The 114,552-nt window shown below is 69.0% G+C and carries 111 protein-coding genes and 2 tRNA genes (2 of these 113 only partly in view); 26 read left to right on the forward strand and 87 right to left on the reverse strand.

The window, feature by feature from the left end:
• A protein-coding gene (gene valS, locus FY549_RS14175) for a valine--tRNA ligase (protein WP_149085584.1) crosses the window boundary here: on the forward strand, positions 1–2,094 show its 3' portion. The gene continues 501 nt to the left of window position 1, outside the view; only the last 2,094 of its 2,595 coding nucleotides appear in the window; its start codon lies off the left edge, out of view; its stop codon occupies positions 2,092–2,094.
• A complete protein-coding gene (locus FY549_RS14180) occupies positions 2,094–2,306 on the forward strand; it encodes a hypothetical protein (protein ID WP_149085585.1) in 213 nt (70 codons plus the stop codon). Before valS ends, FY549_RS14180 begins: the two co-directional genes overlap by 1 nt.
• A gap of 105 nt (positions 2,307–2,411) precedes the next feature.
• Here FY549_RS14180 and FY549_RS14185 read toward each other — a convergent pair whose 3' ends face one another.
• From FY549_RS14185 to tdh, 4 genes are all read right to left on the reverse strand, one after another.
• Positions 2,412–2,630, reverse strand: a complete 219-nt coding sequence (locus tag FY549_RS14185; protein ID WP_149085586.1) for a hypothetical protein — start codon at positions 2,628–2,630, stop codon at positions 2,412–2,414.
• Positions 2,627–3,241, reverse strand: a complete 615-nt coding sequence (locus FY549_RS14190; RefSeq protein WP_149085587.1) for an ArsR/SmtB family transcription factor — start codon at positions 3,239–3,241, stop codon at positions 2,627–2,629. The genes FY549_RS14185 and FY549_RS14190 overlap by 4 nt, the downstream gene beginning before the upstream one ends.
• Before the next feature lie 67 nt (positions 3,242–3,308).
• A complete protein-coding gene (locus FY549_RS14195; protein ID WP_149085588.1) occupies positions 3,309–4,487 on the reverse strand; it encodes a glycine C-acetyltransferase in 1,179 nt (392 codons plus the stop codon).
• On the reverse strand, positions 4,487–5,530 hold the full coding sequence (tdh, locus tag FY549_RS14200) for an L-threonine 3-dehydrogenase (protein ID WP_149085589.1): 1,044 nt from the start codon (positions 5,528–5,530) through the stop codon (positions 4,487–4,489). The genes FY549_RS14195 and tdh overlap by 1 nt, the downstream gene beginning before the upstream one ends.
• 81 nt (positions 5,531–5,611) lie before the next feature.
• On the opposite strand from tdh, the gene FY549_RS14205 reads away from it, so the two are divergent.
• From FY549_RS14205 to FY549_RS14215, 3 genes are read left to right on the forward strand one after another with little or no spacing between them, the layout of a single operon-like run.
• The gene (locus tag FY549_RS14205; RefSeq protein ID WP_149085590.1) at positions 5,612–6,550 is read left to right on the forward strand and encodes a LysR family transcriptional regulator; all 939 of its coding nucleotides are present in this window, start codon (positions 5,612–5,614) and stop codon (positions 6,548–6,550) included.
• 9 nt (positions 6,551–6,559) lie between these two features.
• Positions 6,560–8,611: a M3 family metallopeptidase gene (locus FY549_RS14210; RefSeq protein WP_149085591.1), complete on the forward strand. Its 2,052-nt coding sequence runs from the start codon at positions 6,560–6,562 to the stop codon at positions 8,609–8,611.
• Between the two features lie 19 nt (positions 8,612–8,630).
• Positions 8,631–9,125: a GyrI-like domain-containing protein gene (locus tag FY549_RS14215; RefSeq protein WP_149085592.1), complete on the forward strand. Its 495-nt coding sequence runs from the start codon at positions 8,631–8,633 to the stop codon at positions 9,123–9,125.
• 42 nt (positions 9,126–9,167) lie between these two features.
• Here FY549_RS14215 and clpX read toward each other — a convergent pair whose 3' ends face one another.
• The 11 genes from clpX to FY549_RS14270 form a co-directional block, all read right to left on the reverse strand.
• Positions 9,168–10,436, reverse strand: a complete 1,269-nt coding sequence (gene clpX / locus FY549_RS14220; RefSeq protein ID WP_025105011.1) for an ATP-dependent Clp protease ATP-binding subunit ClpX — start codon at positions 10,434–10,436, stop codon at positions 9,168–9,170.
• Positions 10,437–10,551: 115 nt separating this feature from the next.
• Entirely contained in the window at positions 10,552–11,088 is a 537-nt protein-coding gene (locus tag FY549_RS14225) for a hypothetical protein (protein ID WP_149085593.1), read from the reverse strand.
• Positions 11,089–11,191: 103 nt separating this feature from the next.
• Positions 11,192–12,043, reverse strand: coding sequence for an aldehyde dehydrogenase family protein (locus FY549_RS14230; protein WP_149085594.1), 852 nt, complete (start codon positions 12,041–12,043; stop codon positions 11,192–11,194).
• The gene (locus tag FY549_RS14235; protein WP_149085595.1) at positions 12,040–13,482 is read right to left on the reverse strand and encodes an aldehyde dehydrogenase family protein; all 1,443 of its coding nucleotides are present in this window, start codon (positions 13,480–13,482) and stop codon (positions 12,040–12,042) included. Before FY549_RS14235 ends, FY549_RS14230 begins: the two co-directional genes overlap by 4 nt.
• Before the next feature lie 10 nt (positions 13,483–13,492).
• Positions 13,493–14,494 (reverse strand): deoxyribose-phosphate aldolase, encoded by a 1,002-nt coding sequence (deoC, locus tag FY549_RS14240; protein WP_149085596.1) that lies wholly within the window; start codon positions 14,492–14,494, stop codon positions 13,493–13,495.
• Complete coding sequence (locus FY549_RS14245) at positions 14,491–15,426, reverse strand: sugar-binding transcriptional regulator (RefSeq protein ID WP_149085597.1); 936 nt, start codon at positions 15,424–15,426, stop codon at positions 14,491–14,493. The genes deoC and FY549_RS14245 overlap by 4 nt, the downstream gene beginning before the upstream one ends.
• A gap of 152 nt (positions 15,427–15,578) precedes the next feature.
• Positions 15,579–16,220, reverse strand: a complete 642-nt coding sequence (locus tag FY549_RS14250) for an ATP-dependent Clp protease proteolytic subunit (protein ID WP_025105017.1) — start codon at positions 16,218–16,220, stop codon at positions 15,579–15,581.
• Between the two features lie 17 nt (positions 16,221–16,237).
• Complete coding sequence (locus tag FY549_RS14255) at positions 16,238–16,825, reverse strand: ATP-dependent Clp protease proteolytic subunit (protein WP_149085598.1); 588 nt, start codon at positions 16,823–16,825, stop codon at positions 16,238–16,240.
• A gap of 81 nt (positions 16,826–16,906) precedes the next feature.
• Positions 16,907–17,401, reverse strand: coding sequence for a tetratricopeptide repeat protein (locus tag FY549_RS14260; RefSeq protein WP_149085599.1), 495 nt, complete (start codon positions 17,399–17,401; stop codon positions 16,907–16,909).
• A 72-nt stretch (positions 17,402–17,473) separates the two neighbouring features.
• Positions 17,474–18,952, reverse strand: coding sequence for a trigger factor (gene tig / locus FY549_RS14265; protein WP_149085601.1), 1,479 nt, complete (start codon positions 18,950–18,952; stop codon positions 17,474–17,476).
• A 61-nt stretch (positions 18,953–19,013) separates the two neighbouring features.
• Positions 19,014–19,087 (reverse strand) — tRNA-Pro (locus FY549_RS14270).
• 94 nt (positions 19,088–19,181) lie between these two features.
• Here FY549_RS14270 and FY549_RS14275 point away from each other — a divergent pair.
• Positions 19,182–19,255: transfer RNA gene (locus FY549_RS14275), tRNA-Gly, on the forward strand.
• Positions 19,256–19,274: 19 nt separating this feature from the next.
• Here FY549_RS14275 and FY549_RS14280 read toward each other — a convergent pair.
• The gene (locus FY549_RS14280) at positions 19,275–19,751 is read right to left on the reverse strand and encodes a GNAT family N-acetyltransferase (RefSeq protein WP_149085603.1); all 477 of its coding nucleotides are present in this window, start codon (positions 19,749–19,751) and stop codon (positions 19,275–19,277) included.
• Positions 19,752–19,860: 109 nt separating this feature from the next.
• On the opposite strand from FY549_RS14280, the gene FY549_RS14285 reads away from it, so the two are divergent.
• A complete protein-coding gene (locus FY549_RS14285; RefSeq protein WP_149085604.1) occupies positions 19,861–21,108 on the forward strand; it encodes a hypothetical protein in 1,248 nt (415 codons plus the stop codon).
• 57 nt (positions 21,109–21,165) lie between these two features.
• On the opposite strand, the gene FY549_RS14290 is transcribed toward FY549_RS14285, so the two are convergent.
• The 16 genes from FY549_RS14290 to FY549_RS14365 form a co-directional block, all read right to left on the reverse strand.
• Positions 21,166–21,519 (reverse strand): RNA polymerase-binding protein RbpA, encoded by a 354-nt coding sequence (locus FY549_RS14290; protein ID WP_025105022.1) that lies wholly within the window; start codon positions 21,517–21,519, stop codon positions 21,166–21,168.
• Entirely contained in the window at positions 21,519–21,767 is a 249-nt protein-coding gene (gene secG / locus FY549_RS14295; protein ID WP_101845144.1) for a preprotein translocase subunit SecG, read from the reverse strand. Before secG ends, FY549_RS14290 begins: the two co-directional genes overlap by 1 nt.
• An 80-nt stretch (positions 21,768–21,847) precedes the next feature.
• Positions 21,848–22,639: a triose-phosphate isomerase gene (tpiA, locus tag FY549_RS14300; RefSeq protein ID WP_149085605.1), complete on the reverse strand. Its 792-nt coding sequence runs from the start codon at positions 22,637–22,639 to the stop codon at positions 21,848–21,850.
• Positions 22,630–23,844 carry a phosphoglycerate kinase gene (locus FY549_RS14305; RefSeq protein ID WP_149085606.1) on the reverse strand — a complete coding sequence of 405 codons (1,215 nt, stop codon included), beginning with the start codon at positions 23,842–23,844 and terminating at the stop codon, positions 22,630–22,632. The genes tpiA and FY549_RS14305 overlap by 10 nt, the downstream gene beginning before the upstream one ends.
• A 10-nt stretch (positions 23,845–23,854) precedes the next feature.
• Positions 23,855–24,865: a type I glyceraldehyde-3-phosphate dehydrogenase gene (gene gap, locus FY549_RS14310; protein ID WP_149085607.1), complete on the reverse strand. Its 1,011-nt coding sequence runs from the start codon at positions 24,863–24,865 to the stop codon at positions 23,855–23,857.
• Between the two features lie 115 nt (positions 24,866–24,980).
• Positions 24,981–25,607, reverse strand: a complete 627-nt coding sequence (locus FY549_RS14315) for a superoxide dismutase (protein WP_102209577.1) — start codon at positions 25,605–25,607, stop codon at positions 24,981–24,983.
• Between the two features lie 161 nt (positions 25,608–25,768).
• Positions 25,769–26,746 carry a DNA-binding protein WhiA gene (gene whiA / locus FY549_RS14320; protein WP_149085608.1) on the reverse strand — a complete coding sequence of 326 codons (978 nt, stop codon included), beginning with the start codon at positions 26,744–26,746 and terminating at the stop codon, positions 25,769–25,771.
• Positions 26,747–26,809: 63 nt separating this feature from the next.
• Complete coding sequence (gene rapZ / locus FY549_RS14325) at positions 26,810–27,682, reverse strand: RNase adapter RapZ (RefSeq protein WP_149085609.1); 873 nt, start codon at positions 27,680–27,682, stop codon at positions 26,810–26,812.
• Positions 27,683–27,717: 35 nt separating this feature from the next.
• The gene (gene uvrC, locus FY549_RS14330) at positions 27,718–29,622 is read right to left on the reverse strand and encodes an excinuclease ABC subunit UvrC (protein ID WP_149085610.1); all 1,905 of its coding nucleotides are present in this window, start codon (positions 29,620–29,622) and stop codon (positions 27,718–27,720) included.
• On the reverse strand, positions 29,622–32,510 hold the full coding sequence (gene uvrA, locus FY549_RS14335) for an excinuclease ABC subunit UvrA (RefSeq protein ID WP_149085611.1): 2,889 nt from the start codon (positions 32,508–32,510) through the stop codon (positions 29,622–29,624). The genes uvrC and uvrA overlap by 1 nt, the downstream gene beginning before the upstream one ends.
• Positions 32,511–32,519: 9 nt before the next feature.
• Complete coding sequence (locus FY549_RS14340) at positions 32,520–33,095, reverse strand: hypothetical protein (protein WP_149085612.1); 576 nt, start codon at positions 33,093–33,095, stop codon at positions 32,520–32,522.
• Positions 33,092–34,381, reverse strand: a complete 1,290-nt coding sequence (locus tag FY549_RS14345) for a DUF58 domain-containing protein (RefSeq protein ID WP_259614244.1) — start codon at positions 34,379–34,381, stop codon at positions 33,092–33,094. The genes FY549_RS14340 and FY549_RS14345 overlap by 4 nt, the downstream gene beginning before the upstream one ends.
• A gap of 14 nt (positions 34,382–34,395) precedes the next feature.
• Positions 34,396–35,367, reverse strand: a complete 972-nt coding sequence (locus FY549_RS14350) for an AAA family ATPase (RefSeq protein WP_149085613.1) — start codon at positions 35,365–35,367, stop codon at positions 34,396–34,398.
• The gene (locus FY549_RS14355) at positions 35,364–35,837 is read right to left on the reverse strand and encodes a hypothetical protein (protein WP_259614245.1); all 474 of its coding nucleotides are present in this window, start codon (positions 35,835–35,837) and stop codon (positions 35,364–35,366) included. Before FY549_RS14355 ends, FY549_RS14350 begins: the two co-directional genes overlap by 4 nt.
• Entirely contained in the window at positions 35,834–36,577 is a 744-nt protein-coding gene (locus FY549_RS14360) for a DUF4129 domain-containing protein (RefSeq protein ID WP_159463187.1), read from the reverse strand. Before FY549_RS14360 ends, FY549_RS14355 begins: the two co-directional genes overlap by 4 nt.
• 60 nt (positions 36,578–36,637) lie before the next feature.
• The gene (locus FY549_RS14365; RefSeq protein WP_259614246.1) at positions 36,638–37,081 is read right to left on the reverse strand and encodes a MarR family winged helix-turn-helix transcriptional regulator; all 444 of its coding nucleotides are present in this window, start codon (positions 37,079–37,081) and stop codon (positions 36,638–36,640) included.
• 38 nt (positions 37,082–37,119) lie between these two features.
• Between FY549_RS14365 and FY549_RS14370 the strand changes: the two genes are divergently transcribed.
• A complete protein-coding gene (locus FY549_RS14370; RefSeq protein WP_062634049.1) occupies positions 37,120–37,368 on the forward strand; it encodes a hypothetical protein in 249 nt (82 codons plus the stop codon).
• Between the two features lie 10 nt (positions 37,369–37,378).
• On the opposite strand, the gene FY549_RS14375 is transcribed toward FY549_RS14370, so the two are convergent.
• The 10 genes from FY549_RS14375 to rpsA all read right to left on the reverse strand — a co-directional run bounded on the left by FY549_RS14375 (position 37,379) and on the right by rpsA (position 48,718).
• The gene (locus FY549_RS14375) at positions 37,379–37,723 is read right to left on the reverse strand and encodes a TfoX/Sxy family protein (RefSeq protein ID WP_149085617.1); all 345 of its coding nucleotides are present in this window, start codon (positions 37,721–37,723) and stop codon (positions 37,379–37,381) included.
• A gap of 11 nt (positions 37,724–37,734) precedes the next feature.
• Positions 37,735–39,807, reverse strand: a complete 2,073-nt coding sequence (gene uvrB / locus FY549_RS14380; RefSeq protein ID WP_025105040.1) for an excinuclease ABC subunit UvrB — start codon at positions 39,805–39,807, stop codon at positions 37,735–37,737.
• A gap of 73 nt (positions 39,808–39,880) precedes the next feature.
• On the reverse strand, positions 39,881–40,480 hold the full coding sequence (gene coaE / locus FY549_RS14385; protein ID WP_149085618.1) for a dephospho-CoA kinase: 600 nt from the start codon (positions 40,478–40,480) through the stop codon (positions 39,881–39,883).
• A 26-nt stretch (positions 40,481–40,506) separates the two neighbouring features.
• Positions 40,507–41,079 carry a CoA-binding protein gene (locus FY549_RS14390; RefSeq protein WP_149085619.1) on the reverse strand — a complete coding sequence of 191 codons (573 nt, stop codon included), beginning with the start codon at positions 41,077–41,079 and terminating at the stop codon, positions 40,507–40,509.
• A complete protein-coding gene (locus FY549_RS14395) occupies positions 41,076–42,380 on the reverse strand; it encodes an O-acetylhomoserine aminocarboxypropyltransferase/cysteine synthase family protein (RefSeq protein ID WP_149085620.1) in 1,305 nt (434 codons plus the stop codon). The genes FY549_RS14390 and FY549_RS14395 overlap by 4 nt, the downstream gene beginning before the upstream one ends.
• Positions 42,377–44,386 (reverse strand): acetate--CoA ligase, encoded by a 2,010-nt coding sequence (acs, locus tag FY549_RS14400; protein WP_149085621.1) that lies wholly within the window; start codon positions 44,384–44,386, stop codon positions 42,377–42,379. The genes FY549_RS14395 and acs overlap by 4 nt, the downstream gene beginning before the upstream one ends.
• A complete protein-coding gene (locus FY549_RS14405) occupies positions 44,377–45,234 on the reverse strand; it encodes an ABC transporter permease (RefSeq protein WP_187614879.1) in 858 nt (285 codons plus the stop codon). Before FY549_RS14405 ends, acs begins: the two co-directional genes overlap by 10 nt.
• Positions 45,231–46,271, reverse strand: coding sequence for an aliphatic sulfonate ABC transporter substrate-binding protein (locus FY549_RS14410; RefSeq protein ID WP_149085622.1), 1,041 nt, complete (start codon positions 46,269–46,271; stop codon positions 45,231–45,233). The genes FY549_RS14405 and FY549_RS14410 overlap by 4 nt, the downstream gene beginning before the upstream one ends.
• A complete protein-coding gene (locus tag FY549_RS14415; protein WP_149085623.1) occupies positions 46,268–47,119 on the reverse strand; it encodes an ABC transporter ATP-binding protein in 852 nt (283 codons plus the stop codon). Before FY549_RS14415 ends, FY549_RS14410 begins: the two co-directional genes overlap by 4 nt.
• A gap of 144 nt (positions 47,120–47,263) precedes the next feature.
• Positions 47,264–48,718, reverse strand: coding sequence for a 30S ribosomal protein S1 (rpsA, locus tag FY549_RS14420; RefSeq protein ID WP_149085624.1), 1,455 nt, complete (start codon positions 48,716–48,718; stop codon positions 47,264–47,266).
• A gap of 235 nt (positions 48,719–48,953) precedes the next feature.
• On the opposite strand from rpsA, the gene FY549_RS14425 reads away from it, so the two are divergent.
• The 3 genes from FY549_RS14425 to FY549_RS14435 all read left to right on the forward strand — a co-directional run bounded on the left by FY549_RS14425 (position 48,954) and on the right by FY549_RS14435 (position 51,228).
• Positions 48,954–49,484, forward strand: coding sequence for a hypothetical protein (locus FY549_RS14425; protein WP_149085626.1), 531 nt, complete (start codon positions 48,954–48,956; stop codon positions 49,482–49,484).
• Between the two features lie 167 nt (positions 49,485–49,651).
• Positions 49,652–50,245 carry a hypothetical protein gene (locus FY549_RS14430; RefSeq protein WP_149085627.1) on the forward strand — a complete coding sequence of 198 codons (594 nt, stop codon included), beginning with the start codon at positions 49,652–49,654 and terminating at the stop codon, positions 50,243–50,245.
• A 32-nt stretch (positions 50,246–50,277) separates the two neighbouring features.
• On the forward strand, positions 50,278–51,228 hold the full coding sequence (locus FY549_RS14435) for a 5'-3' exonuclease (RefSeq protein ID WP_149085628.1): 951 nt from the start codon (positions 50,278–50,280) through the stop codon (positions 51,226–51,228).
• A 12-nt stretch (positions 51,229–51,240) separates the two neighbouring features.
• Here FY549_RS14435 and FY549_RS14440 read toward each other — a convergent pair whose 3' ends face one another.
• The gene (locus FY549_RS14440; RefSeq protein WP_187614880.1) at positions 51,241–52,227 is read right to left on the reverse strand and encodes a PHP domain-containing protein; all 987 of its coding nucleotides are present in this window, start codon (positions 52,225–52,227) and stop codon (positions 51,241–51,243) included.
• Between the two features lie 2 nt (positions 52,228–52,229).
• Positions 52,230–53,300, reverse strand: coding sequence for an anthranilate phosphoribosyltransferase (gene trpD / locus FY549_RS14445; protein ID WP_149085629.1), 1,071 nt, complete (start codon positions 53,298–53,300; stop codon positions 52,230–52,232).
• A gap of 288 nt (positions 53,301–53,588) precedes the next feature.
• Here trpD and FY549_RS14450 point away from each other — a divergent pair, with 288 nt between their 5' ends.
• The 7 genes from FY549_RS14450 (at position 53,589) to FY549_RS14480 (ending at position 59,404) form a co-directional block, all read left to right on the forward strand.
• Positions 53,589–54,146: a heme-copper oxidase subunit III gene (locus FY549_RS14450; protein ID WP_200838696.1), complete on the forward strand. Its 558-nt coding sequence runs from the start codon at positions 53,589–53,591 to the stop codon at positions 54,144–54,146.
• A 20-nt stretch (positions 54,147–54,166) separates the two neighbouring features.
• A complete protein-coding gene (locus tag FY549_RS14455; RefSeq protein ID WP_149085632.1) occupies positions 54,167–54,967 on the forward strand; it encodes a c-type cytochrome in 801 nt (266 codons plus the stop codon).
• Between the two features lie 36 nt (positions 54,968–55,003).
• Positions 55,004–56,080 (forward strand): ubiquinol-cytochrome c reductase iron-sulfur subunit, encoded by a 1,077-nt coding sequence (locus FY549_RS14460; protein WP_149085634.1) that lies wholly within the window; start codon positions 55,004–55,006, stop codon positions 56,078–56,080.
• Entirely contained in the window at positions 56,077–57,891 is a 1,815-nt protein-coding gene (locus tag FY549_RS14465) for a cytochrome b (protein ID WP_149085635.1), read from the forward strand. Before FY549_RS14460 ends, FY549_RS14465 begins: the two co-directional genes overlap by 4 nt.
• 76 nt (positions 57,892–57,967) lie before the next feature.
• Positions 57,968–58,381, forward strand: coding sequence for a RidA family protein (locus FY549_RS14470; RefSeq protein ID WP_149085637.1), 414 nt, complete (start codon positions 57,968–57,970; stop codon positions 58,379–58,381).
• Positions 58,378–58,905, forward strand: a complete 528-nt coding sequence (locus tag FY549_RS14475) for a GNAT family N-acetyltransferase (protein WP_149085638.1) — start codon at positions 58,378–58,380, stop codon at positions 58,903–58,905. The genes FY549_RS14470 and FY549_RS14475 overlap by 4 nt, the downstream gene beginning before the upstream one ends.
• A gap of 79 nt (positions 58,906–58,984) precedes the next feature.
• Positions 58,985–59,404, forward strand: a complete 420-nt coding sequence (locus tag FY549_RS14480; protein ID WP_149085639.1) for a rhodanese-like domain-containing protein — start codon at positions 58,985–58,987, stop codon at positions 59,402–59,404.
• A gap of 61 nt (positions 59,405–59,465) precedes the next feature.
• Here FY549_RS14480 and FY549_RS14485 read toward each other — a convergent pair whose 3' ends face one another.
• The 5 genes from FY549_RS14485 to FY549_RS14505 form a co-directional block, all read right to left on the reverse strand.
• Positions 59,466–59,900 carry a cytochrome c oxidase subunit 4 gene (locus FY549_RS14485; RefSeq protein ID WP_025105064.1) on the reverse strand — a complete coding sequence of 145 codons (435 nt, stop codon included), beginning with the start codon at positions 59,898–59,900 and terminating at the stop codon, positions 59,466–59,468.
• A gap of 3 nt (positions 59,901–59,903) precedes the next feature.
• A complete protein-coding gene (ctaD, locus tag FY549_RS14490; RefSeq protein ID WP_025105065.1) occupies positions 59,904–61,637 on the reverse strand; it encodes a cytochrome c oxidase subunit I in 1,734 nt (577 codons plus the stop codon).
• Positions 61,638–61,640: 3 nt separating this feature from the next.
• The gene (coxB, locus tag FY549_RS14495; RefSeq protein WP_276545658.1) at positions 61,641–62,567 is read right to left on the reverse strand and encodes a cytochrome c oxidase subunit II; all 927 of its coding nucleotides are present in this window, start codon (positions 62,565–62,567) and stop codon (positions 61,641–61,643) included.
• Positions 62,568–62,675: 108 nt separating this feature from the next.
• Positions 62,676–63,038, reverse strand: a complete 363-nt coding sequence (gene erpA / locus FY549_RS14500; RefSeq protein WP_149085641.1) for an iron-sulfur cluster insertion protein ErpA — start codon at positions 63,036–63,038, stop codon at positions 62,676–62,678.
• A gap of 66 nt (positions 63,039–63,104) precedes the next feature.
• The gene (locus FY549_RS14505; protein ID WP_149085642.1) at positions 63,105–64,508 is read right to left on the reverse strand and encodes a dipeptidase; all 1,404 of its coding nucleotides are present in this window, start codon (positions 64,506–64,508) and stop codon (positions 63,105–63,107) included.
• A gap of 45 nt (positions 64,509–64,553) precedes the next feature.
• Between FY549_RS14505 and FY549_RS14510 the strand changes: the two genes are divergently transcribed.
• Positions 64,554–65,126: a DUF3043 domain-containing protein gene (locus tag FY549_RS14510; RefSeq protein ID WP_060921218.1), complete on the forward strand. Its 573-nt coding sequence runs from the start codon at positions 64,554–64,556 to the stop codon at positions 65,124–65,126.
• Here FY549_RS14510 and FY549_RS14515 read toward each other — a convergent pair.
• The 27 genes from FY549_RS14515 to FY549_RS14645 all read right to left on the reverse strand — a co-directional run bounded on the left by FY549_RS14515 (position 65,101) and on the right by FY549_RS14645 (position 93,388).
• A complete protein-coding gene (locus tag FY549_RS14515) occupies positions 65,101–66,138 on the reverse strand; it encodes a quinone-dependent dihydroorotate dehydrogenase (RefSeq protein ID WP_149085643.1) in 1,038 nt (345 codons plus the stop codon). The genes FY549_RS14510 and FY549_RS14515 overlap by 26 nt on opposite strands.
• Before the next feature lie 10 nt (positions 66,139–66,148).
• Entirely contained in the window at positions 66,149–66,619 is a 471-nt protein-coding gene (gene nrdR / locus FY549_RS14520) for a transcriptional regulator NrdR (protein WP_149085644.1), read from the reverse strand.
• Between the two features lie 10 nt (positions 66,620–66,629).
• Positions 66,630–67,934, reverse strand: coding sequence for a histidinol dehydrogenase (gene hisD / locus FY549_RS14525; RefSeq protein ID WP_149085645.1), 1,305 nt, complete (start codon positions 67,932–67,934; stop codon positions 66,630–66,632).
• A 1-nt stretch (position 67,935) separates the two neighbouring features.
• Positions 67,936–69,177, reverse strand: coding sequence for a hypothetical protein (locus tag FY549_RS14530; protein WP_149085646.1), 1,242 nt, complete (start codon positions 69,175–69,177; stop codon positions 67,936–67,938).
• Between the two features lie 67 nt (positions 69,178–69,244).
• Positions 69,245–72,763 (reverse strand): DNA polymerase III subunit alpha, encoded by a 3,519-nt coding sequence (dnaE, locus tag FY549_RS14535; RefSeq protein WP_149085647.1) that lies wholly within the window; start codon positions 72,761–72,763, stop codon positions 69,245–69,247.
• 38 nt (positions 72,764–72,801) lie between these two features.
• Positions 72,802–73,866: a hypothetical protein gene (locus tag FY549_RS14540; RefSeq protein ID WP_149085648.1), complete on the reverse strand. Its 1,065-nt coding sequence runs from the start codon at positions 73,864–73,866 to the stop codon at positions 72,802–72,804.
• Positions 73,841–74,443: an RNA polymerase sigma factor gene (locus FY549_RS14545; protein ID WP_149085649.1), complete on the reverse strand. Its 603-nt coding sequence runs from the start codon at positions 74,441–74,443 to the stop codon at positions 73,841–73,843. Before FY549_RS14545 ends, FY549_RS14540 begins: the two co-directional genes overlap by 26 nt.
• 31 nt (positions 74,444–74,474) lie before the next feature.
• Positions 74,475–75,056 (reverse strand): GNAT family N-acetyltransferase, encoded by a 582-nt coding sequence (locus FY549_RS14550; RefSeq protein ID WP_149085650.1) that lies wholly within the window; start codon positions 75,054–75,056, stop codon positions 74,475–74,477.
• A gap of 57 nt (positions 75,057–75,113) precedes the next feature.
• Positions 75,114–76,034 (reverse strand): RluA family pseudouridine synthase, encoded by a 921-nt coding sequence (locus FY549_RS14555; RefSeq protein ID WP_149085651.1) that lies wholly within the window; start codon positions 76,032–76,034, stop codon positions 75,114–75,116.
• A 2-nt stretch (positions 76,035–76,036) separates the two neighbouring features.
• Positions 76,037–76,609 carry a signal peptidase II gene (gene lspA / locus FY549_RS14560; protein ID WP_276545656.1) on the reverse strand — a complete coding sequence of 191 codons (573 nt, stop codon included), beginning with the start codon at positions 76,607–76,609 and terminating at the stop codon, positions 76,037–76,039.
• A gap of 9 nt (positions 76,610–76,618) precedes the next feature.
• Positions 76,619–77,218 carry a DivIVA domain-containing protein gene (locus FY549_RS14565; protein WP_149085652.1) on the reverse strand — a complete coding sequence of 200 codons (600 nt, stop codon included), beginning with the start codon at positions 77,216–77,218 and terminating at the stop codon, positions 76,619–76,621.
• Between the two features lie 181 nt (positions 77,219–77,399).
• Positions 77,400–77,699 (reverse strand): YggT family protein, encoded by a 300-nt coding sequence (locus FY549_RS14570; protein WP_149085653.1) that lies wholly within the window; start codon positions 77,697–77,699, stop codon positions 77,400–77,402.
• 3 nt (positions 77,700–77,702) lie between these two features.
• Complete coding sequence (locus FY549_RS14575; protein ID WP_149085654.1) at positions 77,703–78,176, reverse strand: cell division protein SepF; 474 nt, start codon at positions 78,174–78,176, stop codon at positions 77,703–77,705.
• A gap of 43 nt (positions 78,177–78,219) precedes the next feature.
• Positions 78,220–78,927, reverse strand: coding sequence for a YggS family pyridoxal phosphate-dependent enzyme (locus FY549_RS14580; RefSeq protein WP_149085655.1), 708 nt, complete (start codon positions 78,925–78,927; stop codon positions 78,220–78,222).
• Complete coding sequence (ftsZ, locus tag FY549_RS14585; RefSeq protein ID WP_149085656.1) at positions 78,924–80,078, reverse strand: cell division protein FtsZ; 1,155 nt, start codon at positions 80,076–80,078, stop codon at positions 78,924–78,926. Before ftsZ ends, FY549_RS14580 begins: the two co-directional genes overlap by 4 nt.
• A 162-nt stretch (positions 80,079–80,240) precedes the next feature.
• Positions 80,241–81,164 carry an FtsQ-type POTRA domain-containing protein gene (locus FY549_RS14590; RefSeq protein WP_149085657.1) on the reverse strand — a complete coding sequence of 308 codons (924 nt, stop codon included), beginning with the start codon at positions 81,162–81,164 and terminating at the stop codon, positions 80,241–80,243.
• A gap of 3 nt (positions 81,165–81,167) precedes the next feature.
• Positions 81,168–82,568, reverse strand: coding sequence for a UDP-N-acetylmuramate--L-alanine ligase (gene murC, locus FY549_RS14595; RefSeq protein ID WP_149085658.1), 1,401 nt, complete (start codon positions 82,566–82,568; stop codon positions 81,168–81,170).
• Positions 82,569–82,610: 42 nt separating this feature from the next.
• The gene (locus tag FY549_RS14600; protein WP_149085659.1) at positions 82,611–83,687 is read right to left on the reverse strand and encodes a UDP-N-acetylglucosamine--N-acetylmuramyl-(pentapeptide) pyrophosphoryl-undecaprenol N-acetylglucosamine transferase; all 1,077 of its coding nucleotides are present in this window, start codon (positions 83,685–83,687) and stop codon (positions 82,611–82,613) included.
• Positions 83,684–84,889, reverse strand: coding sequence for a putative lipid II flippase FtsW (gene ftsW, locus FY549_RS14605; protein WP_149085660.1), 1,206 nt, complete (start codon positions 84,887–84,889; stop codon positions 83,684–83,686). The genes FY549_RS14600 and ftsW overlap by 4 nt, the downstream gene beginning before the upstream one ends.
• A complete protein-coding gene (gene murD, locus FY549_RS14610; protein WP_149085661.1) occupies positions 84,858–86,393 on the reverse strand; it encodes a UDP-N-acetylmuramoyl-L-alanine--D-glutamate ligase in 1,536 nt (511 codons plus the stop codon). The genes ftsW and murD overlap by 32 nt, the downstream gene beginning before the upstream one ends.
• Positions 86,383–87,489 (reverse strand): phospho-N-acetylmuramoyl-pentapeptide-transferase, encoded by a 1,107-nt coding sequence (mraY, locus tag FY549_RS14615; protein WP_149085662.1) that lies wholly within the window; start codon positions 87,487–87,489, stop codon positions 86,383–86,385. Before mraY ends, murD begins: the two co-directional genes overlap by 11 nt.
• On the reverse strand, positions 87,486–88,898 hold the full coding sequence (gene murF / locus FY549_RS14620; protein ID WP_149085663.1) for a UDP-N-acetylmuramoyl-tripeptide--D-alanyl-D-alanine ligase: 1,413 nt from the start codon (positions 88,896–88,898) through the stop codon (positions 87,486–87,488). Before murF ends, mraY begins: the two co-directional genes overlap by 4 nt.
• 27 nt (positions 88,899–88,925) lie before the next feature.
• Complete coding sequence (locus FY549_RS14625) at positions 88,926–90,695, reverse strand: peptidoglycan D,D-transpeptidase FtsI family protein (protein ID WP_149085664.1); 1,770 nt, start codon at positions 90,693–90,695, stop codon at positions 88,926–88,928.
• A 25-nt stretch (positions 90,696–90,720) separates the two neighbouring features.
• Entirely contained in the window at positions 90,721–91,293 is a 573-nt protein-coding gene (locus FY549_RS14630; protein WP_149085665.1) for a hypothetical protein, read from the reverse strand.
• Complete coding sequence (gene rsmH / locus FY549_RS14635) at positions 91,290–92,228, reverse strand: 16S rRNA (cytosine(1402)-N(4))-methyltransferase RsmH (RefSeq protein WP_149085666.1); 939 nt, start codon at positions 92,226–92,228, stop codon at positions 91,290–91,292. The genes FY549_RS14630 and rsmH overlap by 4 nt, the downstream gene beginning before the upstream one ends.
• 103 nt (positions 92,229–92,331) lie before the next feature.
• Positions 92,332–92,763, reverse strand: coding sequence for a division/cell wall cluster transcriptional repressor MraZ (gene mraZ / locus FY549_RS14640; RefSeq protein ID WP_025105095.1), 432 nt, complete (start codon positions 92,761–92,763; stop codon positions 92,332–92,334).
• A 250-nt stretch (positions 92,764–93,013) separates the two neighbouring features.
• Entirely contained in the window at positions 93,014–93,388 is a 375-nt protein-coding gene (locus tag FY549_RS14645) for a DUF3040 domain-containing protein (protein WP_149085667.1), read from the reverse strand.
• 96 nt (positions 93,389–93,484) lie between these two features.
• Between FY549_RS14645 and FY549_RS14650 the strand changes: the two genes are divergently transcribed.
• Entirely contained in the window at positions 93,485–94,576 is a 1,092-nt protein-coding gene (locus FY549_RS14650; protein WP_200838778.1) for a polyprenyl synthetase family protein, read from the forward strand.
• 9 nt (positions 94,577–94,585) lie between these two features.
• On the opposite strand, the gene FY549_RS14655 is transcribed toward FY549_RS14650, so the two are convergent.
• A complete protein-coding gene (locus FY549_RS14655) occupies positions 94,586–94,945 on the reverse strand; it encodes an Rv2175c family DNA-binding protein (protein WP_200838777.1) in 360 nt (119 codons plus the stop codon).
• A 130-nt stretch (positions 94,946–95,075) separates the two neighbouring features.
• Between FY549_RS14655 and FY549_RS14660 the strand changes: the two genes are divergently transcribed.
• Positions 95,076–96,215 (forward strand): LysM peptidoglycan-binding domain-containing protein, encoded by a 1,140-nt coding sequence (locus tag FY549_RS14660; RefSeq protein ID WP_200838776.1) that lies wholly within the window; start codon positions 95,076–95,078, stop codon positions 96,213–96,215.
• A 73-nt stretch (positions 96,216–96,288) separates the two neighbouring features.
• Positions 96,289–98,244 (forward strand): Stk1 family PASTA domain-containing Ser/Thr kinase, encoded by a 1,956-nt coding sequence (pknB, locus tag FY549_RS14665; protein WP_149085670.1) that lies wholly within the window; start codon positions 96,289–96,291, stop codon positions 98,242–98,244.
• Between the two features lie 61 nt (positions 98,245–98,305).
• Here the strand turns inward: pknB and FY549_RS14670 are convergent, their stop codons facing one another.
• Together FY549_RS14670 and FY549_RS14675 are read right to left on the reverse strand one after the other, a co-directional pair.
• Entirely contained in the window at positions 98,306–99,646 is a 1,341-nt protein-coding gene (locus FY549_RS14670; RefSeq protein WP_029989865.1) for a class II 3-deoxy-7-phosphoheptulonate synthase, read from the reverse strand.
• 47 nt (positions 99,647–99,693) lie between these two features.
• Positions 99,694–100,383: a lysophospholipid acyltransferase family protein gene (locus tag FY549_RS14675; protein ID WP_149086134.1), complete on the reverse strand. Its 690-nt coding sequence runs from the start codon at positions 100,381–100,383 to the stop codon at positions 99,694–99,696.
• 152 nt (positions 100,384–100,535) lie between these two features.
• On the opposite strand from FY549_RS14675, the gene FY549_RS14680 reads away from it, so the two are divergent.
• The gene (locus tag FY549_RS14680; protein WP_149085671.1) at positions 100,536–102,368 is read left to right on the forward strand and encodes an AMP-dependent synthetase/ligase; all 1,833 of its coding nucleotides are present in this window, start codon (positions 100,536–100,538) and stop codon (positions 102,366–102,368) included.
• Between the two features lie 92 nt (positions 102,369–102,460).
• Here the strand turns inward: FY549_RS14680 and def are convergent, their stop codons facing one another.
• The 3 genes from def to FY549_RS14695 form a co-directional block, all read right to left on the reverse strand.
• A complete protein-coding gene (def, locus tag FY549_RS14685) occupies positions 102,461–102,952 on the reverse strand; it encodes a peptide deformylase (RefSeq protein ID WP_149085672.1) in 492 nt (163 codons plus the stop codon).
• Complete coding sequence (locus FY549_RS14690; RefSeq protein WP_187614881.1) at positions 102,952–104,529, reverse strand: MinD/ParA family protein; 1,578 nt, start codon at positions 104,527–104,529, stop codon at positions 102,952–102,954. The genes def and FY549_RS14690 overlap by 1 nt, the downstream gene beginning before the upstream one ends.
• 65 nt (positions 104,530–104,594) lie before the next feature.
• Positions 104,595–108,002 (reverse strand): pyruvate carboxylase, encoded by a 3,408-nt coding sequence (locus FY549_RS14695; protein ID WP_149085673.1) that lies wholly within the window; start codon positions 108,000–108,002, stop codon positions 104,595–104,597.
• A gap of 92 nt (positions 108,003–108,094) precedes the next feature.
• Here FY549_RS14695 and FY549_RS14700 point away from each other — a divergent pair, with 92 nt between their 5' ends.
• Entirely contained in the window at positions 108,095–108,907 is an 813-nt protein-coding gene (locus FY549_RS14700) for a ParA family protein (RefSeq protein WP_149085674.1), read from the forward strand.
• A 64-nt stretch (positions 108,908–108,971) separates the two neighbouring features.
• Here the strand turns inward: FY549_RS14700 and FY549_RS14705 are convergent, their stop codons facing one another.
• From FY549_RS14705 to FY549_RS14715, 3 genes are all read right to left on the reverse strand, one after another.
• Entirely contained in the window at positions 108,972–109,517 is a 546-nt protein-coding gene (locus tag FY549_RS14705; protein WP_149085675.1) for a MerR family transcriptional regulator, read from the reverse strand.
• A 99-nt stretch (positions 109,518–109,616) separates the two neighbouring features.
• Positions 109,617–110,303, reverse strand: a complete 687-nt coding sequence (locus tag FY549_RS14710) for a MerR family transcriptional regulator (protein WP_149085676.1) — start codon at positions 110,301–110,303, stop codon at positions 109,617–109,619.
• Positions 110,303–110,788, reverse strand: a complete 486-nt coding sequence (locus FY549_RS14715) for an FHA domain-containing protein (protein WP_149085677.1) — start codon at positions 110,786–110,788, stop codon at positions 110,303–110,305. The genes FY549_RS14710 and FY549_RS14715 overlap by 1 nt, the downstream gene beginning before the upstream one ends.
• Before the next feature lie 100 nt (positions 110,789–110,888).
• Between FY549_RS14715 and FY549_RS14720 the strand changes: the two genes are divergently transcribed.
• On the forward strand, positions 110,889–111,545 hold the full coding sequence (locus FY549_RS14720; RefSeq protein ID WP_149085678.1) for a copper resistance protein CopC: 657 nt from the start codon (positions 110,889–110,891) through the stop codon (positions 111,543–111,545).
• Between the two features lie 9 nt (positions 111,546–111,554).
• On the forward strand, positions 111,555–112,952 hold the full coding sequence (lpdA, locus tag FY549_RS14725; protein WP_149085679.1) for a dihydrolipoyl dehydrogenase: 1,398 nt from the start codon (positions 111,555–111,557) through the stop codon (positions 112,950–112,952).
• 55 nt (positions 112,953–113,007) lie between these two features.
• On the opposite strand, the gene FY549_RS14730 is transcribed toward lpdA, so the two are convergent.
• Entirely contained in the window at positions 113,008–114,129 is a 1,122-nt protein-coding gene (locus tag FY549_RS14730; protein ID WP_149085680.1) for an FAD-dependent oxidoreductase, read from the reverse strand.
• A protein-coding gene (locus FY549_RS14735) for a methyltransferase domain-containing protein (RefSeq protein WP_149085681.1) crosses the window boundary here: on the reverse strand, positions 114,116–114,552 show its 3' portion. 289 nt of this gene lie beyond the right edge of the window; the window shows 437 of its 726 coding nt (coding positions 290–726); the start codon falls outside the window, past its right edge — the gene reads right to left on this strand; the stop codon is at positions 114,116–114,118. The genes FY549_RS14730 and FY549_RS14735 overlap by 14 nt, the downstream gene beginning before the upstream one ends.

Below are 114,552 nucleotides of genomic sequence, written 5' to 3' on the forward strand. Positions count from 1 at the left end.
GACTGGACACAGACCTACCGCACGATCTCCGACGACACGATCCGCCAGAGCCAGCTCGCGTTCCTCCGCAACCTCGAGCGCGGGGAGGCGTACCAGGCCCTCGCGCCGACGCTCTGGGACATCGACTTCCGCTCTGCGATCGCGCAGGCCGAGCTCGAGGACCGCGACCAGCAGGCCGCCTACCACACGATCGAGTTCCCCTTCGCGGACGGCTCCGGGTCCATCGCGATCGACACCACGCGGCCCGAGCTCCTCCCCGCGTGCATCGCGATCGTGACCCACCCCGAGGGTCCGCACAAGCACCTCATCGGGACGAAGGTCCGCACGCCGTACTTCGGCGCGGAGATCGAGATCCACGGGCACCACCTCGCCCAGCCGGACAAGGGCACCGGCGCCGCGATGGTCTGCACCTTCGGTGACGTCACCGACATCATCTGGTGGCGCGAGCTGCGCACCGCTGCCGGCCAGTCCCTGCCGAACATGACGACGATCGGCCTCGACGGCCGGTTCCTCCCGGAGGCCCCGGCGATCGTGGCCGACGCCGACGCACGCGCCTGGTACGCGGAGAACGTGGCGGGCAAGACCGTCTTCAGCGCCCGCAAGGCGATCGTGGAGAAGCTGCAGGAGACCGGCGACATGACGGCGGTCGGCAAGCCCTTCCAGCACGCCGTGAAGTTCTTCGAGAAGGGCGACCGCCCGCTCGAGATCGTCTCGACCCGTCAGTGGTACATCCGCAACGGAGCCAGGGACGGCGAGCTGCGCGATCAGCTCCTCGCGCACGGTACCGAGCTGGCGTGGCACCCCGACTTCATGCGTGTCCGCTACGAGAACTGGGTCGGCGGCCTCACGGGCGACTGGCTCGTGTCCCGGCAGCGGTTCTTCGGCGTGCCGATCCCGCTCTGGTACGCGCTGGATGAGAACGGTGAGCGCGATTACGACCGGGTGCTGACCCCGGACACCGCGACGCTGCCGATCGACCCGACGACGGATGTGCCGGCGGGCTACACCGAGGCCCAGCGCGGCGTGCCGGGCGGGTTCGACGCCGAGGCCGACATCCTCGACACCTGGGCGACCTCGTCCCTGACGCCGCAGCTCGCAGGCGGCTGGCAGCGCGACGAGGAGCTGTGGCAGCTCACGGCCCCGTTCGACCTGCGTCCGCAGGGGCAGGACATCATCCGCACCTGGCTCTTCTCGACCATGCTGCGCTCCACGCTCGAAGACGGCCGCGCCCCGTGGAAGAACGCCGCCATCTCCGGCTTCATCGTCGACCCCGACCGCAAGAAGATGTCGAAGTCGAAGGGCAACGTGGTCACCCCTGCTGACGTGCTCGACGCCCACGGCTCGGACGCGGTGCGGTACTGGGCCGCCTCGAGCCGGCTCGGCATGGACGCCGCCTTCGACCCGCAGAACCCGACGCAGGTGAAGATCGGTCGGCGTCTCGCGATCAAGGTGCTGAACGCCGCGAAGTTCGTGCTGTCGTTCCCGGTGCCCGAGGGCGCGCAGGTGACGCACGCACTGGATGCCTCGATGCTCACGGCGCTCGACGGCGTGGTGGCCGAGGCGACCGCGGCCTTCGACCGGTATGACGCGGCCCGGGCGCTGGAGCTGACCGAGGCGTTCTTCTGGACGTTCTGCGACGACTACCTGGAACTCGTGAAGGAGCGGGCCTACAACCAGAACGACGTCGGGCAGGCCTCTGCCGCTCTCGCGCTGCGTCTGGCGCTGTCCACGCTCCTCCGGCTGCTCGCGCCGGTGCTCTCCTTCGCCACGGAGGAGGCCTGGTCGTGGTTCGAGGAGGGCTCCGTGCATACGGCCGCCTGGCCCGAGGCGCTCGGCATCGAGGGCGACCCGGCCGTGCTGTCCGCCGCGAGCGAGGCACTCATCGGCATCCGCCGCGCGAAGACCGAGGCGAAGGCATCGCAGAAGACCCCGGTCTCGCGGGCCGCGATCGCCGCTCCCGCCGCGAAGGTCGAGGCGCTGCGTGCCGCGGCGGACGATCTCCGTGCGGTGGGCCGCATCGCCGAGCTCGAGATCACCGAGGCGGAGGAGTTCGCGGTCACCGCGATCGAGCTCGCCCCGGTCGAGGCCTCCTGATGCAGCTCGGCACGCGCTGGGCCGCGGGGGCCCAGCCTCCCGCGTCGGTTCCCGAGGCGCTGCGTCCCGCGATCGCCGAGGTGGAGTCGCGGGACCTCACCGGTCACTGGACGCTCACGTGGCTCGAGGGCCGCGCGATCGCCGAGCTCGACGCCGGCTGGGAGGTCGTCGAGACGCCCTCCGGCGAGGTCATCGCCCGCCCTTTCACCTGATCCCTCTCACCTGATCACCTGATCTCGAGACCCCGCTTCATCGCCGAGACCCCCTCGTATCCGCGCGGATACGAGGGGGTCTCGTCGTGGAGCCGGGGTGTCGGGTCAGCGGCGCGGGGTCCCGAGCTGCGCGAGGAGGTGGTCCACGGCGCGCGGGTCGTGGCGGCGGGCCTGCTGTTCGCGGAGGAGGTCGAGGGCCACGGTCCGCCGTCGTGCGCGACGCTCGATCCGGTGCTCGACCACGGCGGTCACCCGGTCGGCGAGGCGCAGCACACCGCGCTCAGCGCGCGTGGGACTGACGAGATGCAGGGTCGCGGCGGTCATGATGCCTCCGTCGTCTCCGCAGAGGCAGCGCCGCGCGGCGTCGGTAGATCGAAGAGCTCGGTTCGGAGCGAGACGCGCCGGACGTCGGGACCCTCTTGACCGCGGTACTGCTCGATCGCCCTCTCCACGATCGCCTCCAGCTCGGCCCGCAGCGACATCGCCTGTTCCGCGGTCATGTCGAGATGCGTGGTGATCGTCACCCCGACGTCGCGCCATCCCTCCGGCACCTCGGACTCCGGGCGGTTGAGGTACTGCATCAACGTCTCGTGTCGCAGCCGGAAGAACTCCGAGGTCACGATCTGCGCGGCGGCACGGTTGGCCGGCGACATCTGCTCGTCCGGTCCCGGCATGTCGATCCGGCCTTTCGGGCGCTCCCACCACCGCTCTCGTGCGGTGCCCCGACCTTCCACCTCGCGAATGAGGTCGTGCGCCGCGAGGGCGCGGAGGTGGTAGCTGGTGGACCCCGAGGTCTCCCCCACCAGGGCAGCGAGAGAGCTGGCGGTCTGGGGACCGCGGGAGGCGAGCAGATCGAAGATCTTGACCCGCAGCGGATGAGCGAGCGCCTTGAGCGCCCCCGAATCCAGCGTCCGTACCTGCGTCTCGTTCGTCATACATGCAAAGATACGCTTGCAAACACTTCTTTGCAAGCTTCTCTTTGCATCAAGTCAGGGCATCGGGTCAGCTCACTGCCTTTCGCGCCGCGACGAACGCCGCCACGCAGCGCTCGACCTGCTCGGCGGTGTGCGCAGCCGAGAGCTGCACGCGGATGCGTGCCTTCTCGCGCGGCACCACCGGGAAGCTGAACGCCGTCACGTAGACGCCCTGGTCTTGCATCGCCGCGGCGATCCTGGCCGTCAAAGCTGCGTCGCCGAACATGACGGGCACGATCGGATGCGCACCCGGAAGCAGATCGAAGCCCTCCTCCGTCATGCGGGACCGGAACAAGGCCGCATTCTCCTGCAGGCGCGCCCGCAGGTCCGCCGACCCTTCGACGAGATCGAGCGCAGTCAACGTGCCTGCCACGATGGCCGGAGCGAGGGTGTTCGAGAACAGGTACGGACGGGAGCGCTGACGCAGCAGCGCGACGATCTCCGCATGGGAGGCGACGTACCCGCCGGAGGCGCCGCCCAGCGCCTTGCCGAACGTGCCCGTGTAGATGTCGACGCGATCCGCGACGCCACACAGCTCCGGCGTTCCACGCCCGTTCTCGCCCACGAAGCCGACGGCGTGCGAGTCGTCCACGAAGACGAGGGCGTCGTACCGCTCCGCGAGGTCGCAGATCTCGGCGAGCGGGGCGATGTAGCCGTCCATCGAGAAGACGCCGTCGGTCACGATCACGCGGAACCGGGCATCGGCGGCAGCCTGCAGCTGCTCCTCCAGATCCGCCATGTCGCGGTTGCGGTACCGCAGCCGGCGTGCCTTGGACAGCCGGATGCCGTCGATGATGGATGCGTGGTTCAGCTCGTCCGAGATGATCGCATCCTCCGCGGAGAACAGCGTCTCGAAGACACCGCCGTTCGCGTCGAAGCAGGACGAGTAGAGGATCGCGTCGTCGGTGCCGAGGAAGCCCGCGAGCCGACGTTCCAGTTCGAGGTGCTGCTCCTGCGTGCCGCAGATGAAGCGGACGCTCGCGAGCCCGTACCCCCACTCGTCCAGTGCCCTCCGCGCTGCACCCAGGATGCGGGGGTCGTCGGCGAGTCCCAGGTAGTTGTTGGCACAGAAGTTGAGCACCTCGGCGCCGTCGGCGGTGATCTCCGCCCGCTGCGGTCCGCGGATGCCGCGCTCGTGCTTGGTGAGCCCTGCCTCCTCGATTCCCGCCAGCTCCTGCGCCACATGGTCCTTGAAGGTCGCGTACATCACAGCTCCGTCCAGTCGAGGATGATCTTGCCCGTGCCGGCGGACTCCGCCGCCGCGAATCCGCGCTCCCAATCGCGCGCCGGTACGACCTCGGCGATCACCCGGCCGATGGCCGCCCGCAGCGTCGCACTCGTCTGCAGCATCGCCCCCATGGCGTTCCAGGTCTCGAACATCTCACGGCCGTAGATACCGGTGATGGTGAGCATGTGGGTGACGAGCTTGCCCCAGTCGATGTCGAACCCGGTCGACGGCAGACCCAGCATCGCGATCCGCCCGCCGTGGTTCATGTTGTCGATCATCGCCGGGAGTGCCGACGCCGCGCCGCTCATCTCGAAGCCGACATCGAAGCCCTCGCGCATGCCGAGCGCACGCTGCGCGTCGCGGATCTCCTGATGGGAGACGTCGACGACCTCGTCGGCTCCCATTCCCCGCGCCATCTCCAGGCGCGGGGTGCTCACGTCGGTCCCCACGATGAAGCGGGCCCCCGCATGCCGTGCGACGGCGATCGCCATCAGGCCGATCGGACCGCACCCGGTGACGAGGACGTCCTCGCCGATGAGGGGGAAGCGGAGAGCGGTGTGCACGGCGTTTCCGAGCGGGTCGAAGATCGCGCCGAGCTCCGGGGCGACCTCGGCCTGGTGGACCCACACATTGGTCGCCGGCAGCGAGAGGTACTCGGCGAAGGCACCATCGCGCTGCAGCCCGAGTCCGATCGTGCGGATGCACATCTGGCGCCGTCCTGCGCGACAGTTCCGGCAGGTGCCGCAGACGATGTGCCCCTCGCCGGACACCCGGTCGCCGACGGCGATGTCGTGGACGAGCGGCCCGACCTCGACGACTTCGCCGTAGAACTCGTGCCCGGGGATGAGGGGTGCGGCGATCGCGGAGGCCGCCCAGTCGTCCCATCGCCGGATGTGCAGGTCGGTACCGCAGATGCCGGTGCGGAGGACGCGGATGACGACCTCACCCGGACCGGCGGTCGGATCCGGTCGCTCGACGAGCGCGAGGCCGGCACCCGGCTCTTCCTTGAACAGTGCTCTCATGCTCCGATCCCATCGCATCGCTCGGTGTAGAACAATCGCCAGGTTCTGCAGCGTCTGTATAGCGACAACTAAACTGTCAACGTGGAACTCCATCAACTCCAGATCCTCCGCGAGCTCGGCGCCCTCGGAAGCGCGACCGCCGTCGCCGAAGCGCTCCGCGTCACACCCTCCGCCGTCTCGCAGCAGCTGGCCGCACTGCAGCGCTCCTTTCCGGCCCCGCTCACCCGTCGTCAGGGGCGCACGCTCGTGCTGACGCCCGCCGGCGAGATCCTCGCGGCGGCCGGGGCCGAGGCCATCGACGCCATGGCGGCGGCGCGCCACGCCCTGGACGACTTCGAGGGTGCGGCGACAGGAGAGGTGAGCATCAGCGGCTTCCACAGCGTCGGGCAGGCGCTCTTCGGCGCGCTCGTGCGGGAGCTGTCCGGGAAGGAGCACGCCCCGACCGTGCGCCTCACGGACGAAGACGTCGCGCAGAGCGAGTTCCCCGGGCTCACCGCGCGGTACGACCTCGTCCTCGCCCATCGGATGGAGCACTCCGCGCCGTGGCCGGCCGAGGGCATCCGTGCGGTCGGTCTCGTGCGCGAGCCTCTGGACGTCGCGGTCGCCGCCGACCACCCGCTCGCCCGTCGCACCTTCGTCTCGCCGGACGAGGTCGCAGACGAGCAGTGGGTGACGAGCCGTGTGGGCTACTCCCCCGACGACGTGCTCCGCGCCGTCGCCGCCGTCGCGCGCCGTCCGGTCGAGGTCCGCCACCGCATCAACGACTACGGCGCGGTCTCGGCCGTGGTCGCGGCCGGCGGCGTCCTCGGGATGCTCCCCCGGTTCACCTCGCGCAGCGTCGACGATCACGACATCGTGCGTATCCCGCTCCGGGGCGTGAGCACGCACCGCATGATCGACGTCCTCGCACGTCCGGAGAACCTGCGCCGCCGCTCGGTGCGCGTCGTCGTCGACGCGCTGCGGCAGGTGATGACCCACCTCAGTGAGGAGCGTTCCGGGGACGGAGAGCGCGATGGCTAGGCTCGGAGGATGAGCGACGCCACCAACCCGCTGCTGCAGCCGTCGACCCTTCCCTTCGGCCTTCCGGACTATCGGGCGATCCGCCCGGAGCACTACCTCCCCGCCTTCCGAGCCGGATTCGCGGAGCACCTCGCCGAGGTCGCGAGCATCACCCGCGTGCGATCGATGCCGACGTTCGAGAACACCCTCGAAGCGCTGGAGCGATCGGGCGGGCTCCTCGACCGGGTGGCGCACGCGTTCTACACCGTGAGCTCGGCCGACGCGACGCCGGAGATCCAGGCGATCGACGAGGAACTCGCGCCGCTCATGGCGGCCCACCAGGACGCGATCACGCTCGATGCGGCGCTCTACGCCCGCGTGACCCACGTGTACGAGCAGCGCGACACCCTCGACCTCGACCCGGAGCAGCGCTACCTCGTGGAGCGCTACCACCGCGAGATGACACACGCCGGCGCCGGGCTCGACGGCGACGCCAAGGCGCAGCTCACGGCGCTGAACCAGAAGCTGTCCGTGCTCACGAACACGTTCGAGCGGAACCTGCTGAGCGACACGAACGATCTCGCCGTCGTCTTCGAATCCGCGGCCGAGCTGGAAGGCCTGAGTGCGGGAGAACTCTCCGCCGCCGCGCGCGCCGCCGCCGATCGAGGGCTCGACGGTCATTACCTCCTCACGCTGCCGCTGTTCACCGGCCACCCCGCGCTCGCACGGCTTGCGGTGCGGGAATCCCGACGCCGGGTCATGGCGGCGTCCCGAGCGCGAGGATCCCGCGATAACGCGAACGACAACCGTCCGGTGCTGCGCGAGATCGTGCGCCTCCGCGCCCAGCGCGCGCGCCTCTTGGGGTATTCGTCCCACGCCGCATACGTCACGGCCGACGAGACGGCGGGGACCCCGGAAGCGGTCGAGCAGATGCTGCGCCGGTTGGCCGGGCCGTCCGCGCGCAACGCCCGTGCCGAGCGCGCCGCGCTCCAGGCGATCGTCGACGAGACGGAACCCGAGCCCTTCCCCGTCGAAGCCCACGACTGGGCGTTCTACACGGAACGCGTGCGCGCTGCCCGCTACGACATCGACACCGCCGCCCTGCGTCCGTGGTTCGAGGCGGAGCGGGTGCTGCAGGAAGGCGTGTTCTTCGCAGCGACCCGACTCTACGGGGTGACGTTCCAGGAGCGACACGACCTCGCGGCCTACCATCCGCAGGCCCGTGTCTTCGAAGTGCGCAACGCCGACGACTCCCCGCTCGGTCTCTCCGTGCTCGACCTCTACACCCGGGACTCGAAACGCGGTGGCGCGTGGATGAACGCGATCGTCAGCCAGTCCCGCCTGCGTGGCAGCGCCCCCGTCGTGGTCAACAACCTCAATGTTGCTCAGCCCGGCGACGGCGAGCCCACGCTGCTGACGCTCGACGAGGTGACGACGCTGTTCCACGAGTTCGGGCACGCTCTGCACGGCCTGTTCGCCACGGTGACGTACCCGCACTTCGCCGGGACCAACGTGTTCCGCGACTTCGTCGAGTTCCCCAGCCAGGTGAACGAGATGTGGATCCTCTGGCCCGAGGTCCTCGACAACTACGCCCGGCATCACGAGACCGGCGAACCGCTGGACTCTGCCATCGTGGAGCGGCTTCGGGCGACCGCGACGTTCGATCAGGGGCATGCGACCAGCGAGTACCTGGCCGCGGCATGGCTGGACCAGGCGTGGCACCGGCTCTCCGTCGAGGATGCAGTGGACGACGTCGCGAGGTTCGAAGCGGCCGCGCTCGCCGATGTCGGGCTGGACGACCCCGCCGTTCCGACCCGATACTCCTCCACCTACTTCGCGCATGTCTTCTCGGGCGGCTACAGCGCGGGGTACTACTCCTACATCTGGAGCGAGGTGCTTGACGCCGACACGGTCGAGTGGTTCCGGGAGAACGGCGGGCTCACGCGGGCGAACGGCGACCGCTTCCGCGAGCGTCTGCTCGGCGTCGGCGGTTCGAAGGACCCGCTGGCCGCCTACCGCGACTTCCGCGGGCGGGACGCGGAGATCGAGCCGCTCCTGAAACGTCGTGGACTGGACTCGTGAGTCGTGAGACCCTGAGCGCATGGACGCATTCCCTGACGCACCGTTCGGCCCGGCGGACAGCCTGGAACTCGACGCCGTTCCCCTCGCCGTCATCCGGCACGAGGGCATTCTCCTCGCCGACCTCCGCGACGCCTTCGACACCGGGTACGCGGCGATCGGCTCCACGTTCGGTGACGGCACTCTGATCCCCGTCGGACCGGCCCTCGCGATCTACCACGGCGACCCGATGGGCGTGTTCGATCTGGAGCTCGGCTTTCCCGTGCAGACTCCACCCTCCGACGAGATCGTCGTCGGGGGCGCCGCGATCATCGCGTCGGCGATGCCGACAGGGCAGGCCGTCGCGACCACACTGTTCGGGTCCTACGACGGACTGGGTGCCGGCTGGGCCGGGCTCGTCGCGCGTGCCGCAGAGGCAGGGCTCCGGCCGCGCGGCATCTGGATCGAGGTCTACGTGTCAGATCCCGGGGTCGATCCGGACGAGCTGCGCACCGATCTGCTCATGCCGGTGGCCTGAGCAGGCACGTCCGACCTCGTCGGCCGAGCCGCGTCGCCCCGCTCAGGCGCTCTTGCGCTTGCGCTCCATCACGATGGTGGGCGGAGCACCCTCGTCGACGGCGGCGCGCGTGATGATCACCTTCGCAACGTCCTCTGCGGAGGGGATCTCGAACATCACGGGACCGAGCACATCCTCCAGGATGGCGCGGAGACCACGGGCACCGGTCTTGCGCTCGACCGCCAGGTCCGCGATTGACCGCAGCGCGTCCTCCTCGAACTCCAGCTGGACGCCGTCGAGCTCGAACATGCGCTGATACTGCTTCACGAGCGCGTTGCGAGGACCGGTAAGGATGTCGATGAGCGCGGCCTGGTCGAGCGGTGACACGTTCGTGACGACGGGCAGACGACCGATGAACTCCGGGATGAGCCCGAATTTGTGGAGGTCCTCCGGCAGCACCTCGCTGAACAGATCGAGGTCCTTGCCCTTGTCGTGCAGCGGAGCGCCGAAGCCGACGCCGTGCTTGCCGACGCGCGCCGAGACGATGTCCTCCAGGCCGGCGAAGGCACCGGCCACGATGAAGAGCACGTTCGAGGTGTCGATCTGCAGGAACTCCTGATGCGGGTGCTTGCGGCCGCCCTGCGGCGGCACCGAGGCAACCGTGCCCTCGATGATCTTCAGCAGCGCCTGCTGCACGCCCTCGCCCGACACGTCGCGGGTGATCGACGGGTTCTCGGCCTTGCGGGCGATCTTGTCGACCTCGTCGATGTAGATGATGCCCTGCTCGGCTCGCTTCACGTCGTAGTCCGCGGCCTGGATGAGCTTGAGGAGGATGTTCTCGACGTCTTCGCCGACGTAGCCCGCCTCGGTCAGCGCGGTCGCGTCGGCGACGGCGAACGGCACGTTGAGGCGCTTGGCGAGCGTCTGCGCCAGATAGGTCTTTCCGCAGCCCGTCGGCCCGATGAGCAGGATGTTGCTCTTCGCGATCTCGACTTCCTCAGCCTTCTGCTCGGCCGGCTGCAACGTGCCGTGTGCGCGCACGCGCTTGTAGTGGTTGTAGACGGCGACCGAGAGCGCGCGCTTCGCGGGCTCCTGCCCGACGACGTACTCCTCGAGGAACGTGAAGATCTCGCGGGGCTTCGGCAGCTCGAACTCGGCGACGCCCTCGGCGGACGACTCCGCCATGCGCTCCTCGATGATCTCGTTGCAGAGCTCGACGCACTCGTCGCAGATGTACACGCCGGGTCCGGCGATGAGCTGCTGCACCTGCTTCTGGCTCTTTCCGCAGAACGAGCACTTGAACAGGTCAGCGCTTTCACCGATGCGGGCCATGCGCGTCCTCCTCGGGGGGATCAGGATCGTTCTTCGAGCCTAACCGCTGCATGGGACACCGGGCCGCATTGGCGACGGGTCGTTCCGCGGGTCCCGGAGAACGACCTCACCGTCGTCACTCCGCAGGGAGGCAGCCACCGTCCATGATGTATCCGCCGACGTCCACGCGGACTTCGTCAGGACGCACGTCCCCGAAGACGCAGCCACCCTCCGGCCCATCGGCCCCGAACGCCACCGCGCGCGTGTCGCCTCGGACGACGTGATGGGTGAGACCGACCCCGCGCAGGGCGTCCTCGACGGCGACAACGGAGATCGTGCCCGCCGCGCGCAACCCCTCCAGGCGCTCACGGAGGTCCGCGACGGGCTTCTCGGCAGCGGCCACAGCCTCGTCCGATACGTCCATCCGCTCCCGATACCTGTCGTTCTGCGCCATCGCGTGGTCGGGATCGTAGGGCGCACACTCCGGCGGAAGCTCGGCGCCGTCCACCTGCGGGCAGGCGACGGTCGGCGTCACGGTCGGCGTCACGGTCGGCGTCGACTCGCCGGAGCCGACGTCCGCCGGCGCGGCAGCGCATCCGCCGAGGAGCAGCAGCGCCGCGAACACCATCGTCACTCGCACGGAGCCGGCCCGCGTCCCCCACGTCATCGCCATGCCGCCATGAAACCACAGCACCGGCGTCACACGAACGCTGCGCGAATGACGAGGGCCCCGCCGCGCGGTGCGCGACAGGGCCCTCGTCGATCCCGATATGTCGTCAGACCATGCTCTTGGTGTGCCAGACCGTCTTGACCTCGGTGAACGCGGCGATCCGCTCCGGCGAGGCGACCACGTCGCCGGGGGCGAGGACGCGCTTCAGCGTCTCCGCCGCGGCGATCTGCATGTCGACCCACTCCAGCGCGCCCGCGCCGGCGAGATCGAGGGCGTTCACATCCTGGTGCGAGGCGAGCCACGGCGCGATCTCCGCCGGCGAGCCGGTGAGCACGTTCACCACGCCCCCGGGGACATCACTGGTGGCGAGCACCTCGGCGAGACTGATCGCGGAGAGCGGGTACTGCTCGCTGGCGATCGCGACGACGGTGTTGCCTGCGACCAGAGCGGGCGCGACCACCGAGACCAGGCCGAGCAGCGCCGAGTCCTGCGGGGCCACGATCGCGACCACGCCGGTGGGCTCGGGCACCGAGATGTTGAAGTACGGGCCGGAGACCGGATTGGCGTTCCCCGCCACCTGCGCGTACTTGTCGCACCAGCCCGCGTACCAGACCCAGAGGTCGATCGCCTCGTCGACCTGTGCCGTGGCCGCCGAGGTCGAGACACCCTCCTGCGCGACGATCTCGTCGACGAACTGCGCGCGGCGCCCCTCGAGGACCTCGGCGACCCGGTAGAGCACCTGCCCGCGGTTGTAGGCCGTCGCACCGGACCAGCCCTTGACGGCGGCGCGAGCGGCGACGACCGCATCGCGGGCGTCCTTGCGGGAGGCCTTCGCGGCGTTCGCCAGGAATGCGCCCTTTCGGGTGACGACCTCGTAGGTGCGCCCCGACTCGCTCCGAGGGAACGCCCCACCGATCGCGAGCTTGTACGTCTTCGGAACGGTCAGTCGCTTACTCATGCTGCGGCTCCCTTGAGGTAGGCGGTGAGCCCCTGTCGACCGCCCTCGCGGCCGTACCCGGACTCCTTGTAGCCGCCGAACGGGCTCGACGGGTCGAAACGGTTGAACGTGTTCGCCCAGACGACGCCCGCGCGCAGCCGGTCGGCGACCGCGAGAATCCGCGACCCCTTGTCCGACCAGATGCCGGCGGAGAGACCGTACGGGGTGTTGTTGGCCTTGGCGATCGCCTCGGCGGGCGTCCGGAAGGTGAGGACCGACAGCACCGGCCCGAAGACCTCATCCCGAGCGATGCGGTGCGAGGCCTCGACCCCGGTGAAGATCGTCGGGGCGAACCAGAAGCCCTGCTCCGGGATGGCGCAGTCCGCGGTCCAGCGCTCCGCGCCCTCGGCCTCGCCGATGTCGCTGAGCTCCCGGATGCGGGCGAGCTGCGCGGCGGAGTTGATCGCGCCGATGTCCGTGTTCTTGTCGAGCGGGTCGCCGAGACGCAGGGTCGACAGCCGGTTCTTCAGCCGGTCGACGACCTCGTCGTGGATCGACTCCTGCACGAGCAGACGACTCCCGGCACAGCACACGTGGCCCTGGTTGAAGAAGATGCCGTTGACGATGCCCTCGACGGCCTGGTCGATCGGCGCGTCATCGAACACGATGTTCGCGGCCTTGCCGCCCAGCTCGAGCGTCAGCTTCTTGTTCGTCCCCGCGACGGCACGGGCGATGTCTCGGCCGACACCGGTCGAGCCGGTGAAGGCCACCTTGTCGACGTCGGGGTGACGGACCAGGGCGGCACCGGTCGGCCCGGCCCCCGTGACGATGTTCACGACACCGGCGGGGAGATCGGCCTGCTGCAGGATCTCGGCGAAGATCAGCGCCGTCAGCGGCGTGGTCTCGGCAGGCTTGAGCACGACCGTGTTGCCGGCCGCCAGCGCCGGGGCGAGTTTCCACGCGAGCATCAGTAGCGGGAAGTTCCACGGGATGACCTGACCGGCGACCCCCAGCGCGCGCGGGTTCGCACCCAGACCGGCGTAGTCGAGCTTGTCGGCCCAGCCCGCGTAGTAGAAGAACCAGGATGCGACGAGCGGCACGTCCACGTCGCGGCTCTCCTTGATGGGCTTGCCGTTGTCGAGGCTCTCGGCGACGGCCAGCTCGCGGGCGCGCTCCTGCACGAGACGAGCGATGCGGAACAGGTACTTGCCGCGGTCGCGGCCGCTCATCCGCGACCAGACCCGGTCGTAGGCGCGTCGTGCCGCCGCGACGGCGCGGTCGATGTCCGCGTCGTCGGCGGAGGCGATCTCGGCGATCTCCTTCTCCGTCGCCGGAGAGATGGTGCGGAAGGGGGTGCCTGCGCCGTCGACGAACTCGCCGTCGATGAACAGCCCGTAGCTGTCCTTGAGGTTCAGCACGGCCGTGGACTCCGGAGCCGGAGCGTATTCCAGGAATGACATGTCGGGTTTCCTAGTCGATCGTGACGTAGTCGGGGCCGGAGTAATGGCCGGTGGTGAGCTTCTGACGCTGCAGAAGCACGTCGTTGAGCAGGCTCGAGGCGCCGAAGCGGAACAGGTGCGGCTGGAGCCACTCCTCCCCCACGGTCTCGGCCACGGTCACGAGGTACTTGACCGCGTCCTTGGACGAGCGGATGCCGCCCGCGGGCTTCACGCCGATGCGCTCCCCCGTCCCGCGATACCAGTCACGCACGGTCTCCAGCATGAGCAGGGTGGTCGGCAACGTCGCCGCCGGCTGGACCTTGCCCGTCGAGGTCTTGATGAAGTCGCCCCCGGCGAGGATGGCCAGCCAGGAGGCGCGCTTGATGTTGTCGTAGGTGTTGAGCTCCCCGGTCTCGAGGATCACCTTGAGGGAGGCGTACGAACCGTCCTCGCGGCGGCACGCTTCCTTGACCTGGGCGATCTGGTCGAACACCAGCCCGTAACGGCCGGACAGGAACGCGCCGCGGTCGATGACCATGTCGATCTCGTCCGCACCGGCCGCGACCGCTTCCGCGGTGTCGGCGAGCTTGATCGCCAGGGAGGACCGTCCGCTCGGGAAGGCGGTGGCCACGGCGGCGACGGAGATGAGGCCGTCGTCGGGGTCGCCGTGCAGGCCGCCGAGAGCCGCGACCGCGTCGCCGACCATGTCGCCGTAGACGCAGACCGCGGCGACGCGGGGGGTCGAGGGGTCGGCGGCATCGGGGTTCTTCGCCTTAGCGACGAGGGAGCGCACCTTGCCTGGCGTGTCCGCACCTTCCAGCGTGGTCAGGTCGATCAGCTTGATGATCGTGTCGAGCGCCCAGGCTTTCGACGTCGTCTTGATGGAGCGCGTGCCGAGGCCGGCAGCGCGCTGCTCCAGCCCGACGGCGTCCACGCCGGGGAGGCCGTGCAGGAAGCGGCGGAGGGTGGCGTCGTCCGGCTCACCGCCGAGGACGTCCACCGCCGTCCTGCGGCTGAGTTCTGTCGTCGTCACTGTTCCTCCAACAATGCTCGTGCTGTGGTCTCATCGGTCACCAGGACCCCGCACAGGCCGCTGGTCACGACCGTGCGCGCGATGTCGTGCTTGGCGGGACCCGCCGTCACGAAGATGGCCCGCGCGGCACCGCGCAGGCGGTCGAGCGCGACGCCGACCGTGCGCGCGTCCAGCTGCGGGTCGACGATGTTGCCCTCGGCATCGACATAGCGCCCGAGGACATCTCCGACGGCGCCGCGGCGCGCGAGTTCCTCGACGTCGGTGGCGGTCAGATAGCCGTTCTCCACGTGGGCCGAGGTCGCGTCGCACGGGCCGGCGGTGAACAGGAAAGCCTGGGCGTCGGCGGCTTCCTCCAGCACGGCTGCGACGGTGCGGTCGCCTTCGATCGCCTGCTTCGTCTCGACGTGCTCCAGGATCGCCGGGCTCGGCAGCAGCGAGACCTGGCCGGAGGCGCGCTGGGCGATGGTCACCGCGAGTCCCGCGGCCCCTCCCGAGCGTCGGTTGAGGCTCACACCGCCGTTGAGCTGGACGACCGTGACGCCATGCGCCCAGCCGTCGGGCAGGGCCTCGGCGACGGCGCGGAGCGTCTTGCCCCAGCTCACCCCGAGGGTACGAGGGACGGGACGGAGCGCGGTCAGGAAATCCGCGGCGGCCTGAGCCACCCGCTCGAGAGTCCCCTCATCGCCCTCGGGCGACGGGACGACCACGGCATCGGAGAGCCCGAAGCGCTCCACGAGCTCGCGTTCGAGGCCGAGCCGACGGGCGCGCGGATGGACGATCTCGATCCGGACGATGCCGCGTTGACGGGCCTGCGTGAGCAGGCGCCCGACCTTCCAGCGGGAGATCTTCAGGAGGCCGCCGATCTCGTCCTGCGTCTTGTCCTCGTCGTAATACAGCTCGGCGACTCGGACCATGAGCAGATCTTCTTCCACGGCGTCCTCCTTCCTCTTCCAGGGTAGGCCGGATTCAGCGTTCGCGCACCTGTCTGCTCATATGCGCATCCCGGTCGCCTTCCCGCGCACATCCGCCGGACGCGAAAGGGGCGCCCGTCGATCGACGGGCGCCCCTTTCCTGCGAATGCCGACTATGCGCGCTTGCGCGAGGTCAGCACCTGGTCGACGATGCCGTACTCGAGCGCCTCATTGGCCGAGAGGATCTTGTCGCGATCGATGTCGCGGTTGACCTGCTCGACCGGCTTACCGGTGTGACGAGCCATGGTCTCCTCCAGCCAGGTGCGCATGCGGAGGATCTCCGCCGCCTGGATCTCGATGTCGGAGGCCTGACCGTGACCGGCCTCCCCCATCGCCGGCTGGTGCATCAGCACGCGGGCGTTCGGCAGCGCGAGACGCTTGCCGGGCGCGCCGGCCGCGAGCAGCACGGAGGCGGCCGAGGCCGCCTGGCCGAGCACGACGGTCTGGATCTGCGGCGCGACGTACTGCATCGTGTCGTAGATCGCCGTCATCGCGGTGAACGAGCCACCGGGCGAGTTGATGTACATGGTGATGTCGCGCTCGGAATCCTGGCTCTCCAGGACGAGGAGCTGCGCCATGACGTCGTCGGCGGACGCGTCGTCGACCTGCACGCCGAGGAAGATCACGCGGTCTTCGAACAGCTTGTTGTACGGGTCCTGACGCTTGAAGCCGTAGGCGGTGCGCTCTTCGAACTGCGGCAGCACATACCGGCTGGAGGGCAGGTTTCCGGCGGACTGGAACGTGGGTGTGTACATGGTGTCCTCTCGAATCCTTACTCGACGCCCGTGCCGCCGCCGCCGGTGACGTCGCTGGCGTGCTCGCGGATGTGGTCGACGAAGCCGTACTCGAGGGCCTCCTCCGCCGTGAACCAGCGGTCGCGGTCGCCGTCGGCGTTGATCTGCTCGACGGGCTTGCCGGTCTGGGCGGCGGTGATCTCGGCGAGACGCTTCTTCATCGACAGGATGAGCTGCGCCTGCGTCTGGATGTCGCTCGCGGTGCCGCCGAAGCCGCCGTGGGGCTGGTGCAGCAGCACGCGGGCGTTCGGGGTGATGTAGCGCTTACCCTTGGTGCCGCTCGTCAGCAGCAGCTGGCCCATCGAGGCCGCCATGCCGATACCGACGGTGACGATGTCGTTCGGCACGAACTGCATCGTGTCGTAGATCGCCATGCCCGCGGTGATCGAGCCGCCGGGCGAGTTGATGTAGAGGTAGATGTCCTTCTCGGAGTCTTCGGCGGCGAGAAGGAGGATCTTCGCGCAGATCTCGTTGGCGTTGTCGTCTCGCACCTCCGAGCCGAGCCAGATGATGCGGTCCTTCAGCAACCTGTCGAAGACGCTTGTCGCGACGAGGGGTTCAGCCATGTCAGCTCCTGCTTCCGTGTTTCAGTGATTCGAATCTACCGGCGCGCGCACGGCCCCCAGGTCGTGTTCGCCGTCGGCATATCAGGTGTCGCCGCCCGCGATCTCGTGGGCGTATGCGGTCATCGAGCGGTGGTAGCGCGGGAGGTGCGGGACGAGGGCGAGGATGGCGACCGACAGGCCCTGCGCCGGTCGCCCGGCGCTGGCGAGGATGAGCGCGTGCACGACCGCGACCGCGTCGCGATAGGGTCCGTCCGCTGACCGCTCCTCCTCGGCGCGGATCACCCGCAGCGCCTCGTCGTAGTCGCCCAGGTTGCGCAGCGAGCTCGCGAGTTGGATCACGCATTGCGGGCGATGTTCCTCGTCGAGGCCGAGCGCCAGGGCGCGACGGTACAACTCCACGGCCTCCGCCGGGCGGCCCGCGGAGTCGCGCGCGCCGGCGCGCTCGAACTCAGCCCGAGCGTCGTCCGGGCCCCGCTCGGCCGCGAGGGCGTCGATGCGCGCGATCGTCTCGTCGCCGACCTCTTCCCCTGACGCCTCCGCCCACACCCGATCGATGCGGTCGTCCCAGCTCGTCATGCCGTCGTCCTTCCCTCGATGAGAAAGAGGGCGGATGCCGCAGCACCCGCCCTCTTCACTCGACCATGCCGATCACTCGGCCGTGTCGGCGTCCTTCTTGGCCGGAGCCTTCTTCGCCGCCGGCTTCTTGGCGGCCGGCTTCTTCTCGGCAGCGGGCTTCTCGTCCGCGTCGGCGTCCTTCGTGGCGGCCGCCTTCTTGGCAGGCGCCTTCTTCTTCGCGGCCGGCTTCTCCTCGGTCTCGGCGGCCTTCTCGCCCTCGTCCTCGGTCTCGTCGTCGGTCACGACGAAGTCGGAGAGGTCGACGGCCTTGCCGTTCGTGTCCACGACCTTGACCTTGCCCAGCGCGATCGCGAGCGCCTTGTTACGGGCGACCTCTCCGACCAGCGCGGGGAGCTGGTTCGAGGACTGCAGCGCCTCGACGAACTCCTGCGGCGCCATGCCGTACTGCGCGGCGGACTGGATGAGGTACTGCGAGAGCTCCTCCTGCGAGACCTGCACGTCGGCCTGCTCGGCGATCGTGTCGAGCAGCACCTGCGTGCGGAACTGCTTCTCGCTGGCCTCGGTCACCTCGGCGCGGTGCACGTCATCCTCGAGACGACCCTCACCCTCGAGGTGGTTGTGCACCTCGTCCTCGATGAGCTGCGGCGGGACCGGGATGTCGATCTGCGCGAGCAGCGTCTCGACGAGCTTGTCGCGGGCGGCGGAGCCCTGCGTGAAGACACCCTGCTGCTCGACGCGCTCGCGCAGGCTGTCGCGCAGCTCGGCGATCGTGTCGAACTCGCTCGCGATCTGGGCGAACTCGTCGTCGGCCTCGGGGAGCTCGCGCTCCTTGACGGCCTTGACGGTGACGGAGACCTCCGCCTCCTTGCCGGCGTGGTCGCCGCCGACGAGGGCGGAGCGGAAGGTGGTGTCCTCACCGGCGGTGAGCGACTCGATCGCGTCGTCGATGCCCTCGAGGAGCTCGCCGGAGCCGATCTCGTATGAGACACCCTCGGCGCGGTCGATCTCGGCGCCGTCGATGGTGGCGACGAGGTCCAGCTCGACGAAGTCGCCCTTGGCCGCGGGGCGGTCGACGGGGATGAGCGTGCCGAAGCGGGCGCGCATGTTCTCCAGCTCGGCATCCAGGGCGGCCTCGTCGGCCTCCACGGCGTCGACCTCGAGGGTGATGCCCTCGTAGTCCGGGAGCTCGATCTCCGGGCGCACGTCGACCTCGACGTCGACCAGGAGGTCGCCCGAGAAGTCCTTCTCGTTCGGCCACTGCGTGATCTCGGCCGACGGGCGGCCGACGATGCGGAGCTTGTGCTCGGTGGTCGCCTCACGGAAGAACTTGTCCAGGCCTTCGTTGACGGCGTGCTCGATGACGGCACCGCGGCCGATGCGCTGGTCGATGATCGGAGCCGGCACCTTGCCCTTGCGGAAGCCGGGGATCTGGACGTCCTGTGCGATGTGCTCGTAGGCGTGCGCGATGCTCGGCTTGAGGTCGTCCGGGGTGACCGTGATGGTGAGCTTGACCCGGGTCGGGGTCAGCTTCTCGACGGTGCTGTTCGCCATGCTGGTGTGTTCTCCTTGTGGTTTCCGCGCGGGACGCGGCTGAAAGGTCGTGGGGGTCGAGTCGGGGCGACAGGAGTTGAACCTGCGACCTCCCGCTCCCAAAGCGGGCGCTCTACCAAGCTGAGCTACGCCCCGGGGAATCCGCACGCAGATTCAGCCCCACAGAGTCTAACGGACAGGAGCACGCCCGACCGTCCGCTATGATCGATGGAGTCCGGACACCGGTTCCGGGGGTGTAGCTCAATGGTAGAGTCTCAGTCTTCCAAACTGATTGCGCGGGTTCGATTCCCGTCACCCCCTCCACTTAGACGCAGCCCGTTTGTCAGAGGGGCTTCCGCATCTGCTGCGTGACGACCTCGTACCCCGCCGTCTCGTACATCCTGATCGCCGGCCGGTTCCCGCCGAAGACATTGAGCTCGAGCGCTGTCGCGCCCGCCGCCCGTGCTGCGCCCTCCACCGCCGCGAGCAGACCGCGCCCCAGTCCCTCGCCACGTCGGCCGGCCTCCACCTCGATGTCGTAGAGGAACGCCACCCCGGGAGCACCGCGCGGATGATCGAGCCCCACCCAGGCGCGGCCGATGGCCCGCCCGCCCGCATCGAGTCCGCGGAGCACGAGCATGCGTGGCGTGTTCGGCCCTTGCGGCAGCATGCGCGCGTTGTCCGAGCGGGCCCGCTCCATCGCGCCGTCCGCGGGCCAGCGCCCTGCGGCGACCTGCTCGTGCGCGTACGCGCGCGCGACCTCGCCCATCCATTCGTCGAACTCGTCCGCCGTCATCGTCCGCACCGTCACGCCCGCCATGCGCTCATCCTGGCAGTCCCGCGCCCGCACCGCGTGCGCGCTGCGTCCAATACGCTGACAGCAGATGCACGCAGTTCCCGACCGGAAGGCCAGAGCGAATGGACATGTCGTGACGGATGCGCTCCCCTCCGGCCCCGTCGCGGCGCCGATCCCGCCACACGGTGGCCACCGCCTGCCGACCGTGTTCTCGCAGCAGACGGATGCGCCATCCAGGTCCGCTCCGGCGCCGAGGAGCGGACGCCGCCGCCCACGCGGACGCATCCTCGCGGGGGTGCTGGGCGGGGTCGTGGTGGTCAGCGGCCTGGCCACCGCACAGGTGTCGGCGAACCTCGGTTACGACGATGCCCGGACCCAGGTGGACGCCGCGACGCGCACTTTCCAGGCACAGCGCACCGAGGTCGATCACCGCTACCGGGCGCTGCTGGAATCGACCGACGCCGGACACGTGATCCTCGACACCGGAGACGCGACCCTCCCCGTGCCGGAGGATGCCTGGGCCGCCCTGACCGCTGCCGTCGCGGATGGCGAAGGGATCGGCGCGGACATCGAAAAGGTCGTGGCGGCCACACCTCCATCGACCGGGGAGAAGCCCACGTGGTTCTGGGAGCTCTTCGCAGCCACCGCGGAGCTCCAGACCGATCAGGAGCGGGTGCACGACCTCGTCGACGACCTGAAGACCGCCTCTGCCGACGCCGCCGCCGGGCGGGACGCCGTGTCCGAGAGCGGGGTCGCGGTCGTCACGGCGGCCGGAACCGCCGCGGCGACCTTCGAAGCCGCGCACCTCTCCGCCCGCAATGACGCCGTGATCGCCCTGCGCGACGCCGCTTCGGACGCCACCGCCGTGACCGCGGTCGACGACACCACCGCCACCGTGTACGCCGCGCTGCAGAAGGCGGCGGCGCAGGTGGCGGCGACCGAGGCCGAGGAGCTGGCGGAGAAGGCGGGCCCCCTCCGCGGCTCTCGCCTGGAGATCGAGGCCTTCGCCCGCTCGCTCGCTCCGGGAGTCCTGCTGGAGTTCGATTGGTCCCCCGTCGTCAACGGCGCCGGGGACAACGGCAGCATGGGCGGCTACACCACCTGGTGGTGGGACGCACCGGGGCGTGCGGTCATAGAGCTGTCGAACTCGGTCGCGGAGCAGTGGCCGGCGGAACGCAGCAAGGCGCTCGTCGCGCATGAGGTCGGTCACGCCATCAGCGTGAAGTGTCAGGACATGTACGACTCGTCCACCCAGGACAGCATCGAGAAGTGGGCGACGGCCTGGGCCATCAGCATGGGCTTCACGGACGAGGCGAACGGCGTCTGGGCCTACGGGTATCCGCCGCAGAACTACATCGACGCCGCGGCCGGCTGCCGCTGAGACGGAAGAAGCCGCCGTGATCGCCACGGCGGCTTCTTCTCGCGTTTCAGAGGGCGGTCACTGCCCCCGACGCTCGCGGAGCTGAGTGAGGGCGTCCTCCAGGAGCTGGACAGCCTCTTCGTCCGTCCGACGCTCCTTCACGTAGGCGAGGTGTGTCTTGTACGGCTCGGCCTTGGCGACCGCCGGAGGGTTCTCCTTGTCGCGGCCGGCCGGGAGACCGGACTGCGGGTGGTCGATGATCTCCGGGATCTCCTCCTCGGGGAGACCGGCGGCGAAGTACCGCACCGTCTCGTTGCCGAGGCCGTCCCAGTACGACACCGCGATGCGGTCGGCATGGTAGCCGTGGTCCTGCTCCCCCATAGGACCAGAACCGACACGGGTACCGCGGATAGCGTTTCCACCGGTAGCCATCAGATCACCTCGAACTTCGTGATGAGGCCGAGCGCCACGATGGCGACGAACCACGTGAGCGCCAGGACGACGGTGAAGCGGTTCAGGTTCCGCTCCGCGAGACCGGAGGAGCCGACCGCAGTGGTCATGCCGCCGCCGAACATGTCGGACAGACCGCCACCGCGGCCCTTGTGCAAGAGGATGAGGAGAGTCAGCAGGACGCTGGTGATGCCCAGCACGACCTGCAGGACAAACTCGAGAATTGCCACGGAAAGTGCCTTTCGCTGGGGCCGGAGCGCCCCCGTAACGGTCAAGTATACGGTGCAGCGGGGCCGTAGCCCCGCTGCACTCACACGCCGACGTGCTCCTCGAACCGGATGATCGCCGCGAACTCGTCAACGACGAGGCTCGCGCCGCCGACCAACGCACCGTCCACATCGGGCTCGCGCATGAAGCTGGCGATGTTCGCCGCCTTCACCGACCCGCCGTAGAGGATGCGCGTACGGGCGGCCGCCTCGTCTCCGAGGACTTTCGCGATCACGCCGCGGAGTGCCGCGCAGACATCCTGCGCCTGCTGCGCGGTGGCCGCCTGACCGGAGCCGATGGCCCAGACCGGCTCGTACGCCACGACGATGTCGGCCGAGGGCGAGACGCCCTGCAGAGCGGCTTCGAGCTGTCCGGCCGGAACGGCGCTGGCGCCGAACTTCTCCAGGTCCTCCGCCGTCTCACCGACGCAGATCACGGGGGCGAGGCCGTGCTTGAGGGCCGCCTTCACCTTGCCGGCCACGACCTCGTCGGACTCGGCGTGGTATTCGCGGCGCTCGGAGTGCCCGATGATGACGTACTTCGCGTCGAGCTTCGCCAGGAACGCCCCGGAGATCTCGCCGGTGTACGCACCGGAGTCATGCGCCGAGAGGTCCTGCGCGCCGAACGCGAACGGGATCTTGTCCGCGTCGATCAGCGTCTGCACACTGCGGATGTCCGTGAAGGGCGGGAACACCGCCACCTCGACCGATCCGTCCTCGTGCTTGGCGTCCTTCAGCGTCCAGTGCAGCTTCTGCACGAACGCCACCGCCTGCAGGTGGTCCAGGTTCATCTTCCAGTTGCCCGCGATCAGCGGGGTACGGGAGCTCACGCCCATCCGAGGACCTCCAGCCCAGGTAGTTTCTTGCCCTCGAGGAATTCGAGGGATGCGCCGCCGCCAGTCGAGATGTGCCCGAACTGGTCGTCGGTGAATCCCAGCTGGCGGACGGCTGCGGCGGAGTCACCGCCACCGACGACGCTCAGGCCGTCGACCTCGGTCAGCGCCTGCGCGACCGCCTTGGTGCCCGCAGCGAACGCCGGGAACTCGAACACGCCCATCGGGCCGTTCCAGAACACCGTCTTCGATCCGCGGATGACCTCTGCGAAGCGCGCCGCGGTCTCCGGCCCGATGTCCAGGCCGATGCCCGACGAGCCGAACGCCGTCTCCTCGATCGCGTCCGCGGCAGCCACCTCGTGGTCCGCGTCCGCGCCGAACGATGCGGCGACCATCACGTCGGTGGGGAGCACGAGCTCCACGCCGCGCTCGGCCGCCTCGGCGATGTAGCCCCGGACGGTGTCGAGCTGGTCCTCTTCGAGGAGGCTCGACGCCACGGCGTGCCCCTGCGCCTTCAGGAAGGTGAAGAGCATGCCCCCGCCGACGAGGATGCGGTCGACCCGCGGCAGCAGGTGCGAGATGACTCCGAGCTTGTCGCTCACCTTCGACCCGCCGAGCACGACCGCGTACGGGCGCTCTGGATTCTCCGTCAGGCGGTCGAGCACGTCCAGCTCGGTCGCGATCAGGAGGCCGGCTGCCGACGGCAGCAGCTTCGCGAGGTCGTAGACGCTCGCCTGCTTGCGGTGCACGACGCCGAAGCCGTCGGAGACGAGCACGTCGCCCAGTTCCGCGAGCTGCGCCGCGAAGGCACCGCGCTCGGCCTCGTCCTTCGAGGTCTCCCCCGGGTTGAATCGGAGGTTCTCGATCACGACGACCTGGCCGTTCTCGAGGGACCCCACTGCGTCCTTCGCAGCCTCGCCGACCGTGTCGCCCGCGAAGGCGACCGGTGCGCCGAGCAGCTCGGACAGTCGCTGCGCGACCGGCTCCAGGCTGTACTGCGGGTCGGGGGCGCCGTCGGGGCGACCGAGGTGCGAGCAGACGACGACGCGGGCACCCGCGTCGATCAGGGTCTTCAGGGTCGGCAACGAGGCGCGGACACGGCCATCGTCCGTGATGACCCCGTCCCGCAGGGGGACGTTCAGGTCACAACGGACGATGACGCGCTTGCCCTCGAGCGAACCCAGTGAGTCCAGGGTGCGCAGAGTCATGTGTCGGAGCTCAGATGCGCTCGGCGACGTACTCGGTCAGGTCGACGAGACGGTTGGAGTAGCCCCACTCGTTGTCGTACCAGCTCGAGACCTTGATCAGGTTGCCGCTGACGTTGGTGAGCGTCGAGTCGAAGATCGACGAGTGCGGGTTGTGCACGATGTCGCTCGACACGATCGGGTCCTCGTTGTACTGCAGGTACCCGGCGAGACGCCCCTCGGCCGCCGCCTTCTTGTAGGCCTCGTTGACCTCGTCGACCGTCAGGTTCTCGCGGTCGGTGACGAGCGTGAGATCGACGATCGAGCCGGTGGGAACCGGCACGCGGTAGGACGAGCCGCTGAGCTTGCCGTTCAGCTCCGGCAGCACGAGACCGATGGCCTTCGCGGCACCCGTCGAGGCCGGCGTGATGTTGATCGCGGCGGCACGGGCACGGCGGAGGTCCTTGTGCGGGCCGTCCTGCAGGTTCTGGTCCGCGGTGTACGCGTGGGCCGTCATCATGAAGCCGCGGTCGATGCCGAAGGCGTCGTTGAACACCTTGGCCAGCGGCGCGAGGCAGTTCGTGGTGCAAGAGGCGTTGGAGATGATGTGGTCCGTCTCCGGGTTGTACGTCTCTTCGTTCACGCCCATGACGATCGTGCGGTCGTCACCCGTGGCCGGAGCCGAGATGAGGACCTTCTTCGCGCCGGCGTCGATGTGCTTGCGCGCGGCGTCGGCGTTGGTGAAGAAGCCGGTCGACTCGATGACGATGTCCACGCCCAGCTCGCCCCACGGGAGGTTGGCGGGGTCGCGCTCCGCGAAGGCCTTGATCTCCTTGCCGTCGACGGTGATGCTGTCGTCGTCGTACGTGATCTCGGCGTCGAGGACACCGCTGACCGAGTCGTACTTCAGCAGGTGTGCCAGGGTCTTGTTGTCGGTGAGGTCGTTGACCGCGACGATCTCAAGGTCTGCTCCCTGCGCGAGAGCTGCGCGGAAGTAGTTGCGTCCGATGCGGCCGAAGCCGTTGATACCGATCTTGACAGACACTCAGGTCTCCCTGTTTCTCATGCGCCGAGCGCCGCTGTCGAGCGTGCGCCATGCGCGGGTTTTTTGGCTGAGATGGCGCCCCGACGAGCCGTGGGCCCGCCGGGACGCGACCCGATTACGACAGTACCAGCAGGCCGTTCGTCTGCTGACGGGCGACCTCGAAGCGCTGGGCGACGTTCTCCCAGTTGGCGATGTTCCACGCGGCCTTGACGTAGTCGGCCTTCACGTTGAGGTAGTCCAGGTAGAAGGCGTGCTCCCACATGTCGAGCTGGAACAGCGGAATGGTGCCCTGCGCGGTGTTCGACTGCTGGTCGAAGAGCTGCTGGATGATGAGGCGCGAGCCGATCGAGTCCCAGCTCAGCACCGCCCAGCCGGAGCCCTGGATCCCGGTCGCGGCGGCGGTGAAGTGCGCCTGGAACTTCTCGAACGAACCGAAGTACTCGTCGATGGCCGCCTTGAGCTCGCCCTCGGGCTGACCGCCGCCGTTCGGCGACAGGTTGGTCCAGAAGATCGAGTGGTTGACGTGCCCGCCGAGGTTGAAGGCGAGGTCCTTCTCGAGCTTGTTCACGTTCGCGAGGTTGCCGCTCTCGCGGGCCTCGGCAAGCTGCTCCAGAGCGGTGTTGGCGCCCGCGACGTACGTCGCGTGGTGCTTGTCATGGTGCAGCTCCATGATCTTGCCGCTGATGTGCGGCTCGAGAGCGGCGAAGTCGTAGGGAAGGTCGGGGAGCGTGTAGGTGGCCATATCGCATTCATCCAATCCGCGCCGCGCCGCGGCGCTTGCCGATGCTCCGCGTCGCCGATGTGCGACGGAGAGCGGACGACTTTCATCCTACTGACGCCAACGCGCGCGGCGCCCCGATCCTTCCGGGGGTTGACACGTCGGGAAAACGACGCGCCGACGGGTCAGACGTCGAGCCCGGCCGGGACAGCCGCCTCGGTCCCGGGGATGCCCTCCTGCTGCGCGCGCTTGTCCGCCATCGCCAGCAGACGCCGGATCCGGCCGGCCACCGCGTCCTTCGTCAGCGGCGGGTCGGCGTGATGTCCGAGCTCGTCGAGGCTGGCATCGCGGTGGGCGAGCCGGAGCTCGCCGGCCACGCGGAGGTGGTCGGGCACCTCGTCGGCGAGGATCTCGAGCGCGCGCTCGACACGGGCGCACGCAGCCACGGCTGCCTGCGCGGAGCGGCGGAGGTTGGCGTCGTCGAAGTTGACGAGGCGGTTCACCCCGGCGCGGACCTCGCGACGCTGACGGAGCTCCTCCCAGGCGAGAGCGGTGCGCTGGGCGCCCATCTCGTTGAGGATCGTACGGATGGCCTCACCCTCGCGCACGACGACCCGCGGCAGACCGCGGACCTCGCGTGCCTTCGCGGCCACGCCGAGACGATGGGCGGCGCCCACGAGGGCCATGGCCGCCTCCGAAGAGGGGCAGGCGACCTCGAGCATGGCGGAACGGCCCGGCTCGCTCAGCGTTCCTGCCGCCAGGAACGCACCGCGCCACAGGCCGGCGACCTCGGCGCGGGAGCCGGTGGTGAGACGGTTCGGAAGCCCACGGACGGGGCGACGACGCTGATCGAGCAACCCCGTCTGACGCGCCAGCGTCTCCCCCTGCGCGATGACGCGGACGGCCCAGCGGGCACCGTCGTTGGCGGTGCTCGACTGCACCTGAGCGATCTCCGGCCGGACGCCGTAGATCTCTGCGAGGTCGCGCGCCACACGCCGGGCGAGCGTCTCGGCATCGACCTCCGCCTCCACGGCCACCCGGCCTGCGATGGAGTGCAGACCGCCGGCGAACCGGAGGATGGCTGTCACCTCAGCGACGCGCACCGTCGGGGGTGCATTGCGGATGCTGACGAGCTCAGCCTTGACGTCGGTGGTTAGTGCCACGAGACTCCTTCACGTTCACGCGCCGGGTCGCGACGCAAACCTCCAGCTTACTCGCTCGGGGGCCTACTCCCTGCCCAGGTCGCGGTGCCGGACGTTCACGGCGACGCCCGGAATCGCCGCCAGGCGACGTGCCAGCTCTTCCGACATCGCGACCGAGCGGTGCTTGCCACCGGTGCATCCGATGGCGATCGTGGAATGGCTCTTGTTCTCGCGCTGATACCCCTCCAGGACGGGCACCAGTGCCTTGGCGTAGGCGTCGAGGAACTCCTCCGCACCGTCGCGGGAGAGCACGTACTCCCGCACCGTCTCGTCCTGCCCCGTGAGGCCGCGGAGGTCCTCGTTCCAATAGGGATTCGGCAGGAAGCGCATGTCGGCGACGACGTCGACGTCGGTGGGCAGCCCGTACTTGAAGCCGAAGCTGAGGAGGGTGACCCGGTGTCGCGCCTCCCCCTCTTCCGAGAAGATGTCGGACACCTTCGTCGCGAGTTGGTGGATGTTCAACGAAGAGGTGTCGATCACGAGATCTGCGGCCTCGCGGATCGGGGCGAGTCGCGTGCGCTCGGTGCGGATGCCGTCGAGCAGGGTGCCGTCGCCCTGCAGCGGATGCGGACGACGCACCGATTCGAAGCGTCGGACGAGGACGTCGTCCGACGCGTCGAGGAAGAGCACACGGATGGAGCCCCGCGTGCGCAGGACCCGGGCGACGCCGGGGAAGTCGTCGAAGAGATTGCGGCCGCGGACATCGACCACGGCCGCGACCTTGGGAAGCGAGTCGCCACCCATCCCGGTCAAGTCGAGCAGCGGACGCAGGATCTGCGGGGGCAGGTTGTCGACGACGTACCAGCCGAGATCCTCCAGCGCATTCGCGACCGTGGTCCGACCCGCGCCGGACATCCCGGTGACGATGAGGAACTCGCCCTTCACCCCGTCAGACATGACTCACTGCTCCTTCTCCCCCTCGGCCTCCCAGCCTAGCGAGTGGATAGGTGCGTATGGATGTTCTGGGCCAGTACGGGGCCGATCCCCTGGACCTCCTGGATCTGGTGAGGTTCAGCGGCCCGCAACGCGGTCACCGAGCCGAAATGCTTGAGAAGCACCTTGATCCGGGAGGCTCCCAGCCCGGGGACCTCCGCGAGGACCGTCGTGATGTCTTTCTTCCGCTTCTTCCGCTGATGGACGATCGCGAAGCGATGGGCCTCGTCGCGGAGACGTTGCAGCAGATAGAGAGACTCGCTGGTCCGCGGGAGGATCACCGGGAAGTCGTCCCCCGGGAGCCAGATCTCCTCCAGGCGCTTGGCGATACCGCACACGGCGATCTCGGTGTGTCCGGCGTCCCGGAGGGCTCGCGCGGCGGCCTCGACCTGCGGCTTGCCGCCGTCCACGAGCAGCAACTGCGGCGGATAGGCGAAGCGGGGCTTGCGGCGCACTCCGGCCTCGCCGACGTCTTCCGCGACGACGTCGTCCGTCGTCGGGTCGATGGTCTCCTGTTCCTCCGGCCGATCGAGGTAGGCCAGCCGGCGGCGCAGCACCTGGTACATCGAGTCGGTGTCGTCGGTGGTCTCCGCGATGTTGAAGGTGCGGTACTGGTCCTTCCGCGGAAGCCCGTCCTCGAACACCACCATGGATGCCACGACGTTCGTGCCGCCGAGGTGTGAGATGTCGAAGCACTCGATCCGAAGCGGCGCCTCCTCCATCCCGAGAGCTTCCTGGAGATCGGTGAGCGCCTGGGTCCGAGCGACGTAGTCGCTCGTGCGTCGGGTCTTGTGGCGGATCAGCGCCTGCTGCGCGTTGAGGGTCGCCGTGCGCATGAGATCGGCGCGCTGACCGCGCTGGGCCACCGCGATCTCCACCTTCCTGCCTCGGCGCTCGCGCAGCCACACCTCGAGCTCAGAGGCATCGTCGGGAAGCACGGGCACGAGGATGCGCCGCGGCACGTCCTGCGCCTCGCCGTACGCCTGCTGGAGAACCTGCTCGACGAGCTCCCCGCCCGTGATGTCGATCTCCTTCTCGATCGTCAGCGCCCGGACACCACGAACGCGACCGCCACGGATGACGAAGTGCTGCACCGCGGCCGCGAGCTCGTCCTCCGCGATACCGAAGAGGTCGGCATCCTCGTCAGCGGGCAACACGAGCGCGCTCTTGCCGAGAACCGCCTCGATCGCCGAGAGCTTGTCGCGGTACTTCGCCGCCGCCTCGTAGTCCATCGCCGCCGAGGCCGCGAGCATGCGCTTGGTGAGTTCCCGCGTGAACCGCTCGTCTCCGCCCGCCATGAAGGCCACGAAGTCGTCGACCATGGCACGGTGCTCCTCGATCGACACCGTCATCGAGCAGGGCCCGCCGCACTTGCCGATCTGTCCGGGGAAGCAGGGGCGTCCCGTCTGCATCGCTCGCTTGTAGCTCGCATCGCTGCAGGTGCGGATCGGGAACGCCTTGATCATGAGGTCGATGGTCTCGTGCACCGCCCAGACCTTCGGATACGGGCCGAAGTAGCGGGCGCCGGGGATCTTCCGGTTTCGAGTCACGAGCACACGCGGCGCCTCGTCCCCCAGGGTCACCGCCATGAAGGGGTAGGACTTGTCGTCCCGGTACTTGACGTTGAACGGCGGATCGAACTCCTTGATCCACATGTACTCGAGCTGCAGCGAATCGACATCCGTCGGAACGACCGTCCACTCGACCGACGCCGCCGTCGTCACCATCCGGCGCGTGCGCTCGTGCAGCGTCCGGAGCGGAGCGAAGTAGTTGGACAGCCGCTGACGGAGGTTCTTCGCCTTGCCGACGTACAGCACCCGGCCGTTGGCGTCACGGAACCGGTACACCCCCGGGTCGGTCGGGATCTCGCCCGCCCGGGGTTTGTACGGCAGGACGTCGGCCATCAGCTGGCCTTCCGCGCAGAGCGCCCCTCACCCAGGATCTCGGCGAGGAACTGGCCCGTGTGGCTCTCCTCGACGCGCGCGATCTGCTCTGGCGTACCGGTGGCCAGGATCGTGCCGCCGCCGGAGCCGCCCTCCGGGCCGAGGTCGATCACCCAGTCCGCCGACTTGATCACGTCGAGGTTGTGCTCGATCACGATGACCGTGTTGCCCTTGTCGACCAGACCGTTCAAGACCTCGAGGAGCTTGCGGACGTCTTCGAAATGCAGCCCCGTCGTCGGCTCGTCGAGCACGTAGATGCTGCGGCCGTTGCTGCGCCGCTGGAGCTCGGTCGCGAGCTTCACGCGCTGCGCCTCACCGCCGGACAGCGTGGTCGCGGACTGCCCGAGACGCACATACCCCAGCCCCACGTCGACCAGCGTCTTCATGTAGCGGTGGATGGCCTGGATCGGCTCGAAGAACTCAGCCGCCTCCTCGATGGGCATCTCCAGCACCTCGGCGATGTTCTTGCCCTTGTAATGAACGGCCAGGGTGTCGCGGTTGTAGCGCTTCCCGTGGCAGACCTCGCAGTCCACGTAGACGTCCGGGAGGAAGTTCATCTCGATCTTGATAGTGCCGTCACCCGAGCAGGCCTCGCAGCGTCCGCCCTTGACGTTGAAGCTGAAGCGCCCGGGCTGGTAGCCACGGACCTTCGCCTCGGGCGTCTCGCTGAAGAGGGTGCGGATGCGGTCGAACACACCGGTGTACGTCGCCGGGTTGGACCGGGGCGTGCGACCGATCGGCGCCTGGTCGACGTGCACGACCTTGTCGAGGTTGTCGAGTCCGGTGACCCGCGTGTGCTTGCCCGGTACCGTCCTTGCCCCGTTGAGCCGAGAAGCCAGCACCTGGTACAGGATGTCGTTCACGAGGGACGACTTCCCGGATCCGCTGACACCGGTGACCGCAGTGAGCACGCCGAGCGGGAAGTCGGCCGTGACGTTGCGGAGGTTGTTGGCGCGCGCACCCACCACGCTCAGCATGCGCTTCTTGTCGATCTTCCGGCGCTTGTCCGGCATCGGGATCTCCCGGCGGCCGGAAAGGTAGTCACCCGTCATGGAGTCGGTGTCACCGAGAAGGGCGGAGTACGGCCCGGAGTGGACCACCGCACCGCCGTTCACGCCGGCGCCGGGGCCGATGTCGACCACCCAGTCCGCCGCCTCGATGGTCTCCTCGTCGTGCTCGACGACGATCAGGGTGTTCCCGAGGTCGCGCAGTGTGAGGAGCGTCTCGATGAGGCGGCGGTTGTCGCGCTGGTGCAGGCCGATCGAGGGCTCGTCGAGGACGTAGAGCACGCCCGTCAGGCCGGAGCCGATCTGCGTCGCGAGCCGGATGCGCTGCGCTTCGCCGCCGGACAGCGAGCCCGCCGAACGGCTCAGGTTGAGATAGGACAGCCCGACCTGGAGGAGGAAGTCGAGCCGCAACCGGATCTCCCGGAGTACCTGGGCGGCGATCTTGGCCTCACGGTCGGTGAGCTGCAGCTTCTCCATGAACGCACGCGCGTCGGCGAGGCTCAGGTGCGAGACCTCGGCGATGGAGTGACCGTGCACCTGCACGGCCAGCACCTCGGGCTTCAGCCGGTCGCCGTTGCACACCGGGCAGGGGACCTCGCGCAGGTACTCGCCCCACCGGCTGCGCTGGGTGTCGGACTCGGCCTGCAGGTACTGCCGCTCGATGTAGGGCACCACGCCCTCGAAGCCCGAGGCGTAGCGCATCTCACGGCCGTAGCGGTTCTTCCACTTGACCGTGACCTTGTAGTTCTCGCCGCGCAGCACCGCCTCCTTGACGTCGGAGTGCAGCTCCCGCCACGGGGTGTCGAGGGAGAAGTCGAGGTCTCGAGAGAGTCCTTCGAGAAGTCGCTCGTAGTACTGGAACAGCCCCTTGCCCTGGGTGGTCCAGGGGATGATGACGCCCTCGCGGATCGAGAGGTCCTCGTCGCCGAGCATCAGGTCGACGTCCACCGACATGCGGGTACCCAGTCCGGAGCAAGCGGGGCAGGCGCCGAACGGGGCGTTGAAGGAGAAGGTGCGCGGCTCGATCTCGGTGAGGGTGAGCGCGTGCCCGTTCGGGCACGCGAGCTTCTCGGAGAAGGTCTGCCAGGCGTCGTCGCCTTCGCCGTCCACGTAGTTGATCTGCACGACGCCACCCGCCAGACCGAGCGCGGTCTCCACCGAGTCGGTGATGCGCCCCAGGATGTCCGGCGACGCGACGAGGCGATCGACGACCACCGCGATGTCGTGCTTGTAGCTCTTCTTGAGTGTCGGCGGCTCGGAGAGCTGGATGAGCTCGCCGTCGACGATGGCCCGCGAGTAGCCCTTCGCGCCGAGTTCGCGGAAGAGATCGACGAACTCGCCCTTCTTCTGCGAAACGATCGGCGCCACCACCTGGTACCGGGTGCGCTCCGGTAGCTCCATCAGCTGGTCGGCGATCTGCTGCACGGTCTGGCGCTGGATCTTCTCGCCGCACACCGGACAGTGCGGGACGCCGATTCGCGCCCAGAGCAGACGCATGTAGTCGTAGATCTCGGTGATCGTCCCGACCGTCGACCGCGGGTTGCGGTTCGTCGACTTCTGGTCGATCGACACTGCAGGGCTCAATCCCTCGATGAAGTCGACGTCCGGCCGGTCGACCTGGCCGAGGAACTGGCGAGCGTAGGCGCTCAGCGACTCGACGTACCGGCGCTGCCCCTCGGCGAAGATCGTGTCGAAGGCGAGACTCGACTTCCCCGACCCGGAGAGTCCGGTGAAGACGACCAGGGAGTCGCGGGGGATGTCGATGTCGACGTTCTTGAGATTGTGCACGCGGGCGCCGCGGACACTGAGTTTTCCTGAGGAAGCAACGGGGACGATGGGCACCGAACAAGTCTACGAGGGGCCACGGACATCGGCTCCGAGAACGCCGAACGTGCGCGCTCCGGATGCCGCCTCCTCCGCCCGTTCCGCCGCACGGAGGGCGATCAGGATCTCGCCGAGCAGGGCCGCCGCGGCGAGCGGAGCCAGGATCACGACCGCGGTACCGTCCCGGCGCTCGGCGAGCAGCCATACGGCGAACGCCAGCGGCTGAGCGATCGCCTGGACGGCGAGGAGACGGGCGGCACTCGGAAGCAGGACGGACAGCGCCACGCGCGAGGAGAGCGGCACCACGAGGCTCAGCGACGCGCAGACATGCAGGGCGTGCACGAACAACAGAGCCAGGGCGGTCCGGCCGGGATCCGGCTCGGAGAGGATCACACCGAACGGAAGGCAGGCCAGCGCCGCCCAGGCGGCGAGGCTGCGCGGGATCGCGACGGCGACGAGAGCGGCGAGCACCGCGACGCCCCGCCACAACGGAAAGGGGACCAGGAGCAGCGCTCCCCCGGCGGCGAGCGCGACAGCGACCAGTCGGAGGACGACACCCGGGACCGCGATCCCGGTGCGGAAGGAGCGGACCGCGCGAGTCATCGGCGCCCCGATCTGCGGCGCGCAAGGCGGCGTGCAGCCACGCGCATCGCGACGTCGACGCCACCGGACCACGACACCACCTCGACGCCCGCATGTCCCAGTTCGGCCAGGATGTCGGCGCGCTCGGCGAGCAGCGTGCGGAGCGCGATCCGCTGTTCGCGACTGAGTCGCTCCGCTTCGGGAGTCGGGAGCACATCGACCGCGACGACGGCATGACCGGCGGCGCGCCAGGTCGTCGCCAGCCGCGCCGCCACGCCGTCGACGAACGTCGAGAGCACGAAGACGATCGAACCCGGCGGTACGACCGGGGACCGACGGTACGACGGGTCGGTGCCGATGCCCGTCGCGGCGATCGCGCGTCGCAACCGGGGGAGATGCCGGGCGCCGCCGCCGGAGGGCAGCGAGAGGCCGTCCGGCGAGAGCGCGTGATAGGCCACGCGGTCGCCCGCGCCGATCGCCGCCGTGGCGATGGCGAGGGCCGCTTCGCGCGCGAGGTCGAGGGAGGTCACTCCGGAGCGGTCCGGGTCGCCGCTCCCCCACGCGGCCACGGCCGCACCGAGATCCTCGGCTGTATCGATCGCGAGCACGACAGAGGAGTCGCTGAGCGCGTCGTCCCTGCGCACCAGGAGGTCCCCGGGGCGGCGCGCGGCGCGGGCGGTCGCGCGCCAGTCGACCCGACGGAGCTCGTCTCCGGGGACGAAGGGCTGGATGTCGCGGAAGTCACCGCCCTGCCCAGGCCGGGAGCCGGCGTGCACCCCGTGGAGTCCGGTGAGGCGAGGGGCCACGGGGAGGCTGCCGATCCGCACGGCGCGGGGCGGCGCGTTCCAGGTGATCACGGTTCGAGGGACGATCTCGGAGACCCACGCCCCATCGAGACGGAGTCCCCGCGCGGTCACGGCGAGTGGTTCGCTCGGACCCGAGTGCTGCAGGATGCCGCGCGCCGTGAGGCACGCTGTTCCCGGTCGGACGTCCGCGAGACCGGTTCGCCGCCCGTCCTGCTCCACGGCGATCTGCACCGCATCCGCCGCCAGCTGCACATCGGCGGCCGTCCGCACTTCCGGGCGATCGACGCTGCCGGCGGCGTACGCCCGCAGAGCGATCTGCGCGTGTCCGGGGCTCGGTGGGCGGAGGAGCGCCCAGGCTGCGGCCAGGGCCAGGGGCATCCCGATGGCGACGACATCCGGACGGGAGAAGGCGAGCCCCGCGGCGGCGATGATCGCGGCGCCGCCGATGCCCAGCGCGATGACCGGCGTCCGCCGCCAGGTGACCGTGGTCGCTGTCTGCACCGCCGCCTCGTCCGTCACGGGGCCACCGCGACGGTCGGAGGCACGGCCGTCCGCTCCAGGGCCGCGTCGACGACCGTCCGCGGATCCACCCCCTGCGCCCAGGCCTGCGGGGTCAGGGTGAGTCGATGCGCGAGGACGGGCACCGCGATGCGTTTGAGGTCGTCAGGGCGCACATATGCCCGCCCCTCCAGTGCGGCGAGCGCACGGCCAAGGAGGATGAGCGCTTGTGAACCGCGTGGCGACGCTCCGACGGCGACCGTCCCTGCCGCTCTCGTCGCCCGGGTGAGCTCGACGCCGTACCGTACGACGTCCGCATCGACGTGGATGCGCTCGACCACCGCCTGGATACGGCGCAGCCCCTCCGCGTCCACCACGGGCTCGACGTCGACATCGGCACTCCGCCGCTCCACCCGGTCGAGGATGATTCGCGCCTCTTCCTCCGGCTGTGGGTACCCCACCGCGAGCCGCACCATGAAGCGATCGAGCTGCGCCTCCGGCAACGCGTACGTCCCCTCGTATTCGATCGGGTTCGACGTGGCGATCACATGGAACGGACGCGGGAGCGGGAACCTGTTGCCCTCCACAGTCACCTGGTGTTCGGCCATCGCCTCGAGCATCGCCGACTGCGTCTTCGGCGTCGTCCGGTTGATCTCGTCCGCGAGCAGCAGGCCCGTGAAGATCGGGCCAGGGCGGAAGGCGAAGTCACCCGTGGACGGCGAGTAGACGTACGACCCGGTGACATCGCCCGGCAACATGTCGGGCGTGCACTGCAGCCGACGGAAGTCCAGACCGAGCGCACCGGCGAGGCTGCGAGCGGCGAGTGTCTTTCCGAGCCCGGGGACGTCCTCGAACAGGACGTGTCCACCGGCGAGGATCGCGGCGAGCGCGATCGTCAGGGGTTCGTCCATCCCGACGACGGCCGTCTTGACGCCAGCCAGCACGCGGCGTCCGACGTCGGCGATCTGCGCGGTCTCATCGGTGGTCATCGTGTCTCCTCCATGTCGGTAGGGATGCGGTCGAGCGCGTCGAGGACGCGCTCGATGTCCGCGCGTTGCACTTCTCGCGCATGCAGTGAGACGCGGACGCCGTCTCCCAGCAGTACGTCGATACGCGGGTGGTCGTCCGGGTCGTCGAGATCGAGGCCGAGGTGCGCGAGGCGCCGACGGACCACGCCCTGAACGCGACGGACGACGACATGGCCGGCGACGCCGGTACGGGTGTTGATCGCCCACGCCAGCCGCGACACGTCCGAACCGCGTCGCTCCGCGCGCGGGGCCTCCGGCGGCCATGTGACGACCTCGTCGAAGAAGACCTGACGGGTGGCCGCGACGACGGCGAGCAGGAGGAGGGTCCACGCGGCGGCGAAGGGAGCCGGCACGCCGAAGATGAGCATCACGAACAGAAGAGCGGCGGCGATGAGGGCTCCGATCACAGCCAGGACGATTCTCCCCCTCATCGCCACCCTTCCTTGATGCCGCGAAGTGCGTTGGCGGCGCTCCTGCGGTCGTCCTCGTCTGCGACCAGCCCGCCGTAGCGCACCCGTTCATAAAGACCCTGCAGGACGACGACATCGGCGGCGATGCCATGGCGCGCGCCGATCACCCTGGCAGTGAATTCGGCCGGCGTCTCCGTCGGCGCGCGGCCCTGGCCGGCATCCGCGGCGGATTCCTCCAAGCCGATCCAGGCCGCGACGATCGCGTCACCGGGTTCGGGTCGTTCGATGACCGTTCGGAGCGCGTCGGACACTCCACGGCGGATGGTCACCGCGTCGGGGATCGTCTCCGGCGGCGCGGTGCTGGTACCCGGCCCAGCGGCCGCGGCATCGCGACGCGCGAGCGGACGGTCCCGCCACAGCCGGACGAGGAACCGGACGACCTGGCGTACGACTACGGCAACGAGCACGAGGACGGCCAGCCCCAGCACGAGACCGAAGACGACGCCGAGTACCTGCGCGAGAACCGAATCCCCCCACGACTCCGGGGGCAGCGGCGTCTCCGTCGCCGTCGGGGCGGGAAGCACGACGTCCTCCGGTGGCGGCGACGTGCTCCTGGCCCCCGTCGGCGCGAACTGCGGGGTGCCCTGCATGGCCGCCGCGAGCATGAGGAGACCGAACGATCCGGCGACCGCGAGGAGCGCCGACGGCCCGGGTCGGCGCACACGCTCCGGTCCGATGACCGGAGGTGCGGGGCGCGACATGCCTCCCACCATAGGGGCCACGCGCGTATCAGCGGGTCATACCGGGATGCCGCGGTTGGGTCAGGCGTGATCCGAGCGGCGCCCCGCGAAGGCGCCGAGTCCGTCCCGCAGCGCCGCCACCTCGCCGATGTCCATCCCCACGGCAGCCATCACCTGACGCGGGACGTCGACCGCCCGTTCCCGCAGCGCCGCACCGGCGTCCGTGAGCGTGATCTCGAGGCGACGCTCGTCCTCGCTGCTGCGCTGGCGCGTCACCAGGCCGTCCGCCTCGAGCCTCTTGACGAGGGGCGATGCCGTCGCGGGCTCCAGGGCGAGGTCGGCCGCGAGGTCATTCAGTGTGCGGGGTGCCCGCTCCCACAGGGCGAGCATCACCAGATACTGCGGGTGCGTCAACCCGAGCGGCTCGAGGATCGGCCGGTAGATCGCCACGACGTTCCGTGCCGCCGTGACCACGGCGAAGCAGAGCTGGTTCTCGAGGCGGAGCAGATCGTCGGTGTCGGTCACGATCCGACTATACATCTGCACGAATCATTAGTACACTAATGAACATGTCACGCGACTCCAGCCGCCCCCCTCTTCGTACCCGCATCCGTGAAGCGGGGGGCCTCTACTCCTGGGTGAACACCAACCTCGTCCGTCTCGCCGGTCCTGCGTCGGTCGGCCCGTACGAGAAGACGCCGCCGCCGAGCGCCGCAGAACGCGCAGAGCGGGCCTGCCCGCTCTGCGGAGCACCCATGACGGAACACGAGATCGACCGCTCCGGTCCGAAGACCCTGGTGCACTGCCCGTAGGCCGACGCCCTCAGTCGTCGTCGGCGACCGCGGCGCCGACGGACTCCCGGGCCATGTCGATCCACATCATCAGCGCGGCATCGTCAGCGATCGCCGAGGCGACGACGTCGATCCAGCCGGAGCCCATGGTGCGCGATCCCATCACCGCACGTGATGCTCCCGGCTGGGTGACGGCCACGGCACCGTTCTCCTCATCCACGCGGACGAGGAGCGTGCCGTCTTTCCGGGCTCCGACCAGGATGCGCCCCTCGTCCAGGAACGCCCTGGTCCCGAACATCCGCCGCTCCTCGATGGAAGGGTCAGCGCCGAGCAACGCCCGGACCCGGTCCGCGAGTTCCTCTCCTGCGGCATCCATGGCGACTCCGTCTATGCGTGCCCGGCCCGCTCCATCGAGCGGAGCTCCTTCTTGAGATCCTGTACCTCGTCGCGCAGCCGGCCCGCGAGCTCGAACTTCAGCTCCGCGGCCGCCGCGAGCATCTGGTCCGTGAGGTCCTGGATCGTGGCCTCCAGTTGCTGGGCTCCCTCGGCGGCGATTCCCGTCCGTCGCAGGTTCGGCGTCGGCGACTTGCCCTTGCCCGACGCGCGACCGCGACCGGACATCAGCTCCGCCGTGTCCTGGCCTTCGCGTGCCAGCACCTCGGTGATGTCGGCGATGCGCTTGCGCAGCGGCTGCGGGTCGATACCGTGCTCCTTGTTGTACGCGATCTGCTTCTCGCGGCGGCGGTCAGTCTCCTCGATGGCCTTGGCCATGGAGTCCGTCATGTTGTCCGCGTACATGTGCACTTCGCCCGAGACGTTACGCGCCGCGCGGCCGATGGTCTGGATGAGCGAGGTCCCGGAGCGGAGGAACCCTTCCTTGTCGGCGTCGAGGATCGCGACGAGCGACACCTCCGGAAGGTCGAGCCCCTCCCGCAGCAGGTTGATGCCCACCAGCACGTCGTACACGCCGGCACGGAGCTCGCTGAGCAGTTCGACCCGGCGGAGGGTGTCGACATCGGAGTGCAGGTAGCGCACCCGCACGCCGTGCTCACCGAGGAAGTCGGTGAGCTCCTCCGCCATCTTCTTCGTGAGCGTCGTGACGAGAACGCGCTCGTCCCGTTCCACACGCAATCGGATCTCCTCGAGCAGATCGTCGATCTGCCCTTTCGACGGCTTGACGATGATCTCCGGGTCGACGAGACCGGTGGGGCGGATGATCTGCTCCACCACCCCGTCGGCGATGCCCATCTCGTATTTGCCCGGGGTCGCGGACAGGTACACGGTCTGGCCCACGCGGTTCTTGAACTCGTCCCAGCGCAGCGGTCGGTTGTCCATTGCGCTCGGCAGACGGAAGCCGTGGTCGACGAGCGTGCGCTTGCGGGACGCGTCGCCCTCGTACATCGCGCCGATCTGCGGCACGGTGACGTGCGACTCGTCGATGACGAGCAGGAAGTCGTCCGGGAAGAAGTCGAGGAGCGTGTGCGGGGGCTCCCCCGGCATCCGTCCGTCCATATGGCGGGAGTAGTTCTCGATGCCGGAGCAGAAGCCGAGCTGCTGCAGCATCTCCAGGTCGAACGTCGTCCGCATCCGGAGGCGCTGTGCCTCGAGGAGCTTGCCCTGACGCTCGAACTCCTTCAACCGCTCTTCCAGCTCGTGCTCGATCGTGCCGATCGAGCGCTGGATGACATCGGTACCTGCGACGTAGTGCGAGGCCGGGAAGATGGGCACCGCGTCGAGCTTCTCGATGACCTCACCGGTCAGCGGGTGGAGCGAGTAGAGCGCCTCGATCTCGTCACCGAACAGCTCGATGCGGATGGCGTGCTCCTCGTACACCGGGATGATCTCGATCGTGTCGCCGCGGACCCGGAAGTTGCCGCGCGAGAAGTCGACGTCGTTGCGGTTGTACTGCATCGCGATGAACTGGCGGATCAGGGCGTCGCGGTCGTACCGCTCCCCCACCTGGAGCGCCACCATCGCCCGCAGGTACTCCTCCGGGGCACCGAGGCCGTAGATACAGGAGACGGTCGAGACCACGACCACATCGCGACGGCTCAGCAGGGAATTCGTCGTGGAGTGACGGAGACGCTCGACCTCCGCGTTGATCGAGGAGTCCTTCTCGATGAAGGTGTCCGTCTGCGGGACGTACGCCTCGGGCTGGTAGTAGTCGTAGTAGGAGACGAAGTACTCGACGGCGTTGTTCGGCATGAGCTCGCGGAACTCGTTGGCGAGCTGTGCTGCGAGGGTCTTGTTGTGTGCGAGCACGAGAGTGGGGCGCTGCACCTGCTCGACGAGCCAGGCCGTTGTCGCCGACTTCCCTGTTCCGGTGGCGCCGAGCAGCACGATGTCGGTCTCGCCCGCATTGATGCGGGATGCCAACTCGGCGATCGCCTGCGGCTGATCACCGGCAGGGGCGTACTCGCTGATGACCTCGAAGGGGCGGACACTGCGGGTGGGCTGCATACATCAAGCGTAGGCCGCCCCTCAGACATCCGGGCCGGCTCAGCCGGGAACCCACCTCCCGACTCGGACGTCGTCACTGGTGTCGGAGCCGCTCCCACAGCGCGTCCGTCTGCGCCGTCGTCTCCGCCATCGTGCCCGACGTGTCGATCACCACGTCGGCGATCGCGAGTCGCGCCTCGTCCCCGACCTGCGCGTCGATGCGTTCCTCCGCGGCGGTCTCGTCCAGTCCACGCAGCTCCACGAGACGACGCAGCCGTACCGCGGCCGGGGCGTGCGCGACGACGATGAGATCCCAGGGGTCGTCGACCCTGGCCTCCACGAGGAGCGGCACGTCATAGACGACGACCGCGTCGGGATCGGCCGCGAACGCCTCGGTGAACCGTCGCTGCGACTCCGCTCGCACGGCGGGATGCACGATCGCGTTCAGCCGCGCCAGGAGCTCCGGATCTCCGAAGACGCGTGCGCCCAGCGCCGCGCGGTCGAGAGAGCCGTCAGCGGCGATCACCGCTGTCCCGAACTCCTCCTCGATCCGGTGGAGCACCGGGGACCCCGGCGCCTGCACGTCGCGGACGATCGCGTCCGCGTCGACGATGGTCGCTCCATGCTCCGCGAGGCGGCGCGCGATCGTGGACTTGCCGGAGGCGATGCCGCCGGTGAGTGCGATGAGGGGCATCGGGCCAGTCTAGGAGCCGACGCTCCTCATCTCGCCAGAAGCTGCCGCCGGGAGCTGATCACCCCGGTGTCGAAGCCGGCGAGGTGCAGGCCACCATGGAAGCGGGCGTGCTCGATCTTGATGCAACGGTCCATGACCACAGAGAGGCCCGCTGACTCTGCGAGCGCGGCAGCCTCCTCGTTCCAGGAGCCGAGCTGAAGCCACAGCGTCTTCGCACCCGCGTCGATCGCCTCCTGCGCGACCCTCGGGAGGTCGTCGTGCCGACGGAAGACGTCCACGATGTCGGGCTGCACCGGCAGGGCGTCCAGCGACGGATACACCGGCTGCCCGAGGATCTCGGTCTCCCGTGGATTCACCAGATAGACGTCGTAGGCCGTGCTCGACAGCAGATACGTGGCGACGAAGTACGACGCGCGAGCAGGGTTGCCCGAGGCCCCGACGATGGCGATCGATCGCGCCCGCCGCAGCAGGCCAAACCGCTGCGGCTGCGAGGGCCCGACCCAGGTGCGTGCCGGCGCGGTTGCCGACGGCAGCGCACACGTCGCAGCCTCCGGCGCAGAAGGAAGGGCGCAGCTGTCGCCGGCAGAGGTCGTGCTCATCGATGCGCTCCCGTCGCGAGGGTGAGGGCTTGATCGAGATCCCAGATGATGTCCTCCGCGTCTTCGAGTCCGACGGAGATCCGGATCAGGTCGGGGCGCACGCCGGCGGCGAGGAGCTGCTCCTCGGTGAGCTGGCGATGCGTGGTGGAGGCCGGGTGGATCACCAAGGTGCGGGCATCGCCGATGTTGGCGAGGTGGGAAGCGAGCTGCAGGCTCTCGATGAACGACTCCCCCGCGGCGCGGCCGTCTTCCGCCGCCACGCCGAAGGCGAACACGGACCCCGGCCCCAACGGCAGGTATCTCGCGGCGCGCTCGTGGTGCGGGTGTCCCTCCAGCCCCGCCCAGGTGACGTAGGCCACGCGACGGTCGGCGGCGAGCCACTCGGCGACCACTCGGGCGTTGGCGACATGCGCGTCGATGCGCTGCGGCAGGGTCTCGACGCCCTGGAGGAGCGTGAAGGCCGACTGCGGGCTGAGCGCGGGCCCGATGTCACGGAGCTGCTCGGAGCGGAGCTTGGTGAGGAAACCGTACTCGCCGAAGTTACCCCACCAGGAGATGCCGCCGTAAGAGGGCACCGGTTCGGTCATCTGCGGGAACTTCCCGTTTCCCCAGTCGAAGGTCCCCTTCTCGATCACCACGCCCCCGAGCGTCGTGCCGTGCCCGCCGAGGAACTTCGTGACCGAATGGATGACGATGTCGGCCCCTTGTTCCAGCGGGCGCGCGAGGTACGGGGTAGCCAGCGTGGCGTCGACGACCAGCGGTACCCCTGCCTCGTGCGCGACGGCGGCGAGGCCAGCGATGTCGGCGATCTCGCCGGACGGGTTCCCGATCATCTCGACGTACACGACCTTGGTCTCGGGACGGATCGCCGCAGCGAAGTCCGCCGGATCGGAGGAGCTGACGAAGGTCGTCTCCACCCCGAAGCGGCGCAGCGTCACGTCGAGCTGGGTGATCGTGCCGCCGTAGAGCTGTGCGGCCGCGACGACGTGGTCCCCCGCGCCCACGAGCGCGGCGAACGTGATGAACTCGGCGCTCATTCCCGAGGAGGTCGCCACCGCGCCGATGCCGCCCTCCAGCGATGCCAGCCGCTCCTCCAGCGCCGCGACCGTGGGATTGCCGATGCGCGAGTAGATGTTGCCGTACTTCTGCAGGGCGAAGAGGTTCCCCGCGTCGGCCGCGTCGTCGAACACGAACGACGTCGTCTGATAGATCGGCACGGCTCGTGCCCCCGTGGCCGCGTCCGGCGTGCCGCCGGCGTGCAGGGCGCGCGTCCGAAATCCGAAGCGGTGATCTTCCGTCATGGTTTCCTCAGTTCTGCGGCGGCGAGAGCCCCCGCGATGTCGTCGACGGCCCACGGGTTCTGCAGCGACGTCGTATCGCCGAGCGTCCGCGTGCTTCGTCCGGCTCGGCGGTCCTGCTCGGCGTCCCAGAGCTGGGCCAGCAGGCGCCGCATGATCTTCCCCGAGCGAGTCTTGGGCAGATCCGGCACCACCACGACGTGCTTCGGCTTGGCGACCGGTCCGATGGAGCGGGCGACCTGGGCCCGCAGCGCCTGCGGATCGATCTCGGCCCGGCCGGACGGAGTGACGAACGCCACGACCGCCTGTCCGGTGACCGGGTCGGCGACACCGGCGGACCCCGCTTCCCCGACCGTCTCATGGGCCACGAGGGCCGACTCGATCTCGATCGTCGACAGGCGATGACCGGAGACGTTCACGACGTCGTCGAGCCGCCCCAGAATCCAGATGAACCCGTCGGCATCTCTCGTCGCCCCGTCGCCGGCGACGTAGTAGCCGCCGTGCGGTCCCTTCCCGGCATAGGCGGACCAGTACGCCTCACGGTACCGGCCCGGGTTCCCCCACACGGTCCTCGCCATGCCGGGCCACGGCCGCCGGACTACCAGCGTCCCCGACTGACCCGGCCCGACCTCGTCGCCGTTCTCGTCGACCACCGCGACGTCGATGCCGGGGAGCGGGAGGGACGCCGAGCCCGGCTTCAGCGGTGTCACGCCGGGCAAGGGGGCGATCATCGCCGCGCCGGTCTCCGACTGCCACCATGTGTCGATGACGGGGAGTTCGTCCCGCCCGAAGGTCCGGCGGAACCAGACCCAGGCTTCCGGGTTGATCGCCTCACCGACCGTGCCGAGCAGTCGGAGGGACGAGAGATCGTGTCCGCTCGGCAGCTCGTCGCCGAACCACGTCATGAAGGTGCGGATGAGCGTCGGAGCCGTGTAGTACACGGTGACGCCGTAGCGCTCGATGATCTCCAGGTGTCGTTCGCGGTGCGGGGTGTCTGGCGTGCCCTCGTAGATGACCTGGGTCAGCCCGTTCGACAGCGGTCCGTAGATCTCGTACGTGTGCGCGGTGACCCAGGCGAGGTCGGCCGTACACCAGTGGACGTCGTCTGGTTTGGCGTCGAAATGCGCCCAGTGCGCCCAGCTCGCGTGGGTCAGGTAGCCGCCGGACGTGTGGACGAGTCCCTTGGGCTTCCCTGTCGTACCGGAGGTGTAGATGATGAACAGCGGGTGCTCGGCATCGAAGGCCTCGGCCCGGTGCTCGTCCGGAGCCGTGTCGACGACGTCGTGCCACCACACATCGCGGCCCTCGGTCCACGGGACGGACTGACCGGTGCGACGGAGCACGAGCACATGGTCGAGCTCCGGCAGGCCGGCCGCAGCGGTGTCGGCCGCGGACTTCACTTCGGTCGCCGTTCCGCGACGGTACTGCCCGTCGCTGGTCACGAGCAGCTTCGCCCCGGTGTCCTCCAGGCGGAACCGCACGGCCTCCGCCGAGAACCCGCCGAACACGAGCGAATGCACGGCGCCGATGCGCGCACAGGCCAGGGTGATGACGACCGTCTCCACGAGCACGGGGAGGTAGACCACTACGCGGTCCCCCGGTCCGACCCCGAGGGCTTCGAGCGCGTGTGCCGCCTGAGCGACGCGCCGCTGCAGGTCGGCGTAGGTCACGGACACGCGGTCACCCGGCTCCCCCTCGAAGTGCAGGGCGACCTTGTCCCCGCGCCCGGCCAGCACATGCCGGTCGACACAGTTCACCGCGACGTTCACCCGGCCGCCGAGGAACCATCGCGCGGCGGGCACCGCACCGTCGACGGGCGGCTCCCATTCGTGCACCGACGTCCACGGTTCGGCCCAGTCCAGGCGTCGTGCCGCCTCCTCCCAGAATGCGAGAGGATCGGCCGCCGCACGCGCGTACGCCGCCGCGGTGACATTGGCATCGGGGAACGCGGCCGACGGCGGGTAGACCCGCTCCTCCTGCAGGCGCGCCTCCCCCACCGTCAGGTCCATCGGCGCAGCAGGTACTTCTCCAGCAGCGCGAGCACGCCGTTGGTGATCGTGCCGAGCAGTGCGAGCAGCACGATGGAGAGGAGGATGCGGTCGACGCGCCCCGTGCTCTGGGAATCGGTCAGCAGGAAGCCGAGCCCCATGGACGAGGCGATCAGCTCGGCGGCGACGAGGAACAGCCAGGCCTGGGCAAGGGCGAGCCGCAGGCCCGCGACGACGGATGGCACGACCGCCGGGAGCTGGACCGTGCGGAACAGGGACCATCCGTGCAGGCTGAACGATCGTCCCGCCTCGACGAGCTGCGGGTCCACGTGCCGGAGCGCCGAGGCCACGGTCGTGTACACGGGGAAGAAGGCACCGATCGCGATCAGCGTGACCTTCGACTCCTCACCGATCTGCATCCACAGGATCAGCAGCGGCACCCAGGCGAGCGACGGAACCGCGCGGATGGCGGCGAGCGTCGGGCTCAACAGCACGTCGCCCCAGCGCGAGAGACCCACGACGCCCGCGGCGGCGAGACCGATGACCGAGCCGATCGCGAAGCCGAGCAGCACGCGTTGCACGGAGATGGCGATATGGGTCCAGAGCTGCCCGGACTCCGCGAGCTCCACCCCGGCCTGGAAGACCGACCCGGGCGTCGGGAGGCGGTAGGGCTCGATGAGGCCAGACGCGGTGACCATCTGCCAGGCGACGAGGATGACGACCGGGAGGAGGAGTCCTCCGAGGATCCGGGCGACCGTCGGCAGACCAGGGCGGGCCCCGCCGGGCGCTCGCCGGGAGGTGCCCTTCGCGAACTCGAGTGCGTCCCGCGAATCGGCCGGGACGATCACCCTCTGCTCGAGACCGCTCACTCGCTCGCGCCCGCCTTCGCCGCGAAGCTGTCGTTGATGATGGTGGAGAGTGCCTTGTCGACCGAGGCCTGCCCGCCCTGGACGTCGCCGGAGTCCACGAGCACCGGGGCGATCTTCTCGAGCACGGCGAGCTGGTCGTCGCCAGGGATGCCGCTCACATCCAGGTTCGACCGCTCCTGGATGACCGTGGTCGCGACGTCGAGATCGATACCGGCCACTTCGGCGAGCAGCGCCGCCGTCTCGTCGGGGTTCTCGAGCGCCCAGACGCGCGCCTCTTCATAGGCGTCGACGACGGCCTGCGCGAGGTCGGAGTGGTTCTCGATGAAGTCCTCGGTCGCGTTGAGGAAGCCGTAGGTGTTGAAGTCGACGTTGCGGTAGATCAGCTTGTCGCCCGACTCCTGCTCCGCGGCCGCCATGATCGGGTCGAGACCTGCCCACGCGTCGACGGAGCCGCCGTCGAGCGCCGCCCGGCCGTCCGCGTGCTGGAGGTTCTGCACCTCGACGTCGGCGAGCGACAGGCCACTCTCTTCGAGGGCCTGAAGAAGGAAGAAGTACGGGTCGGTGCCCTTCGTGGCGGCGACCGAGGCGCCCTTGAGATCCTCGACGGAGGTGATGTCGCTGTCGGGACCGACGACGATCGCCGACCACTCGGGCTGCGAGAAGATGTCGATCACCTGGATGGGCGAGCCGTTGGCGCGGGCGAGCAGGGCTGCCGAGCCCGCCGTCGAGCCCACGTCGACCGAACCCGAGCGGAGGAGCTCGTTCGCCTTGTTCGAGCCGGCGGACTGCACCCATTCGACCTTCACGTCGTCCCCGAGGACGTCCTCCAGGATGCCCCGATCGCGGATGACGAGGCTGAGGGGGTTGTAGGTGGCGAAGTCGATCGACAGCGTGTCCGCCGACCACTCCCCGCTCTGAGCGGCGGCGGAGTCAGCGTCGGCGTTCGCGTTCTCACCGGCGACGCAGCCGGTGGCGACGAGCATCATCGTCCCGGCGACGGCGATCGCAGGGATGATGCGGCGGGTGATGGTGCTCATCGGGTCTCCTCGGGGGTGTGGTGGTGCGTGTCGACGCCGAGTCCTTCGAGGAGCTCGGCGCGCAGGTCGGCGAGACCGCGATCGGCGCGGTCTCGGGGGCGGATGCCGGGGACGCCGATGGTCCGCGCGATGGACGACGATGCGTCGTCCGCTCCGCCGACGGTGCGCAGCAGCAGCACGCGGTCGGCGAGGTAGAGGGCCTCCTCCACGTCGTGCGTCACCAGCAGCACGGTGGTCGGCTCGGCGGCGTGGATCTCGAGGAGCAGGTCGTGCATGCGGAGGCGCGTGAGCGCGTCGAGCGCCCCGAACGGCTCGTCCAGCAGCAGCACACCGGGGTTCCGGGCGAGCGCACGGGCGAGGGAGGCACGCTGGGCCATGCCGCCGGAGACCTCGCGGGGACGTTGGTCGGCGGCGTGCTCCAGTCCGACGAGGTGGAGCAGCTCACGGACGCGCTCGCGTCCGGCACTCCGCGAGGTGCCGCGCGGCAGCCCGAGCTCGACATTCTGTGCGAGGGTCCGCCACGGCAGGAGCCGCGGCTCCTGGAACGCGACCGCCGTGCGCTCGTCGACGTCGGCGACGCCGGAGCCGTCGAGGAGGATGGTGCCGCGGGTCGGCGTGTCGAGGCCGCCGACGAGGCGGAGCAGCGTGGACTTGCCGCACCCGGAGGGGCCGACGACGGCCACGATCTCTCCGGCCGCGATGTCGAGATTGATGCCGCGGAGCACGTCGCGCCGTCCCTGCGCGAGGGGGAACGAGCGTTCGATGCCGTCGAGCCGCAGCGCCTGCGCGGTACCCGACAGGGTCGGGACGTCAGCGGGGCGCGACGCAGCAGGCAGGAGAGCGGTCATACGCCCATGCTGTCGGAGGGGCGGGTTTGTTACGAATGCGCGCGTAACGTTCCGTCACGCAGCGGATTCCGCACTGTCGGGGCATGCGAAAAGGGCCGCCACGCCCGCCGTGAGGCGGGGTGACGACCCTTCTCGGAATGTTACTTAGGAGTTGCCGCCCGAGAGCTTCTCGCGCAGAGCCGCGAGCGCCTCGTCATCGGCGAGCGTGCCGGCGCCTGCCGACTCGCTCGAGAAGGACTGGCCGCCGAAGTCGTCGCCGGCCGCAGCCTCGGCCTCGGCCGCCTTCGCGACCTGAGCCTTGTGCGCCTCCCAGCGAGCCTGGGCCGCAGCGTACTCCTGCTCCCATGCCTCGCGCTGGGCGTCGAAGCCTTCCTTCCACTGACCGGTCTCGGCGTCGAAGCCCTCCGGGTACTTGTACTCGCCGTTCTCGTCGTACTCAGCGAGCATGCCGTACAGCGCCGGGTCGAACTCGGTGCCGTTGGGGTCGACCGACTCGTTGGCCTGCTTCAGCGACAGCGAGATGCGGCGACGCTCGAGGTCGATGTCGATGACCTTGACGAAGACCTCTTCGCCCACCGAGACGACCTGCTCGGCCAGCTCAACGTGCTTGCTGGAGAGCTCGGAGATGTGGACGAGACCCTCGATGCCGTCTGCGACGCGCACGAACGCACCGAACGGGACGAGCTTGGTGACCTTACCCGGCGTGACCTGACCGATTGCGTGGGTACGGGCGAAGACCTGCCACGGGTCCTCCTGCGTCGCCTTCAGCGACAGGGAGACGCGCTCGCGGTCGAGGTCGACCTCGAGGATCTCGACGGTGACCTCCTGGCCCACCTCGACGACCTCGGAGGCGTGCTCGATGTGCTTCCAGGACAGCTCGGAGACGTGCACGAGGCCGTCCACGCCACCCAGGTCGACGAAGGCACCGAAGTTGACGATCGACGAGACGACACCCTTGCGGACCTGACCCTTGTGCAGGTTGTTCAGGAACGTGGTGCGCGACTCCGACTGGGTCTGCTCGAGCAGAGCACGGCGGCTGAGGACGACGTTGTTGCGGTTCTTGTCGAGCTCGAGGATCTTCGCCTCGATCTCCTGGCCGAGGTACGGCGTGAGGTCGCGGACGCGGCGGAGCTCGATGAGCGAGGCCGGGAGGAAGCCACGGAGGCCGATGTCGACGATGAGTCCACCCTTGACGACCTCGATGACCGTACCGGTGACGACGCCGTCGTTCTCCTTGATCTTCTCGACGTCTCCCCAGGCGCGCTCGTACTGCGCACGCTTCTTGGAGAGGATCAGGCGGCCTTCCTTGTCCTCCTTCTGGAGAACCAGGGCCTCGACCTGGTCGCCGACGGCGACGACCTCGTTGGGGTCGACGTCGTGCTTGATCGAGAGCTCGCGCGAGGGGATGACACCCTCGGTCTTGTAGCCGACATCGAGCAGGACCTCATCGCGGTCGATCTTGACGATCGTGCCTTCGATGATGTCGCCGTCGTTGAAGAACTTCAGGGTCTTCTCGACCGCGGCCAGGAAGTCCTCAGCAGATCCGATGTCGTTGATGGCGACCTGCTTGGTGGCCGGGGCGGTCGTTGCGGTAGTCATGTAGTGGGTTGTCCTTGTGAATGGATACTCGGGCTGCGGAGCACGGCCGCGCACGGCCGACATGTGCATCGCAGCAGGTGGATTGTGGTGTGCTCGTCACCTGGGCATGCGTGTACACGCCACGAGTGACAGTTCAGGCTACCAGAAGATGCCGCGCCGTGAGGGTACGGAAACCTCGCGCCTGCTCTGTGGATAACGTCGACGGCGATCGCCGCATTCCGCATACGGTGGCTCGGTGATCTCGCCCATTGCTCTCCGACTGCTCACCCTGCTGGCGCTCAGCGCCTCGGCGCTCTGCGCGTGCGCGCCCGCGCCGGTGCCCTCGCCGACGCCCTCCCCCGTCTTCGAGTCCGAGGAAGAGGCCTTCGCCGCCGCCGAGGCCACCTATCGCGCCTATGTCCAAGCTTCGAACGGGACAATGCTGCACGACCCCGATACCTTCGAGGCACTGTTCTCCTGGCTGATCGGTGAGGCACTGACTTCAGCGAAGGAGAACTTCTCCCGATTCCACGCCGAGGGGTGGACCCGCACCGGCACTACCACGTTCGACAATTTCACCCCCATCTCCTACGACGGTGAGTCCCTCATATCCCACCTCTGCCTAGATGTCTCGGCGGTGACCCTAAGAGACGCGGACGGGAACGTTGTCGGCTCCGATCGCCCTGACCGACAACCCATTCAGATTCAAATGGCTCCGAGCGCGGCGACCAGCACAGGCCTGGCGATTGCTTCCACGACTGCTGCGGGTGACCTGACATGCGGATAGCAGGGACTATTTTGGCCGCAGTTCTCGCGCTCCCAATCTCGTCCAGCGCAGACGGCCCGGGCTCATCCCAAGCCGGTGTCGAGGACGTTTGGGCCACGAACACCAGCCAGTCGCTAGTCGTCCAAGGGACGGCGGCCCGGCAGCCGCTACAACCGAACGACGATCGAGTGGATCAGGATCCCACCCCGGAACAAGACAACAAGGCGTGCAAGACGGACACCGTCCTGCAGCGATCCTGTGGGATGTACGCGGTGCGCGTGACGGAGGACGAGTCAGGGCGGCCCGTCACGATCGAGGATCTCGCACAGTTCTCCCCCGCGCCGGTGACGACGACGGCGGAACCCGGCAACGTCGGCGTCGTCGGCAAGCCGACGAACTTCGTCGCCGCGGTGTCCGCGCACACTCGCACCGGCACTCTTCTCGGCCGCCCGGTCGCCGTCCGCTTCACGCCCGTGCGGGTGACGTTCGACCACGGCGACGGCACCTCGGCGACCTCCGCAGACGGTGGTCGCACCTGGTCGGCTCTCGGCCAGGCCTCGTTCACGCCGACGCCAACGAGTCACACCTACACGGAGCGCGGCAGCTACACGACCCGGACGACCGTCCACTACACGGCGGAGGTCGACGTCGGCGGAGGGTGGTTCTCGGTGGCGGGCGAGCTGGCGGTCGACGGGGCTCCCCGGCAGATCCGCATCTACGAAGCCACCACAGCACTCGTCGCGCGCACCTGCGTCGAGCGACCCGCGGCCCCCGGCTGCTGAGCAGCCGTTCCGACACGTCCTACCCTGAGTCCATGACCCGCGCCGACCGTCTCATGCTGCTCGACACCGCCAGCCTCTACTTCCGGGCGTTCTACGGCGTTCCCGACAAGGTGACTGCCCCCGACGGCTCGCCCATCAACGCCGCGCGCGGCCTGCTGGACATGATCGCCAAGCTCGTGACGACGTACCGGCCGACGCACGTCGTCGCCTGCTGGGATGACGACTGGCGTCCGCAGTGGCGTGTGGACCTCATCCCGAGTTACAAGACCCACCGCGTGGTGGAGGTCGTCGCCGACGCGCCCGACGTCGAGGAGGTGCCCGACCCGCTGGAGGCACAGATCCCGTTGATTCGGGAATCTCTCGCCGCGATCGGCATCCCGATCGTCGGTGTCGCCGAGCGCGAGGCCGACGACGTGATCGGCACCCTCGCGACGAATGCGTCGATGCCGGTGGACATCGTCACAGGAGACCGCGACCTCTTCCAGCTCGTCGACGACGCCTCCGACGTCCGGGTCATCTACACGGCGCGCGGCATGAGCAATCTCGAGATCGTCACGGATGCCACCGTCGTGACCAAGTACGGAGTCCTCCCGACGCAGTATGCCGATTTCGCGACGATGCGCGGTGACGCCTCGGACGGGCTTCCCGGCGTCACCGGGATCGGCGAGAAGACCGCGGCCACCCTCCTCCAGAAGCACGGGGATCTCACCGGAATCCGGGAGGCCGCCGCAGCGGGCGAAGGGATGAGCGCAGGCATCCGCGCGAAGATCCTCGACGCGCAGGCCTACCTCGACGTCGCGCCGACCGTCGTCGCCGTCGCGACGTCGCTCCCGATCACCGCCCCGGGCGTCGCCCTGCACACGCTGAGCCCGGAGCAGGCAGAAGCGGCGACGAGCCTCGCCGAACGCTGGAACCTCGGCAGCTCGATGGCACGCGCGGTCACCGCGATCGATGAGGCGGCGCGATCGATCACGGACGGGTGAGAACGCCCGAACTCATGCCGCCCAGGACAGCAGCCGGGACAGACTCCACGTCGTGACGATGCGCGATGCGGGCACACCGGCCCGCTCGGCGCGCTCCGCGCCGTGGTCAAGAAGCGAGAGTTGCCCTGGAGCATGCGCGTCGGAGTCGATGGAGAAGAGGCACCCCGCTTCGAGCGCGATCGCGATGAGCTCGTCCGGAGGGTCCTGACGCTCCGGACGGGAGTTGATCTCGACGGCGACGCCATTCTCCGCACAGGCGGCGAACACGGCCTCCGCATCGAACGCGGATGCCGGCCGCGTACCTCGTTCTCCCTGCACGAGCCGGCCCGTGCAGTGCCCGAGGACGTTGACGCGGGGGTGTGACACCGCCGCGATCATCCGCTTCGTCATCGCACGTCCGTCCATGCGGAGTTTGGAATGCACGGACGCCACCACCACGTCCAGCTCCGCCAACAGCGCGTCCTCCTGGTCGAGGGCGCCGTCCTCGAGGATGTCCACCTCGATGCCGGCAAGCAGCGTGAACCCGTCGCCTGACTGCGCTCGTACCTGCGGTATCTGCGCGCGAAGCCGCTCCGCCGAGAGGCCACGTGCCACGCGGAGCCGCGGCGAGTGATCCGTGATGGCTTGGTACTCGTGCCCCTGAGCGCGAGCAGCGGCAGCCATGACCTCGATCGAGGTCGTCCCGTCCGACCACTCGGTGTGGGCGTGCAGGTCGCCCCGGAGTTTGCCTCGGAGCGCCGAGACGCGTTCGGGCTCGACGTCGCCGCGCAATTCGATCAGATACTCCGGCACCTCCCCGGCCTGAGCCTGCCTGATCACGGCGAACGTCGACTCACCGATGCCCTTGGCCGCGCGAAGACGCGTGGGGTCCTCCTGCACGTCCGGCGGAAGGTCTTGGAAGGTCGCCGCAGCCTGGCGGAACGCCTTGGCGCGATACCGCGACGCCCGCTCGCGCTCCAGGAGGGAGGCGATCTCGAGCAGCGCAGCGACCGGGTCCATCATCAGCCCCGAGGAGCCGCGAGCTCGCGGCTCACTCCGATCCACTGATCCAGCTTCGCCAGGGCGCGGCCGTCGTCCACCGCCGCGGACGCCAGCGCGAGGGCATCGCGGAGGCGTTCGAGGATCGGCCGCTGAACCTGGGTCGCGTCCTGGGACAGCTCGAACGCCACGATCCCGGCGGCGGCATTGAGGAGGACGATGTCCCGCACAGGGCCCTGCTCCCCCGCGAGCGTGCGGCGGAGAACCTCCGCGTTGTGGGCGGGGGACCCGCCGATGAGGTCGGAGAGGTCGGCGAGAGGGATGCCCAGGTCCCGCGGGTCCAGGTCATGCTCGTGGATGTCTCCGCGGGTCACCTCCCAGATGCGACTGTGACCGGTGGTCGTGAGCTCATCGAGGCCGTCGTCCCCTCGGAAGACCAGCGCGGTCGCGCCGCGGGTGCGGAAGACACCCGTGATCAGCGGCACCCGCTCCATCTGCGCGACGCCCACCGCGTTCGCCTCCGCGCGCGCCGGATTGCAGAGCGGGCCGAGCATGTTGAACACGGTGGGCACTCCGAGCTGCGAGCGGACGGCCCCCGCGTGCTTGAACCCCGGGTGGAATGCGCCCGCCCAGGCGAACGTGATGCCGGTGCGGTCGAGGATCGATGCCACGGCGGACGGGTCGAGCGAGAGCTCCAACCCGAGCGCACCGAGGACGTCGGAGGAGCCGGAGGCCGAACTCGCCGCACGATTACCGTGCTTGACCACGGGGATGCCGGTGGCACCGATGATGACCGCTGCCGTCGTGGAGACGTTCACGGTGCCCACCCGATCACCGCCCGTTCCGACGATGTCCAGGACGTTCGGGGAGACGGGGAGCGGGACGGCCGCCTCCAGGATCGCGTCGCGGAAGCCGACGATCTCGTCGATCGTCTCGCCTTTCGCGCGGAGCGCGACGAGGAATCCCGCGAGCTGCGCTTCCGAGACGCCTCCCTGCATGATCTGCCGCATGGCCCACGTGGACTCCCAGACGCTGAGGTCGCGGCGCTCCAGAAGGGAGGTGAGCACGTCGGACCAGGTCAGTGAATCAGCCATGTGTGCGATCCTATCGGCGCAGAGAAAACGTGCAGTGCGATCCGGGCGGGCGCGCAGGTCGCGGGAGAGAGACGTTTCCCGCGTATTCACCGGGGATTCGCAGTGATTTCTTAGGGTCCCCTAAGTCATCGACGGGTGAATCGAGGGTCCCGGGTGCAAGAATCACGCCCGCGGATCGGCCATAATGGAGGGGTGACGACCTCAGCGACGTATGCCCCGGCGGCGAGAACCATCAAGCGGCCCAACCCGGTAGCTGTCGGCACCATTGTGTGGCTCGGCAGCGAGGTGATGTTCTTCGCGGGACTCTTCGCGATCTACTTCACCCTCCGCAGCACCTCCCCCGAGCTGTGGGCCGACCGTACTGACCTGCTGAACGTGCCGTTCGCGGCAGTGAACACGGCGATCCTCGTGCTCTCCTCGTTCACCTGCCAGATGGGTGTGTTCGCGGCAGAGGACCTGCAGCCCTACAAGATCGGTAAGGGACAGAAGAACGGCGCCGGCCGCCGTCGCCTGTTCGGCTGGGGCATGGTCGAGTGGTTCTTCCTCACCTTCGCCCTCGGCGCGATCTTCGTGTCCGGTCAGGTGTGGGAGTACGCACAGCTCGTCGCAGAGGGCATGCCCATCCAGGCTGACTCGTACGCCTCGGCGTTCTACCTGACCACCGGCTTCCACGCCCTCCACGTCACGGGTGGTCTCGTCGCGTTCCTCCTCGTGATCGGACGCGCCTACGCCGTCAAGAACTTCCGGCACAAGGAGGCGACTTCCTCGATCGTGGTGTCCTACTACTGGCACTTCGTCGACGTCGTCTGGATCGTGCTGTTCTTCGTTATCTACTTCCTGAAATAAGAGCGGAGCTGATCCCCGAGATGGCACGAGAGAAGAAGCGCCGTTCGAGCGGTCGTCGCAGCCCACTGGCGGCGGCCGCGCTCATCGGAGCGGGCCTCATGATCACCGGCGCGGTGTACGCGGGCGCGACCGCGGCATTCGCCGCCAACGACGCCCCCACGGCATCGACGCAGCTGACGGTCGAGGACGGCGAGAAGCTGTTCCAGGCCAACTGCGCCACCTGCCACGGCCTCGACCTGGAGGGCACCCCCAACGGTCCGAGCCTCTACGGCGTCGGCGAGCTGGCAGTGGAGTTCCAGGTCTCGACCGGTCGTATGCCGCTGCAGATGCAGGGCCCCCAGGCGCCGCAGAAGGAGCCGCAGTTCACCGAGGAGCAGATCCTCGCGATGGCGGCCTACGTCCAGTCCGAGGCCCCCGGCCCGACCTTCCCCGCTGAGGAGATCCTCGACGGTGAGGGCGACGTGGCCCATGGCGCCGAGCTCTTCCGCGTGAACTGCGCGATGTGCCACAACGTGGCCGCCGCCGGTGGCGCGCTGACCGAGGGCAAGTACGCTCCGGCGATCACGGAGACCAGCGCGCTGCACATCTACGCCGCCATGGTCACCGGCCCGCAGAACATGCCGGTCTTCGGGGACATGAACCTGTCCGACGAGGACAAGCGCGACATCATCTCGGCTCTGCTCTTCCAGCAGCAGTCCGTTCAGATCGGCGGCTTCTCCCTCGGCTCGCTGGGACCGGTCTCCGAGGGCCTGTTCGTGTGGATCTTCGGTATCGGCGCTCTGGTCGCCATCACCGTGTGGATCACGGCGAAGTCCAACTGACGCTTATTCATCGAAGAGGAACGTACGAGGAGCACCATGGCACACGACGACGACTCGCAGGCTCTTGACAGGGCCTACCAGCCCTCTCCGGGGCTGGGTGTCGCAGTCAGCGATCCCGTGCAGAACCCCGGTCTTCCGCCGCACCGCGAGCGGATGACCGACAAGGACCCGCGAGCCGAGAAGGCCGCCGTCCGCACCGTCTACACGCTGTTCTACCTGTCGCTCGCCGGCAGCATCTGGGCGGTCGCCGCCTACATGTTGTTCCCGATCGAGAGCGGCGCTCTCATCGACATCCGTCAGAACAACCTCTTCATCGGTCTCGGCATCGCCTTGGCGCTGCTGGCACTGGGCATCGGCGCCATCCACTGGTCGAAGGCGCTCATGTCCGACAAGGAGCACGTCGAGCTGCGCCACCCCACCCGGGGCAAAGACTCGACGCGTGAGGCGGCCATCAAGGCCTTCGCCGACGCCAACGAGGAGTCCGGCTTCGGTCGCCGCACCATGATCCGCAACTCGCTGTTCGCAGCGATCGTCGCGTCGATCATCCCCGGTGTGACGCTGTTCCGTGGCCTCGCCCCGCACTCGACGCCGGACGACCCCACCAAGGGCGACCCGGTCGCGCTGCTGAAGCACACCATGTGGGACGAGGGCATGCGCCTGGTGCGCGACCCCGACGGCACGCCGATCCGCGCCGCGGACGTCACGCTCGGCTCCGCGTTCCACGTGATCCCGGAGGACCTCGCGGAGCTCGGCCACGACGAGGGTTACCTCGAGGAGAAGGCCAAGGCCATCGTCCTGATGATGCGCCTCCGCCCCGAGCAGCTCATCGAGGCCGAGGACCGCAAGGACTGGTCCTATGACGGCATCGTCGCCTACTCCAAGGTCTGCACCCACGTCGGCTGCCCCGTCGCGCTGTACGAGCAGCAGACCCACCACCTGCTGTGCCCGTGCCACCAGTCGCAGTTCGACGTCACGGACCACGCGAAGGTCATCTTCGGCCCGGCCGCTCGGCCGCTGCCTCAGCTGCCCATCACCGTGGACGACGAGGGTTACCTCATCGCGCGCAGCGACTTCACCGAACCCGTCGGCCCGAGCTTCTGGGAGCGCCATTGAGCACCGCAACGCTGTCCAAGGACGAGAAGGACACCAAGGCGCCTCTCGGCGGCCGCTTCGTCGGCGCCGCGTCGAACTACATCGACGAGCGCACGAGCCTCTCGGGCTTCGTCAAGGAGCTCGGCCGCAAGATCTTCCCCGACCACTGGTCGTTCATGCTCGGTGAGATCGCGCTGTGGAGCTTCGTCGTCGTGTTCCTCTCCGGAACCTTCCTGACGTTCTTCTTCCAAGCGTCGATGGTGGAGACCCACTACACCGGCGCCTACGCCCCGATGCGCGGCATCGCGATGTCGTCGGCTCTCGAGTCGACGCTGCACATCTCGTTCGACCTCCGCGGTGGTCTCCTGGTCCGCCAGATCCACCACTGGGCGGCGCTGGTCTTCATCGCCGGCATCGGTGTGCACATGCTGCGCGTGTTCTTCACGGGCGCGTTCCGCAAGCCGCGTGAGTTGAACTGGGTGATCGGCTTCGTCCTGTTCATCCTCGCGATGGCCGAGGGCTTCACCGGCTACTCGCTGCCCGATGACCTGCTCTCGGGCAACGGCCTCCGCATCATCGACGGCATGATCAAGGGCCTTCCGCTGATCGGCACCTGGACCTCGTTCCTCCTCTTCGGCGGCGAGTTCCCCGGTACCGACATCGTCGGACGCCTGTACACCCTGCACATCCTGCTGCTCCCGATGCTGGTGATCGCCTTCATCGCGGTTCACCTGATGCTCATGATCATCAACAAGCACACGCAGTTCGCCGGTCCCGGCCGCACGAACGACAACGTCGTGGGCTACCCGATGATGCCGGTCTACATGTCCAAGATGGGCGGCTACCTGTTCATCGTCTTCGGCACCATCGTGCTGATCGCGACGTTCTTCCAGATCAACCCGATCTGGAACTACGGACCGTACGACCCCTCCCCCGTGTCCGCGGGTACGCAGCCCGACTGGTACATCGGCTTCGCGGACGGCGCGCTCCGTCTCGCGCCGTCGAACTGGGACATCGTGTTCCTCGACCACACCTGGTCGTTCGGCATCCTGGCTCCGGTGGCGGTCCTCGGTCTGTTCATCGTCATCGTCGCGATCTACCCGTTCATCGAGGCGTGGGTCACCGGCGACAAGCGCGAGCACCACATCGCCCAGCGTCCGCGCAACGCGGCCACGCGCACGGCGATCGGCGTCGCCGGCGTCATCTTCTACGCAGTCCTGTGGGCGGCGGCGTCGTCCGACCTCATCGCGACGCACTTCATGCTCACCATGGAAGGCGTCATCCACACGCTGCAGGCGCTGCTGTTCCTCGGGCCGATCATCGGCTACTTCGTCACGAAGCGCATCTGTATCGCACTTCAGAAGAAGGACCGTGAGATCGTCCTCCACGGCTTCGAGTCCGGGCGCATCGTCCGCCTCCCCGGCGGCGAGTTCATCGAGGTGCACCAGCCGGTCGACGCCTACGACCGCTGGAAGCTCATCGACGTCGACGGCTACGAGCCCCTCGTGGTGCGCCCGAACGCCAAGGGCCGAATCCCGTGGACGGAGAACCTCCGCTCGGCGATGTCGCGCTGGTTCTTCGAAGACCGTCTCGCCCCGCTCACACAGGCCGACATCGACGCCGCGGACGCACACCAGCACCACGTCACGGCGGGCAACGACGCGGCGGAGGCCGCCGAGATCCAGGGCGCCCACGAGCGTGCAGGACACCCGGACGCCCCGCTGACGGTCGATGAGACACACGTCGACGAGACGGCGAACACGCCGAGCACGGTGATCTCGACCGAGCCGGTCAAGAAGCCTCGCAGGAAGAAGTCGGAGGACGACGAGTAATCGTCGCTCCCCCATCGAAGGCCCCGTCCGCTCGGACGGGGCCTTCGTCGTCATCACCGGATGAGAGGATCGTGTCATGTCTTCGGTCGTTCGCCTGCTCCGCGCTCCCCAGCTCGCCGACGCTCCCTACGCCTACGCCGCCACCGCGCCTGCGGATTCCCGTCTGGTCTTCCTCGCCGGAGCCTGCCCGCTCAAGGAGGACGGGACGACCATCGCCCCCGGCGACTACGCCGCACAGGCCGCGCGGTGCGTCGAGACGCTGCAACAGGCGCTCACGGCCGCCGGCGCCGCCCTGACGGATGTCATCAGCACACGGGTCCTGGTGGCCTCCTCCGCGCAGCGGGACCTCGTGACAGCCTGGGAGGTCGTCCATGCGGCGTTCGGGGCTCACGATGCGCCCAGCACCCTGCTCGGGGTCACCGTGCTCGGGTACGACGACCAACTCGTCGAGATCGAGGCGGTCGCTGCCCTGCCCTCGGGCCGCGCATGAGCGTCGTCATCCGAAGTGCGACGGATCAGGACCATGCCGCCCTGGAAGAGATCGAGCGCGCGGCCGACCGCCTGCTGACGGATCGATTCAGCGCCGAGGACTGGCCCCCGCCGTCGACGGAGGACGACCGCCGGAACGCCGGAGGGTTCGTCCTGGTCGCCACCGTCTCCCCCACGGCGGAGGCTCCCAGCGGGGTCGAAGAAGTGCCAGTCGGATTCGCGCAGGTCCTTGAGGGACCCGGGTACGCCCACCTGGAACAGCTGTCCGTGCATCCCGCCTACGGACGCCGTGGAATCGGACGCGCCCTCGTCGTCGCCGCCCAGGGTGAATCCCGTCGCCGGGGCCATACGCACCTCACGCTGCGGACGTACGCGGACGTGCCCTGGAACGCCCCCTTCTACGCCGGCTGCGGTTTCGTGGAGTCCACTCCGGACACCGCCTTCCTCCGGGAGCTCGTCACCGTCGAGCAGCGCCTGGGCTTGACCCGCCACGGGCGACGCATCCAGATGACCGCCGTGCTCTGACAGGCTCGACGGCAGGATTCATACGACGCACGACGGTATCCCTCGGTCACCGACGCCCTGCGCTCTCTAGTCTGGGCTCATGATCGATCGCGCCGACTACTTCGCCGCCCGCCTTGCCTACGAGACCGACCCCAGTGACGTGCACGCGGACCGTGCTGCCGGACGAGCGCTCGTGGTGGTGGACGTCCGCTCGGCGGAGGCCTTCGCCCAGGGTCGCGTGGCCGGGGCGCTTCACATGCCTCACAGCGAGATCGCCACCCGCGCGCCGAGCGAGATCCCGGCGGACGCCGAGGTTGTCGTCTACTGCTGGAGTCCCGGGTGCAACGGGGGCGTCCGCGGGGCGCTCCAGTTCGCGCGCCTCGGCTACCGTGTGCAGGAGATGATCGGCGGCTTCGAGTACTGGGCTCGGGAGGGATACCCGGTCGAGGACGCCGACGGTGTCCACCACCGTCCCGTCGACCCGCTGACCGGGATCCCCCGCATCCGCACGCGCGTGTGAGGAGAACGCAGGAACGATGAAGGCCCCCGGGTTCTCCGGGGGCCTTCATCGTGGACGATGCTCAGCGGGCGAAGTTGCCGCGGTAGTACTCGTAGACCCAGCCGACGATCGCGACCACGAAGATGGCGAGACCGATCGGAAGGAGGAAGTGGCCGACCGCCAGGCCGACGACGAACACGCCGGCCGAAGCCGCGAGGACCAGCGGCCACCAGGACCACGGGCTGAACTCGCCGAGCTCGGGGTCACCGTCGTCGATGTCCGACGTGAGGATGTCCTCGGGCAGTTCACCGTTCTGGGCCTTGTGCGTCCGGTCGAGGTAGAACGCGACCATGGCGCCCATGAAGGCGGAGAAGAACAGGGCGACCGTGCCGACCCACTCGATCTGGTTCACGAGAGGCAGTCCGGGGTGCGCCAGGATGTTCCAGCCGGTGTAGACGACGCCGACGAGGGCGAAGAACGCGGTCAGGACCCACCAGATGATGACGTTGTCGCGCATGACTCAGTGGCCCTCTCGCTCGCCGGGCGCGGTGGTCGCGAACTCCGCGGCCTCCGGGTGATTCAGGTCGAACGCGGGACGCTCGCTGCGGATGCGGGGGATCGACGTGAAGTTGTGCCGCGGCGGCGGGCACGACGTCGCCCACTCGAGCGAAGCGCCGTACCCCCACGGGTCGTTCACGGTCACCTTGGGCGCCTTGCGGGCGGTGATCCAGACGTTCAGGAAGAACGGCAGCATCGAGGCGCCGAGGATGATGGCACCGATCGTGGACACCTGGTTCTGCCACGTCCAGCCGTCCGCGGCGGAGTAGTCCGCGTAACGACGCACCATGCCGTCGACACCGAGCCAGTGCTGGATGAGGAAGGTCATGTGGAAGCCGACGAACAGCATCCAGAAGTGCACGTAGCCGAGACGCTCGTTGAGCATGCGACCCGTCCACTTCGGCCACCAGAAGTAGAACCCGGCGAACATCGCGAACACGACGGTACCGAACACGACGTAGTGGAAGTGCGCCACGACGAAGTACGAGTCGCTCAGGTGGAAGTCCAGCGGCGGGGCCGCGAGGATCACACCGGTGAGGCCACCGAAGACGAACGACACGAGGAAGCCGAGCGAGAACACCATGGGCGTCTCGAACGTCACCGAACCGCGCCAGAGCGTCCCGATCCAGTTGAAGATCTTCACACCCGTCGGCACCGCGATGAGCATGGTCATCAGGGCGAAGAACGGCAGCAGCACGGAGCCCGTGACGTACATGTGGTGCGCCCACACGGCGACGGACAGGGCCGCGATCGCGATCGTCGCGTAGACCAGCGTCTTGTACCCGAAGATCGGCTTCCGGCTGAACACCGGGAAGATCTCCGAGACGATGCCGAAGAACGGCAGCGCGATGATGTACACCTCAGGGTGACCGAAGAACCAGAACAGGTGCTGCCAGAGCAACACACCGCCGTTGGCCGGGTCGTAGATGTGTGCCCCGAGCACGCGGTCGGCGGCGGCGGCGAAGATCGCCGCGGCGAGGACCGGGAAGGCCATCAGGATCAGCAGGCTCGTGATGAGCGTGTTCCAGCTGAAGATGGGCATGCGCCACATCGTCATACCGGGCGCACGCATGGTGATGATCGTCGTGATGAAGTTGACGGCACCAAGGATGGTTCCGAAGCCCGAGATCCCGAGCCCGAGCATCCACAGGTTCCCACCGGCGCCCGGCGAGAACGACGCGTTGGCCAGCGGCTGATAGGCGAACCAGCCGAAGGACGCGGCGCCCTGCGGGGTGAGGAAGCCGGCGACCGCGATGGTCGAGCCGAAGAGGAACAGCCAGAAGGCGAAGGCGTTCAGACGCGGGAAGGCGACGTCGGGAGCCCCGATCTGCAACGGCAGGATCGCGTTCGCGAAGCCCGCGAACAGCGGCGTCGCGAACATCAGCAGCATGATCGTGCCGTGCATGGTGAACAGCTGGTTGTACTGCTCCTTCGTCGGCACGATCTGCATCCCCGGCGCGAACAGCTCCGCACGGATCACCAGCGCCATCACGCCGCCGAGGAGGAAGAACATCACCGAGGCGATGAGGTACATGTACCCGATCGTCTTGTGGTCGGTGGAGGTGATCCACTTGACGACGATGTTGCCCTTCTGCTCGACGCGCGAGGAGCTCATCAGAGCGGCCTGGCGCGCAGGCAGGGTGGTGGGACGGGAGCGAGGTGCCTCGTCGGTGCGAGGAGCTTCAGTGGTCGACATGGCTTACTCCTCTCCTTCCTCGGTGTCGGTCTTCCCGGAGGTGCCGGGGAGGTTCGAGAGACGGTCGTACGCGTCGGTGATGTCGCCCGTGTTGCCCTCTTCCTCGAGCGACTCGAGGTAGGCGTCGTACTCGTCCTGCGAGACGACCTTCACGTTGAAGAGCATCATCGAGTGGTACTCGCCGCAGAGTTCGGCACACTTGCCGGCGTACTCGCCCTCACGGGTGGGGATGAAGGACCAGGAATTGTCCTTCCCGATGAACATGTCCTTCTTGTAGAGGAAGTCGATGATCCAGAAGGAGTGGATGACGTCGCGGGACTGCAGGTTGATGGTGACCTTCTGGTCGACCGGGAGCACCAGAGTCGGCAGCTCGGCCTGGTCGATGTTGCCCTCCGCGTCGGGCTGGGCCTGGATGCCCATCGTCCAGACGGTGTCCTCTTCGGTCTCACCGTTGTACTGGAAGTCCCACGCCCACTGCTTGGCGATCGCGGTGATCTCGACGTCGGGGTCGTCCCACTTCGTCTCGATCTCGCTCTGGTCGCGAGCGGTGAAGAAGAACATGCCCAGCACGAGGATGAGCGGCACGATCGTGTAGAAGATCTCGATCGGCATGTTGTAGCGCATCTGGACCGGCAGGCCGGTCTGGCCCTTGCGACGGCGGTATGCGATCGCAGCCCAGGCCATGAGGCTCCAGGTGATGACGCCGACCGCGAGGAGCACGATCCAGGAGTTCACCCAGAGGGACGACACGCGCTCCGTCTGGTTGGTTGCTGCCGGACCACCGTCCACGAAGCCCGGAAGAAAGCCGTTGAGCTCGGTGGGAGTACATCCCGCCAGAGCCACAGCTGCCACAACTCCCACAGGGAGTGCGGCCCAACGAAGGCGGCGTTTCGAGGGCACGATGCACCTTTCAGATCGCGGACAAGGCATGTTCAAGTCTAGAGCAACCTCACACCTGATTCATGCCAACCATGCAGGTTGAGACGCGGAACGGCCGCCGTCACACGGGTGACGGCGGCCGTTCGCAGGAAGGAGGGATCAGTGGAAGCTGTCGCCACAGGCGCAGCTGCCGGCCGCGTTCGGGTTGTCGATCGTGAAGCCCTGCTCCGAGATGGTGTCCTTGAAGTCGATGGAGGCCCCGTCGAGGTACGGAACGCTCATGTTGTCGACGATGACCTCGACTCCGTCGAAGTCGACCGTCTCGTCGCCCTCCAGGAAGCGCTCGTCGAAATAGAGCTGATAGATCAGCCCCGAGCAACCGCCGGGCTGCACGGCCACGCGCAGGCGCAGGTCGTCGCGTCCCTCCTGCTCCAGGAGGTTCTTCACCTTCGTGGCGGCGGCGTCCGTCAGGCTGACGCCGTGTGCGCGGGTGGTCTCTGCGGACAGGATGGTGTCGCTCATGTCGCTCCTCGTGACGGGCCGGGTACGGGCTCTCCGTCGATTCTAACGCCGCTACGGACGGACGGCTCAGATCTCCCGCGCGTTCATGCGCGCCAGCATCAGCGCCTCGGTGGCAACGGCGTGTCGGAAGGTGTCGAGGTGCAGGGACTCGTTGGGGCTGTGCGCACGGGAGTGTGGATCCTCCACTCCGGTCACGAGGATCTGCGCCTCGGGGAACTCCCGCACGAGGTCGGCGATGAACGGGATCGATCCGCCGACGCCGAGGTCGACCGGCGCCACCCCGTAGCCGTCGCGCATGGCCTGCCTGGTGAGCTCGACGGCCCACCCGCTCGTGTCGACGAGGAAGGGGTTGCCGAGGTCGACGTCGGTGAAGCTCAGCTCGGCGCCGAACGGCGCATGTGCACGGAGGTGCCGCTCCAACGCGTCGTAGGCGTCCTGCCCGGACTGCCCCGGCGCGACCCGCGCGCTGATCACGACGGTCACCTCGGGGAGCAGGGTGTTGGAGGCCGCGGCGACGCTCGTCGCGTCGATGCCGATGACCGTGACGGATGGCTTGTTCCAGATGCGGCTGAGGATGGTTCCGTCACCGATGGGTGTCGTCCCCGGGAGGAGGCCGGCCTCGTCCCGCAGCGTCTCCTCTGTGTATTCAGGGGTCTCGGCATCCCGAGCGCTCATGCCCTCCACCGCGACGGAACCATCCTCGTTCCACAGTGTGGAGAGGAGCCGGACGGTCGCCATCATGGCGTCGGGAACCGCCCCGCCGAACATCCCGGAGTGGGAAGCGTGGTCCAGCGTGCGCACGGTCATGGTGAAGCGTGCGTTGCCGCGCAGAGAGACCGTGAGGCCGGGAGTGACGGAGTCCCAGTTGCCCGAGTCCGCGACGACGATCGCGTCGGCCCGCAGAGCCTCCTTGTTGTCGGACAGGAACTGCGCGAAGGAGCGGGAGCCGTACTCCTCCTCCCCCTCGACGAACATCGCGATGCCCAAGTCGAGGTCGTCGCCGAGCACCTCGGCGACCGCCCGGATCGCGCCGATGTGGGCCATGATGCCGGCCTTGTCGTCCGCGGCTCCACGACCATAGAGACGCCCGTCGCGGACGGTCGGCTCGAAGGGCGGGGTCTCCCAGAGCGCGTCGTCTCCTGGAGGCTGCACGTCGTGGTGCGCGTAGAGGAGGATGGTCGGCTTGCCGTTGCGCGCCGCCCGGGTCGCGAGGACCGCGGGCTGTCCCTGCTCGTCGGTGCCCGGGATGTCGGCGCGGAGCACCCGCACCTCGTCGAAGACGCCGGTGCCCCGCGCGAGGGTGGCGACGGCGTCCGCGCTGCGCTCCAGCTGAGTCTGATCGAAAGCCGGCCAGGCCATTCCGGGGATGCGCACGAGGTTCCCCAGGTCCGACAGCGCGGAGGGGATGCCGGTCGCGACGGCTTCGAGGACGGCGGCGTCGGACTCGCTGGGAAGTGCAGGTGAGGTCATGCGAGTAATCTTAAGGCGACCCACCCCAGCGAACCGAGGAACCTCGTGGCCACTACCCCCGCCTCCCCTTCGACGAACGACGACGCCCCCCAGACGCCTGCCGTCGGCAAGGGACGCGCGACGCCGACCCGCGCCGAGCAGGAGGCCGCCCGCCGCCGGCCCCTCGTCGCGAACACCAAGGAGGCGAAGGCCGCGGCTCGCGCCGAGCTCAACGAGCGTCGCGCGAAGGCGCAGGCCGGCATGGCCGCTGGTGAGGAGAAGTATCTCCCTGCCCGCGACAAGGGACCGCAGCGTCGGTGGGTGCGCGACTACGTCGACGCCGGCTGGCACCCCGCGGAGTTCGTCATGGGCGTGATGGTGCTCGTGATCCTCGCTTCGCTGCTGCCGACCAACATGATGATCTCGTTCTACGCGTACCTGTTCATGATGGCCTACCTGGTCATCGCGATCGGCGGCATGATCCTGCTGGGCATGCGCGTGAAGCGCAAGGCAGCGGCGAAGTTCGGCAAGGACCGCGTCGAGAAGGGCCTCGGTTGGTACGCCGGCATGCGCGCGCTGCAGATGCGCTTCATGCGTCTGCCGAAGCCTCAGGTCAAGCGCGGACAGTACCCCGACTGACCAGTCCTCGATTGATCTCGCGGCCCCAAAACGGACCGCGGTAGAGGAAAGCGGTGTAGCCCTGCACAAGGGTGGCCCCCGCATCCAGACGCGCCTGCACGTCCGAAGCGGTCTCCACGCCGCCCACCGCGATCACGCAGAAGTCGTCCGGGACCGCGGAACGGACCACGCGAAGGACCTCCAGGGATCGTCGTTTGAGCGGTGCGCCGGAGAGTCCTCCCGCTCCGGCCGCTTCGACCACGGCCGGGTCGGTGCGCAAGCCGTCGCGACTGACCGTCGTGTTGTGCGCGATGATGCCCGCGAGGCCCTCCTCCACCGCGAGACGCGCGATGGCCTCGATCTCGTCATCGGGAAGGTCGGGGGCGATCTTCACGAGCAGCGGGGTCGACCCGGCAGCGTCGCGCACGGCCCGAAGAAGCGGCGCGAGCGTCTCCACCGCCTGCAGCCCCCGCAGTCCGGGGGTGTTCGGAGACGAGACGTTGACGGCCAGGTAGTCGGCGAGCGGCGCCAGCCGCGTTGCCGAGGCGACGTAGTCCGCGACGGCGTCTTCGACGTCCACCACCCGGCTCTTGCCGATGTTGACGCCGATCACCGTATCGGGGGCACCACGGCGGAGCCGAGCGAGGCGGCGGGCCGCGGCGTCCGCACCGCGGTTGTTGAAGCCCATGCGGTTGATGACCGCACGGTCCTGGACCAGGCGGAACAGCCGAGGCTTCGGATTCCCCTCCTGCGGGACGGCCGTGATCGTGCCGACCTCGACGTGCCCGAAGCCCAGCGCCGCGAGACCGCGGACGCCCACCGCGTTCTTGTCGAACCCGGCCGCGACACCGAACGGCGAGGGGAACGTGAGTCCCAGGGCTTCGACCCGCAGCGAAGGATCCGGGCGGGTCATCGCACGGGTCGCCCACGAGAACGGCGGCACCCCGAGGACGCGGATCACCGCCATACCGGCGTGGTGGGCGAACTCGGGATCGAAGCGCGACAGGACGGCGCGAAACAGCAGCGGATACATCCCTGCCAGATTACCGGTCCGTCGCCTCCGCCTTGGCGTGGTCGGCGCGCAGATCACCGATCGCCGCCTCGAAGTCCTCAAGCGAGTCGAAGGCCTGGTAGACGCTCGCGAAACGGAGGAACGCCACCTCATCTAGCTCGCGCAGGGGTCCGAGGATGGCGAGGCCGATCTCGTTCGTGTCCAGTTGGGAGACACCCGTCTGGCGAACGGCCTCCTCCACCCGCTGCGCGAGGATCGCGAGATCCGCCTCGGTCACCGGCCGCCCTTGGCAGGCCTTCCGGACCCCGGAGATGACCTTCTCCCTGCTGAACGGCTCCATGACTCCGGAGCGCTTGATGACGTTGAGGCTCGCGGTCTCCGTCGTGGAGAAGCGACCGCCGCATTCCGGGCACTGGCGACGACGGCGGATCGAGAGTCCGTCGTCGCTGGTGCGGGAATCGATGACCCGGGAGTCGGGGTGACGGCAGAAGGGGCAGTGCATCTGACAGATCCTACGCGGTGAACCGCGCCTCGATCGCCTCGCCGTGTGCAGGGAGCACCTCGGTGTCCGCCAGTGCGACGACGCCCTCCCGCACCGCCTCGAGTGCCGCCCGGTCGTACGACACGACCTGCTGCGGGCGGAGGAAGGTGTACGCCCCGAGACCGGGGGCGTAGCGCGCCTGTCCCCCGGTCGGCAGCACGTGGTTGCTCCCCGCCATGTAGTCGCCGAGGCTCACGGGCGTCTGATCGCCGACGAAGACCGCTCCCGCGCTGGTGAAGGCGGCAGCCGCCTCCTCTGCGTCGGCGAGGTGAAGCTCCAGGTGCTCGGGTGCGTACGCGTTGCTGAACGCGACGGCCAGGGCGCGGTCGTCCACGAGGACGATCGCCGACTGCGGTCCGGACAGCGCGGCGGCGACCCGCTCGCTGTGGCGTGTCCGCGCGGAGAGGACTTCGACGGCCTCGCGCACCCGCTCCGCGATACCCGTGTCGTCTGTGACGAGCACGGCCGACGCCTGTTCATCGTGCTCGGCCTGGCTCACGAGGTCGGCGGCGATCAGACGAGGCTCCGCGCCGGCGTCCGCGACGATGAGGATCTCGGTCGCACCCGCCTCGGAGTCCGTTCCGACGACGCCGGCGACGGCCCGCTTGGCCGATGCCACGTAGTTGTTCCCCGGCCCGGACACCACGTCGACCGGGTCCAGGCCGATAGTGCGGACGCCGTGAGCAAGGGCGCCGATAGCTCCGGCGCCACCCATGGCATAGATCTCCGTGACGCCGAGGAGAGCGGCGGCGGCCAGGATCGTCGGGTGGACACGACCGCCCTGATCGGCCTGCGGCGGCGAGGCGAGGGCGATCTCCTGCACACCGGCGACTTGAGCGGGGACGACGTTCATGACGACGCTCGACGGGTACACCGCCTTGCCGCCGGGGATGTACACGCCCACCCGGTGCACCGGCTGCCAGCGCTGCGTGATGGTCGCGCCGTCGCCGATTCGTGTCACCTGCGGAGCGGGAACCTGCGCGGCCGAAGCCCGGCGCACCCGACGGATCGCCTCTTCGAGCGCCGAGCGCACGGTCGGGGCCAGCGCCGCCAGGGCCTCGGAGAGGTGCGACTCGGGCACCCGCACGGCGTGACCGGTGACCCGGTCGAAGCGCTCCGCCTGCTCGCGCAGGGCTTCCTCGCCGCGCTCCCGCACATCGTCGACGAGGCGCGCCGCGGTCTCCAGCGCCTCGGCGCGTGCGTGCGTCGCGCGGGGCACGGCGGCGAGCATGTCGGCGGGCGAGAGCTTGCGCCCCCGCAGATCGATCGTGCGCATGTCAGCCCTTCGTGATGCCGGCGATGTCGTGGAGGTACCCGATGCGTCCGTCATCGTGTCGGACGACGTAGGCGCCGCCGCGGTCTTCGATCACGAGAGCCCACGCGGACGGGCCGATGCGGAAGATCGGCTCGCCCCGCTCGTCGTGGACCTCGCGGTCGGTCGGGGCGAGGATCCAGAACGGCTGCGCGGCGGACACGTCGTCCCGGGGACGGGTGGTCTCCACATCGCCATCGTCGGCGATGACGGGGTGTGCGGCGGTCGCGTCGTCGACCGAGTCCTCCTGGGCACGGAGCTCCTCCTCGGACAGCGCCTTCGCGCCCAACAGCGACTCGATGCTGCCCGTGTCGGAGACGATGTCCGGTTGCTCACCCCGCGAGCGACGGGAGTAGGGCGGCGCGTACTCCGGCTCTGAGGCGACCGGCACCGTGCCCGTCCCCCCGCCCGAGGCGTGGGCAGTGAGAGGGACCCGGCCCGCGTCGTCGGCGGCATGATCGTCGCTGCCGACCTCGTCGGGGTCGGCTGTGCTCTGCGCCGCGTCGGAGTCGAGGATGACGGCTGTCTCGCTCTCCGCCGGCATCGCGGAGGTTCGAGTGGCCGGAGCGGAGTCCGCGGCGTACGTCTCCGCCGGAGTGGTGGAGGTTGCGACGGGTGCAGCCGGCGTGGGCTCGGGGCGCGGGCGCGCGATCACCGGACGGACCGGGTTGGCGTTGCGGTGCGCCAGCGTCACGAGGCGGCCCTGGAAATCCTCCTTGAGCCCGGGGATGAGCGGCGCGAAGACCGTGAGCACGACGAGGGCGGTGGAGGTGATGACCTGCACCACCGCGTTCCAGGGCAGACCCCAGTTGCCCGTCGAGATGACGGCGGAGAGCGCGAGCCACAGGTTGCCGGCCCAGACGCAGGCGGACACGGAGAACGCCACGGATGCGAACTGGTCGATCCCGAGCGAGCCGACCCGCCGGATGCCGTCCGGCGAGAACCGCCGGAGGACCAGGAGGAACACCGCGACCGTCGGCACGCCGATCGGCAGGATCCACTGAATGCCGATCCCCCACAACGAGATTCCCCCGCTGAGCGGGAAGAACGAGACGAGGAAGGAGACCAGCCAGAAGCCGACGATCAACAGCTCACGCAACGTGAAGCCGAGGATGCCGTACTCCGGCGTGACCTCGTCGTCGTAGAGGACACCGTCCTCGTCGCTGAACACCGCCTCGGCATCCGGGTCGGGAAGATCCGTGCTCATCGTCGTCCTTTCCTCATCGGGGCACCTCGGATTTCCAGTGCGCTCGACGGCTCACGATCCTACCCGCTCACCCCAGACAGGTTGGTCCGAGCAGGGACTTCAGGTCGCCGAAGAGGTCGGCCGAGACCTTCACCGGCATCGGAACCTCGAACACCTTCGCCGTGCCGCCACGGTGGACGCGCAGCAGCACCTCAGTGTCTCCGCTGTGGCGGCGCAGGACCTCGGCCAGCTCGGTCATGACCCGTTCGGTCGCGCGCTGCTCCGCCAGCACGAGCGACAGAGGACCCGCCGCGTCGAAGGACCCGACGTCAGGGGCGAACGCGGACTGCGCGTGCAGGTTCAGCCCGTCGTCACGACGGGAGACTCGACCGCGCACCGCGAGGATGGCGTCCTGCTGCAGCGTGTGCTGGAACTCGAGGTAGGTCTTTCCCATGAACATCACAGTGACCTCACCGTTGAAGTCTTCCACGGTGATCATGCCGTAAGGGTTTCCGCTGGCTTTGGCCACGCGATGCTGCACGCTGGTGACGAGGCCAGCGACGGTGACCTGGTCCCCGTCCTGCAGATCCTCCGAGTTGTTGAGGTCGTGGATGGAGATCGAGGCGTGCTTCGCGAGCGGCACCTCGAGACCCGCCAGCGGATGATCCGAGACGTACAGCCCGAGCATCTCGCGCTCGAAGGCGAGCTTGTCCTTCTTGATCCACTCCGGACGCGGGGGCACCTTCGCGGGTGCTGCTTCCTCCATGCCGTCGTAGAGACTGTCGAAGTCGAAGCCGATGGCCCCCTGCGCCTCGTTGCGCTTTCGGTCGACCGCTGCCTCCACCGCATCTTCGTGGATCTCGAGGAGCGCGCGCCGGGTGTCCCCCATCGAGTCGAACGCGCCGGCCTTGATGAGCGACTCGACCGTGCGCTTGTTGGCGACGTGCAGGGGCACCGTGTCGAGGAAGTGATGGAAGGAGGTGAATCGCTCGTCCTTGCGAGACTGCACGATCCCTTCGACGACGTTGGTGCCGACGTTGCGGACGGCGCCGAGGCCGAAGCGGATGTCGTCGCCGACGGCCGCGAAGAAGTTGATCGACTCGGAGACGTCCGGCGGGAGGACCTTGATGCCCATTCGGCGGCACTCGTTGAGGTAGAGCGCCATCTTGTCCTTGGAGTCGCCGACGCTCGTGAGGAGGGCGGCCATGTACTCGGCGGGGTAGTGGGCCTTCAGATAGGCCGTCCAGTAGGACACGAGACCGTACGCGGCGGAGTGCGCTTTGTTGAAGGCATAGTCCGAGAAGGGCAGGAGGATGTCCCAGAGCGCCTTGACCGCGTCCTCGCCGAAACCGCGCTCGGTCATCCCGGCCGCGAAGCCCGCATACTGCTTGTCCAGCTCGGACTTCTTCTTCTTTCCCATCGCACGGCGCAGGATGTCGGCCTGACCGAGGCTGAAGCCGGCGACCTTCTGGGCGATCGCCATGACCTGTTCCTGGTAGATGATGAGTCCGTAGGACTCCTCCAGGATCTCCGCCAGCGGTTCCGCAAGCTCCGGATGGATCGGGGTGATCTCCTGCTGCCCGTTCTTCCGCAGCGCGTAGTTGGTGTGGGAGTTGGCTCCCATCGGTCCCGGGCGGTACAGCGCGATGAGGGCCGAGATGTCTCCGAAGTTGTCGGGCTTCATGAGCCGCATCAGCGAGCGCAGCGGCGGGCTGTCGAGCTGGAAGACGCCGAGGGTGTCCCCACGGGCCAGCAGCTCGTAGACGGCGGGGTCGTCGAGTCCGAGGTGCTCCAGATCGAGCTCCTCGCCGCGGTTCATCCGGATGTTGTCCAGAGCGTCCGAGATGATCGTGAGGTTCCGGAGCCCCAGGAAGTCCATCTTGATGAGCCCGAGGGACTCGCAGGACGGGTAGTCGAACTGCGTGACGATCTGGCCGTCCTGCTCGCGCCGCATGATGGGGATGATGTCGAGCAGAGGCTCCGACGACATGATGACGCCGGCGGCGTGCACGCCCCACTGCCGCTTCAGGCCCTCGAGACCCAGCGCGCGGTCGAAGACCGTCTTCGCCTCCGGATCGGTCTCGATGAACGCCCGGAACTCGCTGGCCTCCTTGTAGCGCGGATGTGCGGAGTCGAACATCCCATCCAGGGGCATGTCCTTACCCATCACCGCCGGCGGCATGGCCTTGGTCAGTCGCTCCCCCATGCTGAAGGGGAAGCCGAGGACCCGGCCGGCGTCCTTGAGCGCCTGCTTCGACTTGATCGTGCCGTACGTGACGATCTGCGCGACGCGCTCGGACCCGTACTTCCGGGTCACGTACTCGATGACCTCGCCACGGCGACGGTCGTCGAAGTCGACGTCGAAGTCGGGCATCGAGACGCGGTCCGGGTTGAGGAAGCGCTCGAAGATGAGACCGTGCTCGAGGGGGTCGAGGTCGGTGATCTTCATGGCGTAGGCCACCATGGAGCCGGCACCGGAACCACGACCGGGACCGACACGGATGCCGTTGTCCTTGGCCCAGTTGATGAAGTCGGCGACGACGAGGAAGTAGCCGGGGAAGCCCATCTGCAGGATGATCCCGGTCTCGTACTCGGCCTGCTTGCGCACCTTGTCCGGGACGCCGTTCGGATACCGGTAGTGGAGGCCCTTCTCGACCTCCTTGATGAGCCAGCTGTCCTCGGTCTCGCCGTCGGGCACGGGGAACCGCGGCATGTAGTTCGCCGAGGTGTTGAACTCGACCTCGCACCGCTCGGCGATCAGGAGCGTGTTGTCGCAGGCCTCGGGGTGGTCCCGGAAGAGCTGCCGCATCTCGGCGGCGGTCTTGATGTAGTACCCGTCGCCGTCGAACTTGAAGCGGTTCGGGTCGTCGAGCGTGGAGCCGGACTGCACGCACAGCAGGGCCGCGTGGGCGTCGGCCTCGTGCTGGTGGGTGTAGTGCGAATCGTTGGTCGCCACCAGCGGGATGCCGAGGTCTTTCGCGAGACGGAGGAGGTCGGTCATGACGCGGCGCTCGATGGAGAGGCCGTGATCCATGATCTCGGCGAAGTAGTTCTCCTTGCCGAAGATGTCCTGGAACTCCGCCGCGGCCGCCCGCGCGGCATCGTACTGTCCGAGCCGGAGGCGCGTCTGCACCTCTCCCGACGGGCACCCCGTCGTGGCGATGAGACCCTTGCCGTACGTCTGGAGCAGCTCGCGGTCCATGCGCGGCTTGAAGTAGTAGCCCTCCATGCTCGACAGCGAGCTCAGCCGGAAGAGGTTGTGCATACCCTCCGTGCTCTGGCTCCACATGGTCATGTGGGTGTAGGCACCCGACCCCGAGACGTCGTCGCTCCGCTGATCAGCGGAGCCCCACTGCACCCGGGTCTTGTCGCTGCGGTGGGTGCCCGGGGTGACATAGGCCTCGAGACCCACGATGGGCTTGATGCCGGCGTTGCGGGCGGCGTTGTAGAACTCGAACGCCGCGAAGGTGTTGCCGTGGTCCGTCACCGCGATCGCCGGCATGCCGTAATCGGCGGCCGCCTGCGTCATCGCGTTGATCTTCGCAGCCCCGTCGAGCATCGAGTACTCGCTGTGCACGTGCAGGTGGACGAAGGAGTCGGATGCCATGCTTCGAGTCTACGTTCGGCCATCGACATCGGCCGGGCTCACGGCGCCTCATCCACCACCTCGGTGACGACGCTCGTCGTCGACTCCGGCGTGTCGCCGATGACACCTCCGGACCCGTAGCCCTCCGCGATGGAGTCCACCAGGCCGCGCGCCGTGTCGATGACGATCGTCGTCGTGCGGTGGCCCGGCACCGCATAGCGCAGCGTCGCGGTGCCGTCGCCGTCAGTCACCACCTCGAAGCCTGGGATCAGAGCGACCGCACGGAAGAAGGCCGCTCTCAGATCCGCCGGCATCAGGTTGATCGCCGAGGGGTCGGAGAGGCTGGCCACCACCCACTGGTCCCCCTCCGTGCCTGTGAGGCCCGAGCGAGCGCGCAGCCAGTCCCGCAACGCCGACGGCTCCCGCGGCATCTCGTCGTAGTGCGGACGGTAGCCGTCTGCCAGGTACGGCACGGGCGGACTGTCACCTTCTCCGACCGGCCACGCCCCGCCCGGGAGAATCTGCACCGTCCCGCGCTCGCGAAGGGAGGCCCCGGGCGACGAGGGCCACTCCTGCGCCGCCCGAGTCCCCTGCTCACCGAACGATCGCGCGACCTCGGCGTGCCCCCAGTCGTAGAACCAGTCCGTGGAACGGTCGGCCGGCACGTACAGGACACGGGTGTCCCTGATCAGGACGGCGGCGTCCCCCGTGTCGCGGGAGGCGTTGAAGGCGAAGGTGTCGTCGTCGCCGTCGTCGGCGGCCTCCGCGTCCCAGAACTGGACGAACTCGTCGACGGTCTCGATCCGGATGTACTGCCCCTCGCCCGGGTCGAGGTCCTGGGCGTCGACGGTGATGCTCGCCGCCTGCTCGAGGACCGCCGCAGCGGCGCCGTCGGGCATCACCGGGAACAGGATGCCTCCGGCGCCCAGCGCCACGACCGCGGCCCCGGCCGTCAACCCTCCGACGCCGATGCCGGTCCACACCCGCGCGCGTCGTCGTCCGCCCCGCGGAGCACGCGCGGCGGACACCGCGCTCGTCAGAGCCGCACGGGCCCGACGGATGCTCTCGTCCGACGGCTCCGCCTGATCCGCGCCGAGCTCACGCACTCGTTCCATAAGCAGCATCGCTGTCCTCCTTCGCCATCCAGGTGAGTCGGGTCGTCCCTTTCGAGCCGGGTGGCGACAGCCGTCGTCGCACCCGATTGAGCCTCGACCGCACGGTACCGACCGGGACGCCGAGGGCCTCGCCGATCTGCTCGTAGGTGAGGTCGCCCCACGCATGCAGGAGCAGCACATCACGGTCTCGGGCGGGCAGCCCGGCGATGCGGGGAGCGAGAGCCCGCAAGGCGGCATTCGCGTCCAGCCGCGCGTCCGAGGCCGCATACGCGTGATCCCCCGGCCCCTCCGCCGCCGAGGACGCCTCGAACGCGCGCCACTGCCGCACCTCGGCCGCACGGTGCCGCTTGATCATCCGCGTGGCGATGCCGAGGAGCCACGGCAGCGCGGATTCGACATCGAGGTCGAAGGCGGACCGGCGGCGGAAAGCGATCAGGAACGTCTCGCTGAGCACGTCGTCCACCGCGTCCTCGCCGACCCGCCGCCGGATGTACCCGCCGACGGGGCGGACATGCCGCTCGAAGATGGCGGAGAAGGCCCCGGGCTCGTGGAGCGACTGCGCGATGACCTCGCTGTCTGTGTTCACACTCCGTATTGCCCGCGACGCGGGATCCGGTTCACGCTTTCTCGCGGAGATCGAGGCGCATGAGCACGCGCGGGAAGCCGTCAAGGACGGAACCCGTGTCTGCCGCCTTCACGAACCCGGCGCTCTCGAAGAGCCGCCGCGTCCCCACGTACGCCATCGTCAGGTTCACCTTCGCGCCGGCGTTGTCGACCGGATACCCCTCGATCGCGGGCGCACCCCGTTCCCGCGCGTAGGCGACCGCACCCTCGATGAGGGCGTGCGAGACGCCCTGCTTGCGGTGACCAGGGCGGACTCGGAAGCACCACAGCGACCACACGTCGAGGGCGTCGACGTGTGGGATCAGGCGGTTGCGCGCGAAACTGGTGTCGCGGCGAGGATGCAGCGCCGCCCAGCCCACCGGCTCGTCGTCGAGGTAGGCGATCACGCCGGGAGGAGGATCCTGGTGGCAGAGCTCGCGCACCCGCTCGGCCCGCGCGGGACCGCGTAGGGAGACGTTCTCCTTGTTGCCGATCCGGTAGCTCAGGCAGAAGCACACGTTCGAGGTCGGCTTCTTCGGCCCGACGACCGCTGCCACGTCGTCGAAGACCGTCGCCGGCCGAATCACGATGTTCATGCGGTCAGTGTGGCGGAGACCACCGACGCCGAGGGTACGACGCCCCGTCGGGCGGCGCTATTCACCGCGCAGCACGTTCAGCGCGTGCTGGAAGTCCTCCGGGTAGGGCGAGGTGAACTGCACCCACTCCCCCGTCGTCGGATGCGCGAACGCGAGCTGATGGGCGTGCAGCCACTGGCGCGTGAGACCGAGACGCGCGGAGAGCGTCGGGTCGGCGCCGTACAGCGGATCGCCGACGCACGGATGCCGGTGTGCGGCCATGTGCACGCGGATCTGGTGCGTGCGTCCCGTCTCCAGGTGGATCTCGAGCAGGGAGGCACCGGGGAATGCCTCGAGGGTCTCGTAGTGCGTCACGGAAGGCTTGCCGTCCGGAACGACCGCGAACTTCCACGAGTGGTTCGGATGCCGACCGATCGGGGCGTCGATCGTCCCCACGAGCGGGTCAGGGTGCCCCTGAACCACCGCGTGGTAGATCTTCTCGACCGTGCGCTCCTTGAACGCCCGCTTCAGCGCGGTGTACGCGGCCTCGCTCTTGGCGACGACCATGAGGCCGCTCGTGCCGACGTCGAGACGGTGCACGACGCCCTGGCGCTCCGGCGCTCCGCTGGTGGCCACGCGGAATCCGCCGGCCGCGAGAGCGCCGACGACCGTCGGGCCCTCCCAGCCGACCGACGGATGGGCGGCGACTCCCGTCGGCTTGTCCACCACGACGATGTCATCGTCGTCGTACACGATACCCAGCTCGGGTACCGCGATCGGCACGATCTTCGGCCCCTCCTTCGGCTCCCACTCCACGTCGAGCCAGGCCCCGCCCCGGAGACGGTCCGACTTGTCGAGGGTGACGCCGTCCAGACGCACGCCGCCGGAACCCGCCACGTCCGCGGCGAAGGTCCGCGAGAACCCGAGCAGCTTGGCGAGGGCGGCGTCGACGCGCGTGCCGTCGAGCCCGTCCGGGACGGGCAGTGACCGGGACTCCACGCTCAGCGCCCCTCGGCCGCGGCCGCCGCCTCGGCGTCCTCGTCCGTCTCCACCGGGGCGTGGTCCCGCTCACGCGTGCCGTCGAAGCGCAGTCCGAACACGACGAGCAGCGCGACCGAGATCATCCCGGTGACGATGAAGATGTCGGCGACGTTGAAGATCGCCGGCATCATCCACGGCATGGAGATCATGTCGACCACATGGCCGACGGGGAATCCCGGCTCGCGGAAGAGGCGATCGGTCAGGTTCCCGAGGACACCACCGAGCAGGCAGCCGAGCACCACGGCCCAGAGGCGCGAGCGCAGGCCGAAGGCCTTCCAGATGATGATCCCGGCCACCACGGCGAGGGCGATCGTGAAGATCCACGTCACACCGGAGCCGAGGGAGAACGCCGCGCCGGGATTGCGCACGTAGTAGAGCTGAAGGAACTCGCCGAGCACCGGAACCGCCTCATGCAGCGGCAGGTTCTCGATGGTGAGGTACTTCACAAACTGATCGGCGGCCAGCACGACCGCTGCGAGAACCGCAACGATCGCGCCGGCCGCCGACCGACGAAGGGGACGACGTCCTGACAAGAGGGCGCCTTACAGGCCGATCGCGGAGACCGGCGTCGAGTCCGTGGAAGCCGACTTCTCGTCGAGCTCGCGGAGCTGGCCCTCGATGTAGCCGCGGAGCTGGGAGCGGTAGTCGCGCTCGAAGTTGCGCAGCTCGGTGATGCGGGCCTCGAGGGTGTTCCGCTCGCGCTCGAGACGCGCGGTCTCCTCACGCTGCTTCGCCTCGGCCTCCGTGCGGATGCGGGCGACCTCGGCCTCGGCCTCGGAGATGAGCTGGTTGCGCTTCGCCTCACCCTCGGCCACGTGCTCGTCGTGCAGACGCTGCGCGAGCTCGATGATGCCGGCGGTCGCGGTCGCGGAGCCGGTCGGCGCAGGCTCTGCGGGCGTCTCGGCCGCAGGGGCCGGCGCGGGCGTGGCAGCGGCCGGCTCGGAAGCGGCGGCCGGTGCGGGTGCGGAGCCCGACTCGTACGCCGCGAGCTTCGCCTTCAGCTCGGCGTTCTCCTCGAGGGCCTTGCGCCACTCGATGACGATCTCGTCGAGGAAGTCGTCGACCTCGTCCGGGTCGAAGCCGTCCTTGAAGCGGACGTGCTGGAACTGCTTGGTGACGACGTCATCCGGGGTAAGTGCCATGGGTGGCTCCTCTTTCGATGAGTTCGATTGCCAGTACCGATGTATGGCGTGTTCGTGATGTGGCGCGAACCCGGGGCGCGCACCTGGGTGCCAGCATAGTCCCCGAGCCTCAGGGTCGCGACGCCACGACACCCAGGCTGGGACAACTCGCCGTGGTCACCGGACGCGACGGGCGGGGCGGTCAGCGGATGAACAACCGCACGATGTTCATCAGGATCAGGACGACCAGCAAGGTCAGCGCGAACCCGAAGTCCAGCGAGAGCTGACCGATGCGGAGCGGCGGGATGATCCGGCGGAAGAACCGGATCGGCGGGTCTGTGATCGTGTAGACCGCTTCGGCGGCGACCAGACCGAATCCCTTGGGACGCCATTCCCGGTTGAACATCGGGATGTAGTCCAGGATGAGCCGCGCGAAGAGCACGAGGATGTAGACCAGCAGCACCAGGTGGACGATGCTGGCGAGGACCGAGACCAGCTGCACGGTCTACGAGTGGTCGAAGCCCGCAGACTCGGCGTCTGCGTGCGCGATTCCCCCGTGACCGGACACCGCGATGTTCTCCGGCGAGAGCAGGAAGACCTTGGAGGTGACCCGCTCGATGCGGCCATAGAGACCGAGGGAGAGACCGCTCGCGAAGTCGATGAGGCGGCGCGCGTCGGCATCGCTCATCTGGGAGAGGTTGATGATGACGGGGACGCCCTCGCGGAAGCTCTCCGCGATGAGCTGCGCGTCGCGGTACTGCTTCGGGTGGACGGTGAGGATCTCGTTCACGGCTCCTGCTGCGGGCTGGCGGACGGCGACGGGGCGACGGAGCGGCGTAACGGGAGCCGGGGCCGGCTCTTCACGGTCGCGCTCGCGCTCACGCTGAGCGCGGGCGGGCGCCTGCGTCTCCTCTTCGTAGACCTCTTCCTCGTCGGCGAGGCCGAGATACACCATGGTCTTCTTCAGCGGGTTACCCATCGTGTCCTCCGGTTCGAACGTTTCGGGCTGGTCTTGTCACAGGCTAACCCCGGGCGGGGCGCGGTCCCGTGATTGCGGATCCGATCCGCAGGTGTGTCGCGCCGGCGGCGATCGCCTCGGCGAAGTCGCCGGTCATGCCGGCGGAGATCCAGGTCGCGTCAGGTGCGACCGCGCGGACATCCTCGGCGATCGCGCGGAGCCGGGCGAAGGCGGCGGCGGGCTCCTCGTTGAGGGGCGCAACGGCCATGACCCCGCGGAGACGGAGGGAGGACAGCGTCAGGACATGCTCGGCCAGCGCCGCCGCCCCCGAGGGAGCGACGCCACCCCTGCCCTCGTCCTCTGTCAGGTTCACCTGCACGAGAACGTCGAGGATGTCGTCACCGTCCGCGGCCCGGTGCAGGGCATCCGCGAACCGGTCGCGATCCACGGAATGCACCACGTCCGCGCTGCGGCGAATCGCCGCCGCCTTGTTCGTCTGCCCCTGCCCGATGAAGTGCCACTCCAGGCCCAGCGCGGAGAGCTCCGCCGCCTTGGCGGTGAGCTCCTGCTGCCGGTTCTCCCCGACGGAGCGAACCCCGAGGTCGTGCAGGTCCCGCACCAGGGAGGCAGGGTGGAACTTCGTGACGACGATCCGGGTGATCTCCGTCGCAGGCCGCCCCGCGGCACGCGCGGCGTCGGCGATCCTCTCGTCGATCGCCGACAGCCGCGCCGCCAGACCGGATGGCGCCGAGGCGCCGACCGGTGTCGTCACTTCAGGAATTCGGGGATGTCGATGTCGTCGTCCGCGAATGCCGGCTCGATGCTCGTCGCGGGGGTGCGCTGCACGGACGTCGCCGGCGCGGGCTCCGAGGAGGCCTTCTCTGCGGCAGGCTCCGCAGAATCCGACAGGGCGACCTCGGGGAGCGACGCGGTTGCCGGGCGCGACACGACCATCGGGTCGAGTCGCAGCGACGGCTCTCCGCCGTCGAAGCCGGCGGCGATCACGGTCACCCGCACCTCGTCGCCGAGGGTGTCGTCGATGACGGTACCGAAGATGATGTTGGCCTCCGGGTGCGCAGCCTCCTTGACGAGATCGGCCGCGTCGTGGATCTCGAAGATGCCGAGGTTGGAGCCACCCTGGATCGACAGCAGCACCCCGTGCGCCCCCTCGATAGAGGCTTCGAGCAGCGGGGACTCGACGGCGAGCTCGGCGGCCTTGATCGCGCGGTCGGCTCCGCGCGCCGATCCGATGCCCATGAGGGCGGATCCCGCCCCCTGCATGACGGACTTCACGTCGGCGAAGTCGAGGTTGATCAGACCAGGCGTCGTGATGAGGTCGGTGATGCCCTGCACACCGGCGAGGAGCACCTGATCGGCAGTCGCGAACGCTTCGATCATCGAGATGCCGCGATCGCTGATCTCGAGCAGCCGGTCGTTCGGGACGACGATGAGGGTGTCGACCTCTTCCTTCAGCTTCGCGACGCCGGCCTCGGCCTGGCTCTGGCGGCGACGGCCCTCGAAGGAGAACGGCTTCGTGACGACACCGATGGTCAGCGCGCCGATCGACTTCGCGATGCGGGCGACCACCGGAGCACCGCCGGTTCCGGTGCCGCCACCCTCGCCGGCGGTGACGAACACCATGTCGGCGCCGGTCAGGGCTTGTTCGATCTCCTCCGCGTGGTCCTCTGCGGCGCGACGCCCCACTTCGGGGTCGGCGCCGGCACCGAGGCCGCGGGTGAGCTCGCGGCCCACGTCGAGCTTGACGTCGGCGTCGCTCATGAGCAGCGCCTGGGCGTCGGTGTTGACGGCGATGAACTCGACTCCGCGGAGACCGAGCTCGATCATGCGGTTGACGGCGTTGACGCCGCCACCGCCGACGCCGACGACCTTGATCACGGCGAGGTAGTTCTGGTTCTGGCTCATGGCCGGCCTCCGATTAGTAGAGCCTGGAAGGGGTGAACCTTAAACCTCAACTAGAGGTGTAAAGTATTTCCCGGTATTGCGTTCTCTCAGATCGAAGGTAAGCGCCGCTCGGCCGCGCACGCGCAGCGACACGGGCGTGTCGCGCCATTCCCGCGGAAACCCTCAGCCGACGACCGCGACGTCCGGGGACGTGACGTCGATCGAGGCGGCGTCGGGGTTCTTCACGAGCGCCGCCGAGAGTGCGAGCGCCTTCAGGCCCGAGTCCTCCTGGCTCCCCCAGACCACGGTGAGCCCGGAGTCCAGCGTGAGGGTGACGTCGTCTGCCGTCGAGGCGCGGACACCGGTGAGCGCGCTACGGATGTCGGCAGGAAGCGCGCGAACGACGAGCCCGGCGCTCCGGAACGCCCGGGAGTCCACACCGCCCTCGACCTCCACCAACGGCTGCCCGTCGGGCCGGTCCGCCGTGGTCGACAGGGCGACCCCGGCGGCATCCACGAGCGTGAACCCGGCGCCTGACTCGATGACCCCGATCGGCGTGCGCTCCACGATCCGCACGGTGAGGTCGTGGGGCGGCCGCGCCTCCAGTGCGTATGTCTCGATCAGGGGGAATGCCAGCAGGGCTGCCTTGACCTCGCTCGTGTCGACCAGCGCGAGCGGAGTGCCGAGCTGATCGTCCAGTGCGCCCTCGATCACCGCGGGATCGATCGTCGTCGCCCCGGTGACGGTGATGCGCTGCACCGCGAACAGCGGACTGTAGGCCGCGGCCACGCTCCCACCGATCAACAGCACCACGACCCCGAGAACACTGAGCCACACGATCCGGCGTCGCCGAGACCGCTGGGTGAACCGGCGGATCTCCGCGCGGAGGGCCTTGCGGCGGGCGCGGGCCGCACGCCAGACGTCCATCGAGGAACTCGGTCCGACGCGCTCCTCCTCGCCTGCGGCCGCCGGCTCGACGGCCGACGCCGGAGAGTCGTCCACGGTCGGTGTCAGCGACGAGCCGCGCCGACGGGAGATCCCCTCGGGGGACGCATCCGTGTGCTCCGGGGTGTCCGGGGCGCTCGGGAGCGGAGGCGGCCGGCGCATGGGCTACGCCTCGTCGGTCCGGCGCAGTGACTCCAGCACCTGCGGGATGATCTGGTAGACGTTGCCGCAGCCGAGGGTCACGACGAAGTCCCCGTCGCGCGCGACGGAAGCGGTGTAGTCGGCGGCCTCCTGCCAGTCCGCGACGAAGTGCACGCGGGACGGGTCGGCGAACGCGCCGCTCACCAGTTCGCCGGTGACCCCGGGCACGGGATCCTCCCTGGCACCGTAGACGTCGAGCATCACCGTGTGGTCGGCGAGCTCCTCCAGGACGTCGGCGAACTCCTGGTACATGTGCTGCGTCCGCGAGTACGTATGCGGCTGCTGGATGGCGATCAGACGCCCGGAGCCGGCGAGGCTGCGCATGGCCTCCAGCGCGGCACGCACCTCGGTCGGGTGGTGGGAGTAATCGTCGTAGACGGTGACCCCGCGCTCCTCGCCGTGTCGCTCGAGGCGACGGACGGTCCCCGCGAAGCCCTCCACGGCGCGGACGGCCTCGCGGAGCGGGTGCCCAAGGGCCAGAAGCACGGCGACGGCGCCCGTCGCGTTGATCGCATTGTGCACACCGGGGACGGCGAGCTGCATGCGCTCCGCCTGGCCGTCGTGCGAGACGACGGCGGTGACGGGACCCGACGTGATGATCTCGCTGACGCGGACGTCGGCGCCCTCGGCCTGTCCGAACGTGAGGACACGCGGGTGGGACAGTCCGGCCAGCACTCGCAGCGCCCCGGGATCGTCACTGGAGATGACGACCGCTTCGGTCGCCGCATCCGCGAACCGCACGAACGCATCGTGGAAGGCCTCGTCGGAACCGTAGTGGTCGAGGTGGTCGGGATCGACGTTCGTGATGAGCGCCACGGCCGTGTCGTAGAGGAGGAAGGTGCCGTCGGACTCGTCCGCCTCGATCACGAAGAGGTCGCCGCTCCCCGTCGCACTGGAGGTGCCGAGCTGCTCGATGACACCGCCGTTGACGAAATGCGGGTCCGCACCGAGCGCGCGGAGCGCCGTGACGATCATCCCTGTGGAGGTCGTCTTCCCGTGCGCTCCGGCCACCGAGACGAGGCGTCGGCTGCCGATCAGCCAGTGCAGAGCCTGGGAGCGATGGATGACGTGCAGTCCGCGCTCCTTGGCCGTGACGAACTCGGGGTTCTCCGGCCAGATGGCGCCCGTGTGCACGACGGTGTCGGCGTCGCCGAGGTGGGCCGCGTCGTGGCCGACGTGCACGGTCGCCCCTGCAGCGGCCAGCGCGCGCAGGTTGTCGCTGTCGGCGCGGTCACTGCCGGAGACGCGGATGCCCGCGTCGAGGAACATCTTCGCGAGGCCGCTCATCCCGGACCCACCGATGCCGATGAAGTGCGCGGAGGTGATCGTCTCGGGGATGGGGAGGGAGAGGTCGGGTCTGATCATGTCCGCTTCAGTCTACTTTTCGTTCCGGCCCGGACGGCGGCGTCACGCCGCACCGAGCGCCCGGTCGATCATGGCCACGACGTTCTCGGTGCCGGTGCGGGTGCCCGTCGTCTCCGCGGCCTCCGCCATCCGCTGGAGGCGTTCGTGGTCGCCGAGCAGCGGCACGACGATCCGGCGCACCGCGTCGCCGTCGAAGGTCGCGTCGTCGAGGAGTTGCGCAGCCCCCGCAGCCACGGCGGAACCCGCGTTCAAGCGCTGCTCCCCGTTGCCCACCGAGTACGGCACGTACAGCGCGGGGATCCCGAGGGCGCTGATCTCACTGACGGTCGCCGACCCCGAGCGCGACACGATCAGGTCGGCCAGGGCGAACGCGAGATCCATGCGGTCGACGTAGCGACGGAGGACGTAACCGGGCACTCCGGGATCCGGCAGCTCACTGCGCTCCCCCGTCACATGCAGCAGCTGCCAGCCCGCGGCGAGGATGTCCGACCAGGAGTCGGCGAGGGCGTCGTTGAGCCGCTGGGCGCCGAGCGAGCCGCCGAAGACGAGGAGCACGGGCCGATCGGCATCGAGCCCGAAATACTCCGCCGCCTCCGCACGCCGCGCCCCCCGGTCGAGGGTGATGACCTCCCGGCGCAGCGGCATGCCCACCACCTCGCTCCTGCGCAGCGGTGTCCCGGCGAACGCGACGCCGACCCCCGCCGCCGCGCGGGCGCCCAGGACGTTGGCCAGGCCCGGCTTCGCGTTGGCCTCGTGCACGACGAAAGGGATGTGCTCTCGGCGCGCGGCGACGTAGGCGGGGGCGGAGGCATAGCCGCCGAAACCCACGACGACATCGATGCCGTGCTGCCTGATGTGTGCGCGCACCTGCGCGATCGCCCGGCGGAACCGGCCGGGGAACGCGGCGGCCTGGGGGTTCGGCCGCCGCGGGAACGGCACTTTGTCGACGATGAGCAGCTCGTAGCCACGCTCGGGGACGAGCCGCGACTCGAGGCCTTCCGCCGTGCCGAGCACGAGGATCGTCGCGGACGGATCACGGTCACGGAGCGCGTCGGCGACGGCGAGCAGCGGATTGACATGGCCGGCGGTGCCACCGCCGGCGAGGAGGTACGAGGTCACCTGGTGACCCTACCCCGCTCGACTGACTGCTTCTCCACGACGGGGATCGTCCGTGCGAAGGCCAGCAGCACGCCGCATGCCACAAGGACCGCGAACAGCGCCGTGCCACCCTGGGACATGAACGGCAGCGGGACGCCCATGACGGGGAAGACGCCGATCACGACGCCGATGTTCAGCACGGCCTGTCCCACGATCCACACCGTGATCCCGCCGGCCGCGACGCGGATGAACGGGTCCGGCGTCTTGCGGATCACGTGGAACGCGCCGACCGTGAAGAACGTGAACAGAGCGAGCACCACGATGCAGCCGATCAGGCCCAGCTCCTCGCCGACGATGGCGAAGATGAAGTCGTTGCCCGCCGCGGGGAGCCAGCCGTACTTCTCCTGCGAGTTACCGAGACCGAGTCCGAAGATCCCGCCGGAGGCCATGCCCCAGATGCCGTGGATCGACTGGTAGCAGTCCGTGTAGTACAGCGCCATGTCATCGCAGGTCGCCGTGATCCGGCGCATGCGGTCCTCGCTGGAGAGCGCGTACGCGAGCACCGCGATCACCCCGAGGATCATCGGGATGATGAACAACCGCAGCTTGACGCCGGAGAAGAAGAGGCAGCCGAGGAGGATGAGGACCATGACCATGGCGGTGCCGAGGTCCTTCCCCGCAAGCACCGTCCCGATCGCCAAGGCTCCGACGGGGACCACAGGGATGAAGACGTGATGCCAGGTGCCGAGCATGGTCTGTTTGCGCAGCAGGACTGCGGCGATCCACAGGGCGAGGGCGAGCTTGAGGAACTCCGACGGCTGCATCTGGAAACCCGCCACCTGGATCCAGTTCCGGTTTCCGCCGTCGGCGACGCCGAGCGGGGTGAACACGAGGAGCTGGAGGGCCACGGCGCCGAACAGCGCCGGCCATGCCATGCGCTTGAGGAAGGCGATTGGGAAACGGCTGATGAGGAACATCAGCGGAACACCGAGCAGCGCGAAGACGCCCTGACGCAACACACCGTCCAACGGGTTCTGCGCCTTCGCCACCGCGGTGGCACTCGTCGCCGACAGGACCATGACGAGACCGAAGATCGTGAGGAGCAGAGCGGTCGAGGCGATCAGCAGGAACTCGGTCGACACCGGGGTGAACCGGCGGCCGAGCGACACCCGCGCCGCGAGACCACCCGACTCAGAGCGCGGAGGGCGAGCCACCTGCGTCATCGGCGCTCCCCCGCTCGATCCAGTCCCGCACCGCTTCGGCGAAGCGGCGGCCCCGATCCGCGTAGCTGGAGAACTGGTCGAAGGATGCCGCGGCGGGAGCGAGAAGAACGGTGCCCTCCCCGTCGGCGATCCCCGCCGCGATCTCCACGACGCGGGTCATGACCTGTCCAGTGTCGCCAGCTTCGACCTCGAAGACCGGCACCGTGGGCGCGTGTCGCTCGAATGCCGTCACGACGGCCGTTCGATCCACGCCGATGACGACGGCGGCACGGGCGGTGGCGCCCGCGTCCGCGACGAGATCGGTGATGTCGACGCCCTTGAGATCGCCCCCGACGATCCACACCGCTCCGGGGTACGCGCGCAGCGACGACGCGGCGGCGTGCGGGTTGGTGGCCTTGGAGTCGTCGATCCAGGTGATACCGGCGTGCCGGGCGATCACCTGGATGCGGTGCGCGTCCAGCCGGAAGGACTGCAGCGCCGCATGGATCGCCTCGGGCTCGACGCCGAGCGAGCGAGCGAGAGCGCTGGCGGCGAGGATGTTCTGGACGATGTGGGGAGCCGACAGGCCCGCGGTCTCGAGATCGGCGACCGTCGTCAGCTCCAGGGCACTCCGAGCCCGGTCGTCGAGGAACGCGCGGTCGACCAGCAAGCCCTCCACGACCCCGAGATCGCTCGGCCCCGGGATGCCGAGATCGAAACCGATGGCGCGGGCGCCCTCGACGACGTCGGCCTCCTCGACCATCCGGCGCGTGGCCTCGTCGGCCTTGTTGTAGACGCACGCGACGCGCGTGTTGCGGTACACGAGGGCCTTCGCGTCACGATACGCCTCGGCGCTGCCGTGCCACACGAGGTGGTCGTCAGCGAGGTTGAGGCACACGGACGAGTACGGGAACAGCTCGCCCTCCGGCCGCGACAGGCCGAGGTACCAGAGCTGGTGGCTGGACAGCTCGACGACGAGGACATCGAAACCCGCGGGGTCGCGGACCGCGTCGAGCACGGGCACGCCGATGTTGCCGCACGGCGCGGCACGGAGGCCTCCGGCCACGAGCAGGGTGGCCGTGAGCTGGGTCGTCGTCGTCTTCCCGTTCGTTCCAGTGATGAGCACCCAGTCGGCCGGGGTCCCGTCCGCACGGAGCACCTTGTCGCGCACCCGCCAGGCGAGCTCGACGTCACCCCAGAGAGCGATGCCCGCCTCCTGCACCCAGCGGATGACCGGGTGTCGTGGCGCGAAGCCCGGGGACGCGATGACGACCTCCGGGGCGAACGCCGTCAGCGCGTCGGGCACCTCATCCAGCGGGCCGAGCTCCAGACGGGCGCCGATGACCGGAAGCAGCCGGGCGTACTCCTCCTCGGCCGACTCACTGAGCACGAGCACGTCGGCGCCGAGCTCGGCCAGGGTGTCGGCCACCGAGAAGCCGGTCATGGAGAGGCCGAGGACGGCGACGCGCAGCCCCCGCCAGTCGGCGTTCCAGCTCGTCAGTTCGGCCAGGCGCTCAGCCGACACGGGTCAGCCACTCCACGTAGAACAGCCCGACCGCCGACACCGCGAGGAGCCCGGCGATGATCCACATCCGTACGACGATGGTCACCTCCGACCACCCCCGCATCTCGAGGTGGTGGTGGAACGGGCTCATGAGGAAGAGCCTCTTTCCGCGGGTGATCTTGAAGTACGCGCGCTGCAGGATCACGGACCCGGACGCGAGGACGAAGACGCCGGCGATGACGAGGAGCAGCAGTTCGGTCCTGGTCATGATCGCCATGGCGGTGATGACGCCGCCGATGGCCATCGACCCGACGTCCCCCATGAAGACCTTCGCCTTCGGGGCGTTCCACCACAGGAAGCCGATGAGGCTGGCGGCGAACGACGCCGAGATGATGGCGAGGTTGAACGGATCCCGCACCTCGTAACAGCCGCCGAGGGACCCGGGATCACCGCCGATGCAGGGCTGCTTGAACTGCCAGAAGGCGATGAGGCTGTACGCGCCGACGACGATGACGCCGGCGCCCGCGGCGAGACCGTCCAATCCGTCCGTCAGGTTCACGCTGTTGGAGGTGGCGACGCCGATGATCGAGATCCACGCGAGGTAGAGGATCCAGCCCAGGATGATGCCGAAAGCGAAGAGGTCCAGCCAGGTGATGTCTCGGAACAGGGAGATGGACGCGCTGGCCGGCATCTGCCCCCACTTGTTCGGGAAGTTCAGCGCCACGATGCCGAACGGGATCATGACGAGGAGCTGTCCGATCACCTTGCGCCACCCGGACAGGCCGAGGCTGCGCTGACTGCGCACCTTCATGTAGTCGTCGATGAACCCGACCACGCCGAAACCGACCATGAGCCAGATCACGAGGATCGCGGAGAGCGCCGGGGTCTCCCCGCTGACGAGCACGCCGGTGAAGTAGCCGACGATCGAGCCGACGATGAAGATGACGCCGCCCATCGTCGGCGTTCCCCGCTTCGCCTCGTGGCTCGGGTTTCCCGCGGCCTCGGGGGTGCGGATGACCTGACCCCATCCCCACTTCCGGAAGAGACGGAGGAAGACGGGAGTCAGGAAGAGAGTGAAGGCGAGCGAGATGGCCGCCGCCATGATGAGGGACCTCACGAGAACAATTCTCCCAGACGATCGCCGAGATGCCGGAGGCCCACGGAGTTGGACGACTTCACCAGGACCCGGTCTCCGTCGCGCAGCTCGGTCCGGAGGTACTCGAACGCGGCGTCCTGGTCCGGGAGGTGCACGGCTTCGCTGTCCCAGGAACCTTCGCCGACCGCGGCGAGATAGAGCCGCCGGGCCTCCGGGCCGACGACGACGATGCGCCGGATGTTGAGGCGTACGGCGAGCAGACCGATGCGGTCGTGCTCCTCCCCCGCGCTCTCGCCGAGCTCGCTCATCGCGCCGAGCACGGCGACGGTGCGCTCATCGGGGCCCGTGATCTGGGCGAGCGTCCGCAGCGCCGCCGCCATCGAGTCCGGGCTGGCGTTGTAGGCGTCGTTGATGATGCGGACCCGGTCGTTGCCCAGGGGCTGCATCCGCCAGCGCTCGGCGATCTCGACCGTCTCGAGTCGCGAGACGGCATCGGCCGGTGCCACGCCGAGCTCGACGGCGGCGGTGATGGCGGCGAGGGCGTTCGTCACATGGTGGGCTCCGAGGACGCGGAGGCGCAGCGGGAGCTCCTCTCCGGCGACCTCGACCACGCACTCCGTGCCGGAGGCCGAGACCTCGATCTCCCTGGCATGCACGGCGGCGGCGGCGGACTGACCGAAACCGACGACCCGGAGGCCACGGCTCTCGGCGAGCTCTCGCATCGCCCACACGCGGGCGTCGTCGGCGTTGAGCACGGCCGTGCCGGGCACCCGAGCCGCCGCGACGAGCTCGGACTTGGCCTTCGCGGTCGCCTCGATGCCGCCGAAGCCGCCCGCGTGCGCCATGCCGACCATGAGCACCACGACGAGGTCCGGTTCGACGAGACCGGCGAGCCGCGCGATGCTGCCGGGGGCGGCGGCGCCGAACTCGCTCACGAGGAAACGGGTGTCGTGGGTGACGCGGAGCATCGTCACGGGCGCCCCGACCTCGTTGTTGTAGGACTTCACCGGCGCGACCGTCTCGCCTTCGTCGGCGAGGATGCGGGCCAGGAAGTTCTTGGTCGTCGTCTTGCCGTTCGAGCCGGTGATGCCGACGATCCGCAGGTCGCCGCCGGCGCGGACGCGGGCCACCACCTCGCGGGCGAGTTCGCCGAGCGCGACGACGGCGTCCGGCACCACGATCTGCGAGACCGGGACCTCCACCGGGTGCTCGACGATGGCGAGGACGGCGCCGGCCTCGACGGCGGCGCCGACGAAGCGGTGCCCGTCGGTCTCCGCGCCCGGTTTGGCGACGAAGATCGACCCGGGTTCCATCGTGCGGGAGTCGGTGTCGACGATGCCGTCGACCACCGTCTCCGGTGTGTGCTCTCCGGCCACACGCAGATCACCACCGATGGCGGCAGCGATCTCAGCGAGCGTCAGGGCGATCATGTCATCTCCATGCGCGGCTCTCGCCGGCTATCCGAACTTGGGGAGGAGCGCGTCCATCGGGACAGAGGACGGCATCACGCGATAGGTCTTCATCACCTGCGTCATCGCCTTCTGGAAGGCGGAAGCGGTGGCCGCGGACGATACAACCTTAGTCGGCTCGTCGAGGGTGACCACGACGACGTACTGCGGGTCGTCGACCGGAGCGAAGCCCACCATGCTCGTGTAGTACACGCCGGCCTTGTAGCCGCCGTTGCCGTCCGAGACCTGCGCGGTACCTGTCTTGCTGGTCACGCGGTAGCCGGGGACCTGGATGCGATCGGCGTTGCCGCCCTGCACGGCGACGTTCTCCAGCATGCGGGTCAGGTCGGCCGCGGTCTGCTCCTTCACGACCCGCTCGTGCTTCGGCTCAGGGGTCTCCGTGACGGTTCCGTCGGGACCGGTGCAGGACTCCACCAGCGACAGGTCGATCTTCTCGCCCCCGTTCGCGATGGCCTGATACGCGCCGGCGAGCTGCGGCGCCGTCACCGTGAAGTACTGCCCGAACGTCGTCGTGTAGAGCGACTGGCTGTCCCAATCGCTGACGGGGTGCAGGATCCCGGCCACCTCGGACGGGAAGTCCAGGGTCTTCTCGCCGACGCCGAAACGCTGCAAGTAGTCGTAGCGGACCTCGGGGGCGACCATGGTGCCGAACTTCGACAGAGCCGTGTTGGACGAATCGATCAGTCCGCCCGCCAGCGTGTAGTTGTACGCAGGGTGGCTGAAGGCGTCGTTCACGACGGCGCCGTTCGGGAAGGTCTCCCGCGAAGACGCGGTGACGGTGCTCAGCGGCGTGAGGCCGGCCCCCTCCATCGCTGCGGCGGCGGTGATGGCCTTGAAGGTCGAGCCGGGCTCGAAGTCGCGGTGGAAGATCTGGCTGTAGCGGGTCTCCGGCGTCGAGGAGTCCAGGTCGTTGGGGTCCATCGCCGGCCACTCGGCTGCTGCACGGATCTTGCCGGTGCCCACCTCGACGACCGTGACGGTGCCTCCCTTGGCGCCCTGCTTCTGCGCCTCCTCGCCGATCATCTGCTGGAGGTACCACTGCAGATCGCTGTTGATCGTGAGCTGCACGGTGCCACCGTTCACAGCGTCCGTGACGGATTCACTCCCGGGGATCACGACCCCGTCCTTGCCCTTGCGGTACGTCTTCTCACCGTCCACGGGCGCCAGGCACGACTGCTCCAGCTGCTCGACGCCCGCCTTGGCCTCCCCGGTGTTGTCCAGGAAGCCGAGGACGTTGCCGGCGACGGCACCGTTGGGGTACACGCGCGTCTCCCGGGGCGTCAGCGCCAGATAGGAGCCGAGCCCGAGGTCACGGAGCGCGAGGAACTGCTCCGTGTCCAGTCCCGTCTTCAACGGCGCGTACTGGCTGTTCGGGTTCTCGGCGAGGGCATCGGAGACGCGCTTGCGGATCTCCTCGCCCGGCACCCCGGTGATCGCGGCGATCTTCTCGGAGGCCTCGGCCCACGGCAGTGCCGGGTCCTTCTCCTCCGTGAGCCTGATGACCTGCGGGCTGAGCTGTGCGTCGTAGACCATGACGCTCGACGCGAGGACCGTGCCCTCGGCGTCGACGATGGAGCCGCGCTGTCCGGGGATCCTGGAGCCGTCCCCGATGTGCTCGAGGGACTGGCTCACGTGCTCGTCGGCGTTCACGACCTGGATGTCGATGAGGCGGACGACGAAGGCCACCAGAACGGAAAGGATCACCGCCAGTGCGACGACGGTGCGTCGCCGCGGTCCGCGCGTGGCTCGTGTCGTCATGGGATCTCTCCGTCGATCGGGGTGGTCAGTGGGTGGTGGGGCTCGGGAGGCCGTCGGTGATGGCCGGTGGAAGGTCCTGCGCGGGCGGGGTGCCCCCGGCGGCGTCGTCCGCCTTCTGCTCCGCCGGCGGCTTCTCCTCGGTGACGAGGACGTTGCCCACGGCCGCCTTGCCGTTGGGGTCGACCGTCGAGACGCCCTCCGCACCCGCGCCCGTGCCGAACACGGCGCCATCGCTGAGCCTCAGATAGGAGGGTGCTCCCGCCACGACCATGCCGAGGTCGGCCGCGCTGCTCGCGAGGACCTGCGGCGAGCTCAAGCCGGTGAGCTCCTCCTGCAGTGCATCCGTCCGGAGGTCGAGCTCGCGCTGCTGGGCGGTGAGCCCGGCGAGAGTGAACGAGTCCTGCGTGATCGCGAGCGAGAGCCCGACCTGTGCCGCGCCGATGGCCATCGCCCCGCCGAGGGCGACGAGGGCGTAGGCGAGCTTGGGCTTGCGTCGCCGCGCCGGCGCCGTCACCGGCTGGAGTCGCCGTTCCGGGGCCCGCTCCGGCGAGACCGGCTGCAGCGGCAGGGTCGGCTTACGTACTGCGTTCATGCTCATGCGCTCTCCCGCACCTTCTCAGCGGCGCGCAGGCGCACCGGGATCGCACGCGGGTTGCGTGCACGCTCTTCGTCGTCCGCGAGTTCCGCTCCCTTGGTGAGGATGCGGAACCGGGGGGCGTGTTCCGGGAGCTCGACCGGGAGGCCGGCGGGCGCCGTCGACGAGGACGCGGCGGCGAAGGCCTGCTTGACCAGTCGGTCCTCGAGGGACTGATACGACATCACGACGATGCGTCCTCCCACCGCGAGGGCGTCCATCGCCGAAGGGATCGCGTCGGCGAGGACGTTCAGCTCGGCGTTGACCTCGATGCGCAACGCTTGGAACACCCGCTTCGCCGGGTGCCCGGCCCGCTGCGCCGCGGCGGGGGTGGCGGCGACGAGGATGTCGACGAGCTCACCGGACCGGGTGACGGGCCGCTTCTGGCGAGCGTCGACGATGAAGCGCGCGTACCGGGCCGCGAGCTTCTCCTCCCCGTATCGCTCGAAGATGCGCCGGAGATTGCCCTCGCTGTACGTCGCGATGACGTCGGCGGCCGTGATGCCCTTCGTCTGGTCCATCCGCATGTCGAGCGGAGCGTCCTTGGAGTACGCGAAACCGCGCTCGGCCTCGTCGAGCTGCAGGGACGACACCCCCAGGTCGAACAGGATGCCGGCGGCGCCCTGGGCATGGAGGCCGATCTCGTCGTAGACCGTGTGCACCAGCGTGACGCGGTCACGGAAGCGGGCGAGCCGCTCCCCCGCGATCTTCAGAGCATCGGTGTCGCGGTCGAGACCGATCAGGCGGATGCCGGGGAACCGCTCGAGGAGTGCTTCCGAGTGCCCGCCCATGCCGAGGGTGGCATCGACGAGCACGGCACCGTCCTCCTGGAGGGCGGGAGCGAGCAGCTCGACGCAGCGGTCGAGCAGGACGGGGGTGTGGATGTCGCGGAGGTTCATGGTCTCTCTCGGGTCCGACCTTCGGCTCTGATCCCCCTCCGCTTCTCGACCCGGCACCGGGGAAGTGTGTCGGGGCGGGAGCGGCGGGGCATCACAGCCGTGGTCAGAACAGTCCGGGAATCACCTCCTGCTCCAGCTCGGCGTAGGACTCCTCGCCGGCGGCGAGGTAAGCGTTCCAACTCTCCGCATCCCAGATCTCGGCATGGGCGCCGACTCCGGTCACGATGAGCTCCTTCTGAAGACCCGCGTACTGACGCAGGTGGGCGGGGATGGTGATGCGGTTCTGACTGTCGGGCATCTCCGCACTGGCACCGGAGAGGAACATGCGCATGAAGTCACGCGCCTGCTTGTTGGCGAGCGGAGCCTGACGGATCCGCTCGTGCATCGCCTCGAACTCGGCCGTGCTGAAGACGTAGAGGCAGCGCTCCTGTCCGCGGGTGACGACGATGCCGCCCCCCAGGTCCTCGCGGAACTTCGCGGGAAGGATGACCCTTCCCTTGTCGTCCAGCTTCGGTGAGTGCGTGCCCAGCAGCATCGGCCATCACCCCCTCTCCGTCCGGCCAACTCGAGGTGCGCCCCACTTTACTCCACTTTCCTCCACATTCCTATGACAAATCCCCGCTCCGGCATCCGGTCGACGCTTTCGACCGCCGGGGTTCCTTGAGTTTCCGCGGTGGAGTGCGGTGGAGGGTCAGTGGAGGGCCGAGGGGCGGCACGCTTCCGCGCAGGCACGAAAAAGCCCGGATGCTCAGCATCCGGGCTTCGAAGTGGAGGAGAAGGGAGAGTCAGCTACCGTCGTGGCGACGATCCCAGCGGTCATTCATCCGGTCCATGAAGGACGAGGAGTCCTGCCGCTTCGGGGTCGTGCGCGTCCGGGATTCGGTCGCACCGGTGCGGCGCACGGGAGTGACCGCCAGCATCACGCCACCGAGCATGGCCGCGAATCCGACGACGCCCACGACGATTCCCCATCCGTCTCCGAGGATCACGCCGACCACGAGACCGCCGACACCTGCGAGCAGGAGCAGGGCGCCGTACACCAGGTTGCGATAGCTGAGCGTGCGATCACCCGACGGCGCGCTCACGACGTCGGCGTCATTGTGCAGGAGATGGCGTTCCATCTCGTCGAGCAGACGTTGCTCCTGTTCGGAGAGTGGCATCTCGTCCCCCTCGGGTATGGTGCCCTCCAGTCTACGCGCGAGCGGCGTCCGCGGCTAGCAGTTCGGCCCCCTCATCCTTTACGTATGCTGGGAGTCGTGCCGCCCCTCTCCCCCTCCGTCCCCGACGCCGTGGCCGCGCGATTGGACCTGTTCCTCGCCCGCCTGCGAACGGAAGCCGCGGGATACGGCGATGACGCCGCCGCTTTCCTCGACGCGGCAGCGGACACTCTCACCGGAGGCAAGAGGCTGCGCGCCCGGTTCTGCCATGCCGGCTGGCGCGCCGTCGCCCGGTTCCGCGACCGCCAGGCCGTCGAGGACCAGGCGGTGTGGGACGTCTGTGCCGCGCTGGAGATCTTCCAGTCGGCCGCGCTCGTCCATGACGATCTGATCGACAACTCCGACACCCGCCGGGGCCGTCCCGCCGCGCACCGGGCGCTGGAAGCGGCACACCGCTCCGCCGGCTGGTGGGGCGATGCCGAGGCCTTCGGACGCGCGGGGTCGGTCCTGCTCGGGGACCTCCTCGTGGCGTGGAGCGACGACCTCCTGGAGTCCGCGCTCGATGGGCATGTCGAGGCCCGCACGGTGCGCGCCGAGTACGCCCGGATGCGGCGCGACGTCACCACGGGACAATTCCTCGACATCACCGAGGAATCGGCTTGGAGCGTGAGCGACGACAGCGAGCACGCCGAGCGCGCCCTCCGCGTGGCCTCGCTCAAATCGGCGCGGTACAGCATCGAGCAGCCGCTCGTCCTCGGCGCCGTCCTGGCCGGAGCCGATGCCGAGCAGACGGCGGCGTTGCGCCGCTTCGGGCACCCGCTCGGGCTCGCGTTCCAGTTGCGGGACGACGTCCTCGGGGTCTTCGGGGACGCCGCCGTGACCGGCAAGCCGGCAGGCGACGATCTGCGCGAAGGCAAGCGGACCGTCCTCATCGCCTTCACGAGGGAGCGCTTGGATGCCCCCGCGCGGCGAGTGCTCGACGGGATGCTCGGGGATCCGGGACTGACGGCCTCTCAGGTCTCCTTCCTTCAGGAGACGATCGCCGCGACCGGCGCGCTCGAACGCGTCGAGACGATGATCGCCGAGTACGCCAAGGAGGCCGACCGCGCGCTCTCCGGTGCGCGACTCGAGGATGCGGCCGTCGGCGAGCTCCGCGATCTGGGCAGAGCTGCGACCGTGCGCTCGTCCTGAACGAAGCGCTCAGGCGAGCGTGCGTGCGAGCCGCCGGACCTCGCTCTTGTGCCCTGCCAGCAGGGACGCGATCGGGGAACGGCCGAGCGTCTCATCCTCGGCGAGCAGCCAGTCGATCAGCTCGTCATCGGAGAAGCCGGCGTCCTGCAAGACGATGATCGTTCCGCGCAACGAGCTCAGGGGCTGACCGTCCACGATGAACACCGACGGCACCGCGAACACGCCACTGCGCCGTGAGCCGACGAGGTAGTGCTCGTCGATCAGGCGGCGTACGCGCCCGAGGGGCTCGCCGAGCACGTCGACGAGGTCAGGCATCGTCAGCCATTCGAGGGAGGCGGCGTCAGGGGTTGCAGCGACGTTCTCAGACACGTTGCCACTATCTCACCTCAGACCGACCGCCGCATGTTCAGCCCGCGTGTCACACCATTCACACGCGTCACTTTGGTTGACATCTCTATACATCCGTGTCAGCGTGAAGTGCTCGAAAAGGGGGCCCGACGTGATCTTCCAGACAGCCGTGGCCGGCGCTCTCGCCGCCACTCTGACGGCGACACCCGCCGCCGCCTCGCCCGCCCCAGCGGTCGCGGCGCATGAACGCCACCACACAGCACCGACGCGCGTGCTCCCGACGCGGGCCGTCCCGGCGACGCACGTCGTCCAGCCGGGAGACACCGTCGCGGGGATCGCCGGTCGCTTCGGGCTCCGCACCGCCGACGTGCTGAGCTGGAACGGGCTCTCCTGGCGCTCCGTGATCTACCCGGGGCAGACCCTCGCCCTGCGCGCACCGGCTCAGGCTCCGGTCGTGGAGGCGGCACCGACACCGACGGCCGCCAAGACCCATGTCGTCGCCGCCGGGGACACCGTCTTCGCCATCGCGGAGAAGTACGGCACGTCGGTGAGCTCGATCCTCGCCGCCAACCGGCTGTCCGGCGCCGCCATCATCTATCCGGGGCAGAAGCTCGTCGTCTCCGGCACAGCCACGACGGCTCCCGCCGCCCCTGCGCCTGCCGTCGCGCCCGTGACCCCCGCGCCCGCCGCCGGCGCCACCCACACCGTGTCCGCGGGTGAGACCCTGTTCTCCATCGCCCAGCGGTACGGCACGTCGACGCAGTCGCTCTTCGCCTGGAACGGTCTCGGTCCGTCCTCGATCATCTACCCGGGGCAGCGCCTCCGGGTGCAGAGCCCTCCCGCTCCGAAGCCCGCGGCCGCCCCGGCTGGGCAGCGGACCGCTAGCCTCACGGCGGAGCAGGCGGCCAACGCGGCGCTCATCATCCGCGTGGGCAGGGAGCTCGGCGCCTCCGATCGCGCGATCGCCACGGCACTCGCGACGGGCATGGTGGAGTCGGGGCTTCGGAACCTGGACTGGGGCGATCGCGACTCGCTCGGTTTGTTCCAACAGCGACCGAGCACCGGATGGGGAACCCCCGCGCAGATCATGGACGCCGAGCGCAGCACGCGCGTCTTCTACGGCGGCGCCGGCGACCCCAACGGCCATGTCACTCGCGGACTGCTCGACATCCCGGGCTGGGAGGCACTGTCCTTCACCGACGCGGCGCAGGCCGTGCAGATCTCCGCCTACCCGGATCGCTACGGGCAGTGGGAGGCGCAGGCGTACGCGTGGCTCGCCCAGCACGGGTGACTCCTCCGGAAAACCGGGGACGAGGGGTGAGGCGTTCCCGAGGCTTTCAGCCAATCGTCCCTAGAATTCTGTCGTGACGACCAATCAGCAGGCCGACCCCCTCATCGGGCGGCTTGTCGACGGTCGGTATCGCGTACGCGCGCGGATCGCCCGGGGCGGCATGGCCACCGTCTACGTCGCCACCGACCTCCGCCTCGAGCGTCGCATCGCCCTGAAGGTGATGCACGCGCACCTCAGCGATGACTCCGCGTTCCAGAGCCGGTTCATCCAGGAGGCTCGCGCCGCCGCTCGTCTGGCCGACCCGCACGTCGTCAACGTGTTCGACCAGGGCCAGGACGGCGAACTCGCCTACCTCGTGATGGAGTACCTTCCCGGCATCACCCTGCGCGAACTCCTCCGTGAGCAGAAGCGCCTCACCGTCGCCCAGACGATCACCATCATGGACGCCGTGCTCGCCGGACTCTCCGCGGCACACCGTGCGGGGATCGTCCACCGCGACGTGAAGCCGGAGAACGTGCTGCTGGCCGAGGACGGTCGTATCAAGATCGGTGACTTCGGACTCGCCAGGGCCACGACGGCGAACACCGCGACCGGGCAACAGTTGCTCGGGACGATCGCCTACCTCGCTCCGGAGCTCGTGACCCGCGGCACGGCCGACGCCCGGAGCGACATCTACGCGCTGGGCATCATGCTCTACGAGATGCTCGTCGGAGAGCAGCCCTACAAGGGCGAGCAGCCCATGCAGATCGCGTTCCAGCACGCGACCGAGTCTGTACCCCGCCCCAGCGTGCGCAACCCCGCCGTGCCGGAGCAGCTCGACGAGCTGGTGCTCTGGGCGACCGAGAAGTCCCCGGACGAACGCCCGGACGATGCCCAACAGATGCTCGAGCGCCTGCGTGAGATCGAGCGCGAGATCGGGATCACCCCGGCCGTGAGCCGAACGACCGGATCCGCCCGCGACCAGGCGGATTCCGGCGACCTGACCAAGGTGATGCCCGGCACGATGGTGCTCCCGGAGCCGGCGACCGCCGCCTCCCCCGCCGTCGACAACGCGACGATCCTCCGGCGGCGGGCATCCAAGCGTCGCGCCCGTGGCGCCTTCCTCCTCTCCCTCGTCCTCCTGCTCGCCGTCCTCGCGGGCGGCGTGGGCTGGTGGTTCGGCTCCGGGCCGGGGTCGCTCATCGCCATCCCCGACGTAGCGGGCCAGACGTATGCCGAGGCCGCCGCCGACCTCACCGAGGCCGGCTTCGAACCCACCCAGCGGGACGAGTTCTCAGTCGACGTCGAGAAGGGCGTGGTCATCGAGACCGACCCGGGGAAGGGCACCAGAGTCGACAAGGGCACCGCCGTCGCCGTCGTGGTCTCCGCGGGCCCCGCCTCCCATGATCTCGCGGCGGTGGCCGGGCAGCCGTCGGATGACGTCCGCGCGGCGCTGCAGGCGGCCAACCTGGAGATCACGGAGGACGAGGAGTACTTCACCGACACCGCGGCAGGGTCGGTCATCAACGTCCGCATCACGCCGCGCGACGGTGGAGACGCCTTCGGCTGCGAAGAGGGGTGCACCGTCCACGAGCGGGACACCGCGACGATGCAGGTATCGCGCGGACCCGTTCCCGACGTGACGGACATGACCGTGAAGCAGGCCACGGAGGCCCTCACCGGCAAGGGCCTCAAGGTCGCCGAGGAGAGCATCTACCGGCCCAGCGACTCCATCGGCAAGGACCGCGTCATCGGCTACGCCGACCGCGCCGAGGAAGGGTCGTGGCGCCCCGGCGAGACGATCCAGCTCATCATCTCCCAGGGGCCGCCGCTCTTCGACGTGCCGGACGTCTCCGGCATGACCAGGGACGAGGCGACCAAAGCCCTCTCCGACGCCGGCTTCACCTGGAGCTACACGAGCAGCACCGGGCTGCCGGATTCCGTGTGGGATCTCCTCGCGAACGAGAACACGCGCGTGGAGTCGTACAGCCCGTCCGAACCGCAGCGGAAGGGCACGAGCATCACGCTCACCATGAGCTTTGCCGGCTGACGCCGACACGACGAAGGGGCCGGAACGACGTTCCGGCCCCTTCGTGCTTCCTCCCCGCGGATCAGCGCTTCTCGAGCTCCTCGGCCACGAGGAACGCCAGCTCCAGGGACTGCATGTGGTTCAGGCGCGGGTCGCACAGGCTCTCATACCGCGTCGCGAGGGCCGCCTCGTCGATCTGCTCCGACCCACCGAGGCACTCGGTGACGTCATCTCCGGTGAGCTCGACGTGGATGCCGCCGGGGAACGTGCCCACCGCGCGATGCGCCTCGAAGAACCCGCGGACCTCATCGACCACGTCGTCGAAACGGCGCGTCTTGTAGCCGGTCGGGGTGGTGATGCCGTTGCCGTGCATGGGGTCGGTGACCCACAGCGGCTGCGCCCCCGACTCCCGGACCGCCTCCAGCAGCGGCGGCAGTGCATCGCGGATGCGGCCGGCCCCCATGCGCGTGATGAAGGTCAGGCGCCCGGGTTCGCGCTCCGGGTCCAGCTTGTCGATCAGCGCGAGCGCGGTCTCCGGCGTCGTGGTGGGGCCGAGCTTCACGCCGATCGGGTTGCGGATCTTGGAGAAGTAGTCGACGTGCGCGCCGTCGAGCTCACGCGTCCGCTCCCCGATCCACAGGAAGTGGGCCGAGGTGTTGTACGGGGTGTCCGTGCGCGAGTCGATGCGCGTCATCGGGCGCTCGTAGTCCATGAGCAGACCCTCGTGACCGGTGAAGAACTCGACGCGCTTGAGTTCGTCGAAGTCCGCGCCGGCGGCCTCCATGAACTTGATCGCGCGATCGATCTCGGCAGCCATGCGCTCGTACCGCTGGTTCGCCGGGTTCTGCGCGAAGCCCTTGTTCCAGGAGTGCACCTCGCGGAGGTCGGCGAAACCACCCTGCGTGAACGCCCGGATGAGGTTCAGCGTCGATGCGGCAGTGTGGTACCCCTGCAGGAGACGGCCGGGGTCGGCCTGACGCGAGCCCTCGGTGAAGTCGTAGCCGTTGACGATGTCGCCGCGGTACGCGGGGAGGGTGACCTCGCCGCGCGTCTCGGTGTCGCTGGAGCGCGGCTTGGCGAACTGGCCGGCCATGCGCCCCATCTTGACGACCGGCATGGACGCGCCATACGTGAGCACGACGGCCATCTGCAGCACCGTCTTGATGCGGTTGCGGATCTGCTCGGCGGTCGCGCCGGCGAAGGTCTCGGCGCAGTCCCCGCCCTGCAGGAGGAAGGCCTGGCCCGAGGCTGCCCGGGCGAGACGGTCGCGAAGGTTGTCGACCTCGCCGGCGAAGACCAGCGGCGGGAGGCTCGAGATCTGTCGGGAGACGTCGGCGACGCGGTCGGCGTCAGGCCACTGCGGCTGCTGCTTGATGGGGAGCGAGCGCCAGGCATCAAGGGCTTCGATGTGGTGCGGGAGCATGCGTCAAGCCTAGTGGGACCAGGTACCTCCCAGATGCGCCGCGGGTGCTATGTGACGCGGGCCGGAAGGCGGTCTTTGACGGTCGACGCGTAGACGTCCTCGTACTCCTGCTGGCCGAGGCGCTGGAGCGCCACCATGATCTCGTCGGTGACGGACCGCAGGATGTAGCGGTCGTTCTCCATGCCCGCGTAGCGGGAGAAGTCGAGGGGCTCGCCGATGACGATCCCCACCCGCATGACACGCGGAATTCGGCGTCCGATGGGCATGGCCGTGTCGGTGTCCACCATGATGACCGGGATGACGGGGACCTTGGCCTCGAGCGCCATGCGCGCGATGCCGGTGCGGCCTCGGTAGAGCTTGCCGTCGGGGCTGCGTGTGCCCTCAGGGTAGATGCCGAGGAGGTCGCCGCCGCCGAGCACCTGCAGTCCGGTGTTGAGCGAGGCCTCGGAGGCCTTGCCACCGGAGCGGTCGATGGGGAGCTGGCCCGTCGCCTTCATGAAGAAGCGGGTCGACCAGCCCTTCAGACCCCGACCGGTGAAGTAGTCGCTCTTCGCAAGGAACGACATCGGCCGGTCGATCATGAGGGGCAGGAAGATCGAGTCGGCGAAGGACAGATGGTTGCTGGCGAGGATCGCGGCCCCCGTCGCGGGCACGTTCTTCCGCCCCACGATCCAGGGACGGAATACGGCCTTGACCACGGGGCCGATCACGACGTATTTCATCAGCCAGTAGAACATCGAGGTGCAGTCTAGCGCCGTGCCGTCGATCGCCTCCAGGTTCGCCACCACGGGTCCACGCCACGCGACTGAGTTTCACCCTGACCGCGACCCGGTGCCATGCTTTAGACTCGGACCAACGCCCGTGCCCGACCGGTACCGAAGGAGCTGCCGTGGTCCAGTTTGAAGTCCCCGCGATCGTCCCCGCCGATCCCGACGCGAACGTCGCCGACCTGCTCGCCAAGCGCGTCGAGGCGACCCCCGACCGGGCGCTGTTCTCCGTCCCGCAGGGTGACGGATGGCGTGACATCTCCGCCGCCGACTTCGAGACCGCGGTCATCGCCCTGGCGAAGGGCTTCGCCGCCGCCGGTATCCAGCCCGGGGAGAAGGTGGGCTTCCTCGCCCGCACCACCTACGAATGGAGCCTCGTCGACTTCGCGCTCTTCTACGCCGGCGCCGTCATGGTGCCGATCTACGAGACCAGCTCCCCCTCGCAGATCCAGTGGATCCTCGAGGACTCCGGCGCCATCGCCCTCATCGTCGAGTCGGCCGAGCACTTCGCCCGCGTCGACGAAGTGCGCGGCGACCTCCCGCTCCTCCGCGAGGTCTGGCAGTTGCACCTCGGGGCTATTGACACGCTCACCGCGCAGGGTGCCTCGGTGTCCGACGAGGAGATTCAGCGTCGCCGGAACCTCGCCGTCGGCTCCGACATCGCGACCCTCATCTACACCTCGGGCTCGACCGGCCGACCGAAGGGCTGCGTGCTCACCCACAGCAACTTCGTCGAGCTGTCCCGCAACTCCGCGAAGGCCCTCGACGAGGTCGTGCAGACGCCCGGCTCCTCGACGCTGCTCTTCATCACCACGGCGCACGTGTTCGCCCGGTTCATCTCCATCCTCAACGTGCACGCCGGTGTCCGCACCGGTCACCAGCCCGACACCCGCCAGCTCCTCCCCGCCCTCGGATCGTTCAAGCCCACCTTCCTCCTCGCGGTCCCGCGCGTCTTCGAGAAGGTCTACAACTCCGCCGAGCAGAAGGCCGAGGCGGGCGGCAAGGGCAAGATCTTCCGCGCAGCCGCCGACGTCGCGATCGAGCACTCTCGCCTTCTCGAGGAGGGCAAGAAGATCCCGTTCGGCACGAAGCTCAAGTTCGCCCTGTTCAACAAGCTCGTATACTCCAAGCTCCGCGAGGCGATGGGCGGCAACGTGGTCTACGCCGTGTCCGGCTCCGCTCCCCTCGGCGCACGCCTCGGTCACTTCTTCCACAGCCTGGGCGTCGTGATCCTCGAGGGCTATGGACTCACCGAGACGACCGCACCGGCGACCGTGAACCTGGCCACGAAGTCGAAGATCGGCACCGTCGGACCCGCCCTTCCCGGCGTCGGGGTTCGCCTCGCCGACGACGGCGAGATCGAGGTGCGTGGCATCAACGTGTTCAAGGAATACTGGAACAACCCCGAGGCCACCGCCGAGGCCTTCAGCGACGGCGGCTGGTTCCACACCGGCGACATCGGCAGCTTCGACGCCGACGGCTTCCTCACGATCACCGGCCGCAAGAAGGAGATCATCGTCACGGCCGGCGGGAAGAACGTCGCCCCCGCCGCGCTCGAGGACCCGATCCGCGCGAACCCGATCGTGGGTCAGGTCGTCGTCGTCGGCGACCAGCGCCCCTTCATCTCGGCCCTCATCACCCTCGACCCGGAGATGCTGCCGACCTGGCTCGCCAACAACGGACTCGACGAGAAGATGACCCTGGCCCAGGCATCCACGAACGCGCAGGTCCGCGCCGAGGTGCAGCGCGCGGTCGACGCGGCCAACGAGCGGGTGTCGCGCGCCGAGTCGATCCGCAAGTTCACGATCCTCGACTCGGAGTGGACGGAGTCCTCCGGTCACCTCACCCCGAAGCTGTCGATCAAGCGGAACATCATCATGAACGACTTCGCCGACGAGATCGCCGCGATCTACGACGAGCCCGTGGCGACGACCAACGTCGCGATCGGGGGCTGACCGGTTCGCCGACCCCACCCCCTTCTGACCGAACCGGCCCCTTGCGCTCGTGCGCAGGGGGCCGGTTCGTACGAAAAGGGGTGGGTCGGCGGCTAGAACCAAGAGCTCTCGCGGACCTCGCGCATCGCGACCTTCCTGGTCTCCGGGTCGAGCCGGGAGAGGAAGAGCTTGCCGTCGAGGTGGTCGGTCTCGTGCTGCAGCGCCTGGGCGAGCAGGCCCTCGCCCTCGAGCACGACGGGCCGCCCGTCGAGGTCGATCCCCTCGACGCGGGCCCAGGGGTGGCGCAAGGCGTCGTGCCACAGCCCCGGCACGGACAGGCAGCCCTCCCCCGTCGGCTGCGGCTCGCCGCGCACCTCGGTCAGTACCGGGTTGAGCACGTAGCCGATCTCGCCATCGACGTTGTAACTGAAGGCACGAAGGGCGACACCAATCTGCGGGGCGGCCACGCCGGCGCGCCCCGGCAGCTCGACCGTCTCCAGCAGATCGGTGACGAGAGCGCGCACGCCGTCGTCGATCCGTTCGATCGGAGCGCACACGGTGCGCAGGACCGGGTCGCCGAAGATCCGGATCTCGCGAACCGTCATCAGGCGGCCTTCGCCCGGAGGCCCTCGACCAGGAGCGCGGCGAGTTCACGCGCTGCCTTCCTCGTCTCGGGGAGCAGATTGGCGAACACGATGGTGCCCCCTGCGGCGATCTGGGGGTCGTACGGCACCCGCACGACGCGGCGCGCGCGCGTCGCGAAGTGCGCCTCGAGCTCGCCGAGGCGGACCAGGGGTGTGCCGGGTGTCGACTGGTTGAGCACCACGATCGCCTCCCGCGCCTGCTGGGCGTATCCGTTGGTCTCCAGCCAGGTGAGGGTCTCGGAGGCCAACCGGGCCTCGTCGACGCTGAGCCCGGAGACGATGACGATCTGGTCGGCCAGGTCGAGAGTCGCGGACATCACCGAATGGACGATGCCGGTGCCGGTGTCCGTGAGAACGAGCGAGTAGTAGTGGGCAGCGACATCGGCGACGTCGCGGTAGTCGCTGTCGCTGAACGCCTCGGCCACGCGCGGGTCCGCATCCGACGCGAGCACATCGAGCCGGGTCGCGTCGCGCGCCACGATCGCGGAGATGTCGTGATAGCCGCGCACGTCTTCGCGGATGCGGACGAGGTCGCGGACGGACTTGCCGTGCTGCGGGCGCTGCACCCGGTCGGCGAGGGTGCCGCGGTCGGGGTTCGCGTCCACCGCAATGACGCGATCCTCTCTGGCGTCCGCGAGCGCCATGCCGAGCAAGGCGGTGACCGCGGTCTTCCCCACTCCGCCCTTGCGCGAGAGCACCGGCACGAACCGGGCGCCGCCGGCGAGGGGGGCGGCGATCCGCGCCGTGAGCTCCTTCCGCTCGCGTGCCCGGCGGCCGTCGCCGATGTTGAGCCGTCGACCGGACAGCGTGTACAGCAGGTGACTCCATCCGCCTTCGGGCTCGGGCTTGGCCACGCGGTGCGGGTCGAGGAGGCGGTCGGGTGTGAGCAGGTCGGCGGATTCGCGCGCGGACTCCCCCAGCTCGCCGAGGCGCTTGGAGGTCAGCGTCACGTCGGTGCGCGGCGCAGGGCGCGCTGTGACAGGGGCGACGGGCTTCGAGTCGGCTTCGGGCATGGTGTTCTCCTTCTGCACGGGCGTCCGGGGAGCGTGAGCCGAGTCGTCGACGGACGACGCGGCACGGTCGGCACCGGCCTTCGCGAGGAACAGCGCGGCGGCGGCTTCCTCTTCCGCCGTCGCCTCCGCACGGAAGCCGGAGGTCTCCGCGCGCGGTGCGGGCGGCTCGTCGACGACGACCACCGCGTCGACGACGTCCTCGGAGGTGGAGAGGACACCGCCGTCATCGACGACCGGTCGCTCCGTCGCCGTCCCGTCGATCGTCGTCACCTCGAGGACGGAGGCCTCGGCGGCTGTGACCGACGTGGGCACGGCGGGGAAAGCGAGGTCCTCGACGAGGTCGCCGAGCACCTCCCCCTCCACCACGCCGTCGTCCGCGAGGTCGTCGTCCTCCTCCGTCGGAAGAGCCACCCGTACCTGCGCAGTTCCGCCGAGGATTCCGATGCCGGCGGTGTCCACCGACGCGGCGTCGTCCAACACCCCCAGCGAACCGTCGTCCGGGTCGTCGTTGTTCTTGGCGGTCACCTGTCACTCCAAACCTGTGCGAGCCTCGGGATGCGCCCAGGGTGCGCGGCCTCGCCCGCACAAGATTAGTGCGCGGGTCGGATCACGACCAAAAGATCGCCTGCGTCCACCTGCTGCGTCTCGGCGATGGCGTGCCGCTCCACGACCCCGTCAACGGGTGCCGTGATGGCGGCCTCCATCTTCATGGCCTCGATCGACGCGACCGGCTCGCCCGCGCGTACCGTCGCCCCCACCTCCGCCTTGAGGGTGACCACTCCCGAGAACGGCGCTGCCACCTGGCCGGGCACGGACGTGTCCGCCTTCTCCACCTCGTGCGCTTCGACCGCGACCGAGCGGTCCCGCACGAACACCGGGCGGAGCTGGCCGTTCAGCGTCGTCATCACGGTCCGCATGCCCTTGTCGTCAGCCTCGCCGATCGCCTCGAGCCCGACATAGAGCTGCACGCCTCGATCGATCTCGATGAGGTGCTCCTGACCGGGAACCAGCCCGTACAGGTAGTCGCTCGTGTCGAGCACGGACAGATCGCCGTACTGCTCCCGGCGGTCGGCGAACTCCGCTGTCGGCGCCGGGAAGAGCAGGGTGTTCAGGCGTCCGCGACGTTGTGTGCTGGTGCCCGCCAACTCCGCTTCGTCCTCGGTGGTGAGCGCCGTCAGCCCGCTGCGTACGGAGCGACCCGCGAGGACCTTGGTGCGGAACGGCTCGGGCCAGCCCCCGGGGAGGTCACCGAGCTCACCCGCCATGAAGCCGACCACGGAGTCGGGCACGTCGTACTTCTCCGGGTTCGCCTCGAAGTCGGCGGGGTCGGCCTTCACCGCGGCGAGATGCAGCGCGAGGTCGCCGACGACCTTCGACGACGGCGTGACCTTCGGCACACGCCCCAGGATGCGGTCGGCCGCGGCGTACATGTCCTCGATGAGCTCGAAGTCGTCCGCGAGCCCGAGCGCCTTGGCCTGCTGCCTCAGGTTCGAGAGCTGACCCCCGGGGATCTCGTGGTGGTAGACGCGTCCCGTGGGTCCGGGGAGTCCCGACTCGAAAGGCGCGTACTGACGACGAACGGCCTCCCAGTACGGTTCCAGGTCGGAGACCGCCGCCAGCGAGATGCCGCTGTCGCGTTCCGTGTGGGCGAGGGCGGCCACGAGGGAGGACAGGGAAGGCTGGCTGGTCGTGCCGGACAGGGGCGCGGAGGCGGCGTCCACGGCGTCCACGCCGGCAGCGCTGGCCGCGAGCAGGGTCGCGAGTTGGCCCCCCGGAGTGTCGTGGGTGTGCAGGTGCACGGGGAGGTCGAAGCGCTCGCGCAGCGCCGAGACGAGCTTCGCCGCGGCCGCGGGGCGCAGCAGCCCCGCCATGTCCTTGATCGCGAGGATGTGGGCGCCAGCGGCGACGATCTGGTCCGCCAGCCCGAGGTAGTAGTCGAGGGTGTAGAGCTCTTCGGCGGGGTCCAGCAGATCGCCGGTGTAGCACAGCGCGACCTCCGCCACGGCCGTCCCGGTGGCGCGGACGGCCTCGATCGCCGGCCGCATCTGCTCCACGTCGTTGAGGGCATCGAAGATGCGGAAGATGTCCACGCCGCTCTTCGCGGCCTCCGCCACGAAAGCCTCGGTCACGGCTGTCGGGTACGGCGTGTAGCCGACCGTGTTCCGGCCACGCAGGAGCATCTGGATGGCGACGTTCGGCAGAGCGGCCCGCAGTTTGTCGAGCCGCTCCCACGGGTCCTCTCCGAGGAAGCGCAGGGCGACGTCGTAGGTGGCCCCGCCCCATGCCTCGACCGACAGCAGCTCCGGCGTGAGACGCGCGAGGTACGGCGCGGCGGCGACGAGGTCTTTCGTGCGCACCCGGGTCGCGAGAAGCGACTGGTGTGCGTCGCGGAACGTCGTGTCGGTGATCGCCAGAGCGGTCTGCGCGCGAAGACCGCGGGCGAAGGCCTCGGGGCCGACCTCGAGCAACCGCTGCCGAGACCCCGGCGCGGGCTCGGCGGTCAGGTCGATGCCGGGGAGCTTGGCTGCCGGGTCGATGACGCCGGGATGAGCCCCGTGCGGCTTGTTCACGGTCACGTCGACGAGCCAGTTCAAGATCTTCGTGCCGCGGTCCTTCGAGACCCGACCGCGGAGCAGCTCGGGGCGCTCGTCGATGAAGGACGTGCTGATGTCGCCGCGGATGAAGGCTTCGTCCTCCAGCAGCGCCTGGAGGAAGGGGATGTTCGTGGAGACCCCTCGAATGCGGAACTCCGCGAGTGCACGGCGCGCACGCGCCACGGCCGCGGGGAAGTCCCGCCCGCGGCAGGTCAGCTTCGCCAGCATCGAGTCGAAGTGCGGGCTGATCTGCGCCCCCTGATGGACCGTGCCGCCGTCGAGACGGATGCCGGCCCCTCCCGGCGAGCGGTAGGTCGTGATCTTGCCGGTGTCGGGACGGAACCCCTGCGTGGGGTCCTCCGTGGTGATGCGGCACTGCAGTGCGGCACCACGAAGATGCAGGTCGTCCTGCTGCAGTCCGAGTTCGGCCAACGATCGTCCCGCAGCGATACGCATCTGGCTCTGCACGAGGTCGACGTCGGTGACCTCCTCGGTCACGGTGTGCTCGACCTGGATCCGCGGGTTCATCTCGATGAAGACGACCTCGCCCGCCCGCTCCCCCGCCGTCTCCAGCAGGAACTCCACGGTTCCGGCGTTCTCGTAGCCGATGGAACGGGCGAAGGCGACGGCGTAGCCGTGCAGCGCCCGCCGCACGTCGTCGTCGAGGTTGGGGGCGGGGGCGATCTCGACGACCTTCTGGTGCCGCCGCTGGACGGAGCAGTCCCGTTCGAACAGGTGCACCGTCTCGCCGCTCTTGTCCGCGAGGACCTGCACCTCGATGTGCCGCGGCCGCACGACGGCCTGCTCGAGGAACATGCGCGGGTCGCCGAACGCGCTGCCGGCCTCCCGCATCGCCTCGGCAAGGGCCGGCCCGAGCTCGCCCAGCGTCTCGACGCGCCGCATCCCGCGGCCGCCACCACCCGCGACCGCCTTGGCGAACAGCGGGAAGCCGATCTCCTCCGCCTGCGCGACGAGCGCGTCGACGTCGTCGGAGGCCTCGGTCGATCGGAGTACCGGGACACCGGCCTCGACGGCGTGGCGCTTGGCCTCGACCTTGTTTCCGGCCATCTCCAGCACCTTCGCGGGAGGTCCGATGAAGACGATGCCGTTGGCCGCGGCCTTCTCCGCCAGCTCGGGGTTCTCGGAGAGGAAGCCGTACCCCGGGTAGATGGCGTCGGCGCCGGATTCCATGGCGACGCGGATGATCTCGTCGACGTCGAGGTAGGCGCGGACGGGGTGGCCGCGCTCGCCGATCTCGTACGCCTCATCGGCCTTGAGTCGATGGACCGAGCCGCGGTCCTCGTGCGGGAAGACGGCGACGGTGCGCGCCCCCACCTCCACGGCCGCTCGGAATGCCCGGATCGCGATCTCGCCGCGATTCGCCACAAGGATCTTCTGGAACATGCACACCTCTGAGAGCTCGATGCACGGCCGAAGCACGCACATGGGGCGGGGCTGAGTGTTCCCCCAGCCTAGGGGAAGGTAACGTGGAGTCCGTGCACGTACTCAGCGTCAGCTCTCTCAAGGGGGGCGTCGGCAAGACGACCGTGACACTCGGGCTGGCCTCCGCGGCTTTCGCTCGGGGTGTCCGGACGCTCGTCGTCGACCTCGACCCGCAGTCCGATGTCTCCACCGGGATGGACATCCAGGTCGCCGGACGACTCAACGTCGCCGATGTTCTGGCGAACCCGAAGGAGAAGACCGTCCGTCAGGCGATCACCTCCAGCGGTTGGGCGAAGGTCCACCCCGGCACCATCGACGTCCTGATCGGGAGCCCATCCGCCATCAACTTCGACGGCCCGCACCCGAGCGTCCGCGACGTGTGGAAGCTCGAGGAGGCTCTGGCGGCGGTCGAGGCGGACTACGACCTCGTGCTCATCGACTGCGCCCCCTCGCTGAATGCGCTGACCCGGACCGCGTGGGCGGCCAGCGACCGCGTCATGGTCGTCACCGAGCCGGGCCTCTTCTCGGTGGCCGCAGCCGACCGCGCCCTCCGCGCGATCGAGGAGATCCGTCGCGGCCTCTCCCCTCGCCTCCAGCCGCTGGGCATCGTCGTCAACCGCGTGCGTCCGCAGTCGATCGAGCACCAGTTCCGCATCAAGGAACTGCGGGACATGTTCGGCCCCCTCGTCCTCTCCCCCCAGCTTCCCGAGCGCACGTCGCTGCAGCAGGCGCAGGGCGCGGCGAAGCCGCTGCACATCTGGCCCGGTGACTCCGCCCAGGAGCTCGCCGCCGACTTCGACCAGCTCCTGGACCGGATCATCCGCACCGGACGCATCCCCGTCCCGGAGAACGGGCCGCAGAGCTGACGCCACGGAACGACGAAACGGCCATCCTCGTGGAGGGTGGCCGTTCTTCGTGGAGTGGGAGTCGTCAGGCGGTGCGCTTGGCGCGGCGCGCCGAGAGCTCGTCGACCGGATCCGGTGCAGTCGGGTCGAACGCGACGAGCGTCGACTCCACCTCGCGGAGGACCTTTCCGACCGCGATGCCGAACACGCCCTGACCGCGGCTGACGAGGTCGATCACCTCGTCGTTGGACGTGCACAGGTAGACCGAGGCGCCGTCGCTCATGAGCGTCGTCCCCGCAAGGTCGCGGATACCGGCGCGGCGGAGCTCGTCCACCGCGGTACGGATCTGCTGCAGGGAGATGCCCGTGTCGAGCAGACTCTTCACGAGCTTGAGCACGAGGATGTCGCGGAAGCCGTAGAGGCGCTGCGACCCTGAACCGTTCGCGCCCCGCACCGTGGGCACGACGAGCTCGGTGCGGGCCCAGTAGTCGAGCTGCCGATAGGTGATGCCGGCCGCACGGGCGGCCACTGCGCCCCGGTATCCGACCTCATCGTCCATCGCGGGCAGGCCGTCGGTGAAGAGGAGTTCGGTCACGAACCGCGGGTCGCCTGCGAGCTCATCCGCATTCATCTGAAATCCTCCCTGGAACGGTTATCTCCACGGTAGAGCAGGGTCCGGGCACCGGCAACGACATCCATGCGACGCCGAAGGTGTGTCGCAATCAGTTCGTTACGAAAGGATGCGCGTGAGCGCGTCCTTCACGAACAGCGTCCGCACGTCGTCGATCCTCTTGGCCAGCTCAGGCGCCAGCTCGTTGGCCCGCGCCCGTGAGGCGGCGTCCGTCCGACGCAGCAGCGTCGACAGGGACGACTCGATGAGCGAGACCTCCCGCTCCGCTCCCTGCCGCAATGCCCGGAGGTGACGCGGCTCGATGCCGTGCCGGTCGAGAGCCACGAGCCCGCGCAGCAGCGCCACGGTGGACTCCGGATACGTCTCCTGTGCGGTGATGACGCCCGTGCTGATCGCGTCGTTGAGCAGCTGCGGTCCCGCTCCGGCGGCGGCCAGGAGCTCCTCCCGACGATAACGACGCGGCGCGGGCGCGATCGATGGCGGCGGTGCGAGGGCGGCGGTCTCCCCCGAAGCCTCCGCCTCGTCGAGCTGCTCGCGGATCACGCTGAGGGGAAGGTAGTGGTCCCGCTGCAGCGTGAGGCCCAGCCGCAGCCGCTCGATGTCGGCGGGTGAGAACTTCCGATAGCCGGACTCCGTACGCGAGGGCCGGACGATGCCCTGCACTTCGAGGAACCGCAGCTTGCTAGAGGTCAGGTCGGGGAACTCCGGAGTGAGGCGGGCGAGCACCTGACCGATGCTCAGCAGGCCCGCGGACGACGAGCGTTCGCGGGCGGGAGTCGCCGCCATCAGGCGTTCGCCGCTGTGCGATCGAGCGGTGACGCGAAGAAGTTCAGCCGGAACTTGCCGACGCGCAGTTCGGAGCCGTCCACCAGGGGGCTGCGGTCGACGCGCTCCCCGTTCACATAGGTGCCGTTGAGGGAGCGCTGGTCGATGATCTCGAACGTCGTTCCGGTCCGGGTGATCTCCGCGTGACGGCGCGACACCGTGACATCGTCGAAGAAGATGTCGGCCTCGGGATGACGACCGACCGTCGTGACGTCGGTGTCCAGCAGGTAGCGGGCGCCGGCGAGCGCACCGGAACGGACGAGCAGCAGCGCGGAGCCCGAGGGCAACGCCGCGATGGCCGACTGCTCGACATCGGTCAACTCCACGCCGAACGGCACGAAGGACAGATCGGAATCGTGCCCGAACGTCTGCGTCACATCGTGTCTCGGCTCGCCGGAGCGATGGATGGCGGCTTCACCGGCCGGTCGGCTGTCGCTGTCTGTCACTGTGCCCTCCTGACTGTCCAGACTATCCGATCCGGAGGGCCGCGCGGGAGGCGGCTTTCGTACTCAGCGGCCACATACTGACGATTCATAGGGTGGAGCCGTGAAGACCAAAGCCCAGCGCCGTCCCGTCGCCCCGATCGTCCTCGCGGCCAGCCTCCTCGCCGCCTTCCTCGTGTTCTTCTCCCCGCTGTCCGCATCCGCCCACGACGCGCTCCTGTCGTCGTCGCCCGCGGCCGACAGCACGGTGGAGACACTCCCCTCCTCACTCACGCTCACCTTCAACGCCCAGCTGATCGACGGCGAGCGTGCGACAGAACTCGTCGTCACCGATCCGACCGGCGCCTCGGTGATCGACGGGTCCCCCTCCGTCGAGGGGGCCATCGTGACCCAGCCGCTGCGCGGCTCGGGCCCGGCGGGCGAGTACCGCGTGGTGTGGAAGGTCGTCTCGAGCGATGGTCACCCGACCTCCGGTGAGTTCTCCTTCACCGTCACGGTCGGCGACGAGGAGGCGACGACGGAGGAGCCCAGCGCCGTCCCGACGACGGCCGCCCCGACGGCGGAGCAGACCGCGACTCCCGAGGCCACCCCGACCAGCGGGTCGGAGAGCGAGGACGGCAGCACCGAGGCCGCGCCGGCCTGGGTCTGGGTGATCGCGATCGTCGTCGCGCTCCTCGTGCTGGGCGTCGTCGTCTGGCTGGTCCTGCGCAGTCGACGAGGAGGCGCCGGCCCCGGTTCCGGCACCCCCTCGGAGCGATAGGCTTAAGGCATGCCACACTACGACGTCGTCATCCTTGGTGCAGGTCCTGGCGGATACGTCGCTGCGGTTCGCAGCGCGCAGCTCGGTCTGTCCACCGCCATCATCGAGGAGAAGTACTGGGGTGGTGTCTGCCTCAACGTCGGCTGCATCCCTTCCAAGGCGCTTCTGAAGAACGCGGAGATCGCGCACACGCTGAACCACAAGGCCGACTTCTTCGGCATCTCCGGAGAGTTCACGATCGACTACGGCAAGGCGTTCGACCGCAGCCGCGTGGTCGCGGACGGCCGGGTCAAGGGCATCCACTTCCTCATGAAGAAGAACAAGGTGACCGAGTACGACGGCCGCGGCACCTTCACGGGCCCGAAGGCGATCTCCGTCGCGAAGTCGGACGGCTCCACCGAGGAGGTCACCTTCGACAACGTGATCATCGCGACCGGCTCCAAGGTCCGCCTGCTCCCCGGCGTGCAGCTCAGCGACAACGTCGTGACCTATGAGGAGCAGATCCTCTCCCGTGAGCTGCCGAAGTCGATCGTCATCGTCGGCGCCGGCGCCATCGGCATGGAGTTCGCGTACGTCATGACGAACTACGGCGTCAAGGTCACGATCATCGAGTTCCTCGACCGGGCCCTCCCCAACGAGGACGCCGACGTGTCGAAGGAGATCACCAAGCAGTACAAGAACTACGGCGTCGACATCCTCACCTCCACGAAGGTCGAGTCGGTCGTCGACAACGGCTCCTCGGTGACCGTCTCCTACACCGGCAAGGACGGCCAGCAGGCGTCGATCGAGGCCGACAAGGTGCTCATGTCGGTCGGGTTCGCCCCGAACGTCGAGGGCTTCGGGCTCGAGAAGACGGGCGTGAAGCTCACCGAGCGCGGTGCGATCGACATCGACGACCACATGCGCACGAACGTCGAGGGCATCTACGCCATCGGTGACGTCACCGCCAAGCTGCAGCTCGCGCACGTGGCCGAGGCGCAGGGCGTCGTGGCCGCCGAGACCATCGGCGGTGCCGAGACCATGACGCTGGGCGACTACCGGATGATGCCGCGGGCGACCTTCTGCTCGCCGCAGGTGGCGTCCTTCGGTCTCACCGAGCAGCAGGCGAAGGACGAGGGCCGCGAGATCAAGGTCGCGACCTTCCCGTTCATGGCCAACGGCAAGGCGCACGGCCTCGGCGAGCCGGTCGGCTTCGTCAAGCTCATCGCCGACGCCGAGCACCTGGAGCTCATCGGCGCGCACATGATCGGCCCCGACGTCTCGGAGCTGCTGCCGGAGCTCACGCTGGCGCAGAAGTGGGACCTCACGGCTCTCGAGCTGGCTCGCAACGTCCACACGCACCCGACGCTGTCGGAGGCGCTGCAGGAGGGCTTCCACGGCCTCGCCGGCCACATGATCAACTTCTGATCCTTCACCTCGACGAAGGCCCGGTTCCGCACATCGCGGACCGGGCCTTCGCCCGTCAGAGGCCGCGCATGGTGATGAGGCCCGTCGTCCATCCGCTCAGCCCCGAGGAGCCGAGCAGACGAACCAGTCCCTCCCGAGCGGCGACGACCGGCGCGCTGGCCGGAGCGCCCATCGCCATGAAGAACGCGGAACGACGATGCGCCTTCCGCGCGCTCCGGCGGACCTCGCGGGCGAAGCCGTCCAGGACAGGGACGGCGCTGCGGTCGGTCCGGCGCAGCGCCGCCGCGAGCCGGACCGCATCCGTCCAGCCGAGATTCATGCCCTGGCCGCCGATCGGGCTCACCTCGTGGGCAGCGTCGCCGAGCAGGACGATCCGCCCGCGATGCAGCCGCCGCGCCGCGTGTTGGGCGGCACGGAACGAGGACACCGGTGCCGCCGGGTCGACGATAACCCGCTCCCCCGTGCGTTGCGCGACGACATCGGCGAGCTCGGCAGCCGAGGCGACGGTCCGGCCCGGACTCTGCCGCACCACCCAGCGACGCCGGCCGCCCGGCAGCGGGAAGGATTCCACGAGACCGTCCGGTTCGAAGAACAACACCGCCCGGGTGTCGTCCGCCGGTGCATCCGCGTCGAGCATCGCGTAATCCGCGCTCCCGGACCTGGGAAGCCATCCGACGCCGAACGCGGCACGCAGCGGGCTCCGCACGCCGTCGGCGACCACCACCATCGAAGCGGTCTCCTCGCGCACCCCGTCAGGAGCATCGACCCGGACCCGCACGAACGGGCCCTCGTCGCGCACCGACCGGACGGTCGCTCCGAGGTCCAGGCCATCGGGTCGCAGCGATCCGAGGCGCCCGCGCAGCAGCTCCTCCGTCCGCGGCTGCGCGAGGGTGAGGATCGGACGGTCCGCGGTGAAGGTCAGTGACGCGAGTCGTCGTCCGCGGCTCCGGACCTCCCCGCCGGACAGCGGGAGCGCCTCGGAACGGACGTCGAGTCCCACTCCCGCGGCGTCCAGGGCATCGAGCCCGGGCCGGTGGATACCGATCGCCCGTGTCCGCGTCCCCGGCTCGGCGCGACGCTCGCACACCCGCACTCGGCGGCCGTCCTGCGCCACGAGGCAGGCGAGGAGCAGGCCGACCGGTCCACCGCCGACTACGAGCACGTCATGATCGGCCATCCGCAGCCTCCCAGCGGACTTCGAGCCGCGCCGGCAGGTGCGACCGCACCTCCCAGCCGGACGGGACCGCCGCGGCGAGCTCGGACCGGGTGTAGGAGCGCCGGATGCTGAGGAGACCGTCGACCCGGATGAAGGACCCCGCGAGGACGTTCCGCGCGAAGGGCCAGGTGCCCGCTGCGAAGGCGGTGTAGGCCAGACGGCTGCGGGCGATGTCGTGGTGGGAGACGAGTCCACGGGATCCGGCGAGGACCCGGGAGTCGTCGAGTACCGAGCGCAGCTCCGCGGAGCCGAGATGGTGGAGGACGTGGTTGGACAGCACCACGTCGTAGGCGTCACCCTCCGCCACGAGGTCGCTGGAGAAGGCGTGGCGGTACCGGATGCCCGCGCCGTCGTCGTGCGCGGAGGCCCAGCGGATCGCGCGCT

It is taken from the genome of Microbacterium sp. 1S1 (assembly GCF_008271365.1).
Taxonomy (GTDB): domain Bacteria; phylum Actinomycetota; class Actinomycetes; order Actinomycetales; family Microbacteriaceae; genus Microbacterium.

Coding starts and splice junctions, on each gene's coding strand:
- FY549_RS14180 (WP_149085585.1), top strand. CDS start 2,094: ATGCAGCTCGGCACGCGCTGGGCCGCGGGGGCCCAGCCTCCCGCGTCG.
- FY549_RS14185 (WP_149085586.1), bottom strand. CDS start 2,630: ATGACCGCCGCGACCCTGCATCTCGTCAGTCCCACGCGCGCTGAGCGC.
- FY549_RS14190 (WP_149085587.1), bottom strand. CDS start 3,241: ATGACGAACGAGACGCAGGTACGGACGCTGGATTCGGGGGCGCTCAAG.
- FY549_RS14195 (WP_149085588.1), bottom strand. CDS start 4,487: ATGTACGCGACCTTCAAGGACCATGTGGCGCAGGAGCTGGCGGGAATC.
- tdh (WP_149085589.1), bottom strand. CDS start 5,530: ATGAGAGCACTGTTCAAGGAAGAGCCGGGTGCCGGCCTCGCGCTCGTC.
- FY549_RS14210 (WP_149085591.1), top strand. CDS start 6,560: ATGAGCGACGCCACCAACCCGCTGCTGCAGCCGTCGACCCTTCCCTTC.
- FY549_RS14215 (WP_149085592.1), top strand. CDS start 8,631: ATGGACGCATTCCCTGACGCACCGTTCGGCCCGGCGGACAGCCTGGAA.
- clpX (WP_025105011.1), bottom strand. CDS start 10,436: ATGGCCCGCATCGGTGAAAGCGCTGACCTGTTCAAGTGCTCGTTCTGC.
- FY549_RS14225 (WP_149085593.1), bottom strand. CDS start 11,088: ATGGCGATGACGTGGGGGACGCGGGCCGGCTCCGTGCGAGTGACGATG.
- FY549_RS14230 (WP_149085594.1), bottom strand. CDS start 12,043: ATGAGTAAGCGACTGACCGTTCCGAAGACGTACAAGCTCGCGATCGGT.
- FY549_RS14235 (WP_149085595.1), bottom strand. CDS start 13,482: ATGTCATTCCTGGAATACGCTCCGGCTCCGGAGTCCACGGCCGTGCTG.
- FY549_RS14250 (WP_025105017.1), bottom strand. CDS start 16,220: ATGTACACACCCACGTTCCAGTCCGCCGGAAACCTGCCCTCCAGCCGG.
- FY549_RS14255 (WP_149085598.1), bottom strand. CDS start 16,825: ATGGCTGAACCCCTCGTCGCGACAAGCGTCTTCGACAGGTTGCTGAAG.
- FY549_RS14260 (WP_149085599.1), bottom strand. CDS start 17,401: ATGACGAGCTGGGACGACCGCATCGATCGGGTGTGGGCGGAGGCGTCA.
- tig (WP_149085601.1), bottom strand. CDS start 18,952: ATGGCGAACAGCACCGTCGAGAAGCTGACCCCGACCCGGGTCAAGCTC.
- FY549_RS14280 (WP_149085603.1), bottom strand. CDS start 19,751: ATGGCGGGCGTGACGGTGCGGACGATGACGGCGGACGAGTTCGACGAA.
- FY549_RS14290 (WP_025105022.1), bottom strand. CDS start 21,519: ATGGCTACCGGTGGAAACGCTATCCGCGGTACCCGTGTCGGTTCTGGT.
- tpiA (WP_149085605.1), bottom strand. CDS start 22,639: ATGGGCGTGAGCTCCCGTACCCCGCTGATCGCGGGCAACTGGAAGATG.
- FY549_RS14305 (WP_149085606.1), bottom strand. CDS start 23,844: ATGACTCTGCGCACCCTGGACTCACTGGGTTCGCTCGAGGGCAAGCGC.
- FY549_RS14315 (WP_102209577.1), bottom strand. CDS start 25,607: ATGGCCACCTACACGCTCCCCGACCTTCCCTACGACTTCGCCGCTCTC.
- rapZ (WP_149085609.1), bottom strand. CDS start 27,682: ATGTCTGACGGGGTGAAGGGCGAGTTCCTCATCGTCACCGGGATGTCC.
- uvrC (WP_149085610.1), bottom strand. CDS start 29,622: ATGGCCGACGTCCTGCCGTACAAACCCCGGGCGGGCGAGATCCCGACC.
- FY549_RS14340 (WP_149085612.1), bottom strand. CDS start 33,095: ATGACTCGCGCGGTCCGCTCCTTCCGCACCGGGATCGCGGTCCCGGGT.
- FY549_RS14350 (WP_149085613.1), bottom strand. CDS start 35,367: ATGACCACCGATGAGACCGCGCAGATCGCCGACGTCGGACGCCGCGTG.
- FY549_RS14355 (WP_259614245.1), bottom strand. CDS start 35,837: ATGAGGGGGAGAATCGTCCTGGCTGTGATCGGAGCCCTCATCGCCGCC.
- FY549_RS14360 (WP_159463187.1), bottom strand. CDS start 36,577: ATGTCGCGCCCCGCACCTCCGGTCATCGGACCGGAGCGTGTGCGCCGA.
- FY549_RS14370 (WP_062634049.1), top strand. CDS start 37,120: ATGAACATGTCACGCGACTCCAGCCGCCCCCCTCTTCGTACCCGCATC.
- FY549_RS14375 (WP_149085617.1), bottom strand. CDS start 37,723: ATGGATGCCGCAGGAGAGGAACTCGCGGACCGGGTCCGGGCGTTGCTC.
- uvrB (WP_025105040.1), bottom strand. CDS start 39,807: ATGCAGCCCACCCGCAGTGTCCGCCCCTTCGAGGTCATCAGCGAGTAC.
- coaE (WP_149085618.1), bottom strand. CDS start 40,480: ATGCCCCTCATCGCACTCACCGGCGGCATCGCCTCCGGCAAGTCCACG.
- FY549_RS14390 (WP_149085619.1), bottom strand. CDS start 41,079: ATGAGCACGACCTCTGCCGGCGACAGCTGCGCCCTTCCTTCTGCGCCG.
- FY549_RS14395 (WP_149085620.1), bottom strand. CDS start 42,380: ATGACGGAAGATCACCGCTTCGGATTTCGGACGCGCGCCCTGCACGCC.
- acs (WP_149085621.1), bottom strand. CDS start 44,386: ATGGACCTGACGGTGGGGGAGGCGCGCCTGCAGGAGGAGCGGGTCTAC.
- FY549_RS14410 (WP_149085622.1), bottom strand. CDS start 46,271: ATGAGCACCATCACCCGCCGCATCATCCCTGCGATCGCCGTCGCCGGG.
- FY549_RS14415 (WP_149085623.1), bottom strand. CDS start 47,119: ATGACCGCTCTCCTGCCTGCTGCGTCGCGCCCCGCTGACGTCCCGACC.
- rpsA (WP_149085624.1), bottom strand. CDS start 48,718: ATGACTACCGCAACGACCGCCCCGGCCACCAAGCAGGTCGCCATCAAC.
- FY549_RS14435 (WP_149085628.1), top strand. CDS start 50,278: ATGACCCGCGCCGACCGTCTCATGCTGCTCGACACCGCCAGCCTCTAC.
- FY549_RS14440 (WP_187614880.1), bottom strand. CDS start 52,227: ATGGACCCGGTCGCTGCGCTGCTCGAGATCGCCTCCCTCCTGGAGCGC.
- trpD (WP_149085629.1), bottom strand. CDS start 53,300: ATGGCTGATTCACTGACCTGGTCCGACGTGCTCACCTCCCTTCTGGAG.
- FY549_RS14450 (WP_200838696.1), top strand. CDS start 53,589: ATGTTCTTCGCGGGACTCTTCGCGATCTACTTCACCCTCCGCAGCACC.
- FY549_RS14455 (WP_149085632.1), top strand. CDS start 54,167: ATGGCACGAGAGAAGAAGCGCCGTTCGAGCGGTCGTCGCAGCCCACTG.
- FY549_RS14460 (WP_149085634.1), top strand. CDS start 55,004: ATGGCACACGACGACGACTCGCAGGCTCTTGACAGGGCCTACCAGCCC.
- FY549_RS14470 (WP_149085637.1), top strand. CDS start 57,968: ATGTCTTCGGTCGTTCGCCTGCTCCGCGCTCCCCAGCTCGCCGACGCT.
- FY549_RS14475 (WP_149085638.1), top strand. CDS start 58,378: ATGAGCGTCGTCATCCGAAGTGCGACGGATCAGGACCATGCCGCCCTG.
- FY549_RS14480 (WP_149085639.1), top strand. CDS start 58,985: ATGATCGATCGCGCCGACTACTTCGCCGCCCGCCTTGCCTACGAGACC.
- FY549_RS14485 (WP_025105064.1), bottom strand. CDS start 59,900: ATGCGCGACAACGTCATCATCTGGTGGGTCCTGACCGCGTTCTTCGCC.
- ctaD (WP_025105065.1), bottom strand. CDS start 61,637: ATGTCGACCACTGAAGCTCCTCGCACCGACGAGGCACCTCGCTCCCGT.
- coxB (WP_276545658.1), bottom strand. CDS start 62,567: ATGCCTTGTCCGCGATCTGAAAGGTGCATCGTGCCCTCGAAACGCCGC.
- erpA (WP_149085641.1), bottom strand. CDS start 63,038: ATGAGCGACACCATCCTGTCCGCAGAGACCACCCGCGCACACGGCGTC.
- FY549_RS14505 (WP_149085642.1), bottom strand. CDS start 64,508: ATGACCTCACCTGCACTTCCCAGCGAGTCCGACGCCGCCGTCCTCGAA.
- FY549_RS14515 (WP_149085643.1), bottom strand. CDS start 66,138: ATGTATCCGCTGCTGTTTCGCGCCGTCCTGTCGCGCTTCGATCCCGAG.
- nrdR (WP_149085644.1), bottom strand. CDS start 66,619: ATGCACTGCCCCTTCTGCCGTCACCCCGACTCCCGGGTCATCGATTCC.
- hisD (WP_149085645.1), bottom strand. CDS start 67,934: ATGCGCACGATCGATCTGCGGGGGCGCAAGCTCTCGCCCGCCGACATG.
- FY549_RS14530 (WP_149085646.1), bottom strand. CDS start 69,177: ATGAGCACGGATCTTCCCGACCCGGATGCCGAGGCGGTGTTCAGCGAC.
- dnaE (WP_149085647.1), bottom strand. CDS start 72,763: ATGGCATCCGACTCCTTCGTCCACCTGCACGTGCACAGCGAGTACTCG.
- FY549_RS14540 (WP_149085648.1), bottom strand. CDS start 73,866: ATGCTGCTTATGGAACGAGTGCGTGAGCTCGGCGCGGATCAGGCGGAG.
- FY549_RS14550 (WP_149085650.1), bottom strand. CDS start 75,056: ATGAACATCGTGATTCGGCCGGCGACGGTCTTCGACGACGTGGCAGCG.
- FY549_RS14565 (WP_149085652.1), bottom strand. CDS start 77,218: ATGGCACTTACCCCGGATGACGTCGTCACCAAGCAGTTCCAGCACGTC.
- FY549_RS14575 (WP_149085654.1), bottom strand. CDS start 78,176: ATGGGTAACCCGCTGAAGAAGACCATGGTGTATCTCGGCCTCGCCGAC.
- ftsZ (WP_149085656.1), bottom strand. CDS start 80,078: ATGAGCCAGAACCAGAACTACCTCGCCGTGATCAAGGTCGTCGGCGTC.
- FY549_RS14590 (WP_149085657.1), bottom strand. CDS start 81,164: ATGCGCCGGCCGCCTCCGCTCCCGAGCGCCCCGGACACCCCGGAGCAC.
- murC (WP_149085658.1), bottom strand. CDS start 82,568: ATGATCAGACCCGACCTCTCCCTCCCCATCCCCGAGACGATCACCTCC.
- ftsW (WP_149085660.1), bottom strand. CDS start 84,889: ATGACGCAGGTGGCTCGCCCTCCGCGCTCTGAGTCGGGTGGTCTCGCG.
- murF (WP_149085663.1), bottom strand. CDS start 88,898: ATGATCGCCCTGACGCTCGCTGAGATCGCTGCCGCCATCGGTGGTGAT.
- FY549_RS14625 (WP_149085664.1), bottom strand. CDS start 90,695: ATGACGACACGAGCCACGCGCGGACCGCGGCGACGCACCGTCGTCGCA.
- FY549_RS14630 (WP_149085665.1), bottom strand. CDS start 91,293: ATGAGCATGAACGCAGTACGTAAGCCGACCCTGCCGCTGCAGCCGGTC.
- rsmH (WP_149085666.1), bottom strand. CDS start 92,228: ATGAACCTCCGCGACATCCACACCCCCGTCCTGCTCGACCGCTGCGTC.
- mraZ (WP_025105095.1), bottom strand. CDS start 92,763: ATGCTGCTGGGCACGCACTCACCGAAGCTGGACGACAAGGGAAGGGTC.
- FY549_RS14645 (WP_149085667.1), bottom strand. CDS start 93,388: ATGCCACTCTCCGAACAGGAGCAACGTCTGCTCGACGAGATGGAACGC.
- FY549_RS14670 (WP_029989865.1), bottom strand. CDS start 99,646: ATGCTCCCGCACCACATCGAAGCCCTTGATGCCTGGCGCTCGCTCCCC.
- FY549_RS14675 (WP_149086134.1), bottom strand. CDS start 100,383: ATGTTCTACTGGCTGATGAAATACGTCGTGATCGGCCCCGTGGTCAAG.
- def (WP_149085672.1), bottom strand. CDS start 102,952: ATGACGGTTCGCGAGATCCGGATCTTCGGCGACCCGGTCCTGCGCACC.
- FY549_RS14695 (WP_149085673.1), bottom strand. CDS start 108,002: ATGTTCCAGAAGATCCTTGTGGCGAATCGCGGCGAGATCGCGATCCGG.
- FY549_RS14705 (WP_149085675.1), bottom strand. CDS start 109,517: ATGAATGCGGATGAGCTCGCAGGCGACCCGCGGTTCGTGACCGAACTC.
- FY549_RS14710 (WP_149085676.1), bottom strand. CDS start 110,303: ATGGCGGCGACTCCCGCCCGCGAACGCTCGTCGTCCGCGGGCCTGCTG.
- lpdA (WP_149085679.1), top strand. CDS start 111,555: ATGCCACACTACGACGTCGTCATCCTTGGTGCAGGTCCTGGCGGATAC.
- FY549_RS14730 (WP_149085680.1), bottom strand. CDS start 114,129: ATGGCCGATCATGACGTGCTCGTAGTCGGCGGTGGACCGGTCGGCCTG.